We start from the raw sequence: 115,343 nt of genomic DNA, 5'->3' as shown, positions 1-115,343 counted from the left end.
TGAGCCCGGCGAGGAAGGCCGCCTGATCAGGCTTGAGGTTCCACACGTCCTGTTTGAAATACTCGCGGGAGGCGGCTTGGATGCCGTAGGTGTCACGGCCGAAGTAGATGGTGTTCAGATAGAGCTTGAGGATTTCGTCCTTGCCGTACCTATCCTCGAGCTTCATCGAGATGAAGAGCTCTTTGAACTTCCGGCTCATCGTCCGGTTGTTGATGTCGGAGTAGTAGTTCTTGGCCAACTGCTGGGTGATGGTCGAGCCGCCGCCCTGGCCACCGTTGAGGTTGACCCACACGGCTCGCCCGGTGCCCTTGATGGAGATGCCGCCCTTGTCGGTGCGGAAACTCCGGTTCTCAGCAGCGAGCACAGCATTCTGGACGAAGTCGGGCACCTTGCCCTTCGTGGGCTTCTCTCCGGGCGCGCCCAGCTGCTCAACGATCTGCCGCTTCTTGCCGATCCGGCCGATCTCCGTCTTACGGTCGCTGGCGTAGAAGATCGAAGCTTGGTCCCTGACCCCCGCGTTCGTCGGCTGGGAAGGGAGTGGAGTCTGGGAGTACGCCACGCCGACGAGGACGCAGACCGCCGCGAAGCCGAGGAGCATCACACCCATGACGGCTCGCCACGGAGGCAGGTAACGACGCCAGCCCTTTCGCTTGAGGCCAGGGCCGAGCAGGATGCGCTTCCATCCGGTGCGTCCGACGGGCTCGTTCGGGCCGCCAGGGCCACCGGGCCCGCCTGGACCTCCAGGGCCACGGCCGCCGGGGCCGCCTGGGCCTCGGCCGGGGCCACGGCCGTTGGACCCGCGCCCGTTGGGGCCGCTGTTGGGGCCGCCGCCCATCCGTCCTGGGCTACCGGGGCGTGGAGCGCCGGGGCGCGGTGGGGCCTCCGCACGTGATGCCGCACCCACGCCGCCGCCGGCCCCGCCCACGCGGGTAGGTGCGCCGGGCCGTCCCGGGGCCGGCGCGCCGGGACGGCCGGGCCCCGAGGGGCGGCCGTTGCCGTTGGCTCCAGGGCGCGCCGGGCCGCCGCCACGGCCGATGCCGTTCGGCTGGCCGGGCCCGTCGGGACCGCCTGGACGTCCGCCCGGGGCGCCGGGTCGGCCGGGCGCACCCGATCGACCGGGGGCACTTGGGCCTGACGCCGCGGCGGGGCCTGTGGGGCGTCCGGGCATGGCAGATGACTGGGGGGCTCCCGGCCGGCCGGGGACACCGCCTGGCTGGCCGGGGCGGGGATGTTGCTGCCCGCCCGGCCGCGGCGACCCGGGTTCTGGTCGGGGCTGGCTTGGATTACTCACGCGACCTCATCAACGGGGGTAACGGCTGGTGCGTCGTCCGAAGAGTACTGTGCAGGCTGGTGAGCGGGTTAACGCCGTGCACGGTTAGACGCCCTGTACATGGGCCGTCCTCGCTGGTTGCGAGGCCGCAGGGGGAGCTATCCCCGCTGGCTGCGAGGCTCGTGCCCATGGCCGAGGACATATGACACCGACAAGTGATTCCAGGCGCAACCTTGGCACACTTCGACCACATAGACCCTGAATTCTCCGTATTCACGATCCATATCGGCAAGATCAGCCGTCGCCTTGACCCGTCCTTCGTAACGGCCCAGTTCGTCTCCGTACACATAGGTGACGTGGGTGAGGTGCTCGCGGCGGCAGACCGGACAGACCTGGTTCGTGGGCTCGCCGTGGTACCTGGCCGCGCGGAGGAGATAGGGGTGGGCGTCGCAGGCCTCGTCCCTGGTCACCGCGCCGGCGCGTAGCTCGGCCAGGGCTGCCCGCTTCGCGAGGCCGTAGTCGACGACCAGCCTCGGTCTCATGGGAGGTTGCTCCGACCCCACATGTCAGCAGGGTACGGCCCGCGTCCCCCCTTTGGAAGATCACGTACGCGGACGCGGCGTGAGCACCGGATGGCCGCCGCGTGCACGCCGGCTTGCCCGAGGGCGAGCGACGACTTGCCAGGATCGGCGTCGGTACGTATCTTTCAGATGTATCGAGTCGATACATTCACTCGATACATCAAGTTGAGACATCGGCTCTGCGGGAGTGGACATGAGCAGTAGGAAGGGACAAGGCGTGCTCGAGCTCGCCGTGCTCGGCCTGCTGCACGAGTCCCCGATGCACGGGTACGAGCTGCGCAAGCGGCTCAACACCCTGCTGGGCATGTTCCGCGCCTTCTCGTACGGCTCGCTCTATCCGTGCCTCAAGCAGCTCCTCGCCAGTGGGCTGATCATGGAGGACCGGCCGGAGCAGAACGTGCCGCTGGCGCTCCAGAGTCGCCGCTCGAAGATCGTCTACAAGCTCACCGCCGAGGGCAAGGAGCGGCTGCAGCAGCTCCTCACCGAGGCGGGCCCGGCGTCGTGGGAGGACGAGGGGTTCGGCGTGCACTTCGCCTTCTTCTCGCACACCCGCGCCGACGTCCGGCTGCGGATCCTGGAAGGCCGGCGGAGCCGGCTGGAGGAGCGCCTGGAGGGCGTGCGCGCCGCGCTGGCGCGGACCCGTGAGCGAGTCGACAGCTACACCCTCGAGCTCCAGAACCACGGGCTCGAATCCGTCGAACGCGAGGTCAGGTGGCTCAACGAGCTCATCGGGCGGGAGCGGGCGGAGCAGGAACAGCAAGCACAGCAAGAGCAAGCACGGACTTCGAAAACGACTCAGGACATGCCTCGGGAGACGGGCCGCTGATCGCGGTTCCCCACTCCACTCGGGGTCGGGTGAAGAAACACCACATGTTCCGCAACAAGAATGGAGCAACCGGATGGGTTCGGTGCGCGTAGCCATCGTGGGTGTGGGCAACTGCGCCTCTTCGCTCGTCCAGGGTGTCGAGTTCTACAAGGACGCGAGCCCCGAGACGCGAGTCCCCGGCCTGATGCATGTTCAGTTCGGCGAGTACCACGTCGGTGACGTGGAGTTCGTCGCGGCCTTCGACGTGGACGCCAAGAAGGTCGGCATGGACCTCTCCGAGGCCATCCACGCGAGCGAGAACAACACCATCAAGTTCGCCGACGTCCCGCCGACCGGCGTGATGGTCCAGCGCGGCCACACCTTCGACGGCCTCGGCGAGTACTACCTCGACATGGTCGAGGAGTCCGACGCCCAGCCGGTCGACGTCGTGCAGGCCCTCAAGGACGCCGAGGTCGACGTGCTGGTGTCCTACCTGCCGGTGGGCTCCGAAGAGGCCGACCGCTTCTACGCCCAGTGCGCCATCGACGCCAAGGTCGCGTTCGTCAACGCACTGCCGGTGTTCATCGCCAGCGACCCCGAGTGGGCCCAGAAGTTCACCGACGCCGGTGTCCCGATCGTCGGCGACGACATCAAGTCCCAGGTCGGCGCGACCATCACGCACCGCGTGATGGCCAAGCTGTTCGAAGACCGCGGCGTCGAGCTGCTGCGCACGTACCAGCTCAACTTCGGCGGCAACATGGACTTCATGAACATGCTGGAGCGCAAGCGCCTCCAGTCCAAGAAGATCTCCAAGACCCAGTCGGTCACGTCGCAGATCCCGCACGAGATGGCCAAGGCCGACGTGCACATCGGCCCGTCCGACCACGTGCCGTGGCTGGACGACCGCAAGTGGGCCTACGTCCGCCTGGAGGGCAAGTCCTTCGGCGACACCCCGCTCAACCTGGAGTACAAGCTCGAGGTCTGGGACTCCCCCAACTCGGCCGGCGTCATCATCGACGCGGTGCGCGCCGCCAAGATCGCCAAGGACCGCGGCATCGGCGGCCCGATCCTGTCGGCCAGCTCCTACTTCATGAAGTCGCCGCCGGAGCAGTACAACGACGACCAGGCCCGCGACGCCGTCGAGGCGTTCATCCGCGGCGACATCGAGCGCTGAACGACCGCGCGCCGAACGACCGCGCGCCGAACGGCCGTCCGGTCCTGATGGACTGAGAGGCTGGTCACAAAGCACGCCCAGGGACGCCCTGACAGTGGACATCACTGTCAGGGCGTCCTTACTTCTATAGGGAAATGGTGATGTAGCGGCCGTTGTCACGCTCTGGCCCTACTCTGGCACCGCCAGTGATGGTCATGACGTCCACAGGCCGCCCGCCCGAGGGGCCACCCGTGGACCGGTCGGTCGGCAGGAGGACGGGGATGGCGCGCGAGGCACTGAGGACGGCCGCGGGGCTGGTGGGGCTCGCGATGGGGCTTGCCGCGTGCGGCGGGGGCGGCGATTCCGGCTCTGGCTCCGAGCCGGCCGGCCCGCCCAGGAACGGCGGGACGCTGCGGATCATCGGCTCGTCCGACGTCGAACACCTCGACACCTCCAGCGCCAACAGCACCGGCTCGACCGGCCTCAACCGCACGTACGCGCGGACCCTCTTCGGGACCCGGGCCGGCAACGACTTCAAAGAGACCGTGCCGGTGCAGGCCGACGTCGCCGCCAATGTGCCCACCAAAGAGAACGGTGGCATCGGCAAGGACGGCCGCACGTACACGATGAAGCTGCGCAAGGGTGTCCGTTGGAACACCCGCCCGGCGCGCCCGGTCGTCGCCGCCGACTTCGTCCGGGGCCTCAAGCGGCTGTGCAACCCCGCCTCTCCGGCGGGCGGCCTCACCTACTACGTGTCCACGATCCGCGGGATGGACGACTACTGCCGCGGCTTCGCCAAGGTGAACGCCAAGGACGCCACCGCGCTCGCCGCCTACCAGAACAAGCACACCATCCCAGGCGTGCAGGCGAAGGGCGACGACACCCTCGTTTTCAAGCTGCGGCAACCGGCGAGCGACTTCCTCAATCTGCTGACGCTGCAATTCACCGCCGCGGCCCCCAAGGAATACGACGAGTACGTCCCGGACAGCCCCGAGTTCCGGCAGCACACCATCTCCAATGGCCCGTACCAGATCACGTCCTACAAGCCCGGCCTCTCCTACGTGCTGAGCCACAACCCGGCCTGGCGGCAGGAGACCGACCCGCTGCGCGAACGCCATGTCGAGAAGATCCGGCTCACCCTCGGGCAGGAGTCGCCCGACGCCGTCCAGCAGCAACTCGAACAGGGCACCGCCGACCTTTCGTGGGACCAGCCGGTGCCGGTCACCGCGATCGCCCGGTTGCGCCGGACCCAGGACGAACGATTCGCCATCCGCGACACTCCCAGCAGCAGCCCGTACCTGGTCTTCAACACACGCGGCCGGACGGGCGGCGGCGCGCTGGCCAAGCGCGAGGTACGGCAGGCCCTCCAGTACGCGGTCGACCGGACGGCGCTCATCAAGATCGTCGGCGGCCCGGAGGTGGCGGAGCCACTGCACACCATCATCCCGCCAGGGAACGCCGGCTACTTCGCCTCCAATCGCTACGCCACGGCAAGCGAAGGTGGTGACCCTGTCAGGTGCCGACTGCTGCTCGCCAAGGCGGGTGCGCCCAAAGACCTGACGTTGAAGTTCCCCTACCGCGTCCAGGGCTCTCATAAGCGGATCGCCGAATCCATCAAGGAGAACCTCGGCGCCTGTGGAGTGAAGGCCAAGCTCATCCCCGACACGGGCGGCAACTACTACGGCACGACGCTCGCCGACCCGGCCAAGGCCCGTGAAGGTGTCTGGGACATCGCGGCCCCTGGCTGGACACCCGACTGGTACGGCAACAACGGTCGTTCGCTCATCCAGCCGCTGTTCGACGGCCGCACGTACGGCCCGAATTCCACCAACTTCGGCGGCTACGACAACCCGCAGGTCAACGCCCTCATCGACAGCGCCCTCACGGCCCCGGACCAGAGCCGCGCCGCCGGCTACTGGCAGCTCGCCGACCAGAAGATCATGGAGGACGCCGCCGTCATCCCGCTCCTCAACCGGGCCCTCCCGATCTTCCACTCCGCCCGCGTGCGAGGCGCCCGCTACCTCCCGACCTCGACCACCTACGACTACACCCGCCTCTGGCTCTCCCCCTGACCCCCCACGCGCTCCCAGATCACCACCACCCAAACCGCAACTCACGCAGCCACGACGGCCTCACGCCAGCACGGCAGCCGTGGCCCACGCCAATACGAGGCCCTGGTTCGCGCCAGCACGAGACCGTGGCTCACGTCGGAGTGGCGGACGCGACTCACTACGGCGTGGCGGACGTGGTCCTTCGGCGGGTGATCGTCGGGTACGGCGGCGGGTCCTGGGGCCGGGATCGCCGGTGGGCCGGGAGCATGGGGCGACTGCGCGTAGGGTGATCTGGTGAGGGCTAGTGAGCTCCGGGCGATCCTGGGCGGCCGGGATTTCCGGCGGCTCTATGCGACGCGCCTGATCTCGCAGCTCACCGACGGCGTGTTCCAGGTGGCCCTGGCCGGATGGGTCTTCTTCTCACCCGAACGGCAGACCTCGGCGGGCAAGGCGGCCGCCGCGTTCGCCGTGACGTTGCTGCCCTACTCGGCGCTCGGCCCGTTCGCCGGGGTCTTCATCGACCGGTGGCAGCGGCGCCAGATCCTGGTGTGGACTCCGATCCTGCGGGCGCTGATGGTGATCGGCGTCGCCGCGCTGGTGGCGTCCGGCGACGACGGCATTCCCTTCTTCCTGGGCGTCCTGCTCGTGCTGGGGGTCAACCGGTTCTTCCTCGCGGCGCTGTCCGCGGCCCTTCCGCATGTGGTGCGCCGCGAGCACCTGGTGACCGCCAACGCGTTCGCGGTCACCTCGGGGACGATCGTGGCGTTCATCGGCGCGGGCGGCGGCTACCTGCTGCGGCAGGTGTTCGGCGCGGGTCACAACGGCACCGCGCTGATCCTGCTCTGCGCGTCCGGGCTCTTCCTGCTCGCGGGGGTCGTCGCGACGAGCCTGCCGCGCCGCGTGCTGGGTCCGCACCTGGAAGAGGCGGCGGCGCAGACGCGCGACGCGCTGGGGAACGTGCTGCACGGCCTCGCGGACGGCGCGAGGCACATCCGGGAACGGCCGTCGGCGGCCCTGGCCCTCGGAGCGATCTCGTTCCACCGGTTCACCTACGGCGTCATCCTGATCATGACTCTGCTGCTGTGCCGCAACCACTTCACCACCGACGCCGACACCGGGCTCAGCAAGTTCGCGATGATGCTCGGGGTCTCCGGCGGCGGCTACTTCCTGGCCGCGGTGATCACCCCGCTGGTCGTGCGGCGGATCAGCAAGCAGGCCTGGATCGCCTCGCTGCTGGCCGCGGGATCGGGCGGCCTGCTGGTGCTCGGCATGCCGTTCACCGAGCCCGCCTGGGCGGCCGGGGCCTTCGCGCTGGGCGTGGTGTCGCAGGGCGTCAAGCTCTGCGTCGACACGATCCTCCAGGAGACGATCGACGACGCCTATCGCGGCCGGGTCTTCGCCGTGTACGACATGCTCTTCAACGCGGCGTTCGCGGCGGCTGCCGCGGCGGCGGCCACCTGGCTCCCGGCCGACGGCGTCTCGCACGCGACCCTGGCCCTGGTCATCGCCGCGTACGCCCTCGGCGCCACCGTTTACTGGGCCGCGACGACCCGTCTCACCCGCCCGCACCCAGCCGCCATGCGCTGACGGGCCTCAGTTCGGGGCGCCGCCATGCGTTGCCAACGCTTCACGCCAGAGTGCCGCCATGCGGTGACAATCCCTCAGTCTGGAGTGCCGCTACGCGTTGGCAACGCCTCGGGCCAAAGTGCCGGTACGCGTTAACAACGCGTCAGTTCGGGGTGAGGTGCGGCCGCAGGTACTTCGCGGTCAGGCTCTCCGGGGTGGCCGCCACGTCCGCCGGAGTGCCGTGGGCCACGACCCGGCCGCCCTCGTCGCCGCCACCCGGACCAAGGTCGATCACATGGTCGGCCGCCGCCACCACGTCCAGATCGTGCTCCACGACGACCACTGTGCTGCCGCCGTCGACCAGGGCGTGGAGCTGGTGCATCAGCACCTCTGTGTCCGCCGGGTGCAGGCCTGTCGTGGGCTCGTCCAGCAGGTAGAGGACGCCGGAACGCCTCGTGCGCTGCAATTCGGTGGCCAGCTTGATCCGTTGTGCCTCGCCTCCGGAGAGCTCGGTGGCAGGCTGCCCCAGGCGGAGATAGCCGAGGCCGACCTCGCGCAGCGTTCGGAGTGAACGGGCAGCGGGCGGGACGTCGGCGAGGAATCCGACCGCCTCGTCCACGGTCATGTCGAGCACGCCCGCGATGTTCACGTCCCGATTGGTGATTTCCAGGGTGGACGGGTTGTAGCGGGCGCCATGACAGTCCGGGCAGGGTGCGTACGTCGTCGGCAGGAAGAGCAGCTCCACCGACACGTAGCCTTCGCCCTGGCAGGTCTCGCAACGCCCGCCGACCACGTTGAACGAGAAACGTCCGGCGTCATAGCCGCGCTCTCTGGCCTCGTCCGTGGCGGCGAACAGCTTGCGCACCGAGTCGAAGAGCCCGGTGTAGGTGGCCAGGTTGGAACGCGGCGTACGGCCGATGGGCTTCTGGTCCACGCGCACGACGCGTTCGACCGCGTCCCCTTCGGCGGCGGCCTCGGCCAGGACGTCGAGCAGGGTCGACTTGCCGGAGCCCGAGACGCCGGTGATCGCGGTGAAGGCGCCCAGCGACACGGACGCGTCGAGGCCGCGGAGGTTGTGGCGGGTCACGCCGCGGAGCTTCAGCCATCCGGAGGGGGAACGGGGCGTTCGGGGCGAGCGGGTGGCTTCGCCAAAGAGATGGCGGCGCGTGGCAGAGGCTTCCACGTCGTGCAGGCCCTCGACGGGGCCGCTGTAGAGAATCTGGCCGCCGTGCACTCCCGCCTCTGGGCCGACGTCCACGATCCAGTCGGCCCTGCGGACCACGTCGAGATCGTGTTCGACCATGAAGACCGTGTTGCCCGTGGCCTTGAGACGCCGGAGGACCGACATCAGCGCTTCGGCGTCGGCCGGATGCAGGCCCGCGGACGGCTCGTCCAGCACGTACACCACCCCGAAGAGACCAGAGCGCAACTGCGTGGCCAAACGCAGCCGCTGGAGCTCACCGGCCGAGAGCGTGGGGCTGGACCGATCGGTGCTCAGATAGCCGAGGCCCAGTTCCACCAGCACCTGGATGCGGGCGATCAGGTCCTCGGACAGCAGAGCCGCCGGGCCGCCGCCGCCCTCGTCCGCGTACGGCCGGAGGAGGTCCGCGAGCGCCGTGAGGGGCAGGCCCGTGAGCTCGGAGATCGTACGACCGGCGAACGTGACCGCCAGCGCCTCGGGTCTGAGGCGGCGCCCTCCGCAGACCGGGCATACCGTGCTCACCAGGAATTCCGCCGCCTTCTTGCGCCGGCTCTCGCTCTTGGACTCGGCGTACGCGCGCAGGACGAGCCGCTTGGCGCTGGAGTAGGTGCCCTGGTACGGCCGGTGGATGCGGTGGGCCTCGCGTACGGGATGCACGGTGACGACGGGTTGTTCGTCGGTGAAGAGGATCCAGTCGCGCTGTTCCTGCGGGAGCTCACGCCAGGGTCGGTCGATGTCGTAGCCAAGCGTGGCCAGGATGTCGCGAAGGTTCTTGCCTTGCCACGCACCCGGCCAGGAGGCGACGGCGCCCTCGCGAATGCTCAACGAAGGGTCGGGGACAAGCGAGCCTTCGGTGACGTCGTGAACCACGCCGAGGCCATGGCAGTTCGGGCAGGCGCCTACAGGGGTGTTGGGAGAGAACGAGTCGGAGTCGAGACGTTCGGCGCCCGGCGGGTAGTCGCCCGCGCGGGAGAGCAACATTCGCAGTGAGTTGGACAGGGTGGTGACGGTCCCGACGGACGACCGCGAGGACGGCACCGAACGGCGCTGCTCCAGGGCCACGGCGGGCGGCAGGCCGGTGATCTCGTCCACGTCGGGCGCGCCGACCTGGTGGACGAGGCGGCGGGCGTACGGCGCGACGGACTCCAGGAACCGGCGCTGCGCCTCGGCGTACAGCGTGCCGAACGCCAGCGAGGACTTCCCCGACCCGGACACCCCGGTGAACGCCACGAGCGCGTCACGCGGGATGGCGACGTCCACGCCGCGCAGATTGTGCACCCGCGCCCCGCGCACCCGTACGAACGGATCGTCCGCCCCGGCGCCGTACTCGCCGTCCGCACCGGCGCGGTACCCGCCTTCCGCACCGGCGCCGTGCTCGGTGCCCTGCTCGGCGTCCGTTCCGCCCTCCATGATCCCAAGTTACAGGCCGGTCCTGGCATGACAGGTGGCGGTGTACGGTGACCGAAAATGCCACGGCGTTGGACGGAACGAGATGAGCGAGCAGGCGGTTTCCGGCGATGTGCGCGCCGATCTGGACGTCCAACTGGAGCAGTACCGGCGGGAACTGACCGGCTACTGCTACCGCATGCTGGGTTCGGCCTTCGAAGCCGAGGACGCCGTCCAGGAGACGATGGTGCGCGCGTGGCGATCCCTCGATCGGTTCGAGGGGCGGTCGTCGCTCCGCTCGTGGCTGTACCGCATCGCCACCAACGTGTGCATGGACCTGCTGGCGCACCGGCAGCGGCGGGCGCGCCCGATGGACCTCTCCCCGCCGCTCTCCGGCGCGACCGACCCGGGTGAGCCCCTGGAGGCGGGCCACTGGATCGAGCCGATGCCGGACGATCGGATCGCCTCCGCCGGCTCGCTGAACGGTGATCCCGCCGACACGGCCGTGAGCCGCGAGTCCGTCCGGCTGGCCTTCGTCGCCGCGCTGCAATATCTCGCGCCCAAGCAGCGGACCGTCCTGCTCCTGCGGGAACTGCTGGGACTGTCCGCGCGTGAGATCGCCGAACTGCTGGGCGGCAACAGCGTCGCGTCCATCAACAGCGCCCTGCAGCGCGCTCGCGCCACGATGGCGGCCCGCCAGCAGCCGGTCTCCCCCGGGCAGGCGCGGCCCGCCTCCGGACCGGTGCAGTCCGCCTCCAGGCAGGCGCGGTCCGCCCCGGGGCCGGCGCAATCCGAGGCGCTCGCCGATGATCTACAGAACGCGCTGGCCGAACGGTACGCTGACGCCTTCGAACGCTTCGACATGGAAGCGCTGACCCTGCTCCTGCACGTGGACGCGACGCTTTCCCTGCCCCCGCACCCGGTGTGGCTCAAGGGATCGGACGACATCCAGGCCTGGCTGCTGGGGCCCGGAGTGGGCTGCCGGGGGTCGCGGTTGATCCGGACCATGGCCAACGGCTCCCCGGCGTTCGGGCAGTACCGGCCGAGCGCCTCCGGCCACGGCTACGAGCCGTTCTCCCTCCAGGTCCTGGAGATCGCCTCCGACCGCGTCGTGGCCATCAACTCGTTCCGGGACACCGACCGGCTCTTCCCGCTGTTCGGGCTGCCGAGCCGGGTGGACGCCTGATCCGCCTGATCCGCTCTCTCAGCGGATCAGGCCCCCTGCGAGACGCGGTCCCTCAGAGGGATTCGGCGGCGGCGTACATGGCCTCGGTGATGTGGCCGATCTCGTCCTCGGAGCAGACGTACGGCGGCATGGTGTAGATCAGCTTGCCGAACGGCCGCAACCAGACGCCGTGCTCCATCACGAGCTTCTGGATCGCGGGAACGTCCACCGGCTCACGCGCCTCGATGACGCCGATCGCGCCCAGCACCCGGACGTCGGCGACCCCCGGAAGCTCCCGGGCGTCCTCCAGACCGGCCGTGAGCAGGGCCTCGATGGTGTCGACCTCCTCGCGCCAGTCGCGGGAGAGCAGGAGGTCGATGGAGGCGTTCGCGACCGCGGCGGCCAGCGGATTGGCCATGTACGTCGGGCCGTGCATGAGCACGCCCGTTCCCGCGTCCCGCGCCTCGCCCGCGGCGATCCCCGCGGCCACCCGATCGGTGCACAGTGTCGCGGCCATGGTCATGTATCCGCCGGTGAGGGCCTTGCCCACGCACATGATGTCCGGCGCGACCTCGGCGTGGTCGCAGCCCCAGAGCTCGCCCGTCCGGCCGAACCCGGTGGCGATCTCGTCGAGGATGAGCAGCAGGCCGTGCTCGTCGGCCAGCTCGCGCAGCGCCCGCAGGTACTCGGGCGCGTAGAAGCGCATGCCGCCCGCGCCCTGGGCGATGGGCTCGGCGATGATCGCGGCGAGCTCGCCCGCGTGGGCGGCCACCAGGTCGGCCAGGCCGCTCAGGTACGCCTCGTCCGGCTCGGCCTGGTAACCGATCGGCGGCTCCGGGGCGAACACGTGCTGCGGCAGGACGTCGGCGAAGAGATGATGCATGCCGTTCACCGGGTCGCAGACGGCCATGTCGCCGAACGTGTCGCCGTGGTAGCCGCCGCGCACCGTCAGCAGGCGATGCCGTTCGGGGCGGCCCTGCGACCGCCAGTACTGCAGCGCCATCTTGATCGCGACCTCGACGGCGACCGAGCCGGAGTCGGCGAAGAACACCTTGGTGAGCGGCTCCGGGCTGAGGTCGACGAGCCGCTGCGCCAGCCGGATCGCCGTCGGGTGCGTCAGCCCGCCGAACATCACGTGCGCCATCTTGCCCAGCTGGCGCGTGACGGCGGCGTTCAGCTCCGGGTGGTCGTACCCGTGGACGGCCGCCCACCACGACGACATGCCGTCGATCAGCTCGCTGCCGTCCGCCAAGGTCAGGTGGACGCCCGACGCCGAGACCACGAGCTCGGCGGGGTAGGCGGCGGGCATCGGCGCGTACGGATGCCACACGTGCTCACGGTCGTAGGCCAGCAGGCGCTCGGTCTCCTGCGGGCTCATCCGGCCGAGCCTGACCTGGATCATGATTCCTCGCCCCCGGCCGCGGAAGCCTCGTCCCCGGAGGCAGGAGCCCCGCCCCCGGACGCGGCGGCGCCGCCCCCGGACGCAGGAGCGCCGCTCTTGGACGCAGGGGCTCCGCTCTCGGCGTCGCCGGAGGTCGGGCCTGCGGTCGGAGCGCCCGTCGGTGCGCCGGGCGGTGCACCGGACGGATCGAGGATCCCTCGTTCGATGGCCCACCGGCGGAGCTCCGCCATGGCGGCCTCCTTGCCGATGGGGCCGCGGTCGAGGCGATATTCGAGCATGTAGCGGTAGGCCTTGCCGACGAGGGGGCTCGGCTTGATGCCAAGGATCTCCTGGATCTCGTTGCCGTCGACCTCCGGGCGGATCGAGGCGAGTTCCTCCTCCTCGGAGAGCCGCGCGATCCGGGCCTCGAGATCGTCGTAGGTGCGGCGCAACCGGTCGGCCTTGCGCTTGTTGCGGGTCGTGCAGTCGGCCCGGGTCAGTTTGTGCAGGCGCGACAGCAGCGGCCCGGCGTCGCGCACGTACCGGCGCACGGCCGAGTCGGTCCACTCGCCCGTGCCATAACCGTGGAAGCGGAGGTGAAGCTCGACCAGCCGCGACACGTCGGCGACGACGTCCTTGGGATAGCGGAGCTCGGTGAGCCGCTTGCGGGTCATCTTGGCGCCCACGACCTCGTGGTGGTGGAACGACACCCGCCCGCCGGCCTCGAACTTCCGGGTCCTGGGCTTGCCGATGTCGTGCAGCAACGCCGCCAGCCGCAGGACGAGGTCCGGCCCGTCCTCCTCCTGCGCGATCGCCTGTTCGAGAACGATCAGCGAGTGCTCGTAGACGTCCTTGTGCCGGTGGTGCTCGTCGATCTCCAGCCGCAGTTTGGGCAGCTCGGGCAGCACCTGCGCGGCCAGGCCGGTGTCGACCAGCAGGGCCAGGCCCTCGCGCGGGTACGCGCCGCAGATCAACTTCGACAGCTCGTCCCGGACGCGTTCGGCCGAGACGATCTCGATCCGGCCCGCCATGCCGGTCATCGCCTCGACGACGTCGGGCGCCACGGTGAAGCCGAGCTGGGAGGCGAACCGCGCCGCCCGCATCATCCGCAGCGGATCGTCGGTGAACGAGTCCTCGGCGCGGCCCGGCGTCCGCATCACCTTGCGCTGAAGGTCGGTCAGCCCGCCGAACGGGTCGACGAACTCGTGCCCCGGCAGCCGCGCCGCCATGGCGTTGACCGCGAAGTCGCGGCGGCGCAGGTCCTCGACGAGCGAGGTGCCGTACTCGACCTCCGGCTTGCGCGACTTGGGATCGTACGACTCGCTGCGGTAGGTCGTGATCTCCAGCTCGTAGCCGTTCTTGCGGAGGCCCACCGTCCCGAACTCGATGCCGATCGTCCAGATCGAGTCGGCCCAGCCGCCGCCGATGATCTCCAGGATCCGGTCCGGCGGCGCGTCGGTGGTCAGGTCGACGTCCTTGCCCGGACGGCGCAGCAACGCGTCCCGGACCGGCCCGCCGACCAGGGCCAGCTCGTGCCCGGCCGCCGCGAACCGCTCGCCGAGCTCGTCGGCGACGGGCGCGACGCGGCGCAGCAGCTCGGCGATCGCGACGCGCTGCGACTGCGGCTGCTGCGGAGCCCGCGGCTCGGCCGGCTCCTGCGGTTCAGGGTTGGGATTCTCTTCAGGCACGACCATCGAGCGTATTTCCTTGCTGGGCGGCTGACAAAGGACTTTGGACGGATCCCGGCCGCGAAGAAAGGGAAGAGGCCTCTTCACACGTCGAGATCCCCGAGTTACGTTCTGGACACCCCGAAGAGGACGCTCGCGCGACCGCCGGTCGGACCTTTCCGCACGACCAACGGTAGCGGGGAGCGGCGGGGCGATCGTCATCGCACGGGCCCACGGCGTAACTGGAGGGTGCGGCGGCCACAGCGGCCCCGGCAGTCACGCGGGACGCACGGCGAGGATAAAGACCGGCACCGTGGGTATGTGGGGAGATCCCACCGGCAGTGCGGGATACGGGGCGACAAGGGTCACATTCGGGGGTGTGCGGGGGCTTCCCCGCAGGACGGAGCTGAAGTGATGAAGGACGCTCTCACCATCCACCGCGCGCTCCTCGAACGGGAGACGCTGCATGAAATCGTGCGGCTCCCCCTCGCGATCGCCCACGCCGACGAGCTGCCCGAGGCACTCGGGCTGCCGGCGGGCCGGTGCCTGGTGACGCGCGTCTACGCCTGTAACAACGTCCACCGGGGCGAACGTTTCCTGGTGGGGGTGATCGTCCCGGCCGGGGTGCGGCCGCCGACCGAGCGGGTGCGCCTGGCCGTCGGCGCGCGGCTGATCCGGTCGGCCCGGCCCGACCTGGTCAACGCCGTCACCGAGTACGCGGCGGGCCTGGTGTGCCCGTTGCTCCTGCCGGAGTCGATGCCGGTGCTGATCGACGAGGAGACCATCGGCGGGCTGCCGGTCGACGACGTGGTCTACACGGCGACCGGCGAGGCCTCCACCGCCCTCGGGATCCGGGCCCTCGACCTGTTCGCGCTCAGCGGGGCCAAACCCGTCGACCTGAGAACCGGCAGGCCGGTCGACCTGAGCCTGAGCACCGGCCGGACGGCCGGGGGCCGGACCGCCGAGCCCGCGACGGGCGGGCGGGTCCCGCTGAGCTTCCTGGGCACCCGGCGAGGCCGTCGCTGATCTTGCGGATCGGACGGCCGCCCCAGCACCGGCCCCCTGTCCGATCCGCGGCCGTACCAGGACCGGATTCCTGTCCGACCTCATGGCCGCACCAGCGCCGGACCCCGTCCGATCCCGCGGCCGGATCAGGACCGGATCCCCGCCCGATCTCGCGGCCGCACCAGCATCGGATGCACTGTGAGATCCGTATCGGATGGCGTAATTGATCTACGGAGGGTGGCCGGGGAGGTCTGGCGGCACCTGTGTCACGGCTAACATCGAGGCCGTGATGCGGGAATACGACGCCCGCTGCCCTCAGGCAGAGCCGCGGCGGCCCCAGCCGGCGGCCGGCAGCCTTGGGGTGGACGGCCTGGAGGCTGGTGGCCCTTGGGTGGGCATGGCGTGAGCACGTCCAAACGCGTAGCCGCGCTTACCGCCGCCGTGTCCTGCATCATGGCGTCGGCGCCACCGGTCCTGGCCGACCCTCGCGATCGCAACGCGGCGCACACGTCCCGGCAGGCCCACGCCCAGAGCCACGCGCAGGCCCGCGACCAGGTCTCCCTCGTCTTGACGAACGTGTCGCCCAAGTCCGCCGGTCCGACGGGCATCAAGTCGAGTGTCCGGATCTCCGGGACCGTGCAGAACCGTTCCGGCGCGGCGATCAACGGATTGTCGGTGCGGTTCCGTTACGCGAGCAGCCACGTCACCAGCCGGGGGCAGCTGGCGCAGCTCGCCGCGAGCGCACCGGCCTCCGTCCTGCCAGGTGTCCCGACGGGAAGCACCAGCAACAAGGCACTCCCGCAAGCGGCGGTGGCCAACGGCAAGCAGGCTTTCTCGGTCGGCTTCACGACTCGCGGGATGCAGCTGAAGAACTTCGGCGTGTATCCGATCGGTGTCGAGGTGTACGACGCCACCGGCCGGGTCGTCGGCGGCCAGACGACCTTCATCACGTATGTTCCGGCCGGCCCGCCGCCCTTCAAGCCGGTGAAGGTCGCGTGGGTGTGGCCGATCGTCAGCGGGATCCACCGCGCCAACGACGACACCTTCATCGACGACCAGCTGGCGAAGGAGGTCGGCCCGGCCGGGCGGCTGACCGGGCTGGTCAAGGCGGCAGCCGACAGCGGTACACCGGTGACCTGGGCGATCGACCCGGCCGTGCTGGACGACGCGCAGGCCATGAACGTCAAGGGCGGCTACTCGCTGAAGCTGGGCAGCAAGCGGGCCTCCAAGAAGCCCCAGAACGCCGCCGGGGTCAACTGGGCGAGGGCGTTGAAGGACGCCTCGAGGTCCGAGCCGTTCTTCAACCTGCCGTACGCCGACCCCGACGCCGTGGCGCTCGTCCGGTACAAGCTGGGCGCCCACCTCAACACCGCGTACAAGAGCTCCGGCGACGTCACCAGTGCGGCCCTCCAGCGCCAGCCGGACCTTCAGATGGCCTGGCCTCCGTCCGGCGCCGCCGGGCGTGGCACGCTCAGCCAGCTCGCCAAGTCGGGAAAGCTGTCCCGCAAGGGCGGCTCGTTCCTGATGAGCAGCCGCGAGTTCGCCCCGCAGACCTCGACGCCGAGCGCCACGACGACCCTGCCGGCCGACCAGGGCGGCATGCGGGCCGTCGTCTACGACGAGACGCTCAGCGACATCATCAGCGCCGACAGCCGGTCCCCGGGGGCGGCCACGCTGGTCGAGCAGCGGTTTCTGGCCGAGACCGCGATGATCACCGCGGAGGCGCCGCTGACGCGGCGCACGCTGGTCGTCGCCCCCAACCGGCGCTGGGACCCGGGCCCCGGGCTGGCCGCCAAGCTGCTGGCGTACTCGGCCGGGTCCGCGTGGCTCGACGAGCGGACGAGCGTCGGCCAGATCGCCCGCGCGCAGCCCACCGACCGGTCCTACCAGGGCTATTCCGATGCGTACGAGCGGTACGAGCTCGGCAAGAACTACCTGGCCGCGGTGCAGGCCATCGCCAAGCGCGCCGGGACCTTCCGCGGCATCCTCGACCCGCCGGTCAACCTCTATGAACGCAGCATCCTGCGCATGGAGTCGTCGTACTGGCGCAGCCGCTACTCACGCTCGGTGCGGGCACGCGAAGAGCTGAAGGACGAGCTCAAGAACGACATGGACGGGCTCCACGTCGTCATACCGAAGAACAAGCGGATCCTGCTCGCCGGCAAGTCGGGGCGGACCGCCGTCACCATCGCCAACGACCTGAGCGGGCAGAAGGTCAAGTTCCGGATCGTCGTCACCTCGCAGAGCGCCGGTCTGAAGATCGGCAAGCTCGAACCCGAGGACCAGCGGGTGATCGAGTTGAATCCGGGCGAGAAGCGCCAGATCCGTATTCCCCTCCAGGCGTCGGGCAACGGCAACTTCGGGATGGTCGTGCAGTTGATGACGCCCCAGGGCGAGCTGGGCAAGGTGTACGGGGAGCCCGCGGGCATCACGGTCCGGAGCACGCAGTACGGCAGGGTGGCCTTGCTCATCACGGGCGGCTCACTTGCCGTACTCTTCGTGGGCGTCGGAGTGCGGGCCATGCGAGCAAGGCGCCGCCGGAAAGCGGAGGCAGCCGGTGACGGGTCGACCGGAGTGGGACCAGCAGGGACGGCCGGAGCGCAGGGGCCAGGGTTCCCCGGCAACGGGTCCGGGTACCCCGCCGAGTCCGCATTCCCCAGCGGGCCCGAGTTCCCCGGCGGGACAGGACTCCACGGCGGGCCCGGGGCAGGGTCCTGGTTCGAGACAGAGTCCGGGGCCGGCGGGGAGACCGTATCCAGGTTCGACGGCGGGGCCGGGTTCACCGGCGGGTCGTCCGCGTCCAGCGGGACATCCGGGCCAGGCGGGACATCCGGGCCAGGCGGGGCAACCGGGCCAGGCGGGGCAACCGGGTTCGGCGGGGCGGCCGATGCCTCCGAGGACCGGGCCGGGCTCACCGGGGGCGGTTCCTCCGGGGACGGGCCGTCCGCCCTCGGCCGGTGGGATGGAGACCCGAGTTGACCTGCCGGCGGCCGTCGCGGGTTCCGGAGCCCAGCAGACTCGGGTAGACCTCCCCGCAGGCGCCCCAGGCCCGGGCGTGCCGACCGTACCTGACGCACCCGGCGGGCCCGGCGGCGAGCCGCCGTCCGACAAGGGTTCCTCGGGGCTGCTGCGGTCCGGGGCGATCATGGCCGTCGGGACGCTGGCGTCCCGCGTCACCGGCTTCCTGCGCACCGCCATGCTGGTGGCCGCCCTCGGCACCGGCGCGGTCGCGGACGCCTACAACACCGCCAACACCGTCCCGTTCATCGTCTATGACCTGCTGCTCGGCGGGATCCTCACCGCCGTCGTCGTGCCGCTGATCGTCCGCGCGCGGGAACGCGACAGCGAGTACGGCGCGCAGTACGAGCAGCGGCTGTTCACGCTGGCGGTGCTCGGGCTGTCGGTGATCACGGCGATCGCGGTGCTGCTCGGGCCGGTCTTCATGAGCATCTACGGCGGCAGCATGAAGGGCGACCAGCGCGATCTGGCGGTGCTCTTCGCCCGGCTGTTCGCGGTGCAGATCTTCTTCCTCGGCGTGAGCGCGTTCTCCGGCGCGATCCTCAACACCCGCAAGCGCTTCGCCGCGCCGATGTGGGCGCCGGTGCTCAACAACATCGTCATCTGCTGCACGGCGGCCGCGTTCCTGCTGGTCAGCTCCGGCAAGGTGACGCCCGAGTCGATCTCGTCCGGGCAGATCACGCTGCTGGCGGCGGGCACGATCGGCGGCATGGCGCTGCAGACGCTGGCGCTGTGGCCGTCGCTGCGCGGCTCGGGGTTCCGCTGGCGGCCCCGGCTCGACTTCCGCAAGGGCGAGCTGGGGCAGATGGGCCGGATGGCCATCTGGACGCTCGCGTACGTGGTGATCACGCAGGTCGGCTTCGCGGTGACCACCCGGCTCGCGAACGCCGCGGGCGTGGCCGGCCGCCAGGAGGGCATCGGGGACGTCGGCTACACCCCGTACTTCAACGCCTACCAGCTCTTCCAGCTCCCGTACGCGATCATCGGCGTCTCGGTGATCACGGCGCTGCTGCCGCGGATGAGCGAGCACGCGGCGGCCGGACGGATGATCGAGCTCCGGGACGACTTCTCCAACGGGCTGCGCCTGTGCTCGGCGGTGATCCTTCCGGCGGCGGCGCTGATGGCCGTCCTGGCCCCCGAGATCACCACGGTGCTCTTCGCCCACGGCAACACCAGCGAGCGCGACGCCCTCGTGATCGCCAACGTCCTGCGCGCGTTCGCGATCGCGCTCGTCCCGTTCGCCGCGTACCAGCTCATGCTGCGGGTCTTCTACTCGATGCAGGACACCCGCACGCCCACGTTCATCAGCGTCGGCGTCGTCGCGACCAACATCGTGTCGTCGATCGCGATGTACAACCTGCTGCCCACCAACAAGATCATCGTAGGTATCGCCGGCGGTTTCGCGGTCGCGCAGACGGTCGGCGCGATCGTCGGCTGGGCGATCCTGCGCGGCCGCCTCGGCGGCATGGACGGCCGCCGCGTCTTCACGACCTACCTCAAGCTCGCGGTGGCGATCTGGCCGCTCATCGGCTTCGCGTACGCGACTCATGCGATCATCGACGCCACGCTGGGCCTCGGGTTGCTGCCCGGCCTGCTCGCCCTGGTTCTCGGCAGTGCCGGCGGCGGCCTGCTCTATCTGGTCTTCGCGAAGCTGCTGCGCGTCGGCGAGGTGCAGTCCATGATCTCCATGGTGGCCGGCCGCCTGCCCGGCCGCGGCTGACACCGGCGGGACGGCCGTGCCAGGAGTGCCGTGAGGGTAAATCGTGGCAAAGTGCACGGCACGCGCCGCGATAAGGCAACCACCGATCCGTGTAAGCACTACCATGTTGGGGACTACGGCTTGCGGGGCGACACCCTGGGGAACGCAAAGAGGAGGGTCGGAGGCGTAAGCTGCCACGCCACGAACATGGGACTTTTGCGCAGGACGTTGCCGTGAGCACGTCAGTCATCGAGCCCGGCACTCGTCTCGCCGGCCGCTACCGTCTTGAAGATCGCATCAGCGACTCGGGCGGATCCACGCTCTGGAAGGCCATCGACGAGATCCTGGCTCGCGCCGTGGCCGTCCGGACCTTCGAACCCGACTTCCCCCGCATCGCCGAGGTCGTCACCTCCGCCCGCGCCGCCAGCCGGCTCACCGACCCCCGCCTCACGCAGGTCTTCGACGCCGACGACAGCGGCGAGAACGCCTATGTCGTCAGCGAATGGGTCGTCGGCGAGACGCTCGAGCAGATGCTCACCAAAGCGCCACTGGAGCCTGGCCGCGCCGCCACGTTGCTGTACGAGGCGGCCGAGGCGATGTCCACCGCGCACGCCGCGGGCCTGGCGCACCTCTGCCTGACGCCCCGCGACCTGGTCTGGACGACCGGCGGCACCGTCAAGCTCCTCGGCATCGCCACCGACGCCGTCCTGGCCGACTGCTACGCCGAAGATCCGGCCGCCGAAGACGTCCGCGGGCTGGGCGGCATGCTCTACGCCGCCCTCACCGCCCACTGGCCCGGCGCCGCCGACCTTTCCGGCCTCCCCGCCGCACCCGAGACCGACGGCGTCCCCCATGCCCCGCGCCAGGTCCAGGCCGGCATCTCCCACCCGCTGAACGCGATCGCCTGCCGTGCCCTGGGCATCGAGGTCCCCGGCCAGAGCCCGATCGCGACCCCGGCCGAGCTGGCCCAGGCCCTTCGCGGCGTACCCCGTACGCCCCTCCCGCTCTTCGCCGGCCTGGCCGCCGCCCAGCCGCCGCCCGCCCCGGCGCGCCCGGCCCCCACTCCGGCCCCGGCGCCGCCGCCCCAACCTCCGCAGCCGCGCCGCCCCGCGTCTCATCGCGCCCAGCCGCAGCCGCAGCCGACGCAGCACCAGAGCATCCCCTCCGCGCCGACGGCCGCGCACACCGCCCGCAAGCCGATCAGCCGCGGCCTCATGGGCATCGGCGCCGCGGCCCTCACCGTCATCCTCGGGCTGGGCATCTGGGCGGTCTCCAACATGGGCGACGACAAGGGCGGCAACACCGACAACGCCGGCGTCACCAACGGCGGCAAGAAGTCCGAACGCGCCCGCCCCACCGCCACCAAGCTCGACGTCGTCAGCGCCAAGGGCGTCGAGGAACGCTGGCTGGGCGGGTCTGACTCCTCCATCGGCAAGAACGCCAGCACGGTCCATGACGGAGCCATGAAGCCCGTCTGGCAGTCGCAGACCTACAACGACGCCAAGTTCGGCAACCTTGAGAAAGGCCTCGGCGTTCTGCTCGACATGGGCGCACCGGTCAAGATCTCCAAGGTCGAGGTGAACACTCCCGAGGGCGGCGCCACGATCCAGCTTCGGGTCGGCGACTCCGAGTCGGTCACGTCGATGGAGCCCGCGGCCAAGAAGGTCAGTAGCGCCGACGGTTTCAGCTTCAACATCGCCTCCACAGGCGAAGTGCGCGGCCGCTATGTGGTCGTGTGGTTCACCGAGCTCCCGCCCTCGCGCAAGGCCAGGCTCGGCGAGATCACCGTCTACGGCTCCAAGGCTTAAGCACCACCGCACGGCGGTCCGACCGCACGTTGCCGGGTGTTCGGGGGCGGTGCCACGCCGCGTGCGGGGTGTCCCTCGCCACATGCGGACGGGCTTGTGGACGTCGTGATCGACGTAACATCTACGCCGCGAATGGGTGGGCGGCCAGATGAGCTGTGACGTGGGGTGGCGCCAGTCGGTATCGTGCCTGTGAGCAGAATGTCCCCTCCCCTCAGGAATCTGTGGTGTCGACCCGAGCAGGCCAGACCGCACCGACGAGCAGGCGTCCATGGCGTCGGTGAGCATGCGGCGCGTGGACGAGGTTCCCGACAAAGAGCTGCTCGCGAGGCATGCTCAGGGAGACCCGCATGCCTTCGCGGAGCTGGTCAACCGGCACCGGGACCGCATGTGGGCGGTCGCGATCCGCACCCTCGGGGATCCCGAGGAGGCGGCGGACGCGCTCCAGGACGCCTGTCTGTCGGCGTTCCGGGCCGCGGGGCGGTTCCGCGGCGACGCGGCGGTCACCACCTGGCTGCACCGGATCGTGGTCAACGCCTGCCTCGACCGGCTGCGGCGCAAGTCCGTGCGGCCGGCGACCCCGATGGGCGACGACGCCACGTTCGACGCGGTGGCGCCGAAGATGCCGGACCCCACGGACGCCCACGGGGTGTCGCTGGACGTGCACGCCGCCCTGACCCAGCTGCCGTTCGAGCAGCGTGCGGCGCTGATACTGGTCGACATGATGGGCTATTCCGTCGACGACGCGGCCAAGGTGCTCGAGGTGCCGCCCGGTACGATCAAGAGCCGCTGCGCCCGGGGACGCGCGCGACTCGCGCCACTTCTCGTCCAGCATCGGAACCGACGGGACCGTAAGAACGTCGGAGGTGTGGAAGGAGGTGGCATGCCCTGATGAACCCCGCTCACTATGACTACGACGCCCTCGCCGATCTCGCCGAGGGACTGCTCGAAGCCGATCAAGCCGCCTCCGTCAACGCGCACCTCGACACCTGCGCCGAATGCCGGGACCGATCCGCCGACCTTGCGGACGTCTCCCGGATCCTGGCGGAGGCACCCGTTCCGTCCATGCCCGCCGAACTGGCCGAGCGCATCGACACCGCCATCGCGGCGGAGTCGATGAGCAACGCCCCGGTGGTGAGCCTGGAGCAGCGGCGCGGAAGGCGGCATTGGCGGATCCTGTCCGCCGCTGCCGCGACGGTGGTAGTGCTCGGCGGCGGAGCTCTGGTCGGCAAGGCGGCCCTGAACGGGTCGGGCGATAATGATCACTCGGCGACGGCGCACTCTCCCGTCACTGACCGCAAGGATTCCAGTGGCGGCTCCGCGCAGGCGCCGTCGGAACGTACGCAGACGCTCGACCAGAACACCCGGTCCAAGGCCGCGAACGGCTCGTACACCGTCTCCCACAGCGGGACGGAGTACCGGCAGGGACAGCTGAACCGGCAGGTCGGGGAGCTGTTCGGCAAGGGTGCCGAGTTGAAGGTCGGCGGCGGCCGGGCACCGGACGCGCAGCTGGCCCAGTGCGTGACGACGATCACCGGGGGGAAGACGCCGGACCTCGTCGACGTGGCCAAGTACGAAGGCTCGGACGCCACAGTGATCGCGCTGCCCGGTGCCAAGCCCGGCACGTGGAGCGTCTGGGCCGTCGGCCCGAACTGCTCGATCCTGAAGCGCGAGCCCGCCTGACCGAAAGCCCTCCGACCGCCCGCTCCCGAACGGGAGACAGCGGCCCGGAGGGCTTTCGGCTACCTGACGTTCCTCGCCCGCAGGCCGCGCCACGGTGGGTCAGAGGTCGGCGAGGAAGGCCAGTGCCGTCGCCCAGGCCTGTTCGGCGGCCTCGGCGTCGTAGTCCGGGAGGTCGGGGTCGGTGAAGAGGTGCCCGGCGCCTCGGTAGCGGTAGACCTCGGCGTCGGCTCCCGCCTTGCGCATCCGGAGGTACCAGGCGTTCAGCCAGTCGACGGGCTCGTAGGTGTCGGGATCGGCGACGTGGAGCTGCACCGGGATGTCGGTGGACGCGTCATCGGCCAGATCCGACGTACCGTGGAAGAGGAGCAGTCCTCGGGCCTTGTCGTCGGCGAGGGCGAGGTTCTGGGCGAGGGCGCCGCCGAGCGAGAAGCCCGCGTACACCAGACCCCCGTCGGAGAGCGGCGCGGCGGCGGCCACGGCGCGCTTGAGGAGTTCGTCCCGGCCGATCTCCTCCCGGATCTCCGCCCCGGCTTCGGGATCGTCCACGACAAGCCCGTCGTAGAGGTCCGGAACGTGCACCTCGTGGCCGGCGGACGTGAGCCGTTCGGCCGCCGCGTGGACCGCGGGCCGCAGCCCGTACATCGAGTGCAGGAGAAGAATCCGTGCCATGTGGTCAAGCTTATGAGCAGGCAGGCGAGCGGATCGAACCGGACGGGAATCCCCGGGCCCTAGGATCGGTTGACGCCACTGGCAAGCCGGGCCAAGCCGGAGGCACCGGCAGCGACGACCCCCGTGGCGACCAGGGGCGGGTCCTCAGCAGGGGGCCGGAGAAGGAGAGAGGCGCAGAAAAGTGACCGACGTCCGCAACGTCATCATCATCGGCTCGGGCCCCGCGGGCTACACGGCCGCGATCTACGCGGCCCGCGGCGACCTCAAGCCGCTGGTCTTCGAGGGCTCCGTCACGGCCGGTGGTGCGCTGATGAACACCACCGACGTGGAGAACTTCCCCGGCTTCCCGGACGGGATCATGGGTCCCGACCTGATGGACAACCTGCGCAAGCAGGCCGAGCGCTTCGGGGCCGAGCTCATCACCGACGACGTCACCGAGGTCGACCTCAGCGCCGACCCGAAGGTCGTGAAGGTCGGCGAGGACGTCTACCACGCCAAGTCCGTGATCATCTCGACCGGCTCCGGCTACCGCGAGCTCGGTCTGGACGACGAGAAGCGGCTCTCCGGACGCGGCGTCTCCTGGTGTGCCACCTGCGACGGCTTCTTCTTCCGCGACCAGGACATCGCCGTGGTCGGCGGCGGCGACACCGCCATGGAAGAGGCGATCTTCCTCACCAAGTTCGCCCGTACGGTCACCGTGATCCACCGCCGCGACGAACTGCGCGCCAGCAAGATCATGCAGGATCGGGCGTTCGCCAACGAGAAGATCCGGTTCCTCTGGGACAGCGAGGTCGTGAAGATCCACGGCGGCGACAAGCTCACCGGTGTCGGCGTCCGCAACACCAAGACCGGCGCCGAGGCCGACCTCGCGCTCACCGGGCTGTTCATCGCCATCGGCCACGACCCGCGCAGCGAACTGTTCGCCGGGCAGCTCGACACCGACGCCGACGGGTACCTGCTCGTCGAGGCCCCCACCACCAAGACCAAGATCCCCGGCGTGTTCGCCTCGGGTGACGTGGTCGACCACATCTACCGCCAGGCCATCACCGCGGCGGCCAGTGGCTGCTCCGCGGCCATCGACGCCGAGCGCTGGTTGCAGGACCAGGGCACCGCGGAGCTGACCCCCCAGGTCTGACCCCCCTGGCAAGCGGCACCGGGCCGGGCGACCCGCGCCGATGCCGGCCTGGGCCCGTGTCCGTGGCGACCGGGTCCCGGCGGGATCGCCGGATCGCCCGACCAGGCGCGCGGCGGCGGGAGACCCTGCCGCCCGGAACGAAGGAGACACACCATGAAAGCCGTTACCGACGCCGACTTCGACACCGAGGTACTCAAGAGCGACAAGGCCGTCCTCGTCGACTTCTGGGCCGAGTGGTGCGGTCCGTGCCGGATGGTGGCCCCGATCCTCGAGGAGATCTCCGCCGAGCACGGCGACAAGCTCGAGATCGTCAAGATGAACATCGACGAGAACCCGCAGAAGCCCGGGCAGCTCGGCATCACCGGCATCCCGACCCTGCAGGTGTACAAGGACGGCGAGATCGTCAAGCAGATCGTCGGCGCCAAGCCGAAGGCCGCCCTGCTCCGCGAACTCGCCGAGTTCATCTGAGACCTCGCCCCTGATTTCGCTGAGACCTCGCCCCTCCCGCGGCGAGCGCGAAGCCACGGCCCGTCCCCCTGACCTGCAGGGGGACGGGCCGTGGTCGTTCTTCGTCTAGAGCTTGGTGACGCAGCCGGAGACGACCCAGCCCTTCGTGCTGCCGTAGGTGATGTAGTAGTAGGTCGTGCCCGTGACGCCGCAGGCGGTGTACGAGGGGCCGGACGAGCGGCTGTTCAAGCACCCGGTGCGGCCCTTCGGGAACAGCCCGAGCGAGGTCCCTCCGATCGAGGCGCGGATGTGCATGCTCTCCTTCGCCTTGATCGGGCTGTCGCAGGCGGCCGCCACGGCCGTCTGCGTGGTCTGCGCGGCCGCGATGCCGGCCATGCCCATGCCGGCGATCGTGAACGCGGCGGTGGCGGCCGGTGCGACGAGGAGCAGCTTCTTCATGGGGGTTCCCTTCGACGAGCCCGCATGCCACAGGCCGGCGCCCGCGGCGACGCACCAGATGATCATCAGTGCTTGATCGCCACCGTAGAAGAAAATGATCATCACCGGAAGATCATCTTTGGCCGACGGCTCAGCGGGAGCGTGCCCGGCCCGCCCCCCGCTCGGTCAGTAGCTCTTCAGTGAGATGGCGTTGGCGGCCTGGTGGATGGGCGCCACGACCTTGGCGAGCATCTTCTCCTTGCCCGGCATCCGGGAGATCAGCGACAGCATCGCCATCGAGAACCGGACCTGGCCCTTGCCGCGCATCACCATCCGCTTGATGTTGGACGGCCCGAGCTTCTGGTTGGCATCGACGAACGTCCGCAACTCCCGCTCGTATCCCTCGAACCCGGCCTCGTGATCGCCACCCGCCGCGGCCAGTTCACCGGCCAGGACGTACGCGCCGACCAGGGCAAGGCTGGTGCCCTGCCCCGAAGCGGGCGAGGCGCAGTAGGCGGCGTCACCGAGCAACACCACGCGTCCCTTCGACCAGCGTTCCATGTGGACCTGGCTGAGAGAGTCGAAGTAGAAGTCGGCGGCGTCCGCCACGCCGTCGAGCATGCGCGGCACCTCCCAGCCCTCTCCCGCGTACGCGTCGCGCAGGATCCGCTCCTGCTGGGCACGGTCACGGTGGTCGTACGAGACCGGGTCGGACGAGAACAGGAACATCGCCTTGGCGCCCGCGTCCTTGGCCGTGCTGTAGGCGAGGGCCGTCCTGCCTGGCCCGATGTAGGTGAGCTCCTCGCGATCGAGGTTCAGGTGGTTGGGAGTACTGAAGATCGATATGTAATAGCCGAGGTCGCGCAGGAACCGTTCCTCAGGGCCGAACGCCAGGGCGCGGGTGGCCGAATGGAGTCCGTCGGCGCCGACCACCAGGTCATAGACGTCGGCCTTGCCACTGGCGAACGTGACGTCAACGCCCTCCCGTCCTTCGTTCAGCGAGACGATGGAGTCGTCGAAGACGTACGTGACGTCGTCCTTCGTGTGCTCGAACAACATCCGGTGCAGGTCACCGCGGAGTATCTCGGCGTCGCCGTGCACGCGTCCGCCGAACGTGTCGCCGTCCATGCTCGCGACGCGCCTGCCCGCGGCGTTGACGACCGACCCGGCCCGTACGTCGGTGCGCATAGAGCGGATCTCGTCCAGCAGGCCCATCCGTTCGACGACCTCCAGCGCCGCGCCGCGGATATCGACCTTGTAACCGCCTTCGCGGATCGTCTCCGCCCGTTCGACGACCGTCACGCTGAATCCGTGGCGCCGCAGCCAGTAGGCCAGCGCGATGCCTGCGATGCCGGCGCCGGAGATGAGGACGTTGGTGTTCTGCATGGGGGCTCCTTGGTGGGTTATCCGGACGGTATCTCCAATTTAGACGTTTGTGCAAGACCTATGTTTTAGACATGCGTACCATATGCGTGTAAGCTCGTGGCCATGGGCAACCGTGAAGATCTGCTGGAAGGCGCGAAGCGCTGCCTGCTCGAGAAGGGCTACACACGCACCACCGCGCGCGACGTCGCGACGGCCGCGGGGGTCAGCCTGGCGGCCATCGGCTATCACTTCGGGTCGAAGGACGTGCTGCTGACCGAGGCGTTGCGTCAGGCCATCGAGGAGTGGGGCGACGACATGGCCCGCATCTCGGCCGCCGCCAAGGACGCCGACACCGATCCGGCCGAACGCTACCTCGCCACCTGGACGAAGGTGGCCGAGTCGTTCACCCACACCCGCGCCCTGTGGTCGATCCAGTTCGAGATGCTCGCCTACATAGAACACAACCCTGAGCTGCGCCAGACGTTCGCAGAGGCAGGCAAGCAGGCCCGCATGGCCCTGGTCGAGTTGTTCGGCGTCCCCGCGTCGGTGACCGACCCGAAGGAGATAGAGAAGGTCGGCGCGTACTACCAAACGTTGCTCAGCGGCCTGGCGGCCCAATGGCTACTGGACCCGGAAACCGCCCCCTCGGGCCGCGACCTGATAGAAGCGGCCCAGATCGTAGCCACAGGCCTCCCGACGCTCTCCTAACCAAGGCATCGGTCGGCGGTGACAAGGATGACAGCGACAACGCCGCAGCCCAGCCGCCAGTCGAAGCAGCTGGCGGCGGTGTGCCCGACTCCGAGAATGACAGCGACGTCCAAGGAAGCCGAGCGCTCTTACGACCTCCTACGATCCATCACCGAGAGACGCGTCCCGCACCACGACCCTGACGATTTATCGACAACGCGACATTGAAGATCGGCCCCGCACGAGAAGCCTGCCACACCCTGTCAGGTTTATCGGCCAAGGTCGTTCTCATGAACGAATCACTGAACGGGAAGATCGCGCTGGTGGCCGGGGCGACGCGGGGCGCGGGCCGAGGCATTGCCGTGGAACTGGGCGGGGCCGGTGCGACGGTCTACGTGACCGGCCGCAGCACCGCCGGACAGCGGTCGGAGATGGATCGGGACGAAACCATCGAGGAGACCGCCGAACTCGTCACCGCCGCGGGCGGCACCGGCATCCCGGTACAGGTGGACCATCTGGAGTCCGACCAGGTCAAGGCGCTGGTGGAACGCATCGAGGCAGACCAGGGCCGGCTGGACGTGCTGGTGAGCAACATCTGGGGCGGGGAGCTGCTGTTCAGCTGGGACGCCACCCTCTGGGAGCACGACCTGGACAAGGGGCTGCGCATCCTTCGGCTGGCCGTCGACACCCACATCATCACCAGTCACCACGCGCTCCCGCTGCTCCTGAAGAACCCCGGCGGCCTGGTGGTGGAGATGACCGACGGCACCGCCGACTACAACGCCGTCAACTACCGGGCCTCCTTCTTCTACGATCTGGCCAAGTCCTCGGTGACCCGGATGGCGTTCGCTCAATCCCAGGAACTGGGCCGGCGCGGCGCGACGGCGGTGCTCCTCACGCCCGGCTGGATGCGTTCAGAGATCATGTTGGAGGTATACGGCGTGACCGAGGAGACCTGGCGGGACGCGCTCGCCAAGGAGCCCCACTTCGCCATCTCCGAAACCCCGCGCTACGTAGGCCGAGCCGTAGCGGCACTGGCGTCCGACCCCGAGGTGGCCCGCTGGAACGGGCAGTCTCTCTCAAGCGGACAGCTTGCCCAGGTGTACGGATTCACCGACCTGGACGGGAGCCAGCCCGACGCCTGGTCCTACATCGTCGAAGTCCAAGACGCAGGCAAGCCCGCAGACACCACCGGCTACCGCTGAGATCCCGTCAACCCACGCCAGGCCCCACCGTCCCCACACAATCCTCCCGGCCGCAACAGCCAGGGCGGCCCCAGCCGCAGACCCAAGCCCGTCCAGCCTCCGCCGCGTAGTCCCACGAGAACGATGGAGCCAGTAGCGGACTATGACAACGGTCCTGGCAGATCTGCGCAATGAACGAGGTCCCCTGGCCGTCCACGCGGCTGGGCTGCCGGGGCGTCAAAGGAGCGGACGGTCTGCAGGGAGGTGAAGACGGCCTCGCTGATGGCAGTGCGCCTGGTGGCGCTCGGCGAGGCCATGTGACGTGGCGTCGGCCCCGCACAGTCGCGCAGGCTTGGCCGTTCAGGCTTTAGCCGTTCGGTCCTCGGCGGCGCGCAGCGCGGGTGCGGTGACTTTGTCCGGGGAGGGAGTTGGGGGCAGCAAGAGGCTCGGCGGACCGTGGAGGTGTGTGGGTCCGCCGAGCCAATGTGCTGGTTCGCTGAGCGAGCGTTCTGGCTATGCGGAGATCGGCACCTGAGGGGTCTCGTCTTCGTCGACCGCCACTTCTGGCGTGCTCGGACGGTTTCGCTTGCGCAGGTAGCGGACGACTTCGACCACGATGGTGACGCTGATGGCGCCTCCGAGGCCGAGCACGACGCCCTTGATGGGGTCGTTCTCGAAGGCCATTCCGCCCAGGTAGCCGAGCAGCGTCCCGTACAGCGCCCAGCTGACCGCGGCGAGCGTGGCGAAGAAGGTGAAGGACCGCAGGCGGTAGTGGACGCAGCCCATGGTCATGGTGACCGCCGTCCGTCCGCCGGGGACGTAGCGGGCCACCACGAGGATCAGCCCGCCGCGTTCGTGCATCGTCCGGCTCGCCCAGTCGAACGCCTTGTGCCGGCGGGTGCCGGGGCGAAGCCGGGAGGTCAGGCGGCTGCCCGAGCCGCGTCCGATGAAGTAGGAGATGTGGTCGCCGACAAAGGCTCCGAGGGCGGCGAGGACCACGACGACCACCACGTTCGGTTCGCCGGTGGCCGCGTACACGCCCGCGGTGATGACCATGCTCTCGCTGGGCACCACCGGAAAGAAGCCGTCGATCGCCGCGACCGCGAACAGCGCCACATAGAACCACGGCGAGGTGACCGCCGTATGCACAAGATCCAGAATTCCGTCCACCCGGGCAAACCTAGTGAACGATCACTAGTCCCCGGATCGGCCGAATGTCTAGGACCGCACCCTACTTTCGGCAGGGACCCAACAGACTTCGGCCTTTCAGGCGGCCTCAGACGGGACGGAGCGCGCCCTCTGGGGTCATGGAGCCGAGAAGGCGTTCCAGGGCCACCTCGACGTCCTCACGCCACGAGAGAGCCGACTTGAGTTCGAGCCGGAGGCGCGGATAACGGTGGTGCGGTCGTACGGTCTTGAACCCGACCGAAAGCAGGTAGTCGGCCGGCACCATGCAACCGCCCTCCTCACCCTTCAGATCGCCGAAGGCCTCGATGGCCTTCACCGCCCTGCGAGTGAGGTCCTTGGCCACGCCCTGCACGAGCATCCGGCCCAGCCCGCCGCCCGAGAATTCGGGCAGGATGTGCGCGGTCATCAGCAGCACGGCGTCGGCGCTGACGGGGCTGGTCGGGAACGCGACCGAGCGCGGCACGTAGAGCGGCGGCGCGTACAGCACGAACCCGGCCGGCGCGTTGTCCACGTACACGATCTTGCCGCAGCTGCCCCACTCGAGCAGCGTCGAGGAGATCCAGGCCTCCTTCTCGAGGTCCGGGTCACCGTCCTCCACGGCGCGGTCCCGGCTCACCGGGTCCAGCTCCCAGAAGACACAGCGACGACAGCGACGCGGGAGATCGTCGAGATTGTCCAACGTGATGTTGACGAGACGACGCGACACCGGATCGGCACCCCTTGGTGGACCCGCCCGGCGAACCTCGGGTGGCGCGCGGCCGAGGACCGGACATGGAGCGGCTGGGGAACGGGTTTACTCGCGCGGAGCGCCACTTCGCGGAAATTCCCGACAACTAGCCGGGTTCCTCAGGCATCGTATCGGACGGAAGGCTTCGTCCCGCAGTATGCACGACCCGGTGGGCGTGGACGATCCGATGGCTTGCCAGATCGTTAACAATGCTCGACGGAGAGTCACAGGAAAGGCCTCGCAGCCAGCGCGGCTCGAACGTGACGGCAATCAGCCGTGCCGGTCAGCATGGGGCCCGTCCACGGTCGTGTGACAGCGATGCCGTATTTTGCAGGGAAAATCCAGCGCCACGGAGGTGCCTCGTGGAACAGCACTCGCGTACAGATGCCTACTCCGATCGCTATGCCGCCCGTGCCGCCGGCATGGTCGCCTCTGAGATCCGGGCTCTGTTCGCAGTCGCTGCCCGTCCCGAGGTGGTCTCACTGGCGGGCGGCATGCCCTACGTGTCCGCGCTGCCACTCGACGCTGTGGGCGAGATGGTGGGCGACCTCGTCGCGCGCAACGGTGCCGAGGTGCTGCAGTACGCGTCGGCGCAGGGCGACCCGGGCTTGCGTGAGCAGATCTGCGAGGTCATGTCGCTGGAGGGCATCCAGGCCTCGGCGGACGATGTCGTGGTGACCGTCGGCGCCCAGCAGGCCCTCGATCTCATCACGCGGATCTTCGTCGACCCCGGCGATGTCATCCTGGCCGAAGCGCCCTCGTACGTCGGCGCTCTCGGCACGTTCGCCTCGTACCAAGCGGACGTCGTCCACGTGCCGATGGACGAGGGCGGGCTCATCCCGTCCGCGCTGCGCGAGGCCCTCGAACGGCTGCGGGTCGAGGGGCGCCGGGTCAAGTTCCTCTACACGGTGCCCACGTTCCAGAACCCCGCCGGAGTCACCCTCACCGCCGCTCGCCGCGCCCAGATCATGGAGATCTGCGCCGCGTTCGACGTGCTCGTCATCGAGGACAACCCCTATGGCCTCCTCGGCTTCGACAACGAGCCCATGCGGGCGCTTCGCGCGGACGACCCGGACCGGGTCATCTACCTCGGCTCGTTCTCCAAGACGATCGCCTCCGGCCTCCGCGTCGGCTGGGTCCTGGCGCCGCACGCGGTACGCGCCAAGCTCGTGCTGGCCGCCGAGTCCGCGGTGCTGTGCCACTCAAGCCTGACTCAGCTGGCGGTGCGGGAGTACCTGACGACCCAGCCGTGGCGAGAGCAGATCAAGGACTTCCGCGAGCTCTACCGCGAGCGCCGGGACGCGATGCTGGAGTCGCTGGAATCGCTGATGCCGGAAGGCTGCACGTGGACCCGCCCGGCCGGTGGCTTCTTCGTGTGGCTGAGTCTTCCCGAGGGGATGGACGCGAAGGCCATGGCCCCCCGCGCCATCGCCCAGCGCGTCGCGTACGTCCCGGGCACCGGCTTCTACGCTGATGGCACCGGCCACCGCCACATGAGGCTGTCGTACTGCTATCCCGAGCCCCACCGGATCCGCGAAGGGGTTCGGAGGCTGGCCGGAGTGATCGAGCAGGAGATTCAGCTCCGGGACACCTTCGGCGGGACGGGCAGCACCGGCGCTCACTCGGCCCTGGTAGACACACCCGGCCCCGAAACCCTCTAAGGCCAGGCTGCGCCCCCGAGACCCTCTAGGGCGCAGCCGCGTCAACCGCAGGCCCGCCGATCACCGATCGGCAGCTCGGCCACGTCCCCAGGCACCGCAAGACACGCCAGCCTGGCCTCATGTCACACACGCACGCCCGAGCCGTCCCCCCGCCGCCGTCATGCCCTGCACCGGGCCGTGTGCCCCAGCCCCACCGCGCTATGCCCCCACGCCGCCGCCGCTCCGGCCCCCGCCGCCATCAAACCTGCGCTGCCGCATTGCTCCAGCCCCCACCGCCGTCAAACTTGTACGGCCGCGTTGCTCCAGCCCTCGCCGTCGCCATCCCACGCCACCACCGCTCTTGCCTCCCGCCGTCGTCATACTTGCGCTGGCGCGTTGCTCCAGCCCCGCCGCCATCACGCTTACGCTGCCGCGTTACTCCAGCCCCGCAGCCATCACGCCTGCGCTCCCGCCGTGCCCCAGTCCCCGCTGCCGTTATGCCCGCCTGCCGCCCCCTCTGGCTCCCGCCGTCGTCCAACTGGCGCTGCCGCCGTACCCCAGGCCCCGCCGTCGCCATGCTCCACGCCGCCGCCACCGCTCTTGCCTCCCGCCGTCATCAAGCTTGCGCTGGCGCGTTACTCCAGCCCCCGCCGCCGTCATGCCCTGCACTTCCGCCCTGCCCCAGCCCCCACCCTCGCCATGCCCCACCGCTGCCCCCCGCTCCGGCTCCGGTCGCCGTCAAACTTGCACTGCCGCTGTGCTCCAGCCACCGACGTCGTCATGCTTCGCGCTGTCGCCCCTCCCCACCCGGCAACGTCATGAGGCCCTCCAGCCAAGCTCGTGCCATCCAACCCACCCGTATGACAGCCGTGATCCGGCACGTCCTTCCTCAACAACGCCGAACGAACCGCCGGGCCCGCCAGGATGCGGCAGGCGCCCAAAAGCGGGACCGCAGGGAGACGATCAGACAGGGGTGACCCACCAGCCAGGTAATCCGGTCAAGCGATCGGACGGTCCCGCGGCGGGCTGACCACCAGAGCCCACGTGATCGTGGAGGGCCGCGGTCTGCCAATGGCCGTCCCGGTCACTGCAGGCAACGCCTATGACTCGACCGTGTTTGAGGAGCTGATGCAGTTCGTTCGCGTCCCTCGATCAGGCGGTGGTCTGCACAAGCCCGGACGCGCTCCTAGCGGACAAGGCCTACGCATCCCGCCGGATCCGCGGCTACCTGCGCGCCCCGGTGGCATCAAGGCCGTCATCGCGCAACCAGCCGACCAGCAAGCCCACCGCCGCAACCTCATCGAACGTTACTTCAACCGCCTCAAGCAATTCCGCGCCATCGCCACCCGCTTTGACAAGCCGGCCAGCCGCTACCGCTCCGGCATCCTGCTGGCCAGCCTCATCCTCTGGCTCCGCGAATTATCAGACACGGCCTAGAACCGGCCGCTTTCGAACCACCAGCGGATGCACCCGCATGAGGTCACGGCCCGTGGAAACCTGGCCTCGCCTGCTGCGCCAGGGCGGCGTCCGCACGCCTCCTACGGCCGTCATCCGAGCCATCGCTTTTCAGGCACCCGCCCCGGTCGCGTCATCTGCCACTCTGGTTTCCTTGGAATGCCGTCAAGCTGCTTTCATCTCTACGCGGATGCCGTCTGAAGGGGCACTGGATTGGAACTCGGGCACGTGGTCGTCCTCGCCGGAGGCCTCTCGTATGAGCGGGAGGTCTCCCTGCGTTCAGGTCGCCGGGTCGCCGACGCGCTCCGCTCGGTCGACGTCCCCGTGGAACTTCGAGACGCGGACGCCACGCTGCTGGACTCACTCACGAACGACCCACCGGATGCTGTCTTCCCTGTCCTCCACGGCTCCGCCGGCGAGGACGGCTCGATCCGCGACGTGCTCGAACTACTCGACGTTCCATACGTGGGTGCCCGTCCGGACGCCTGCAGGGTCGCCTGGGACAAGCCGACCGCCAAGGCCGTCGTACGCCAGGCGGGCATTGCCACACCTGCCTCCGTGGCCCTCCCCAAAGAGGTCTTCCACGACCTCGGTGCGGCGTCCGTGCTCGACCGGATCGTCGACCGGTTGGGGCTCCCGCTCTTCGTCAAACCCACCCGTGGCGGCTCCGCCCTTGGCGCCTCCGTCGTACGTGAGGCAAGTGAACTTCCCGCCGCGATGGTGGGCTGCTTCGCCTACGGGGACGCGGCGCTCGTCGAGCAGTACGTGGAAGGCATCGAGATCGCGGTCAGTGTCATCGAACAGGCCGGAGAGCCTCTCGCGCTCCCGGCCGTAGAGATCGTCGCCCCCAACGGCCTCTACGACTACACCGCCCGCTATGACGCCGGCGACACCGAGTTCGTGACTCCCGCACGTCTCTCTCCCGAAGCCGCCCAACGAGCCACGGCCGCCGCCGTGACCGCCCATCGCGCCCTAGGCCTACGGGACCTCTCTCGCACGGACCTCATCGTCGACGCGTCCGGTGAGGTCTACTTCCTGGAGGTCAACGTCGCCCCTGGGATGACCGAGACAAGCCTTCTCCCCCGCGCTGTCAGCGTCGCAGGCCTAGAGCTCGGCACCATCTGCCGCGACCTGATCCTCCGCCGCTACGCCTGACCGCCACCAACGTTTCCCGTGAAACATCACCCGCGCCTCCCGACAGGTGCACCGAGGGCCGTGGCGCTAGGCGGTCATCATCCCGCTCTACCCCATCGCTGATCGAACTCCTTCACGTCCACACATCTGGCCCGCCAGACCGGATCTCCATCAGCGGCAAGCACCCGGCGGCGACAAAGAAGGCGCCGCTAGGCCCAACCTCACACAGTCGCCTCACGGCGGAGAACGCACGTACTCGCAACGCTCCCGGAACGAGTGACACCCCGATGGGTCCGTTTCCTCAACCGCAACCTGATGCCGCTGTTGGTCCCCCGCTATTGGGGCCGTGTCAGAGTCGTCGTCCGCCGGGGAACCCACGATGACGAGACTCAACAACCACCACGGCGCCCAGCATCTAGGACCGCAGGTGCCCGGGGCTTCGGCTAAGTGCCCTTGGTGTCCAACCCGTCGCCAACCGCGGAGCGCCAAGTGCGGGCGCTCTGGAGCCGCCGCTTCACGAGGAAACGCACGGAACCGCGGAGCATGACGACGGCTCAGCAACTTGGGCCAGCCCGGAGTCAGCGCGCGGCGTCCGCCGGGAGACATTCGACGCTATCTGCGCCCGTCGTGCCCAGGGTTCCTGCGTCGAGGACGCCCGCGTTGCCGAGCAGGCCCCGATGCTGCGATTCCGAGTGATACGCGGCTCTTGGCGTGACCGACATCGATGTCACGCCGATCGCCGCACGCGCCAAGCAGACCAACCCGATCCCCCCATTAACGACGCCTACACCAACCAGACCACGTCAGCGAAGCCCGTGCTGGCTCCCACACAACAATCCACCATCTCCGTGTTGCGAGCCCAACACGGCTACCGCCCAGCTGTGAGTCAGTGCGATCCCGTGGAATGCGTTCGGTGACCCAGACGCTTCACCTGGACCAGGACAGCAGCAACGAGGCCGTATTCGGACGTGGATGGCCCCGTGCGAGTCTCGTGCGGCTCGCAGCGCAGCGTGAGGGCGACGGTTTCATGTGAAACGGGGACCGGAGCTTGGTTGTCGCTCGGCGATGGAAGAGGACGCTTGCGCAGGCCGAAAGGTGCTACTACATTCGCTCGGCCACGAACGACCTTCATGCGCTGGTCCAGCCAGGGCTCGCTGCCGATGCGCTGGGGCCGTACGACGAGCCCTGCAGCGTCCTGACCCCGTCGGCAACTGCCACTTCTGCAGAATCCTGTGCGGGTGGGCCACACACGCGTACGTGATTCGGCGCCTTTCGCGGTGCGGTCCGCGAACGCTTGATGGGGACCCCTGCCGCTTGCATCCCGCGGAGAGCGTGCGAGACCAGCCCATGTGCTCTAGATCGCAACGAGCGCGTGTTTCATGTGAAACCAAGACGCCGACTTTGGCTAGGCAAGGGCGTCCTGCAGTCGCTCAAATCCCTGCAACGCCACTCTCCGGCGTGTCCACCACGTAGGGGATGCCTATCCGGCCGATCGACTGCTGCGACACATCTGACCGTCCCAGCATGCTCTCTGAGCCGATCTACCCCAGCGTGCGCCATGCGCCCGGCGATAGCCAGACGACATCCAGCTCCACAATCGCGTCAATTCAACTTCTGCAGCGGCCAGGCGACATGGTCAGCGTCCCCACGGCTGGGACGATGGCTGTGTGCAGGGAACGCCAGAGCGGCGTCGAGGCAGGAATGGCACCCGATCCCACAGGCATCCGGCTTGATTTCGCCAGGAGGCCGGCTGGCGCAGATCCTCGGAGCGTGAAGGCGGCTTGGATGGGCATGGGCATGAGAACGCCCCGAGGGCTGCGAGGCTCTCGGGGCGGTGTGGCGGGTGAGGCGATCAGATCTCCTGGTCTCCGACTCCCTTTTCGTCAGGGACCATCGTCTTGATGATGCGGTCGAGATCCTCCAGGGAGGCGAACTCGACCACGATCTTGCCCTTGTTGCGGCCGAGGTCTACGCGCACCTTGGTCTCGTAGCGGTCGGAGAGCCGGTCGGCCAGCTGCTTGAGAGCGGGTGCGACCGGCTTCTTGCGCTTCTGGCGAGGCGTCGTGGGGCCGTCCTCGACGTCGCGCATGGCGATGATCTCTTCGACCGCGCGGACGGAGAGGCCCTCGGCGACGATGCGGGCGGCCAGGTTCTCCTGCGCCTCGACGCTCTCCAGAGAGAGGAGAGCGCGAGCATGGCCGGCGGACAGCACGCCAGCGGCGACACGACGCTGAACTGCGGGAGGCAGGTTGAGCAGCCGCAGGGTGTTGGTGATGTGCGGCCGGGAGCGCCCGATGCGCGTTGCCAGTTGCTCGTGGGTGGCGCCGAAGTCCTCCAGGAGCTGCTGGTAGGCGGCGGCCTCCTCCAGCGGGTTGAGCTGCTGGCGGTGCAGGTTCTCCAGGAGAGCGTCCCGGAGCATGTCATTGTCGCCGGTGTCGCGAACGATCGCCGGGATGACGTCAAGGCCGGCGAGCCGGGAGGCACGCCAGCGGCGCTCACCCATGACGAGCTCGTAGTCGTGCTCGCGGGACTCGATCTTGCGTACGACGATCGGCTGCAGGAGACCGACGATGCCGATCGACTCGGACAGCTCTTCGAGAGCCTGCTCGTCGAAGTTGTCGCGGGGCTGCCGGGGGTTGGGGCGGATGGCGTCGAGTGCGAGCTCGGCGAAATGCGCTCCGGCGACCGGCTGGATGGCCGGAGCGGCTGCCCCGTCCGAGCCGTTCGGGCCACCGGGAAGGCCTGGCTCGCCCGCCGTTCCGGGGCTACCCGGAGGCGGAGCCGTGGGGATGAGGGCGCCCAGCCCCTTGCCCAGGCCTCGTCGCTGCTGGCTCACGCCGCCTCCCCGTTCGGCCGCCCGGCCACGTTCAGATGGTTGCTCACTGCGCCGCTCCGCGATGGGCGATCTCGGATGCGGCCTCGCTGTAGGCGAGCGCACCACTCGATCCCGGATCGTACGTCATGACGGACTGGCCGTAGCTCGGCGCCTCCGAGACGCGGACGCTACGCGGGATCACGGTGTTGAGCACGACATCCCCGAAGTGCTCGCGAACGTCATCGGCCACCTGAGCGGCCAGCCGCGTGCGCGCGTCGTACATCGTCAGCAGGATCGTGGAGACGTTGAGCCTCGGATTGAGGTGCGCCTTCACCAGGTCTACGGTACGGATCAGCTGCCCCAGACCTTCCAGCGCATAGTACTCGCACTGGATCGGGATGAGCAGCTCATCGCCGCCGACGAGGGCATTGACCGTCAGGAGCCCCAGTGACGGCGGGCAGTCGATGAGGACGTAGTCGAACTTGTCCGTGTCGTACGAGTCGAGAGCACGACGCAGCCGGGACTCCCGGGCGACCTTCGAGACCAGCTCGATCTCGGCACCGGCGAGGTTCAGCGTGGCCGGAGCGCAGAAGAGATTGGGGATGTCGGCGGCCGGCACGACGATGTCGGCCAGCGGCATGTCCTCGATGAGCACGTCGTATATCGAGGGGATCTCGGCGTGATGCTCCACTCCGAGCGCCGTGGACGCGTTCCCCTGCGGGTCCAGGTCGACGACCAGGACCTGGGCGCCGTGCATCGCCAGGGAGGCGGCCAGGTTGACCGAGCTCGTGGTCTTGCCCACGCCGCCCTTCTGGTTGGCGATGGTGACCACACGGCAGTCGGCGGGCCTGGGCCACTCCTTCTCCCGCCGGCCCGATCTGGCTTTGATCACGGGCACCGATGTTTCTTGTGAAACATTGGCGTCCTTGAGCGCCTCGCGCACGAGCTGTGATTCCCCCTGAGATGGTCCCTTGCGCGGGCCTGGCGGCTGCTGCGCGCCTCCGTTGGTCGGTACGTATCCGACGGTCTCCGCGGTCCCGGACGTTGTGTTGCCCCACATTGCGTGCCCTGACGGGGTGCCGGCCGGGGTCGTACCCGTGTCCGGCCCGGTGGCCGGCGTCTCCACGACGCCTTCAGCCGACGCTTCCCCGCCCTCCGGCGCCTCGCCCTCACCGGGCCAGCCCAGGCCGGACGTGTCGTCATCGGGGGATTCGTTGGCGCGGTCAGGCCAGCCCAGTCCTGGTCCCGTGCTCATGAAGACCTCTTCCTCGACCCTTTGGCGTCGCCCTTCCCAGCCAACCGACCCCGGCCGGACTGCCGGCGGGGTTCGTGCTCGGCGACCACACGGACAAGCGTTGTCGGCGGCTCGACCTTACCGCGCCCCACTTGGAGTAGTTCAGTCGTACGTACACCGAACCGCTTCAGAACGGGCTGAGCCTCGTCCAATTCGGCCGCCGCACGCTCACCTTTCATCGCCAGGAGCTCGCCTCCGGGACGCAGAAGTGGCAGCGCCCATTTGGCGAGCCGCTCCAGCGGGGCCACCGCCCTGGCGGTCGCGACGTCGACGGAAAGGTCCCGGACGACCTCTTCGGCGCGGCCACGACGTACTTCGACGTTGGCGAGCTCCAGCATCTCGACGGCCTCGTTCAAGAAGGTCGTCCGACGCAGCAACGGCTCCAGCAGGGTGATCGAGAGATCCGGCCGGACGATCGCCAGCACGATCCCGGGCAGGCCGGCACCCGAGCCGATGTCGACTACCTTGGCATTCTCCGGAATCGCCTCCGCCACCACGGCACAGTTGATCAGGTGCCGCTCCCAGAGCCGATCGACCTCGCGCGGACCGATCAGGCCGCGTTCGACTCCGGCATCGGCGAGAAACTCCGCATAACGCTCGGCCAGCGCCAGCGCGTCGCCGAAAACCTCACTCGCAATCCCCACCGTACGAATCGTTCCACAAAAAGACCCGAGGACGCACACACGAAACGACCAGGGCGAAGACTGTTCGGACGGACACAAGGGTCTTACTGCCCACAGACGCAGGCATATTCGCCCCTGGTCGGGTAGAGGCGAGACAGCAGCCCGTCCGAAACGGAAGGAGCCCCCGAGTCATGGGAGTGGGAGTCAGTCTCGCCTTCATCAGCTTCGGCGCGATTCTCGCGTTCGCCCTACGCGTCGAACTCTCCGGCATAGATATCCAACTCGTCGGCTGGATCCTCATCTTGGCGGGGGCCGTCAGCATGGCCTTCACCCTCCTCTACACCCGCCCCCGGCGCCAGGCCGGCCTCATGGTCGGGGCAGATCCCGGCTACACCGAACCCGTGGAGCCTGAAACGATCATCCACGAGGAACGCACCGTCGAGCAGACCCCCAACGGCCCGGTTGAGCACATCGAACGCGTCATCGAACGGCCTGGGCACGTGGATCCGCCCCAGGGTCACAGCACCCAGGACCCGGCGATCGCTCAGGATCCCGCGATCGCTCAGGACCCCGCGAAGCAGAATCGCCCCAGCGCCACCACCCCTCCCCTGCGTCGCGCCCCTCACGAACGTCCTTCCTAACCCCCGTTTCGCAGGACAGGGCTCAACTGAAGACGGAAGGCGCCCGGTCGACTGTCGGCGATCACCACCTCGCCGACCGCTCCCGCAAAGTCGGCCGGGCACCGACCACTGTGCCGGTACGCAAGCAATCACCTGTAGTAACCAGAGGGTCATCCCTGCACGATCTCCCCCAGATCCTCACAGCGCTCACGCATCCACAGCAGTCGGGGACCTGTGCACAACGAAGACCGTCGAGTTCCACAGCCGGGTCAGGCCTCCCCACCGAGAGGCGCAGCGCTGCGTGGTGCTGCTTATGAGAGCAACCAAGCCAGCGCATTCACACCGCCGAGCTGAACCGGGGGGCGCTGAGCTACCCAGTTGTTCGAGGACGGCGGAAACCGGTCGGCCCCACCCCCAACTTGGTGAGCTCTCGAAGGTGCGGCGCAAAGCGACCTCGGTCATCTCTACCGTTCGGCGGACTGTCTCGAAGCAGAGTGGAGTGGCGCCGCAGAGAAGAGCGCGGGGTGGAAGCGGCGCGGAGCGAGCGGAGACAGCGCGAACCCAGGAGGATGGCGAGTCAGGACAGCTTGTGCAGTGATGGGCGCGGCGTGGAAGCGCGCGACGCGGTGATATGGCGGGCACGGCGATACGGCGGGCGCGATGATTCGGCGGGCGCAGTCACGCGGCTCGCGCGGTCATGCGGCTCGCGCGGTCATGCGGCTCGCGCGGTCATGCGGCTGGCGCGGCGGTACAGCGTGGCGGGGATGAAAAACGGCGCCGCGCCCGGCTTTGCGGGGGCGGCGCCGTTCTCTCTTGTCAGGTCAGGCGGGGAGGACCACCACGTAGCGCTCCGGCTCTTCGCCTTCGGACTCGCTGCGGAGGCCGGCGGCGGCCACTGCGTCGTGAACGATCTTGCGTTCGAACGGGGTCATGGGAGCGAGGGGCTTGGGCTGGCCGCTCTGCTTGACCTCGTCCGAGATGTCCTGGCCCAGCTTGGTGAGCTCGGCGCGGCGGCGCTCGCGGTAGCCGCCGATGTCGAGCATCAGGCGGGTGCGGTTGCCGGTCTGGCGGTGCACCGCCAGGCGGGTCAGCTCCTGCAGAGCCTCCAGGACCTCGCCGCGCTTGCCGACCAGTTCGTCGAGAGAGGCGCCGACCACCGCGACCATGGCGCGCTCGCCCTCGACGTCCATGTCGATGTCGCCGTCATAGTCACCGATGTCCAGCAGACCCTCGATGTAGTCGGCGGCGATCTCGCCTTCCTGCTCGAGCGCCTGGACGTCGACCTCGGTGGTGTCGGTCTGGCTCAACGGGATCTCCTTCTTCGACAAGGACCGGGGTTCAAACTAGCGCTTCTGGCTGCCGCTGCGCTTGCTGCGCGGCTTGCGGGTCGGCTGGTTGCGCACGACCTTCGGCTTCTCCTCGGGCTCGGGGGCCGGCTCCGGCTCCTTCTTGAGCTTCTTGAGCCCCACGGCAGGCTTGTCGCCCTTGCCGTTGCCATTGCCGTTGCCGTTGCCGTTGTCGTCGTGCGGGTAGTACTTCTTGTAGATGTAGTGCTGCTGTGCGAGCGTCCAGCTGTTGGACGTCACCCAGTACATGAGCACGCCCAGCGGGAATCCCAGGCCGAAGAGACCGAACAGCGGCGCGAGGAAGACCATCATCTTCTGCGCCTGCATCATCGGGTTGTTGTCGTCCATCGTGCCCTGCAGCTTCTGCCGCTGCATGCTCGCCCGCACCGTGAAGAACGTGGTGCACGAGCTGATGATCACCGCGATGCCGGTGACGACGATGGCGCTCCAGCTCTTGGGGTCGGCGCCCCACGCGTTCAGGAACGTGTCGGGGATGTGCGCACCGAAGATGTTGGCCTTCTGCGCGCTCTGCACCAGGTCTGGTGTGACCGCGAAGACACCCTGGCCCTCCTTGGCGTCCGAGACGCGCTTGAGGACCTGGAAGAGGCCGATGAAGACCGGCATCTGCACCAGGATCGGCAGGCAGCCCGACAGCGGGTTGGCGCCGTTCTCCTGGTAGACCTTCATGACCTCCTGATTGAGGCGCTGCTTGTCGTTCTTGTACTTCTTGCGCAGCGCCTGAATCTTGGGGTTCAGCTCCTGCATCTTCTTCGACGCGTGGATCTGCTTCACGAACAGCGGGAAGAGCACCAGCCGCAGCATCACCGTCAGCAGGATGATGGAGCCGCCCCAGGCCCATCCGCTGTCCTTGTCAATGCCAATGGAGCTCAGGCCCGTGTGAATCCACACGATGAGCTGAGCGACGACCTTGTATAGCGGATCAAGCACCGGGCAGCTCCTTGGGCTCTGCTAGGGCGGGGCCGCTCTCGTCGCGGCCGGAGGTCTTCGAGGGTGCGTCCCCTCGGCGGGGCGGTACGGGGTCGTAGCCGCCTCGGTGGAAGGGCTGGCACCGGCCGATCCGGCGGACCGTGAGCCAGGTGCCCCGCAGTGCGCCGTGCACCTGGAGGGCCTCCAGGCCGTACGCGCTGCAGCTGGGCTGGAAGCGGCACTGCTGTCCGAGCAGAGGGCTCAAGAAGCGTCGGTAGGCGCGGACGAGGAGCATCAGCGCACGTGCCGCGAGGCTCGGCCTCGCGACCTCGTGCGGCGAGGGGACGTACCCCTCTGGCTGGCTCGTCATTTCCGTCCCTTGGACGCGGGCCGCAGCAGCCGGTCGAGCGCCGACTCGAGATCCGCGGCCAGTTCGTCGTGGCGTGCCGTACCCGCGGCGGGGTTGGCGCGCACTACGAGCAGGCTACCCCGCGGAACTCGATCGAGGTGCGCGCGAACGAGGTGGCGGAGCCTGCGTCGTACGGAATTCCGCACGACCGCGTTCCCCACGTTGCGGGCCACGATGAAACCGACCAACGGGTCCTCTTCGGTGGCGTCATCTCTGCGAAGCAGGTGAACGACGACAGTTGGCCGTCCGGCGCGGCGACCGCGCCGGACGGCCAACGTGAACTCGTCCCGCCGCCGCATCCGGTGTCCGGACGGCAGCATGCGAAGGGAGGATCAGACCGCGATGCGGGCGCGGCCCTTGCCGCGCCGCGCGGAAAGGACGGCGCGCCCGGCGCGCGTGCGCATGCGCAGCCGGAAGCCGTGCTTCTTGTGGCGACGACGGTTGTTCGGCTGGAAAGTACGCTTGCTCACTCGAGGCTCCAGTGCTGCGGTCGGTTGGTTCTTCAGGCGCGAAAATTCGCATCGAGGGCCGCGTCTGGTCCCTCGCAGCGGGGGCCCATCCGGCTTTCCCTACGGGCAAGACAGCGGGCACGCGTCATCTCCGTCGATGCGACTCGACCTCAAGACGTTACGGGCTGGCTGCCCACTAGGTCAAACGGAGAGCACCGACTCGGAGTGCCCCCAGGATACCCGTCCGAACTCCTCTTCCGAGCCACACCGGGACCGACGAGGCGGTCGAGCCGGCGGGGCGGACGAGGCGGACGGGGTTGGTGGACTCTGTTGCGAGCGGGCCGCGCTCAGCGCTAAGGTCTCCCGGCAAGCCGATGGACTATCTACGTCTTTTCAGCCGGCTTTCCTCCCCTCCTGAGACTCGCGGCGAGCTGCCTTGAGGCCTCTTCGGAACACCTACCTGGCCATCCGCCGTGGGCTTTTGCACAGGCATCCGATGCTCATGCACAGCGTGTGGACAACTCTGTGGACAACTCGTGAGAGAGTAAGGCTTCCGCGGCGGGGCTGAGCTCTTTGGGACTGGCCGGGCCCGTGGTGAAGCAAGGCAACCGGGGTGCCTCGGTTGACGGGGAGTTTTGGGAGGGACCTTGCGCATGGACGGTCAGGATCTCGCGTCGGTCTGGGCCCGCACCCTCACTGCACTCACCGAAGGCGAACTTCCGCCGAGCTACCGCGCTTGGCTGCCGATGGTCCGGCCCCTGGCCCTTGTCGAGGGCACCGCGCTCCTCGCCGCTCCGAACGAGTTCGCCAAGGACGCCCTGGAGACCCGGCTGCGCAACCTGATCACGCAGGCCCTGTCGCATGAGCTGGGCCGCGAGATCCGCGTCGCCGTCACCGTCCACCCCGAGGCCAACGAGGGCGACCCGCGCGGGCCCGAGTCCGCTTCTTATGGCGAACGCCCGTACACGGAGCAGCCCTACGAGGATCGGCCCTACGGCGGCCAGTCTTATGGAGAGCAATCTTCGTACGGAGATCAGTCTTCATATGGGGACCAGTCCTCATACGGAGACCAGCAGCAGCCGCCCTACGGTGACCAGGGTTACACCGAGCAGTTCGGTGAACGGTCCTACGGAGATCAGGGTTACGGCTCGTCCCAGCCGGGAGTTGTCCACAACCCATCCCCTGGAGGCGGTGGATATCCACCGCAGGATGAGGATCGTGGATGGCCGCAGCGTGACAGCGAACACTCGGGCGGCTATCCGACCACCGCGCCGCGTCCGCCCGCGTACGGCGCGGGGCCCGGCAACCGCGGTCCGTACGACGGACGCGGCCCGCAGCAGGGCGGTGGTTTCCCAGGGCGCGGCAGGGCGAGCGGACCCGGAGGTCCTGGCGGGCCTGGCGGCGGGCCTGGCGGGCCTGGCGGCTCGGAGGGACGAGGTTCCGGCGGGAACGGGTCCGATTCCTATGGCCATGGTGGCGAGTTGCCCGGACGTCAGCCGGGTTCGCACGCCAAGATGCCGGGCGGCAGGCACGCCCCGTCCCATCTGAACGACCGCACCCTCGGCGCGCCCCGGCAAGGCCGGCCGGCCGAGCCCCCGAACCGCGGCGGCGAGCCACAGCATGGTGGCGAATCTCACCTCGGCCCCCGAGGTCGCGGTCGCGAGACCGAAGACGTCTTCGGCAGCGGCGACCCTTACACGAACGACTCGTATCAGGCCGACCCTTTCCAACAGGACACGTTCCAACAAGACGCCTTCCAGCAGGACACCTTCCAGGCGGACGACTCCTACCGCAACGAAGATGCCCTGCGAGACGAGGAATCCTCTGGCCCCGGCCAGGGAGAACCTCGGATCGGAGGGCCAAGCGGCATGCCGGGCTCAGGCGGCGGCGGTATGTCGAGCGGTGGCGGTCAAGGGGCACCCGCGGGCGGCTCAGGCTCCGGCTCGGGTACGAGCGGCGGCGGCGCCGAGCACGCGCGGCTGAATCCGAAGTACACGTTCGAGACGTTCGTCATCGGCTCGTCCAACCGGTTCGCGCACGCGGCCGCCGTCGCCGTCGCCGAACAGCCGGCCAAGGCGTACAACCCGCTGTTCATCTATGGAGACTCTGGCCTCGGCAAGACGCACCTGCTGCACGCCATCGGCCACTACGCGCAGAGTCTCTTCAACGGAGCTCGCGTGCGATACGTGAGCTCCGAGGAGTTCACCAACGACTTCATCAACTCGATCCGCGACGGCAAGGCCGACGGTTTCCGCCGGCGCTACCGGGATGTGGACATCCTCCTCGTCGACGACATCCAGTTCCTCGAAGGCAAGGAACAGACGCAGGAGGAGTTCTTCCACACGTTCAACACGCTCCACAACGCGAGCAAGCAGATCGTGATCTCCAGTGATCGGCCGCCTAAAGAACTGGTGACGCTGGAGGATCGGCTGCGCAACCGGTTCGAGTGGGGGCTCACCACCGACGTCCAGCCGCCCGAGCTCGAGACCCGCATCGCGATCCTGCAGAAGAAGGCGCGGCAGGAGGGGCTGGCCGCGCCGCCGGACGTGCTGGAGTTCATCGCCTCGCAGATCGCGACCAACATCCGCGAGCTCGAGGGCGCGCTGATCCGGGTGACCGCGTTCGCCAGCCTCAACCGCCAGTCGGTGGACATGAAGCTGGCCGAGATCGTCCTGAAGGATCTCATCCCCAACGACTCCGGCCCGGAGATCACCGCGGCGATGATCATGGCGCAGACTGTGGAGTACTTCGGGACGACGATCGAAGACCTCTGTGGACCGTCGCGGTCGCGCATGCTGGTGACCGCCCGGCAGATCGCGATGTACCTGTGCCGCGAGCTCACCGAGCTGTCGCTCCCCAAGATCGGGCAGCAGTTCGGCGGCCGCGACCACACCACGGTCATGCACGCCGAACGCAAGATCCGTTCATTGATGGCCGAGCGCCGCGCCATCTACAACCAGGTCACGGAGCTGACCGGACGGATCAAGCATCAGGCGCGCAAACGCTGACCCGCCGCGCGGCCGCCGCCGCGCCGCCTCGTCCGCCGCCTCCGGCAAGGTCCGCGGCAGGCTCCCCGAGGGGCGTGCGGCACACTTCGCGCGGCACTCCGGCAGACTTCGTACAGCACAACGACTCCCACAGGTTGGGGAAAACTCTGGGGATCCCGGTGGAAAAGCCGGGGGACAACCTGCGGAGAACCTGAGGACAATTCGTGGATGGACTGGGGACGGGTTGGGGACGGCCGGCGCGCGTCATGGGGACGAGTTCGTGGACATCTTGGGGAAGCCCTGGGGACGTCCTGGGGACGAGTCCGATGCCCGTCGCGCCCGGCCCGGACGGATCTCGAAAGGCCGCTCAGACCTGCGGAGAACTCGTGGAAAACCGGGGGATGACATGAGGACGGCGTGTGGGGACGATCCGGCTGTCCTCAGGCGGCGCTCGGCGGTCCACCTCGAGTGCACAGCTCCGGTGGACAGAAATACGGGGTCTCACCTGGGAAAACTCGTGATGTCCACACTATCCACGGCCCCTAATACGAGTACTACCCCTTCTCTCTATTCAAGAAAAAGCTCAACTCAAACTAGGGCCTGGGGATCAAGCGCCCCGGGTGCGTCACCTGAGCTCTTCCACCTCACCCTTGGTCCGAAACCTGCAGGAGGCGGGTCCCCTTGAAGTTCCGCATCGACAGAGACGCCCTGGCCGAAGCCGTGGCCTGGACGGCACGAACGCTTCCGGTCCGGCCGCCCGTGCCCGTGCTGGCCGGCATGCACCTCGTCGCCGAGGGCGACCGGCTCAAGCTGTCCGCGTTCGACTACGAGGTCTCGGCGCAGGTGTCCACCGACATCGACGTGGAGGACGCGGGGACGGCACTGGTCTCCGGCCGCCTCCTCGCTGAGATCTCGCGCAGCCTGCCTCCCCACCCTGTGGAGGTGACCACGGACGGGGCGAAGGTGATGCTTCGCTGTGGCAGCGCGAAGTTCACACTCCTCACCATGCCTGTGGAGGACTACCCGACGCTGCCGGAGATGCCGCCGGCAGCCGGATCCGTGGGCAGCGACGAGTTCGCTGCCGCCGTCAACCAGGTGGCCGTCGCCGCAGGCCGTGACGACACCATCCCCATGCTCACCGGTGTGCGTGTGGAGATCGAGGGCGAGACCGTCACCCTCGCCGCCACCGACCGCTACCGGCTGGCCGTACGCGAGCTGCACTGGAAGCCCGAACGCCCGGACTTCTCCGCGGTCGCCCTGGTGCCCGCCAAGACGCTCGCCGACACCGCCAAGTCGCTGACCGCCGGGGCCGAGGTCTCGATCGCCCTCGGCGGCGCGGGCGGCACCGGCGAAGGCATGATCGGCTTTGAGGGCGGCGGCCGCCGCACCACCTCGCGCCTGCTGGACGGTGACTTCGTCAAGTACCGGTCGCTGCTGCCCAGCGAGTACGCGGGTCTCGCCGAGATCCAGACCGGCCCGTTCATCGAGGCCGTCAAGCGCGTCTCCCTGGTCGCCGAGCGCAACACCCCTGTACGGCTCTCGTTCAGCCAGGGAGAGGTCGTCCTGGAGGCCGGGACCGGCGATGAGGCTCAGGCCGTCGAGGCGCTGGAGGCGACGCTGGAGGGCGAGGACATCGACATCGCCTTCAACCCCGGCTTCCTGCTGGACGGGTTGTCGAACATCGGCTCCGACATCGCGCGGCTCTCATTCACCACGCCGACCAAGCCCGCCGTGCTCACCGGCAAGCCGCCGGAAGAGGGCGTGAACCCCAACTACCGCTACCTGATCATGCCGGTGCGCCTGTCCGGGTAAAGGATCTGTTCCGGGCATACCCGGGGCCGGCCGGGAGGCACGACCGGGGATCATGGACTGCGGATCACGGCAAGGGCCGTGGATTCGGACCGTGGATTCGGGCCGTGCACGGATCAACAGCCTGTGGGTAATCCACAGGCCGCCGATCCGTGCACGGCCGGCTCGGTGGCCCGAGGTCGTAGCGCCGGCGGTCGAGGGCCGGCGGGACGCCTCGTACATCCACAGGTCCGCGGAACCCGGGGACGGCCGGCTGGAGGGGCTCGTCCTTGGGGAGTGCGAGATCCGCAGGCTGTGGACAGGAAACGGGCCGATAGGTCTGGGGACTGTCTCTGCGGGTACGCGGTCCTACGGCAGGCATGTGGCATGCGTGCGTAACGGGACGCATGCACGTGGCGAGTGCGTACGGACGCGTGCACGCGGCAGCGGGCACTGAGTGCAGGCAACGGCAGGCGCTCGGGCACTCGGCACGACTAGGCAGAGCTACGCACAGGGGAGTGGAGTGAGCATGGAGCTGGGGATGATCGGCCTTGGCAAGATGGGCGGCAACATGGCCGAACGTCTACGCCGCGGTGGCCACACGGTCGTGGGGTACGACCGCAACCCCGACGTCAGCGACGTGAGTTCGCTGGAAGAGCTGGTCGAACGGCTGTCGCCGCCGAGGGCGGTATGGGTGATGGTGCCCGCGGGCAAGCCGACCCAGGACACCGTCGACCAGTTGGGGGAGTTGCTCCAGCCTGGGGACTTCGTCATCGACGGCGGTAATTCACACTATGTGGACGACCAGAAGCACGGCGAGGAGCTCGCGGCCAAGGACATCAACTTCGTCGACTGCGGGGTCAGCGGCGGGGTCTGGGGCCTGCAGAACGGCTACGCCCTCATGGTCGGCGGCGACGAGGCCAACGTGAAGCGCCTCATGCCGATCTTCGAGACGCTGAAGCCCGAGGGCGAGTTCGGCTTCGTCCACGCGGGGACGATCGGCGCCGGGCACTTCGTCAAGATGGTCCACAACGGCATCGAGTACGCGATGATGCAGGCCTTCGGCGAGGGCTACGAGCTCATCGAGGCCAGCGATATCGTGACCAACGTGCCGGAGACGTTCCGCAGCTGGCAGGAGGGCACGGTCATCCGCTCCTGGCTGCTGGACCTCATGAACCGCTCCCTGGCCGACGATCCACAGCTTGAGGGCCTCCGTGGATACGCCAACGACTCCGGCGAGGGACGCTGGACCGTCCAGGCCGCTGTGGACCACGCGGTCCCGCTGCCCGCGATCACGGCCTCGCTCTTCGCGCGGTTCGCTTCCCGCCAGCAGGACTCGCCCGCAATGAAGGTCGTCGCGGCGCTCCGCAACCAGTTCGGCGGACACGCCGTGGAATCTGCCAAGGGCGCCGACTCCCCTGGCGCCGACGTAGACCCGCCCAAGGTTTGACCAGACGCACCCAGCTCCGCTCAGGCGCACCCCAGATCAGGCCACACGCGCCCAACCACACGCGCCCAGGGCCAGGTGCGTCTGGGGCTTAACCTGGCTCGTCCCGGGCCTGGCTCGTCCCGGGCCTGACGAGGCACCTAGGCCCTGACCTGACCTGACCTGGGCTAAGGCCTGGCCATGCCAGGCGCATCTAGGCTCGGCATGCCCAGGCCAGACACGCCCAGGGTTCGGCCGGGTGCGTACAGGCCTAATCAAGCGCACCCGCCTGTAGCTGGGCGTCCCAAGGGCTTGACCTTGCGCAGCTGAGGTCCGGTCTGGCGCGTCCAGCTGTGACCAGGTGTGTCATAGGTCTGGCTAGGGGTGTCCCGGCTTTCTGCCGAGGCGAGGGGTCCGGATGACCATCGGGAGGCTCTACGCTCGTGTCCCGTGCACGTCGCCCACCTCTCGCTGCAGGACTTCCGTTCGTACGCCACCGCCGAGGTCGCGCTCGAACCGGGAGTCACCGCGTTCGTGGGTCCGAACGGGCAGGGCAAGACCAACCTCGTCGAGGCCATCGGCTACGTCGCCTCGCATAGCAGCCACCGCTCGGCCACCGACGCGCCGCTGGTCAGGCAGGGGGCACCGCGTGCGATCGTGCGCGCCGGGGTCGTCAAGGACGACCGCAAGGCGCTGATCGAGCTGGAGATCAATCCGGGCAAGGCCAACCGGGCGCGGCTCAACCGCTCCCCCATCCCCAGGCCGCGCGAGATCCTGGGGATGTTGCGGACGGTGCTCTTCGCCCCTGAGGATCTCTCGCTCGTGAAGGGCGACCCGGGCGAGCGCCGCCGCTTCATGGACGAGTTGCTCACCACGCGTGCCCCGCGCTTCGCCGCCGTCCGTTCGGACTATGACCGCGTCCTCAAGCAGCGCAACGCCCTGTTGAAATCGGCGGCCGCCCACCGCCGCTCCCCCGGCGCCGAGGTCATCGCGACCCTGGACGTCTGGGACTCGCATCTCGCCCGAACCGGCTCAGAGCTCCTCGCCGCGCGCCTGGACCTGGTCGCCGCCCTCCGGCCCCTGGTGATCAAGGCGTACGCGGCGCTCGCGCCCAGCAGCGGCGCGGTCGAGCTGACCTACAAGAGCTCGCTGGGCGACGCGGAGTTGTCCACAGACCGTGCACAACTGGCCGACGCCCTCCTGGCGGGTGTCGCGGACGCACGCAAACAAGAGCTTGAACGTGGCGTAAGTCTCGTCGGCCCCCACCGCGACGAACTCGTCCTGCGTCTAGGCGACCTGCCTGCCCGCGGCTACGCGAGCCATGGGGAGTCGTGGTCGTTCGCCCTCGGGCTCCGCCTGGCCGCGTTCGACCTGCTCCGGGACGATGGCGACGATCCCGTGCTCATCCTCGACGACGTCTTCGCGGAGCTGGATTCCGGACGCCGCAGCCGGCTCGCCGAGATGGTCTCCCCCGCCGAACAGGTCCTCATCACCGCGGCCGTCCCGGCCGACGTCCCCGCCGAACTGACCGGCGCCTCATATTCCGTCTCCGACGGCCAGGTGACCCGTGACTGATCCACAGGATGTGCACAACTCCTCCACACCGGCGAATTCCGGCGACAACGAAGTGCCGGCCAAGTCGGGGATCGAGCTGGCCCGCGAAGCCCTCGCCCAGGCGCGCGCCGATGCCGCCAAGCGAGGCTCGGTGCCGGGCCAGGGCAAGCGCAAAGGCCCGCGCGGCCCGCGCATGCCGCAACCCGGGCGCGGCGGCGATCCCAAGCTCTTCGGATCGGCCATCCGCGAGCTGATGGCCTCCCGAGGCTGGGAACAGCGCGCCGCCGTCGGCGGCATCTTCGGCAACTGGCCCGGAATCGTCGGTCCCGAACTCGCCGAGCACACCCGCCCCGAGAAGTTCGAGGACGGCGAACTCACCGTCGCCGCCGACTCCACCACCTGGGCCACCCAGCTCCGCCTGCTCTCGTCCACCCTCGTCAAGCGCCTGAACGAGGAACTCGGCCACAACACCGTCCGCCGAGTCAAAGTCGTGGGCCCCGCCTCCGCCCCCCGCCGCCCCGGCGCCTGGCGCGTCCGCTAACCCCACCCGCCCCCCGCCGCCTAGCGCGCCCGCAATCCCACCCGACTGCCTCACCCGACCGCCTTACTGGCTGCTTCACCTGGCCGCGTCGCCCGGCCGCCTGACCTGGCCTTCCTACCTGGCTGCCTCGCCCGGCTGCCTCGACCCACCGCCTTACCTGGCCGCCTTACCCGGCCGTCTCGCCCGGCTACTTCACCTGGCCGTCCTACCTGGCCGTCTCGCCTGGCGGCCTCCGGCCCGCCGCTGCGGCCGCGTAATGAACGCGGACACCGAGCGGCGGTCTTTCTCGGAGGTGGCCCGCCTGGATTGTCACTGTCCGCGCGTAGGTTGGGCAGTGCCGGGCAGCCGGCTCGGCGGTCTTGCCGGAGCGGTGCGGGGGGACGAACATCCGTTCGGGGCGATCAAGGGGCGGTTTCGCTGCGAGCGGCTCGTAGGCCCGTAGAGCCCCCCGGGGCAATGGGGGGATGTATCTCCAGGGCCGCTCGGCCGCCACACGCGCAATCAGCGCCCGTGAGTGCCACTTTTCCGCCGATGACCCGGTAGAATGAAATCGGGTTCAGGATGCTGCGCCGCCATGGGTCGCCCCGAAGTCTCTGATCGCCAGAGCAGAGCAGAGGGCGCCCTTACGTGTGTTACGGGGCACACCGTGTTTCCCCTGATGGGACGCATGAGACGCGGGTGTGGTGGCGCGCTTCCCCGGCAGGAGGATCTCCTTTGGCGTACGACGCTAGTTCGATCACTGTCCTTGAAGGTCTCGAGGCTGTCCGGAAGCGCCCGGGCATGTACATCGGATCGACCGGGGAGCGAGGCCTGCACCACCTCGTTTACGAGATCGTCGACAACTCCGTCGACGAGGCTCTCGCCGGCTACGCCGATGACATCCAGGTGACGCTGATGCCGGACGGCGGCGTGCGCGTGATCGACAACGGCCGCGGCATCCCGGTGGGCCTTCATCCCGTGGAGAAGAAACCGGCGGTCGAGCTGGTGCTGACCACGCTGCACGCGGGCGGCAAGTTCGACGGCAAGTCGTACGCGGTCTCCGGCGGTCTGCACGGTGTCGGCTCGGCGGTGGTGAACGCGCTGTCCACCCGTCTCGAGGCCGAGATCAGGACCGACGGCCACTACTGGCGGCAGGCCTACAACTGGACGGGCCCCGTGGCCCCGCTGGAGAAGGGCGAGCCGACCACCGAGACCGGCACCACGATCACCTTCTGGCCGGACGGTGACATCTTCGAGACGCTCGAGTTCAGTTTCGAGACGCTCTCGCGCCGCATGCAGGAGATGGCGTTCCTCAACCGCGGCCTGGCCATCACGCTGCGGGACGAGCGGCCCGACCACGTCAACGGCGAGCCGCGCGAGGTCCGCTACCACTACGAGGGCGGCGTCGAGGACTTCGTCCGCTACATCAACGCCAAGAAGGACGCCGCGCACCAGTCGGTCATCTACTTCGGTGACGACACCGAGGGCATGTCGGTCGAGATCGCCATGCAGTGGAACTCCTCGTACGCCGAGTCCGTCCACACGTTCGCCAACACGATCAACACGGCGGAGGGCGGCACCCACGAGGAGGGCTTCCGCGCGGCGCTGACCACGATCGTCAACCGGTACGCGCGCGAGAAGAGCCTGCTGCGCGACAAGGACGACAACCTCACCGGCGAGGACGTCCGCGAGGGCCTGACCGCGATCATCTCGATCAAGCTGGCCGACCCGCAGTTCGAGGGCCAGACCAAGACCAAGCTCGGCAACACCGAGGCCAAGTCGTTCGTGCAGAAGGCGGTCAACGAGCACCTGCGCGACTGGTTCGAGGAGAACCCGGGCGAGGCCAAGGAGGTCATCAACAAGGCCTCCCAGGCCGCGCGGGCCCGCATCGCGGCGCGTGCGGCGCGTGACCTCACGCGGCGCAAGAGCCTGCTGGAGTCGACGTCGCTGCCCGGCAAGCTGTCGGACTGCCAGTCGACCGACCCGTCCAAGTCCGAGCTCTACATCGTCGAGGGCGACTCGGCGGGCGGCTCGGCCAAGGGCGGCCGCGACCCGCACTACCAGGCGATCCTGCCGATCCGAGGCAAGATCCTGAACGTCGAGAAGGCGCGGATCGACAAGATCCTCAAGAACAACGAGGTCCAGGCGATCATCACCGCGCTGGGCACCGGCGTGCACGACGACTTCGACATCGAGAAGCTGCGCTATCACAAGATCATCCTGATGTCGGACGCCGACATCGACGGCCACCACATCAACACGCTGCTGCTGACGCTGCTGTTCCGGTTCATGAAGCCGCTGATCGAGGCCGGCCACGTCTACCTGTCCCAGCCGCCGCTCTACAAGATCAAGTGGGACGCGCGCGGGCAGGACGCCGACTACGCCTACTCCGACCGCGAACGGGACGCGCTGATCGAGGCCGGCATCGCCGCCGGCCGGCGCGACCCCCGGCCCCGCGACCAGGTCCAGCGCTTCAAGGGCCTCGGTGAGATGAACGCCCAGGAGCTGTGGGACACCACGATGGACCCCGACAACCGGGTCCTGCTCCAGGTCCAGCTCGACGACGCCGCGCAGGCCGACGAGCTGTTCAGCGTCCTCATGGGCGAGGAGGTCGAGCCGCGCCGCGAGTTCATCCAGCGCAACGCCAAGGACGTCCGCTTCCTGGACATCTGATGAGCCGGGGCCTCCTCGTCCACGGACGATCCCGCGGCTCCCACGCCGCCGCGCCCGGCGCACCCGGAGCGGGTGATGCACCCCGTACGGGACGCCGGGCACCGTTGCAGACAAAGTCGAAGGCAACGTTCACGGCGGCGTCGCAGGTAAGGGATATGAGGCCCCCGGCAGGCAGCAGTCGTAGTTCCACTACTCAGAAGAGGTCTTTCAGGTGACGGAAGTGACCACCGAAGGCGGGGGCCAGGGCGGCGGGCGGATCGAGCCGGTCGACATCCAGAGCTCGATGCAGGCGAGTTATCTCGACTACGCGATGTCGGTCATCGTGTCGCGCGCCCTGCCCGAGGTACGGGACGGTCTCAAGCCGGTGCACCGCCGCGTTCTGTACGCGATGTACGACGGCGGCTACCGCCCCGACCGCGGCTACTTCAAGTGCGCCCGCGTCGTCGGTGACGTCATGGGCAACTACCACCCGCACGGCGACTCGGCCATTTACGACGCGCTGGTGCGGCTGGCCCAGCCCTGGTCGATGCGCTACCCGCTGGTCGACGGCAACGGCAACTTCGGCTCGCGCGGCAACGACCCTGCCGCGGCCATGCGTTACACCGAATGCCGTATGGCCCCCCTGGCGATGGAGCTGCTGCGCGACATCGACAAGGAGACCGTCGACTTCTCGCCCAACTACGACGGCCGCTCGCAAGAGCCCGACGTCATGCCGTCGCGCTACCCCAACCTGCTGGTGAACGGCTCGGCCGGCATCGCGGTCGGCATGGCCACCAACATCCCGCCGCACAACCTGCGCGAGGTGGCCGAGGGCGTCAACTGGTTCCTCGACAACTACGGCGCCACCGACGAGGAGCTCCTTGAGGCGCTGCTCGAACGCGTCAAGGGCCCGGACTTCCCGACCGCCGGCCTGATCGTCGGCCGGAAGGGCATCGAGGAGGCCTACCGCACCGGCCGCGGCTCGATCACGATGCGCGCGGTGGTCGAGGTCGAGGAGATCCAGAACCGCACCTGCCTGGTCGTCACCGAGCTGCCCTACCAGGTCAACCCGGACAACCTCGCGCTCAAGATCGCCGACCTGGTCAAGGACGGCAAGATCGACGGGATCGCCGACGTCCGCGACGAGACGTCCGGCCGCACCGGCCAGCGCCTGGTCATCGTCCTCAAGCGGGACGCGGTCGCCAAGGTCGTCCTCAACAACCTCTACAAGCACACCCAGCTCCAGGAGACCTTCGGCGCGAACATGCTCGCGCTGGTCGACGGCGTGCCGCGCACGCTGCGCATCGACCAGTTCGTCCGGCACTGGGTCGCGCACCAGGTCGACGTCGTCGTCCGCCGTACGCGGTTCCTGCTGCGCAAGGCCGAAGAGCGCGCCCACATCCTGCGCGCGCTGCTCAAGGCCCTCGACCGCATCGACGAGGTCATCGCCCTCATCCGGCGCTCGCCGTCCGCCTCCGAGGCGCAGCGCGGCCTGATGCAGCTCCTGGAGATCGACGAGATCCAGGCGCAGGCCATCCTCGACATGCAGCTGCGCAAGCTCGCCGCCCTGGAGCGCCAGGCGATCATCGACGAGTACGACAAGCTGATGGCGGAGATCGCCGACTACAACGACATCCTCGCCTCGCCGGAGCGGCAGCGGCAGATCATCGCCGACGAGCTCGCCCCGATCGTCGAGAAGTTCGGCGACGAGCGGCGCACCGAGATCATCCCGTTCGACGGGGACGTCTCGTACGAGGACCTCATCGCCGAAGAGGACGTCGTCGTCACGATCACCCGCGGCGGCTACGCCAAGCGCACCAAGACCGACCTCTACCGGGCGCAGCGGCGCGGCGGCAAGGGCGTCCGCGGCGCGCAGCTCAAGCAGGACGACATCGTCGACCAGTTCTTCGTCACCACGACGCACCACTGGATCCTGTTCTTCACCAACAAGGGCCGCGTCTACCGCGCCAAGGCGTACGAGCTGCCCGAGGCCAACCGCGACTCGCGCGGCCAGCACGTCGCCAACCTGCTGGCGTTCCAGCCGGACGAGCACATCGCCCAGGTCATGGACCTGCGCGACTACGGCGTCGCGCCGTACCTCGTGCTGGCCACCAAGCAGGGCAAGGTCAAGAAGACGTCCCTGACCGACTTCGACTCGCCCCGCAGCGGCGGCATCATCGCCATCAACCTGGCCGAGGACGACGAGGTCATCGCCGCCCGGCTGGTCTGCCCGGAGGACGACCTGCTGATGGTCTCCACCGGCGCCCAGGCGATCCGCTTCCGCGCCGACGACGAGTCGCTGCGGCCCATGGGCCGGGCCACCAGCGGCGTGATCGGCATGCGGTTCGAGGAGGACCAGGAGGTCCTCAACATGCTCGTCATCCAGGACGATTCGCAGGATGTTCTGGTGGCCACCCAGGGCGGATACGCCAAGCGGACCCCGGTGGACCAATATCCGTTGCAAGGTCGTGGGGGTAAGGGAGTCCTCACCGCTAAGATCGTGCAAACTCGCGGAAGGTTGGTAGGGGCGCTGATGGTCGGCCTCGACGACGAGGTCTTCGCGATGACGTCCAACGGGGGCGTGATCCGGACGAGCGCGGCCGAGATCAAGCAGTCCAGCCGGCAGACCATGGGGGTGCGGCTTATGAACCTCGCGGAGGGCGACAGTGTGGTCGCGATCGCGAGGAACGTAGAGTCCATGGACGACGCGAACGCGGAGGCGCAGGACGACTCCGAGGGGAACGTAGAGTCCATGGATGACGCAAACGCTGAGGCGGGCGGGGGGAACGAAGGTGAGTGACCCTGAGACCGCCATCGAACCGGTAGGCCAGGAGGACACGTGAGCACCCAGCCCGGCAAAGGCAAGGGCCGCTCCGGCGGCACCGGCAAGAGTTCCGGTTCGAGCTCGGGCTCGTCCGGCTCCTCTGCGGGCGCCAAGAAGACCGTCCCGGCCGCGAAGCCCGGCCGGGACGAGGCGACCGTGGAGATCACGCCGGTGCAGCCCGCCGCGGAGGAGACCAAGGTCGACCAGGCCAAGCCCGTGGACGGCAAGCCCGCCGCCGCCAAGGCCGCGGACTCCAAGCCCAAGGATCCGGAGCAGACGCGCGTCGACCTCAAGGTCGACAGCGATGGGCCCAAGGCGTCCGGCACCGGCAAGCCCGGCAGCGGTGCGGGCAAGCCCAGCAGCGGCACCTCGAAGCCCGGTGAGTCCAGTGAGCTCGGCTCCCCGGGCAAGCCCGCCGCGTCCCCGGTGATCCCGCCGGTCAAGGACACCCCGGCCGACTCCTCGTGGGGCCGTACGCCCGAGCCGGCCGGCGGCCGCGACAAGCCGTTCGGCCGCCGCGAGGTCGCCGGGTCCGGCCCCGCTCCCAGCAGCCCGGTTCCGGGCGGACCGGCCCCCGCCGGCTCCGGTTTCGCGGGCACGGCCCTCAAGGACCGTCCCGCCCAGACCTCGGCCACCCCGTCCGGGGGCACCAAGGTCGCCAACGCCAAGGCCGCGCGGAAGGCCCAGCTGCAGCTGGCACGCCTCGAGCCGTGGTCGGTGATGAAGTTCAGCTTCGTGATGTCGCTGGTCTGCTTCGTCGTCCTGCTGGTCGCGGTGGTCGTCCTCTACATGATCCTGTCCGGCCTCGGCGTCTTCGACTCGATCAGCGGCACCATCGACGAGCTCACCCGTGACCCGAGCAAGAACGGCGGCCTGGACGCGGGCGACTGGTTCTCGTTCTCGCGCATCTTCGGCTACACCGTCCTGGTCGGCGCCCTGAACGTGCTGCTCATCACGGCTCTGTCCACGGTCGGCTCGGTCATCTACAACCTCGCCGCGGACCTCGTCGGCGGCGTCGAAGTCACCCTGAAGGAAGCCGAATAGCCACAGCCCGCCGTCCTGCGAAACCGATTACCGGTTGCTCCACGAGATGCGGTAATCTCACGTTGCGCCGCAAGGACGGCGGCAAGTGCGGGCCTATAGCTCAGCTCGGTTAGAGCGCTTCCCTGATAAGGAAGAGGTCCCTGGTTCAAGTCCAGGTAGGCCCACTTCGTCAGTGCATGTGAGAGAGGGTTTCGGATCTTTCCGGAACCCTCTTTTTGATCTTTGAGGTCTATGGGAGCCCAGCGGGGAGCCATCGTCACGCGACTTACGCGGACTTCTTGCGGCTTGTCTTCATCTTCGTTGGGGTGGTCTCGGAAGCGAAGACGTTGTTGATGGTCTCGGCGCCCTTGGTGATGACCGGCTTGAGCTGGTGCCGGTAGACCACCTCGGTGACGGCCGTCGAGGCGTGCCCGCAGAGGTCGGCGATGTTCTCTAGCGGGACGCCGTTGTCACTCATGATCGAGACAAACGAGTGCCGGAGCTCGCGCGGAGTCCAGTCCGTTCCGATCTCGGCTTTCTTGGTGATGAGCCGGAACGCACGCCGCACGTTCGCAGCGTCGAGCGGCGTGCCGATTGGGGAGCAGAAGACGAGGCCCTCGTTCTTCCACGTGTCGCCCGCTTTGAGCTTCTGGGCGGCTTGGCGCTTGTGATGCTGCTTGAGAGCGATTGCGGCTTGCTCGGGTAGTTCTAGCGTTCGGCGTGATTGGCGTGTCTTGGTGTCGCCAGTCGCGCGGACCGAGCGCCAGACGTGGATGGCGAACCGCTTGTGGTCGAAGCCGGCCTCGGGGACCGGTCGCCAATCGGCGTCGTCGTCCACCCACGCCACGACGTGCTCCCACTTGAGCGCGCGTGCTTCCTCCGTCCGGATGCCCGTCAGGAGGCTGATCACGACGTACGCGTGCAGCCGTGATGATTTGGCCTGGTCGAGTACGGCCGTGGCTTGCTCGAACGTCAGTGCCTTGCTTGGACGTCCGGTCTTGCCTCTCGGGGTTGTGGTCAGCTCCGCCACGTTCCGGAGGACCATGTCGCGCGCCTGTGCATGCCGGATGGCTCGCTTGAGGATGGCGTGTACCCGTTGGAGGGTCTGCGTGGCGAGCTGGTCTTTCAGACCGTCGAGCCAATCGTCTACGTGATCGGCACGCAGGTCTTGGAGCTTGGTCTTGCCGATCAGCGGGATCACGTGCTTCTCGGCGAGGATGCGGATGGTGGTGACGGTCTTGGCGTCGCGGTTCTTCAGGCCCTTGGAGAGCCAGTCTTCGACTGCTTGGCCGACCGTGTAGTTCTCCGGGCTTCTGATGCCCGATTCCAATGCCTCGATCGCTTTGTTGAGCTTGTTCTGTACGGCCGTCTTGGTGCGGCCCTTGCGCTTGAGCCGCTTGCGCTTGCCGTCCGGCCCGTATCCGAGGTCGATGGCGCCGGTGTAGCCGTTGCCTTCGGGGTAGATGCTTCCTTCGTACTTACCGATCAGGATCTTGGCCAAGGGAGGATCCCTCCTCGTGTCGGTCGAGGTACTCCTTGATCGCCTTCCTGATGACCCATGACACGTCACGTTCCTGCGTGTCGGCGTAGGCGGCGAGGCGCTCCTTGAACGCCTTGTCCACCCGTACCGGGGGCAGGGTCGTCTTCTCTTCGGTCATGTGAGCGGTCTCCTCTCGTGCGGTGATGCTGAGTCTGCCGAGTTGAGAGCGTGCTCGCGTCGATGGAGTTATCAAGAGGCGGGAACCTCGGGGCCTTCCCCCTGGGGCGAGCCCCGAGGTTCTACGTAGAACAACGTAGCACGCTGTTCTACAGGGCGGCAGTACTCTCTTCGAGAGTGGCGATGAACTCGGCGAGCTGCTTGTCCGTGATGCGGCGAAGCTTTCCGATCTTGATGCTGCGGAGTTGGCCGGTACGGAGCAGGAAGTAGACCTTGTCGCGTCCGATCTGAAGGATCTCGGCGACCTGTTCGACGGTGTATGCCTGCACGCTCACCTCCTCGTCTTCCCAAGCCTTGCTCGGGCATGGGTCGGGCGTGATGATCGCCTCCGGTTCTGTGACGGTGTGTGATTGTCTTCGTCTTTGTCTATGCCTTGTCTATGGCCCATACGTGCAGGCGCGCGCGTGGACGTAGACGTAGACAAGTCACTGAGAGTGGTGAGCGGTCGCTCGCCAACGGCCTCGGGTGACCTGGGTGACGCGACCGTCGTCGGAGAGTTCGCGGAGTCGTTGGTAGAGCCATGGGCGGCTCATGTCGGTTGCCTTGATGAGGTGGGAGACGGGTATCCCCTCCTCGGGCGCGCCGTTAAGCAACGTCCAGAGCACCGCCTCGGGACGGTCGTCTCGGTGTCGCGTGTCGGGCGATTGCTCTTGCTCCTCTGCACTGTGGGGCGGGGTGCCTGCTTGCGCTTCCTCGATCGCGGTTCGGGATATCCCGTCCAGGGCCGGACGGAGGCTCGCGTGCTTGTGGACGGCCGCGGCTACGGCCTCGTCGGTGAGCAGGTACGCGCGAGCGCGCCGAGGCGTGTCGTGCTCGGGCGCGGACAGGAAGAACTTGCCGGGTGCGTTAAGTCGGTGAGCGTGCCATCCGGCGTCGAGCATCCCTTGCCCGAGGATGAGGTCCACGTCCCTACGTTCGCGGACACGGAAGCTGACTCGTACGTCCATCTGTGAGCGGACGGCGCCCTTGCCCATGGCTTTCTGCGTTGGGCGCTGTGTGGCGGCCAGGAGGGTGACGGCGACGGCGCGTCCTCGGCGTGCGATGGAGTCGGTATCGCGTGCCGACTCAGGAGCGTCGTCCGCGAGTTCGGCGTACTCGTCGATGACGAGGACCAGAGCCGGTAGCGCTGGTGTGGGCTCCCAGACCCGGAGCCCTCGGCTGGCGAGCCAGCCCGCGCGGGCTTCCAGGACGGCTACAGCGTCGCGGAGGAGGACGCGGGCTTGTTCGGGAGCGGTGGCGAGCCGGTCAATGCAGGAGGCCCAGGGTTGGAGCTCCATGCCTCGCTTGAGGTCGATCGCCCAGATCACCACGTCCGGGCACGCGGTGAGGTTGCCCATCAGGACGTTGATCCCGCCGCTCTTGCCCGAGCCGGCGACGCCACCGAACAGACCATGTCGACGCAGGAGGAGAACACGGGCGCTGGTGGCGTCCTCGAACGGTCCGAGGTCGATGGGTTCGGTGATCGAGGAGACGGACGGTCCCGGCCAGGGGATTGCGTCGGCGTGAGGGTCGGTGTCCAGCACGCGTAGCTCGAACCGGTTGGCTCTGTCGTCCCTGGTGGGCTGTACGCGCACCGCACCGCGAAAGGTGCCGAGTGCTGACTCGATGGCGGGGACTTTGCCGATCACGTCCTGGATCGTCTGACCGCGCGCCAGGGCGAAGCGGGCACGCCATCCCCAGACATCCACAACCGCGGACTGGACGTGTGAGCCCGCAAGCCCGACCGACTGGGCGATCTCCGGCCATGCGGCAAGCTGACGATCCACGCGTACCTTCGCGCGCCGACGCCGATGCACCCACCAAGGCAGCGCCAGGACGAGCCCGCCGCCGAGGAGCAGCGACACGAGCGGCCGGAAGGTGATGCCTAGCGCTGTCACCGTGGCGAGCCATGCTCCAGCGCTCATGGCCACGGTTGCGGCGTAGAAGCGTTCGGTGCGCAAGGTGAGGCCGGCGCGTTCGCCGAACAGCGCCAGAAGCCAGGCGGTGATCGTGGTGGCGACGAGAAGGTACAGCCACCAGTGCGGATTGGTGAGGTGGAGGACGGTACCTGCGCACGCGAGCGTTGCGGCGAGGTACATGGGGGCGAGTTCGGAGCGGTACCGCCACAGTGCTCGGCCGATCAGTGTGACGGCGACGTCCGGTAGCTGGTCACCGTTGTTCATGACGATCATCGGCTGGAAGCCGTAGCGACGCATCTTGCGGGCGTGCCGCCGCATCTGGCGCGCTCTCGTCACGTGTCCCCCCGGATATCGGGAGGGAGATGCCCTTGCGCGCGTAGCTCGTCGCGCAGGTAGTAGAGCGGGTCTGGCTCGGCGTCGCGTTCGGCGGTGAGTGTGGCGCGAGCTGCGGCTATGAGGTCTGCGCTGCGGCGGCGAACCTGCGCCAGCTCGGCGGAGAGATGACGTACCGCGGAGGCGAGAAGCGGGTTGTCGTCGAGTGAAGCGTTGATGTCGAGAAGACCAGGGATGGTGTGCGGCAACCTTGCCATGGCTTCTCGTGCGGTGCGGTTGCGGTGACGGACCTCCCGGAGATCGATCCTGGTCGGGGGTGTGGTCGGCATATAGGCATCACTCCCTTCAAGCGGCGCGCGACGCTGCCACTACTTGGAACCGCTGAGGATATTCAGGAGTCCGGTCACGATCCGGTTGATCTCCGGTGCGGCGCTGGTCGCTGCCAGGCAGAAGCCGAACAGCAGGCATACGGCCACATGCCAAGCGCGCAGTCCCATGTAGCGCCAGGCCACCCAGACCAGCGCGCCGAGGATCGCAACCAGCGGAACCGAGACGGTCATTGCGTGTCTCACCTCCTCTCACCGGAGCGGGTCGTTCAGAGCCAGAGGTCGGGGTAGCGGGATCCCTGCTTGCGGCGGTGCCACCGAGCACGGGACCGGCACTTGTGACAGCGGCGCTTGCCGGGATCGAGGCGGCCTCCGCAGGGGCATCGGTGGCCGGTGATGATGGTCGGCATCCTCACGTGGTTCACCGTCCCGCCTTGACGCGGGCGGGGAGGTCGTCCCCGGTCTGTGTGGACAGGAAGCGTCGCGAGCTGGCGCCGGCGCGAGTCGGGCCGGTGCCGGCGCGGGTGATGCGGCGCTCTTCGGCGTGGATGCCGACGACCAGCATGGCGAAGATTCCGCAGACGGCTCCGGCGAGAAAGACGGCGATGATGGCGGCCAGGACGAGAATCATGGAGATCACCTCTTCTCGTAAGCCCGGTCCGTGGGGGGCTCGGGCTGGTGTGGTGCCTTACGAGATCGAGAGTGCTCCTGAGGCTCGGGACGAGATCACTACATGACTGGACGTGTTCATGACGTCCTCATAGGCTTGCCGCGTCCTAGGACGTCCCGGGGATCTGGACGGGTGCATGCCGAACGAACGCCTCCGCGCGGTGCTGCTAGAGCAGGGCCTCACGGTCGCCACGCTCGCCGAGGACATCGGCGTGGACCAAAAGACGGTCGAACGGTGGATCACCAAGGACCGCACCCCGTACCGAAAGCACCGCTACGCAGTAGCTTCGCGCCTCAGCGTCGACGAGTCGTACCTGTGGCCCGACGCCCTGACGAACGAACAAGTCACCGCGGCCTCGGGCAGCGAACTAGTCACGCTCTACCCGCACCGCTCCTCCGTCCCCAGGGACGCATGGGGACGTCTGTTCGCCAGTGCACAGGAGGAGATCGGAGTCCTCGTCTACGCGGGCCTCTTCCTCTCCGAAGATCCCGATGTGCAGCGCATCTTTGCGGAGCGAGCACGGGCCGGCGTGAAGGTCCGGATCCTCCTCGGCGACCCGGAGAGCCCACAAGTCGCCGAACGTGGCACCGATGAAGGTGTGGACGGCGCCATGGCTGCCAAGATCCGCAACGCCCTCGTCATGTACAAGCCCCTGCGCAAGGTCGAGGGGATCGAGTTCCGGTTCCACCGAACCGTCCTGTACAACTCGATCTACCGCGCTGACGACCAGCTCCTCGTCAACACCCACGTCTACGGCGTGACAGCGCCCCTCGCACCCGTCTGGCACCTCCGCCGCGTAGCCGGCGGCGACCTTGTCAACACCTACGTGGAGAGCTTCGAACGAGTGTGGGAAGGCGCCACACCACTACCGGGGGACTGAGCATGGGCCGCAGGATCGACTACTACGACGACCCGGACGCTCCCCCCGCCAACAGCCTCGTCCCCTCCGTCAACGTTGCCGTCACCAACAACAACGGTGAGATCCTCATGATCCACCGCACCGACAACGACAACTGGGCACTCCCCGGAGGCGCCATCGACCTAGGCGAGTCTGTCGCCGAGGCTGCCATCCGGGAGACGAAGGAAGAGACGGGCGTCGACTGCGAGATCACAGGCCTCGTCGGGATCTACAGCGACCCGAAGCACCTCATCCACTACACGAGCAACGATGAGGTCCGACAGGAGTTCTCGATAGTTCTGAAGGCTCGTCCGGTCGGTGGGGAGCCGCAGACAAGCGATGAGTCCCGCGCGGTCCTCTGGATCCCGGCAGAACAAGCCATGGACCGCCAGATGGACCGGTCAATGCGCCGCCGCATCCAGGACTACCTGCAAGAACAGAAACAGCCGATCATCAGTTGACGGCCTCACAAGCCGCCAACCCTCGACGCACCTTGTACACAGCCTCGACCAGACGCGGCGACGCTGCGGTGATCGCGTTGCTGACGGGGTGACCGTCTCCGTACCGGGAAAGGATCTCTGCGAGGCGACGCTCTACGGTCAGCGCCTCGCCTCCCGGACCAGTCGTCATGTCGCAGTAGATCAGTGCGTCGTCCAACTCGGGAGGCTCCGGCCCGAACTCGGTTGTCAGCTCCTCAGCGAGCCCGCGTTCCCGCGCCTCGATCCGCGCGCAGGAGTGATGAGCGACGAGCCGGCAGAGGTGGTCGTCCACCTGGAGCCCACGGAGGAAGCGGGCACCGTCGAGCGGATGGAAGCCCGTAGCGGCAAGGTCGGGCGCGTATCCGATGTCATGCAGCCATGCGGCCGCTTCGAGGAGATCGGCACGGTCGCCGAGGATGGGTGCGAGCGTCCGGGCCTGGCCGGCGACGCCTTGCGTGTGCGCCCATCGGCGCGGTAGCGGCGCTTCGAGATGCTTGCGAGCGGTCTCTTGTGCCCACACGGCTGTGTTGTTCATGTTCTCGAAGCTACGGGCACGCCTACCGACGTTCACGGACGTCAACCAGTCTTCTACGGACGTCCTGGCCTTACGAAACGTCCCTTCCCGTGGACCGCTTCCAGGAGACCAGCCCTCTCCAGCTCACGGAACGCCAGGCGAGCCGTGTAGCGCGCCACCTCGTAACGCTCGCAGATGCGTGACTCGCTCGGAAGCGCGCTCCCCACCTCGAACTCCCCGCTTTGAATCCGACTCCGGAGATCCCCAGCAATGCGCATGTAGACGGGCTGAGGGTCCGTCTGCTCCAAGTCCTCGCCCGGGGCACAGACGAACCGCCCGACACCAGCCACGACCTTGACCAAGCCCTCGTCCTGAAGCTTCACCAACGAACGCCGCAGCGTGTTTCGCGCAACCCCGAACTCCCTCCGGAGTGCAGCCTCTGACGGCAGCCGCGAGCCGTGCGCGTAGCCACCTTCGATGATGCGCTGACGCAGGACTTCCGTGATGCCGACGTAAGCCCCCCACTTCGTTCGGCGATCGGTCATGCTGCCTTGCCTCGGCCGACATGACGGTGGGACTCGGCCTCAGAGCCCGAGTCCCACCCGTCGATCTGCCTGTGCATCATTCGAGGACGATCAGCGCATTGATGATGCGTCTCGCGATGCTGCGGCGCCGTTTGCATCGCCGTCCACCAACTGTGGACGGATCGCCAGAAGACACGGCGGGGTAGGACCATCCAGGGGTCTGGGGAACGGAGGTCCACCACCCCGCCGCGCCGGTCTGTGGGTAACTCGAAGTCGGAGCTGATGAAGCGTCTCGACGGTGCCGACCTCTGACGCGGGACATCAACGGCCCGCCTTCTGAGACGTACTGCCGCACTCAGCTCCGGGACTCAGAGCACCCTTTATCCACACGACCGCATCCGCGATGCGCTCAACCTCGGCGATGGGTTGCCCCGCTGAACTGAAGAACCACAGACGACCCGCATCCTCGGAACGGCGCCGACATGTGATGGTGTCGCTGAGCCTGGGGTTGTCGTCACAGCAACCGCGCGCTTCGAGGTTGCGCACGGTCAAGCCCTTCGAGGTCAGCGCCACTCCGAAACCATGAGCGCGGAGGGGCGCAGCGAGAGCCGCCAATCTGGCGTCGGAGGTGCTGAGCGCTTTCGGCGTGTCCGGCGAGCTGTCGGACACTCGGGGCCGGTCGATGGACATGGGTTGCCTCCTGGAGTCACAGCGGGGGACCTGTGAGCGCCGTGACGAGCGCAAGGCTCGTCACTGCTCCGAGCCTCGCGTCCAGCCGGAGGACCTCTCGACGGGCAACTAGGGACGTCTAGGGACGTCTTCTGTTAGCGTCATTCTCACTTGCATCTCCGGGAGGTTCGGTGAACGACTTGTTGCGGCGTGCCCTAGCCGACGCACACCTCACCGAATCCGAGGTCGCCGTACATGCGGACGTGGACCCCAAGACGGTCCGCAGGTGGCTAGACGGACGCACGCCCTACCCGCGCCACCGTAAGAGAGTCGCTGGCCTACTCGGATGCGACGAGGTCGACCTATGGCCTGACCTAACTCCGCCCATGCCGGCACCCGACGCGCCAAGCACACAGATCATCGCCACCTACCCCCACAGGTGGTCCGTCCCCCGCGCCGTCTGGCATCGCCTCTTCGAGGAAGCCCAGTACGAGATCGGCATCCTCGCCTACGCCGGCCTCTTTCTCGCCGAGGACAGTGGCATCATCCGGTGTCTCACCGACAAGGCCCGTAGTGGCGTCCCCATCCGCATCCTGCTCGGCGACCCGGAAAGCACAAGCGTCTCCGAACGCGGTGCCGACGAGGGCGTAGGCGAATCCATGGCCGCCAAGATCCGCAACGCGCTGGTCCTCTATCAGCCGCTCCACGCCACCGAGGGCGTCGAGATCCGCCTACACGACACCGTGCTCTACAACTCCATCTACCGCGCCGACGAGGATCTACTAATCAACCCACACGCCTATGGCATCGCCGCATCACACGCCCCCGTCCTCCACCTCCGCCGAGCCGGAGACGGTGATATGGCCAGCCTCTACCTAGAAAGCTTCGAACGCGTCTGGTCGAACGCCACCCCATTGTCGTGACCCGGCCCGTCCCTACAGCGTCCGCTTCGTGCGTACCCAGCAAACCCCGCTGCCGTCATCCACGCTGATAGGTCCTCGTAATCGCAGCTTTCGGGCGGCAAACAGGAGCCACGCTCACTAGATGTGAACAGCGTCATCAACTTCTATGGTGGCAGCCGCTCGTCCGAGAACCGGAGACACGACGTCGGGTGCTCTGCGAGAGGTGGCCTACAGTCATGATCCGTCTGCTTGACCTTGCGATCGTGGTCAAGGTGCATCGCTGGGTGGACGACACGAACCTGGATGAACCGCCCCCGCAGTGCTGACACATCCATAGCATTGAAGGGTGACTCAAACCGAGGGGGCGTCGGAAGAGCGTTCGGTCAAGCAGGCGCATCTGGCGCTAGGGTTGTGGTCGATACGCCGGGCGCTCACGTTCGCGGTCGGCACGGCCGTGTTGCTGCTCGTGAGCGCCTGGTTCTTCATTTCCTGGTTGCTGGGCTCACCTCCTCACGCCGAACCCAAGCCGCTGGATACCACCGCGCAGCTAGAACTACTCAAGCTCGTCTTCGCTTTGGTGGCGGGGGTCGGAGCACTAGTGGCTTTGGTCACCGCCTATCGGCGTCAACGCGTCGACGAAGCTGCAGGCGAACGCGCTGAACGGATGCAGGCCCACTCCGAGCGAGTTCATGCCCACACAGAATACGACGCTGTCGAGCGGCGAGTGACTGAGCTGTACGGACAAGCTATTGAACATCTCGGTCACGACAAGGCGGCCGTGCGTCTCGGTGGCCTTTACTCTTTGGAACGCCTTGGTCGAGATCACCCTAAGCACCGCCAGACCGTTACTGACGTCATCTGCGCCTACCTGCGGATGCCATACCAAGTCCACGCGCAGGCCTCCCATAGTGCACCGCCCGACTCCACCAGCGAGGCTCCTCAACAGGAACTTCAAGTTCGCTTGGCCGCGCAGCAGATTCTCAAGAGGCATCTCACTATAGGACAACCTGACCAGGAGAGGCCTTCTGCATATTGGGATGGCATGCTCATCGACCTCACTGGTGCACAGTTGATCGACTTCGACTTCGGTAGTTGCAGCCCCAGCCAAGCCAGCTTCACGAACGCCGAATTTTTGGGTAATGCTGCCTTTCACGGTGCACAGTTCAGCGAAGACGCCACCTTCCAAGGGGCTCAGTTCAAAGCGAGAGCTACTTTCGGCGTGGCCTTCTTTGGGGGCAACACCAGATTTGACGGCGCTCAGTTCGCCGATGTCGCCGACTTTGGAGGCGTCCGATGGGACGGCATTGCCCTGTTTGAGAGGGTACAGTTTCCTCACATCGCGGAGTTCGGCGACGCCAAGTTCGGTGGAGTGACTTCATTCAGCGAAGCTCAGTTCGGTGAATCAGTGCAGTTCGACGGTGCCCGTTTCAAGGGAATCGCAGAGTTTACGCATGCCAAGTTCGGTGATGTCGCTAACTTCAGCGGTGTTCGCTTCGGAGGGATCACCGCATTCGACGGGGCCCAGTTCGGGCAGACCGCCAAGTTCGGCCCAAATTCCGAGGGTGCGAGAACTCAATTCTGTGCAGGTGCCGTGTTCGATGGTGCTAGATTCGCCGGAACGGTCGATTTCGAGAGTGTCCAGTTTTCTGGGATAACACGTTTCCAAGAAGTCCACTTCGATGGGGCTATCAGTTTCCACGGAACCTGTTTTGATGGGATCACGGCGTTTGGCGGGGCGCAGTTCAGCGAAGCTGCAGATTTCAAGCGGACCCAGTTTGCGGCGAGCACCGAGTTTGACAGGTCTCGGTTCGTTACCGAACCAGACTTTGAAGGTGCCACCACCAGTTGCCTGTCCAATATGGCGAACGCCTGGCCGGCCCCTTGGGAGGTTTACGCAAACCTTCCCGGTGATACTGAAGGCAGACTTGTCAGGCGCCGATGACGGTCTAAGCCAGGACCATATGATTCCCTGGTCTAGCGTCCGGTTTCTAAACCGTCTTCGCGGTCGCCATGGCGAGAGCGTAACGAGGAGGCAAGTATGGTTGAAGTGCACCTTCTACCTTGTGTCCGAGTTCCCGTAGTGATTCGTGGTCATCGCGGAGGGAGTTGCAGACGAGCTTTTGATATGTAGGAACACTGACGCCCGTCATGCGGGCGGCTATAGGTAGAAGTTGCTTTCCGGGCACCATCTTCAAAAATTCCTCAATTGTCCCTTCTGGAACTGCTCTTTCAACCCTCTCTTTCTCTTCGAGAAGGATTGTTTCGGGTGAGAAGGTCCACTTGGTGTGGTCGAATATGTTCGTGAGGTCCGATGCGAGTTTATCGACAGGGATTTGTCTCTTGCTTACTCCGGAAACGAGGCCTTCTAGAAGTGGTTCCATACGTCGTTTCCATCGAGCAATGATAATCTGATGCCTCTGGTCTTCGGTTACTTGTTTTGCCAGCATCTCCCGGTATTTGGCGACATCGAAGGCCTGTGTCAGATGACTACAAACCGCAGACACGACCTCTGGAAGGCAGAGCAGACTCTCTGCCTCGTGAACATCGAGAATCGTCACGTTATCACCAAGGGAGCCTCCGAAAGCGGCCGGGTGGTAATCACCATCTATTATCCCCACCGCAGTCAGGCCCATGGTGATCCCTGCACTATTCGAAGCATCTACACACCGGATAACGCGGTGACAGCTTTCCACTGGACGGACTACTGTGTCCGGCCCGCGGAACCATGCCTCGTAAAGCCGACTGTCGATGCTCGAAGAATCTCCCTCGCAGAAGACTACTCGCGATGCATAGAAGGAAAGGGACGCTGACCCAAGTAGTGCCTCCGCAACGTCGCTTGGCAGAGCTTCGTCAACACCTACAACACGGAGGCCATCGGTTGGGCTGGCGACTACGAAGTGGGCATCCTTCCTTGATAGCGCGAACGTCAGGTCATGAGTGACGTATACAAAGCGTAGATCCGGCCGTGTTTCTTCAAGCTGATTCCAGAGACGGACGGCGAGTAGAGAGTGGAGGTGTGTTTCAGGTTCATCCACGATGAGGATTCCGGGGTCGGCCGTTAGAACTCTACCTGCCAGATAGAGGGCGGCTTTCTCGCCATCACTCATGTGGTTTCCGCTGTATTCCACGATCGTCCCGGAAGCCTCATTCTTAACGAGAGGTTTCCAGCCTCGCCAGATGAGTTCTCTACCAGGGAAAACTTGACGCCATAGCGCCTCAATTTGGGAGAGTGTAGTCTCCTCCGGCATCCCAGCCGTAGATGGATCAGCGCGAACCCTCGTCATAAATTCGATAGCGGCCATAGAGTGTTGAGCCAGCAACTGGGACAACATGGAGTCAAAATCACCCGATTGTTCCCAGTGATTGGCGCGCGCCTGGTTGCGCTGGCTGAAATAGTTGTTTCGGGCCGTGTCCATTCCCATTGCGGGCAACTCTGGGGCAACGCGGGTGTTGCGAAGAGCATTGATGAACTCTATGGTTACCGGTGCGGTTATTTGTCGGGTTTGCCGGGTTTTCCCGCTTCCGTTCGGGCCGAGTACCACGACGGGTTGCTGGCCGTTCAGGACGCCACCGCCTGGCAGTGTCAGGTCATAACTCATATAGCGCAGGTTATCGCGGGTTGACTCGAAAATGTGAGCTGAGTGTTTAGCTCCGCAGAGCACCTCGCCGATGTGGGCACGCCCCCTCAATACCGCCCACGGTCTACAACGATCGCTGAGGGTTCGGAAGGCGGCGCGTTCCCGTGAGCGACAGGCCTCCTGGACGCGCGAATCCCCTGCCGTTCGTTCGCCGAGCGGCAGAGGACTTCGACCAATCAGGTTGTCTCGGGGCCGCGCCATCGTAAAGATGATCTCTTTCGCCTTAGAAGAGGAGGCGAGGCCAGGTGGTGACATGCCAGGTTCCATCGACGCGAACGCCTCGGTGGTCACGGTGCCGTTGATCGTGAGGGTCATGCGGTCTTGGTTGATCTTGATTGCCATGAGGGCTCCTCTCCCTCTGAAAGGGAGCCATGGGAGCCAATCGGGGAGCCGATGCCGCCGAGCGGCATGGGATCCCTTCCGACTCACCGCGACTCCATCAGGGCTTTGGGCTGGTGAGGGGCGCCCCGCTGGGCTCCCGTGTGACCTCGATGGGGATCTACTCACGGGGTTGCCCTGATAAGGAAGAGGTCCCTGGTTCAAGTCCAGGTAGGCCCACTTCGCACGAGCATATGAGAGGGTCTCGGATCTTTCCGAGACCCTCTCTTCGTTCTTCTGACAGGCTTTGAGGTCGGCGAGAGCGTGGCCCCGGGTGTCAGTGCTTGGTTGCCAGTGCTCGGCCTGCGGTGATGGCGATCGCTCCGACCAGGGATACCGTCACCAGCTTGCGTACGGCGGTGTGGCGCTTGCCCTGCCATCCGCCTGTCACCGAGCCCGTGTCGGCGGGCGCGACGTGGAGATTGCCGGACATCGCCGGGGCCGGCTCTTCGCGGGACAGGTGCGTACGGTCGACCTGACGGGCGGCGACCCGTTCCAGCACGTGCGGACGTTTGCGTGCCTGGCGCCGCATGACGTGTCCGGCGCGTCCGACGATCACCTCGCGCTGGGGGTGGTTCGCCAGCCGCACGATCGCCTTGGCCACCTGTTCGGCCGGGTAGACCGGCGGCATGGCCACCACCCGGCGCCCCGTGTAGTTGGCGGCGTGCTGGAACAGCGGGGTGTCGATCGTGGCCGGCAGGACCGTGCACACCTTGATCTTCCGATCGCCGGTCACCTGGAGTTCCTGGCGGAGGCTGGCACTCAGCGCCGAGACGGCGGCCTTCGACATCACATAGGCGGTCGCGTACGGCTGCGGCATCAGCGAGGTGACCGACGACACGTTCACCAGGACGCCGCTCCCCTGGTCCCGCATGTGCCGGAGCGCCACCCGCGCACCATGGACGTAGCCCATGACGTTGACGTCGAGGGTGCGCCGGAAGTCGTCCAGCGGCACGTCCTGGATGGGGCCGAAGAGGCTCACCGCGGCGGCGTTCACCCAGACGTCGATCCGGCCGAACTGGTCGACCGCCTGGCGGCCGAGTTCCTCGACCGCGCCGGCCTCGGCCACGTCCGTCGGAACGGCCAGCGCCTGCGCCCCGGCCGACTCGCACTCGCGGGCGACCTTCTCCAGTGCCTCCTCGCGCCGGGCCGCCAGCACCACGGCAACCCCCTTTCCGGCGAACTCGAGAGCTGTGGCGCGCCCGATTCCACTTGAGGCACCGGTGATGACGACGACCTTCTTGATGCGCATGATCTTTTCCTCATGGTTCGCTGGGTGCCCGGTTCCTACCCAGGCCGGCGGAGCCAAACAGCCCCGGGCGGACGGCGTCCGAATGCTCCCTGGGCGCGTGGGATGGTCATGGAAAACCCGGGTACGGGCGGCTCACTCGAAGGCATCCTCTGGGTGGTGTGAGCCATGAACCGAACGAAACGCACCAGGTCAGACAGGCCATTGGTCTGCCTGGCCGCCCTCGCCGTGGGAGCGGTGTTCCTCCTCGTCGGCGTCCTCGGCTTCATTCCGGGAATCACCACGAACTACGACACCATGGAGTTCGCGGGGCACGAATCGGGCGCCAAGCTCCTGGCGTCTTCAACGTCTCGATCCTGCACAACATCGTGCACCTGTTGTTCGGGGTCGCCGGCATAGCGCTGGCCCGCCAGGCCCGCACCGCCCAGTGGTATCTGATCGGCGGCGGCGCGATCTATCTGGTCCTGTGGCTGTACGGCCTCCTGATCGACAAGGGCGAGTCGGCGAACTTCGTCCCCGTCAACACGGCCGACGACTGGCTGCACTTCGTCCTTGGCGCGGGGATGATCGGCCTTGGACTGGTGCTGGGCCGGCGCGCACCCAAGCGGGAACGAGTCGTCTGACCGGCCGGCCGCGTGAGGCGTGGGCTTCAGCGAGCGTTGAGGCTGAGGCCCAGCGGTGAGGGACGGTGGGGCCGGCAGAGTCGGCCCCACCGTTCGCTCTGGTGTCCTTGGATTGTTGGTCTCGCTCGTGGCGTGTGCAGAGGGGCTTACCTCGCACCAGCGGATATCGCTTGGCGCTAGCGGATATCGCCTGGCACCAGCGGGCATCATCTGGCTCCGCCTACTGCGCCGTCTGCGGCGGGACGTTCGGCAGGCTTGAGGCCGCGGTGATGCCGTAGCCGGTCCAGCCATGACAGGGCCGGGGTGGACGTCAGGCCGTGCAGGCAAACCGAGGCGAGAACGGTGAACGCCACCACCGCCCAGAGCGATTGGGGGGCTATCCCGAAGTCCGCCTGGCCGAGGGCGTAGGCGAGGTAGAACAGCGACCCGATGCCGCGGACGCCGAAGAAAGCGATCATATGGCGTTCCCTTCGCCCGGCCCGTCCCCGATACAGCGAGAACCATCCGACGAGTGGCCGGATCACCAGGAGGAGGAGCACACCGACCGCGGCGCCGCCCCAGGTGAGGTCGCTCAGCCCGCCCGTGGCGACGTAGCCGCCGAGAAGCAGCAGCAGCCACGCGGTGATCAGGCGTTCTATCTGCTCGATGAAACCGTGCAGGACCCCGTGGTAGCCGTGCGAACGTTCGGCGGCCCGGATCGCGCAGGCGGCGGTGAACACGGCGATGAATCCGTAGCCTCCCACCACCTCGGCGACGCCGTAGGTCAGCAGGGTGGCGGCGAGCGCCACGAAACCCTCGTTCCGTTCGGCCAGCCGTAGGGAGGACCGGTCCGCGCGGAAGAACAGCCGGCCAAGCAGCCATCCGACTCCGAGCCCCACGGCGAGACCGGTGGCGCAGGCGTAGATGAGCTCGACCGCGAACCAGTGGCCGAACCATCCGCCCGTCCCGTCCGCGTCGGCGAGGGCGATGGCAATCGCCGCGTAGACCAGGGGAAAGGCCAGGCCGTCGTTGAGGCCGGCCTCGGACGTGAGGCTGAACCGCACCTCGTCGTCATCATGCTCGGCGTCGGTGGGTTCGCCGACCTGGACATCGGACGCCAGGACGGGGTCGGTGGGCGCCAGGGCCGCGCCCAGCAGCAACGCCGCGGCCACGGGCCACCCCAACAGCGCGTACGCGGCGACCGCGACGAGCAGCGTCGTCACCGGCAAGACGATCACCAGCAGCCGCCCGGTGGTGGACCAGCGGCGGCCGAACGGGCGGTTCAGGGCCAGCCCGGCACCCATCAACGAGACGATCAAACAGAGCTCGGTGAGGTGCTCGACCGTTCCGCGATGCGCCACCGGATCGGGCTCGGGCAGGTTCAGCGGCAGCAGGTAGATCAGTACGCCACCGGCCAGGAACAGCACCGGCAGCGAGACGGGGAGGCGGTGGATCAGCCCCGGCAGGGCCGCGGCGAGCAGGGCTCCGGCGCCCGCGATGACGAAGACGAGATCGATGTGCCCCACCTCCTCCCGCTGCCCCGGACATGATCGGTCAATCCCCGATCTTCGAATCGCCTCTGGTCACGGCCCAGGACAAGGCGGCGCAAGAAGCAGACGTCGGCCTGCGGTGGCCGCCGGTGCGCATGACCGCGATGACCGGCCCCCGCCCCTCTGGGCTTCTGGCGTCGGCAACCCGGCGACCGAAGCCTGGCGGCGGCTTGGTAGTGGCGGTGGCTTGGTGGCGGCGGCTTGCATCGGCAGCGACTTGCAGGGGCCGACGGCTTGCAGGGGCGGCGGTTCGGCGGCGGCGGCTTGGTGGCGGCGGTGGCTTGGTGGCGGCGGCGGCCTGGTGGGATGGGCGTCATGAGGGCTGAAGACGGCACGTACGCAGCCGTCCTTCTTGTGTTTGAAGGGGTCGTAGCCTTCCGGCGCGTCGTTCAGGGACATCGAGTGGGTGGCCAGATGGCGGGTGCTCAGCTCTCCGGACGCGACCCGGTCGAGGAGCATGGGGATGTAGCGCTGGCCGTGCATCTGGGCGGCGCGAAGCGTCAGCCCCTTGTTCATGAGGGCGCCCAGCGGGAATTTGTCGACGACCCCGCCGAAAACCCCCAGAACGAAGACCGATCCGCCCTTGCGGCAGGCATAGATCGCCTCTCTGACGGCCGAGGGCCGGTCGGTCTGCAGGCGCAGCTGGTGCTTGGCCTGGTCGTACCACTGCTGAGGGCCGGTCGTGTGCGCCTCCATGCCGACCGCTTCGATGCACACGTCCGGGCCTCGCCCGCCGGTGCGCTCGCGCAGTTCGGCGCCGACCGCGGTTCCGGCGATGGCTCCCCCGACGGCACTACGTTTCATGACGTCCTCCTGGCGATCACCGAGTGCCCGGATCCGGGCCGACCATCGCCCTACCCGTCGCCAAAGGGGATATCCAGCCGCGGTACGGGATGAACGGCGCCCTGCGGGTAATGCAGGACGATGCGGCTCGACTCGATCGTGGGGAGCCGGACCGGAGAGAACGCGGGGGTGAACGGGAGGAACACCGATGCTCACCGCCATCGCCGAGCAGGTGGCGCGACTGCGTGGAGACAAGGGCCGCTCATATGAGGCGACATTGCGCGTCACCCAGACGGTAGAGGGATCCAGCCCCCTGAGCGAGCCGGGCACCAGCGATGTCGTCGCCCGGATCTCCAAGAGCGCGGGCTTGCCGGTGGGTGTGCCCGACGGGCTCGATATCGCGATCCGAACGAATTCCGTAGATTTGCTGTTCGCCACGACGGGTGCGTTTTCGGGGATCCGGCACATTCTCAGACCCCGCCGCTCGTTCATGTCCGGCGCTTACACCACGCTTCTTCCCCATGCCTTTGATGGGGAGCAGGCACAGCTGCTGGGGCTCATCCCGACGCAGCGACGAAGGCTTCCCGCGCGGCTCGACTCGCTGGACGACGCGGTCACCGGGCAGCCCTTGAGGTTCACGGTCGCGACGGCGACGCTCACAGGTCCATGGCGGCCGTGCGGAACGCTTGAAATTCACACACCGCTCCCTGAGGACGAGTCGCCGAGCGATGCGTTCGACCTCGTCCCGGACGATCTGCCGAGCACGCGTGTGACCGGCCCGCTGCTGACCTTGCGGTGTCGCGCGTACGAGGCGTCCCGACGTGTGTCCGCGTTCGAGGCGTCGTCCCGGCGCGTGCCCGCGGTGCCCCGGCCCCGAGCGGTCTGAGGACGAGGCGTCGGCCATCCAGCCGGCGACCACGCCCGATCGCGGCGACATGCGGACTTCAGTTTCACGCATGGAGGTATGTGAACCTCTATAGTTCGCTTCATGATCGAGGGTGGCGGTGCCGAAGTCCGGGAAACGTGGTCGGAGCTTCTGCCCACGGGGTTCCTGCACGGCTTGCGAGAGGCCCACACGGAGGCGACGCTCGTCGTCACGGGGGCGCTGGACCGGGCGTCCGGCTTCAAGGAACGCTCGTTCGGGTTCACCGCCTTCGACGTGCTGGAGTCCCAGCTGGATCGGGTCTTCGGCGTGGGCGCCGCCGAGGAGCCGCCCGAACTCAGTGGCCCGTTCGCCGGCAACGTCGTTCGTGACGACCTCAATGGTTCGCCTGGCTGGCGGCTCGGCCGCCATCGGGTGCTGCTCAAGCGTCACGAGTTCGGGGCGGTGCGGGCCATCCGCTGGGACCGGGAGAGCCCGACCAAGCAGGCGGTCGCCCGGCAGGAGTTCAGTGGCGATCCTCAACTGGCGCTGGATCTCGGCTTGACGGACACCGATGACACGCCCGGGGTGGTGACGCTCGTTCTCGCGCACAGCGCCACTGATGAGCCGCTGGAGATGGAGCTGTTCTTGGGTCTGCCCAGGCTGAACGCCGATGGTGGGGAGGCCTGGCACTGGTTGCAGCCCCTGAACGACGACACCCTCGGACCCGATCCGCGCCGTAGGCTCGTCGAGCCCACCCTCCCGTTGTGGAACGACACGGACGCCGATGTGCCCGTCACGCTCCACCGGAGGTCGGCCAACACAGCGAACACGTCGAAAACGGCGAACGCCGCGAACACCTCGAAAACCGCGAACACCATCGTCGAAACGGCCCAGTGAACAGCATCGATGACCGTGCGGCACAGACAGCGAGGCGACTCACCGAGGCCCGGCTGCTGTTCGACTGCGAACGGCTGACCCTCGCTCGGCGGCTGCGCGGGCTGCGCAAGAACCAGCTGGCCCAGGCGATCGACACGACCCCGACCGCGGTCGGCCAGTATGAGGCCGGGGTGCACCGCCCCTCGGAACGGACCTTGTCCAAGCTGGCGATCGCGCTCGGCGTCCCGGTGGAGTTCTTCCACGCCGGCCGCAGTCCCGTCCAGTTGGACACCGCGCACTTCAGGTCGCTGCGCTCGACCACGCAGATCGAGCGCGACCAGGCCCTCGCCTATGGACGGATCGCCGCCGACATCGTGACCGCGGTGGAGGACCTGGTCGAGCTTCCGGTCGCGAACCTCCCGGAATACCCCGTATCGCCGGACGAGGTCGCGGGCCTTGGACCTGTGGAGGCCGCCAGGCGGGCACGCGAGGAGATGCTCGGCGAGTCCGGCCCCATCCCTCACATGGTGCGCCTGCTGGAGAAGCACGGAATCATCGTGCTGATCCTGCCTTCGCATACCGAACGTGTCGACGCGTTCAGCATCGGCGCGCACCCTCGCCCAATGGTGTTGTTCAACCCCGCCAAGGGCGACTACTGGCGCAACCGTTTCGACGCCGCCCACGAGCTCGGGCATCTGGTCATGCACTCGGACGCCGAGCCCGGCAGCAAGATCGTCGAGGATCAGGCCCACCGCTTCGCCGCCGAGTTCCTCATGCCGGAAGCCGCCGTCGCCGATCACCTTCCCCGGACGGCGGACTGGACCCGGCTCGCGGAACTGAGGGCCGCGTGGGGGGTCAGCATGGCCGCGCTGCTGTACCGCACCCGGACGCTGGGGATCATGCCCGAGAGCACCTACCGCAACGCGATGAGCAGCATGAGCGCCCGCGGCTGGCGGCGCCGCGAGCCCGGTCCCGGCAGGCCCCTCGAACGCCCGACCATGCTCACCCGGGCCGTGGAGCTCGTCGCCGAGTCGGGCACCGACCGTGATCAACTTGCCGGCCGCGCGGGCGTCACCCGTGCCGATCTCGATTTCCTGGCCCCCGAGCGGAGCCAGCCCGCACTGGGCGTGCTGTGAGATCGTGAACGAGCGGTTATCGAACCTTTGTTCGGCTTTTGGTGGGCTTTCCGGTAGACCTTGCGTATGGCACGAGTTCCACCCATCGTTCACGCCCAGCTCATCCAGGGCGTCGCTTACCTGCTGGAATGGCAGCGGCTCCCCGTGACGGAGGGGCGAGGCTGGGGTGCCAGGATCGCGTGGCTGGAGCAGACGGACGACGGCGCGTGGTTCGTGAAGGGCGGCATCGTCCCGGACAAGACCGTGCGGCCGATCGAGGGCCAGGACTACAGCCGGGTACCGCGGGATCCTCGGCCCAGTGACCCGTCGGATCCGCGTGATCCGAAGAGCAGGAAGCGCGGGCGCGACCGGACGTACATGACCGAGCTTGCCCAGGCCCAAGATCCCGACGGCAACTGGGACGAATGGATGCGCCGAGCGGAGGGTCCCTTCTGAGGATTCCGAGTGGTCGCTCGACGTTATATGCCTATCCAGCTATATTGCTGTTATGGCATCAACGTTCGAGGTGCTGGCCGAGCCGCGCCGCCGGGAGATCCTTGATCTGCTGCGCGACGGCGAGAGGCTGGTCGGTGATCTGGTGGAACGGCTCGCGCTCGCGCAGCCGACCGTCTCCAAACATCTGAAGGTGCTGCGCGGCGCCGGCCTCGTGGAGGTCCGGCAGGACGCGCAGCGGCGCTGGTACCGGCTCCGCCCGGAGCCGCTGGCCGAGATCGACGAATGGCTCGCACCGTACCGGCGCATGTGGACGCACAGTCTCGACGCCCTCGAACGCCACCTGGACGCCATGCCGGACGACATCGAGGACACGACATGACCAAGGAAGCGACCCTCCAGACGATCAACGGCGAACCCACGCTGCGCTTCGAGCGGCGGCTCAAGCATCCGCCCGAGAAGGTGTGGCGGGCGGTGAGCGATCCGGCGGAGATGGCCGCCTGGTTCCCCGCCAAGGTCGAGGCCGAGCTGCGCCCCGGCGCGCCGATGCGGTTCACGTTCCCGGAGGAGGCGGTCGTGGACGGGACGTGGGACGGCGAGGTGCTCGAGGTCGATCCGCCGAGGGTGTTCATGTTCCGATGGAACGCGGACGTCCTGCGGTTCGAGCTCCTCCCGGACGGCGACGGGTGCCTGCTGGTGTTCACGCAGACCATCGGGGGCGGCATCGTCGGGAAGCTCGGGGCCGGTCGTACCGCCGCCGGCTGGGACACCTGCCTGGACGAGCTGGCGGGACGGCTCGACGGCCGGACCGTGACGCCTCGTTCCGACTTGGTCACCCCGATGGCGCACTACATCGAGGCGTTCGGCCTCGGCGACGGCACCGTCCGGCACCTGGACGCGGGCTACGAGCTTCACTTCGCCCGTGACCTCGTCTGGAAGCCGGTCGACGACGTCTGGCGGCTGCTCGTGGAGGACGCGACGCCGAACGTGGGGGACGAACCGCCCAGGCGCGCGGCCAACGGGCACGTACCGGCCGGCCGGATCACCCGGGTCGAGGCGCCGCACGTCCTGGAGTACGAGGCGACGCCGGAGGGCTCCGTGCGATGGGAGATCATCTCCGATCCGAACCTCGGAGTGCGGGTGGAGCTGACCCACGTCACGGCTGAGCTGCGGCCCGATGCGCTCGCCACATGGCACCTGCACCTGGAGCTGTTCTTCGCCGCCACCCAGGGCGAGACGGATCTCTGCTGGTCAGAGGAGCGATTCGGACAACTGACCGAGCGCTATGCGGCGCGCCTCGCCTAGAGAACACCGCCCTGACGCGGCCCGCATGGCCTAGAGCCACGGCTCTTGCGCGGCGCGCCTGGCCTGGGGCGACCGCTCTCGCATGGTGAGGTCGTCCATGCGAACATATGTTCGTGTCTGATGAGGCGGCGGCGATCCTGCACGCTGACCTGGACGCGTTCTATGCGTCGGTCGAGCAACGTGACGACCCTCGGCTGCGGGCCAGGCCCGTGATCGTGGGCGGCGGCGTGGTGCTCGCGGCCAGCTACGAAGCCAAGGCGTACGGCGTCCGCACGGCGATGAGCGGCGGGCAGGCGCGGCGCCTGTGCCCCCAGGCGGCCGTCGTTCCGCCGCGGATGTCGGTGTACGCGGACGCCAGCAAGGCCGTCTTCGCGGTCTTCAGGCACACGACCCCGATGGTCGAAGGCCTCTCGATCGACGAGGCGTTCCTCGACGTGAGCGGCCTGCGGAAGATCTCCGGCAGGCCTGTGGACATCGCCGTGCGCCTGCGCCGGGAGATCCTCGAAGAGGTCGGGCTGCCGATCACGGTCGGGGTCGCACGGACCAAGTTCCTCGCCAAGGTGGCCAGCGGCGTCGCCAAGCCGGACGGGCTCCTGCTGGTACCGCCGGACGGCGAGCTGGACTTCCTGCATCCGCTGCCGGTCGGGAGGCTGTGGGGCGTCGGCCCGGTCACCGCCGAAAAGCTCAAGGAACGCGGCATCACGACCGTCGGCGAGGTGGCCCGGCTGCCCGAGAACGTGCTCGTCTCGATGCTCGGCGGGGCGTCCGGCCGGCATCTGCACGCCCTCGCGCACAACCGCGACCCGCGTCCGGTGCGAACGGGCGTCCGGCGGCGCTCGATGGGCGCGCAGCGGGCGCTCGGACGGCGTCGGCGGTCGCCGGAGGAGTTGGACGCCTTCATGGTCGGACTGATCGACCGTCTCGGCCGGAGACTGCGCGCCGCCGACCGGGTCTGCCGCACCGTCACGCTGCGGCTGCGGTTCGACGACTTCACGCGGGTGACCCGTTCTCACACGTTGCCCCAGGCGACCGCCGAGACCGAGGCCATCCTCGGTGCCGCCCGCGACCTGCTGTCCGCTGCCTTGCCGATGATCGAGGCGCAGGGGATCACGCTGATCGGCTTCACCCTCGGCAACCTGCACGACGACAGCGCCGTTCAGCTCGCCCTCCCCTTCGATCGCGCCACCGGCCCCGCCCTCGACACCGCGGTGGACGACGTCCGCGACCGCTTCGGCTCCTCCGCGATCACCCGAGGCGTCCTCCTGGGCCGCGACCCGGGCATCTCCGTCCCCCTACTCCCCGACTAACCACCCTCATTTTCAACACGCGCTAGAGCTCCACGCCTGCGCCGGATTTCGCGCCCCGGCCACACGCCGTCTTTGATCTGTGGAAGATGGGCCTTGGGGAAGACGCTGGGGATCGGCCGTGCGCGTCGCGCCATTGTCGCCGGTAAGGGCCTGTGGGGTTGGTTGTCCACAGGCTGTGGATGGCACGGGCGCTTGGGGGTTGGTGCCCAGGGATGACCTAGGGACAGCCCCACCTGAAGATGGGGGTCCTCCCGGATGTGTGAGGAGCCCGTTCACGATGAAGTTTCAGGTATGCAGCTCATCACGCCTTCCGCCCGCATCGCACGGATTTCCGTCGGCGCTCTCGCCGGTGCGGCACTGATCGTCGGCATTGTCCACAACTCCCCCGCGTTCTCAGCGGGGGCCGCGGTGCTCAGTTCCGGGAGGGCGGTTCCGCCTCCGCCTGGAACGCCTTGGGTGGGTGCTTGGGGGACGTCCGTTCAACGTCCTGTCGCCGGAAACGAGGACAGTGGCGCCAACTGGTCCCAGCAGGGTTTCGCCGACCAGTCCGTACGTCAGGTCGTACGGGTCACCACTGGCGGCACTTCCGTTCGTATTCGCCTGTCCAACGTGTACGGGAGCAAGCCGCTGCGTGTCACTGGCGCGACCATTGGACGTTCTGCGGGAGGTGCGTTGGTGTGGCCGGAGACGTCGAAGAAGCTCACATTCGGACGTTCGGCGTCTGCGGTCGTGCCGACAGGGCAGGAGTCCGTCAGTGACGCCGTGCCGCTGACCACCTCGCCTCTCGAACGGCTGACGGTGACGTTGCGGTTCGCGGAGTCGACCGGCCCTGCGACGTTCCACCGGTTCGCGTTGGACAAGACCTACCGGGCCAAGGGGGACCGGCTCTCGGACGTCGGCGCCGACGCGTTCACCGAGTCGACCAACGCCTGGTACTTCCTAAGCGGTGTCGAGGTGGCGGGAGGTGGACGGCCCGGCCGGAACACCGTGGTGACGCTCGGGGATTCGCTCGTCGACGGCGTCGGCGCCACTCCGGGTGCGGACTCGCGATTCCCCGACCACCTCGCCGAACGCCTCGCCGCCGCGCGCCGTCCGTTCGGTGTGGTCAACGCGGGCATCGGCTCCAACAAGCTGCTGAACGACTCGGCGTGCGGCGGAGACAAGGCGCTGTCGAGATTCCAGCGCGACGTGCTCAGCAGGCCCGGTGTGCGGTCGGTGATCGTCCACCTCGGCGCGAACGACCTCGGCGCGCCCCAGGTCGACGATCCCTGCGTCCACCCGAACCCGAAGGTGACGGCGAAGCAGCTCATCGACGGGCATCGGGCACTGATCAGGGCCGCGCACGCGCAGGGTGTGAAGGCCATCGGCGCGACCATCCTGCCGATGAAGGGCGCGCTCTTCCCGATCTGGAACGAAGAGGCCGAGGGCATTCGGCAGGCGGTCAACACCTGGATCCGGAACAGCGGCGAGTACGACGGCGTCGTGGACGTCGCCAAGGTGATGAGCGACCCGTCCGACCCGCTCAAGCCGCGGCCGGGGTACGTCTTCATGGACGGCCTGCACTCGAATGACGCGGGCAACCACGCCATCGCCGCGGCCATCGATCTCGAGGACCTGTAGCCCGCCGGTCCGCGGAAGCACGGACACTGCTAACAAAGCCGTTGCCGCACCGTTGTGCGCCGATCACTTGCCGGATGAGATGGGCATGTCAGGATCAACCGGTCGTCGCCGGTGAGGAGAAGCGCATGAAGCCCGTCCGTGCTCGTACCACCTCGGCCGCTGCCGGCCTCGCCCTCGCGGCGACCGTCGCGGGACTGAGCGCCGTCACGGCGCCTGGCGCGGCTGCCTCAGCGGCAGGAGCGGCATCCTCCGCGTCGGCGCCTGGCAGGCACGCTTCGGCGGTGGCCGCGAACGCGGCCTGGGTCAGCGTGGCCGGCGTGGGCGCGGCGAAGAACGTGCGGTTCGCCACGTTCAACGCCTCGCTCAACCGCAACGCCGAGGGCGCGCTGGTCGCAGACCTGTCGACGCCGGCGAACGCGCAGGCACGGACGATCGCCGAGATCATCCAGCGGACGCGGCCGGACGTCATCCTCATCAACGAGTTCGACTTCGATGCGCGCGGCCAGGCCGCGCGGCTGTTCCAGGACAACTACCTGTCCGTCGGCCAGAACGGCGCCGCGCCGATCAGCTACCGGCACCGTTTCGTGGCGCCGAGCAACACCGGCATCCCGTCGGGATTCGATCTCAACAACGACGGCAAGGTGGTGACCGAGCCCGGCGCGGCCGGCTACGGAGACGACTCGTACGGCTTCGGTGTCTTCCCGGGCCAGTACGGGCTGGCGGTGTACTCGCGCTACCCGATCGACGAGCGGCGGATCCGCACGTTCCAGAAGTTCAAGTGGAAGGACATGCCGGGCGCCCTGCTGCCGGACGACCCGAGCACGCCCGCGCCCGCCGACTGGTACTCGCCCGCCGAGCAGAAAGTCGTCCGGCTCTCGTCCAAGAGCCACTGGGACCTTCCGATCCGCGTCGGCCGCCGCACCGTGCACTTCCTCGTCTCCCACCCGACGCCGCCCACCTTCGACGGGCCCGAGGACCGCAACGGCCGCCGCAACCACGACGAGATCCGGCTCTGGGCGGACTACGTGCGCGGGGGCTCCACCGCTCGCTACATCTACGACGACAGGGGCCGGCGCGGCGGGCTGAGCCGGGGCGCCTCGTTCGTGATCGCCGGAGACCAGAACGCCGACCCGCTGGACGGTGACAGCGTCAACGGCGCCATCAACCAGCTCCTCCGCAATCCCCGGGTGAACGCGTCGGTCGTGCCGACCAGCGCCGGCGCGCCCGAAGCCGCCGCGTTGCAGGGCGGTGCCAACACCACGCACCGAGGTAATCCCGCGTACGACACGGCCGACTTCGCCGACAACGCGCCAGGCAACCTGCGTGTGGACTACGTCCTGCCCTCGCGCAGACTGCACCCTGTGCGCGGCGGTGTCTTCTGGCCTGTCGCAGCCGATCCGCTGTCCAGGCTCACGGGCACTTTCCCGTTCCCGAGTTCCGACCACCGCCTGGTGTGGCTGGACCTGCGCCGCTGAGGTCATACGTGGGGACGAGCCGCAGCGCAGTGCGCGCCAGCGGCGAATGTGAGGCTCAGCCCTCCGCGTGACCCTCACGCTCGTCCGCTAGTCAAGTTTGACTAGCGGAAGATCCGCGCGTACGGTCGCGGCATGGGCGAAAAGACCACTCCGATCTTTCCCTGCCGTTCCATCGACGACTGCTGGGCCTTCTACGAGGCGCTCGGCTTCGAGCTGGCGTTCCGGCAGACCCGACCCAATCCGTTCATCGCCGTTCAACGTGGCGGCATTGAGCTGCAGTTCTTCGGGCTGAAGGGGCACGACCCCACTACGGGTCTCTTCATGTGCTACGTCACGACGACCGGCGTCGACGCGCTGTACGAGGCGTTCCGGAGCGGGCTCAAGGCCTCGCTCGGCCGCATCCCCACGCGAGGGCTGCCCAGGATCGGCAGGCTGGGTGAAATGTCGTACGGCGTCCGGCAGTTCCTGGTGACCGATCCGGACGGCAACCAACTGCGCATCGGCCAGCCCACCTCCGAGGACTTCTCGCACCGGCCGGCGCCGAAGGACAAGGTCGGCAAGGCTCTGCATACGGCGCGGCTCTTCGTGAACTCCAAAGAGGACTTCGGCGGCGCGGCGAAGGTTCTCGATCACCTCTTGGCGGCTGACGGTGCGGATCTCACGCTGACGCAGCGGCTTGAGGTCCTGGTGCTTCGGGCCGATGTCGCCCTTCAGCTGGAAGACGAACCACGTGCTCAGGAGCTGGTGGCCGAGGCGGTACGAATCGAGCTCTCCGACGAGGAGCGGGCGGCGGTGTCCGACGAGTTGCACCGGTTGAACGATCTCCAAGGGCTCACCGGATCCGCCTGAGTCGAAGACTAGACAGACAGGTCTGTCTCGTCTTCGGATGTCACTAGACAGATCTGTCTGTCTCCCAAGCTCCGAGGAAACTCCCAAATGAAGATCATCGTCATCGGTGCGACCGGCACGATCGGCTCGGCGGTCGCCGGACTGCTGGAGAAGGAACACGAGGTCGTGCGGGCGTCACGGCGCGGCCCGGTCACCGTGGACCTGGACGACACGGCGTAGACCGGATCATCGCCGAGTCGGGCGTGGCCAAGGCGACCCTGTACGCACACTTCAAGTCCAAGGACGAGCTGGTGCTCGCCTACCTGCGGCAGGCCGACGAGAAGTGGCGCCGCATGCTCCGCGACGCGGCGGCCGCCGCCGGCGACGACCCGCGCGAGCAGCTGATCGCGATGTTCGACGCGATCGCGCCGTCAGGGGACAGCGAGCAGTTCCGCGGCTGCGCGTTCATCAACAGCGCCAGCGAGTCGCTCCCGGGCACCCCGGTGCACCTGGCGACCGTCGCGCACAAGAAGTCCGTGCGGGAATGGGCCACCCAGTTGGCCACCGCCGCCGGAGCCCCGGCCCCGGCACTGCTCGCCCGCCAGCTGACCGTCCTCCTGGACGGCGCCATGTCCGCCGCCTCCCTTGAGCCCGCCCCCGAGGTAGTCTCCGCCGCCAGGCAAGCCGCCCGCACCCTGGTCAAAGCCGCCTGCCCCTAACCCGCCCCGCCCTACACCCCCGCGCCACCTACGCCTCCGCGCCACCTCAGCCCCGTGGCCCCCGCGCGACGACCGAGGTCCCCGCCGCCGACGTGGCCGCGCTCGTCCTCGGTCCCGGCCTGCGCCCCGATCCCGCCACCGGCGACCCGCGGCCCTCGACCCTCACCGTCCTGGCGTTCGACCACCGGCTCCGCCTGATCGCCCGCCTGCCCGCGCGCGGCCTCGCATCGGCCCGGCTGCGGGGTGGCCTTTGCGTCAGCTCTGCTCTGTTTCCGGGATGGGCGGGTGGTCGGAGTGTCGGCTGGTGGCTTGCTGGACGGTATGGGGATGGTGGCGTGCACAGGGGGCGTCCAACCTGGGGACTGGCTGGGGACGGGCGGTGGGTGACGTGACTCATCGTTGTCCCGATGGTGTGGAGGCCGCCCGCCCACAGGTTGTGCATGGGGATGTCGACAGCACGTAAGAAGTGCCTGTTCTTGCTGGTCATCGGCTTATCCCCGGTGGTGGACAACCGTGGGCAACCTGGGGAAGGCCGGGGGACGGGCCGTGGGTAGTCGTCTGGGCCGTCATCCGCAGGCTGTGCAGCTAGGTTTTCCACAGATTGTGGATTGCTGTGGTCGGGGCGTTCGGCCGGGGACGGCACACCCGCGACTTGTGCGCAAAGCCCTGGAGAACCTGGTCTTTTGGGGATTCCCCTGTGGAGGCGGCGCCTTTGGCTCGGCATTCACAGAGGTTCCGGCGTGTGTATTTCCTTACCCTCAGTCTGTGGATAACTTGGCCCCCCGAGACTGCGTGAGGAGAACGGCGGATGATGCGAACGGATTCGGTACGCGTGCCAGACGGAACCTTCGATCTCTCGGTGTGGTTGCCGGAGGCCGGTCACGGGCCCGGCGTGCTGCTGATCCAGGAGATCTACGGGGTCGGCGAGTACATCCGGGACGTGGCCCAGGAGCTCACGCGTCTGGGGTACGTCGTCGCTGCGCCGGACCTCTTCTGGCGATTGCAGCCCAACTGGGAGGCCGCCCACACCGAAGAGGGCACCCAGCAGTCGCTGGAGATGGTCTCCCGCTTCGACTTCGCCCAGGGGATGGACGATCTCTGCGCGGCGTTCGATCACGTCAAGGCGATGCCCGGGATCGAGGGGGCGCCGGGGGTGCTCGGGTTCTGCTTCGGCGGGACGATGGCGTACCTCTTGGCGGGACAGCGTGAGCCTGCCGCCGTGCTCTCCTTCTACGGATCGGGCGTCGCCGACCAACTCGCGGTGCTGGACAGGATCGAGTGCCCGATCCAGTTCCACTTCGGCGGCTCGGACCCGTACATCCCGCGAGAGACGGTCGCGGCTGTGGAGAAGGCAGTGGAAGGCAGGCCGAACGTCGAATTCCACGTCCAGGAAGACGCCGGACACGCGTTCCTCAACCATCGGGCGCCCATGTTCCATGTGCCTGAGCCGGCGCGGCGTGCTTGGGGGCTCGCCGAAGACTTCCTGGCGCGTCACCTGCCGGTCGGGGGCGGTCGCCAGAACTCCTGAGCACTCGCCAGGGAGGCGGAGGCCTTAGCCAGAGGCCGCAGGCGTCCGGCACGGCCTGCGGGTCGTCGCCGGCGGTGAGCGGGATCAGGCTCGCCGACAAGGCCCGCGCGTCCCCGGCGTCGCGCGCGATCAGCGCGACCGCGTGCTTGCGGACGTGCCGGCCGCGATGCCGCAACAGCGGATGGACGCGCCCTGATCCGGCGGTAGGGGGTGCAAGACAGAAGGCCGAGTTGTTGCCGCGCGCTTGCAAGCGGGCGGGCAGCGGCGGTCGTTAGAGATCCTGGGCGTTGGCCCAGGGGGCGCAGGCGTTTGTTCGGGTCGCCTGGGGGTTGAGTCAGAGGTTGTAGGCGATCGGGTGGTGCGGTTCGTACAGGGAGAGTTCGGCGCCGCTGGGTAGCTTGATCGCCGCGATCGTGCCCCAGCCTTGGTCGCTCGGCGGCTTCGTGATCTCGACGCCCTTCGAACGCAGGTCGGCGAGGGTTCCCTCAAGACCGTCGCACATGAGGTAGAGCTCGTGCTGCGGCTCGCCGTCGGTGGGATGCGCGGCGATCTCGGCGGGCGGCAACTTGAAGATCAGCCAGCCGCCGCCCGCGTCCACGCCCGGGAAGCCGAGGACGTCGCGGATGAACGCCCGGTCCGCATCGGCGTCACGGCTGTGGATGATGACGTGCACCCCGTTGATCATGCTGGTGGTTCTACCCCGGCCCTCCGTCCCCGACCCAGACCGATTGTGGCCTGAGGCGGGTCCCGGTCAGCGGGTGGCGGAGGCGACGAAGAGCGGGACGGCCAGGAAGGCACGGTCCGTCGCAGCGCGCTCGCGTTGTTCGGCGAGCCAGGCGTCGGCTTGCGCACGGGTGATGGCGCCCGCTGAGAAGGAGGCTTCGGCGATACCGGTGAGCATGGCCACGGCCGTCGCCCCGTCCGGCATGCCCGTCAGCACCTCGACCTCGACGTTCTCGAAGCCCGCGTCCAGGAGGAGATTCCGGTGACCGCGAGCCGCGCGGGGGTTGCTGACGAGGTCCGCGCGGGCGTGAACGATCGTTCGGGTGAGGTGCGGGTCGTCGGACTCGATGACGAACGTGTCCCAGTCCTGGCCTATCAGGACGATGCGGCCGCCGGGTGCGAGCACTCGCCGTGCCTCGGAGATCGCGCGCGCCTGGTCGTCGAGGTCATGGAAGACCTTCTCGGCTCGATAGCCGTTCGCCTCTCCGTCCCGGAAGGGCAGCTCGTAGGCGGAACCGACGCGGAAGTCGCCGTCCGGGCGGCGATGCCGCGCCACGGCGATCATCTGGTCGCTGAGATCGATGCCGACGGCTCGTGCGCCGCGGTCGGTCAGTTCCGTCACGGCCCGTCCGGCGCCGCAGCCCACGTCCACCACCAGCGCACCGGGTGCCGAGGCGAGGAGGTCGTACGAGCGGGCGCGCAGTTCGGCCGCGCCCGGAATGGCGTCGACGGCGTCGAGCAAGGGGATCAGGGCGTCAATTTCGTCTGTTCTGGACACGCGCGTCATCGTCCGACTTAATGTCGACATGAAGTCAAGCGGTGTCTCGATGAGCATCGGCGAGGTCGCGGCCCATTTCGGGTTGGCGACCCACGTGCTGCGGCACTGGGAGTCGATGGGACTGCTCGCCCCGGCCCGTGTCACGGGGGACCGGCGGCGCTACGGCACCGGCGACCTCTACCGGATCGCGATCATCCTCCGGGCCAAGGACGGGGGTTTCGGGCTGGCGGAGATCCGCGCGATGCTGTCCGCGCCGGGCCGGGCCGAACGCCGCGCCGTCCTGCTCAGCCGGCGCGCCGAACTCGCCCGGCGGATCGCCGAGGCGCAGGCGTCCCTCGAGCTGATCGACTGCGCGCTCGACTGCGAGCAGGAGGACCTCGCGGCGTGTCCCGACTTCCGGGCCGAAATCGCCGCCCGGGCCCGTCTCGCCCTCCCCGTGGACCTCGTCGGCGCCGGCATGCCGCCACGCCCGACCGTCAACGATTCCCAAAATGTGCGCGGCGGGCCCGCCGCGTGAACGAGCGAATATGCGCAGGTGAGAGGGTCGGTAGAGGCGCCTCGGGCGACGAACATCAGTTCGATGTGGTGCTACGCTGGCGGACTCATGGGGCACCTTCTGAACGAGCCTGTACGGGCCGAGCACGACACGGCCGGACGGCTCACCGCGTACGAATGGCGGGGTTCGCGCTACGCGGTGGACGAGGTTCTGAAGACCTACGGATCGTCCCCGGACGGCCGTCTCTACCGCGTCCGGATCACCGGGGCCGAAGGCGTGGCGATCGCGGAGCTCAGCCGTGACGCGGATCGCTGGCGGCTCAGGCACCTCTTCTCCGCCTGACCGGCCTTCCGCTCCGGCCGCTCCGCCAGCTCCGGGCGGCGGCGTCGACGATCGCCGACCGGATCGGGCGGTCTGGACGCGCATCGGCGGGATCCAGGGTGGCGTCCCCCTCGACCTGCTGACCGCGCGCATCGGCAGCCGGCACTACGCGCCGCATGCTCACGAGGAGTATGCGATCGGCGTGACCACGGACGGGCTCGAGGTCATGAGCTACCGAGGTGAACGTCATTACACCGGGCCCGGCATGCTGGTGATGCTGGAACCAGGAGAGGCGCACACGGGCGGTCCGGCGGATGCGTGCGGCTTCTCGTACAGGGTCTTCTATCCGAGTGCGGACCTTCTCTCGGAAAGCGCGCTTCGTGCTCCGCATTTCCCTGAGGCTTTCGTACGGGACGAGAAGCTCGCGCAGGAGCTCTGGCTCACACATCGCATGCTTGCCCGGGGCGACGATTCGCTGGAAGGCGAGACCCGGCTGCTCGAACTGATGCGTGAGCTCGTCCGCAGGCATGGTTCGTCACCTGGGCCAGGACGACTGGCCGCTGAACGAGGCGACACCGCAGCGACCCGGATCGCTTGCACGGTCACGGGGCGTCTCGCAGACGAACTGACGGATCCTCCAACGCTCGCCGACCTCGCCGCCGACCTCGGGCTGTCGCGCTACCAACTGCTGCGTGCGTTCCGTGACGTCCAGGGAATGCCGCCGTACGCCTGGCTCGCGCAGCATCGGGTGGCCAGAGCCCGCGCGCTGCTCGACGCCGGACACCGGCCGGCCGAGGCGGCGACGCTGGTCGGGTTCGCGGACCAGGCTCATTTGACCAGGTGGTTCCGGCGTGTGCTCGGCGTGACGCCCGGCGCGTACCGCAACAGCGTTCAAGACAGCGGGTTCCGGACGCGGCGAAGCTGACCCCGTCGGCGGCTGGGTGCCGTGCGACGCGCAGGTGCGTGTGGAACGAATGGAGGACGTGGTGAGTCGCCGCGGGTGGGTGTTGTTCGCGCTGATGAGCGTGCTGTGGGGGATTCCCTACCTGATGATCAAGGTGGCGGTCGAGGGGGTCTCGGTGCCCGTGCTGGTGTTCGCGCGGACCGGGCTGGGCGCCGTCCTGCTGCTGCCCTTCGCGCTGCGTGCCGGGGGATTCGGCATGCTCCGCCGCCACTGGAGATGGCTCGCCGTGTTCTCCCTGCTGGAGATCCTCGGGCCGTGGGCGTTGCTGTCCGACGCCGAACGCGAGCTGTCCAGCTCCATGACGGGTCTGCTCATCGCCGCCGTGCCGATCGTCGGGGTGCTGGTGGCGCGCCTGACCGGTGACGCCGAACGACTCGGACCGGCGCGGTGGGCCGGGCTGTTGCTCGGTCTGGCGGGCGTCGCCGTCCTGGCGGCACCGCACCTGGACGGCGGCAGCGCCTGGTCGATCGGCGAAGTGATGCTCGTCGTGCTCGGCTACTCGACCGCCCCGCTGATCGCCGCCCGCAAGCTGGCCGACCTGCCGAACCTGCCGCTGACCACGGTGTGCCTCACGTTCGCCGCGCTCGTCTACCTGCCTCCGGCCGTCGTGACGTGGCCGGACACGATGCCCAGCGGACGCGTGCTCGCCGCCCTCGCCGGGCTCGGAGCCATCTGCACGGCGCTGGCGTTCATGCTCTTCCTGGAGCTCATCCGCGAGGTCGGCACCTCCAGGGCGATGGTCTTCACCTACGTGAACCCGGCCGTCGCCGTCGTCGCCGGCGTGATCCTCCTAAGCGAGCCCCTCACGTCCACCATCGTCGTCTCGTTTGCCCTGATCCTCTGCGGCTCCGTCCTGGCCACCGCCCGCCAACCCGCCACCAAGGCGAACCTCACCGACGCCCCGCCTGTAGGCGCACTACCAGCCGACGCACCACCCGCCGATGCCCAACACGCCGACGCCCTACCCCGCTAACAAACCACCCCAACGCACCGATCACCGCCGCCCCGACCGCCGCCGCACCGACCACCGCCACCTGCCAGCCGCCGCACCACCGGGCGCCGCACCACCAGGCGCCGCACCACCTGCGATTGGTGGGCGCCGGTTCGGTGGTTTCGGGGCGTGGCTGGGGGAGTCAGCCCAGGGCGGTTAGTTGGTCGATCTCCTCGGATGTGAGGGTGATGGTTGCGGCGGCGAGGTTGTCTTCCAGGTGCGCGACCTTGGAGGTGCCCGGGATGGGGAGCATCACGGGCGAGCGGTGCAGGAGCCACGCCAGCGCGAGTTGGGCCGGGGTCGCGTTGTGGCGCGTGGCGGCTTCGGCGAGGATTCCGCCGGACTCGGCCAGTTTGCCCGTCGCCAGCGGGAACCACGGGATGAAGCCGATGCCCTCGCGTTCGCAGTAGTCGAGGAGCGGCTGCGACTTGCGGAACGTCAGGTTGTAGAGGTTCTGCACGGACGCGATGTCGACGACCTTGCGGGACGCCTCGAGTTCGTCCACCGAGACCTCGGAGAGGCCGATGCGGCGGATCTTGCCTTCCTGCTGCATGTCGCGCAGGACGCCGAGCTGCTCCTCCAGCGGCACCTTCGGGTCGATGCGGTGGAGCTGGTAGAGGTCGACGCGCTCCAGCTTGAGGCGCCGGAGGCTCATCTCCAAACACTGCCGGAGGTATTCGGGACGGCCGAGCGGCAGCCACTCGCCCGGTCCCGGACGCGTCAGGCCCGCCTTGGTCGCGATCACCAGGTCGTGGGGGTACGGGTGGAGGGCCTCGGCGATGAGGTCTTCGCTGACGTACGGCCCGTACGAGTCGGCGGTGTCGATGAACGTCACGCCCAGTTCGACGGCGCGGCGCAGCACGCGCACGGCCTCGTCGCGGTCGGCGGGCTCGCCCCAGACGCCGGAGCCGGTGAGCTGCATGGCACCGTACCCGAGCCGGTGCACGGGCAGGTCGCCGCCCAGGGCGAACGTGCCGCCGGCAGCCGCCGGGCGGGTGGAGAGGTCACTCATGGGTCCCCCAGAACGTCGTCGTTGTCGAGTTCTATTGGATCACCGTGCCGCGATGCGGCGACCACCCGGTCAGCGTTTGCCGCGCTGCCCCTGGGCGAGGCCTTGGGTGATCTTGTCGCTGCCGGCGCGGCGCTGGACCGCGGCCGCGAGGCTGGGCGCCGCGCCGCCGATCAGCGCGCCGAGCCGCAGGCTCAGCGGGGCGACGTCGACCTCGGCGATGTTCTTGTCGATGGCCCGCACGGTCGCCCGCGCCACGTCCTGCGGCGAGCGCGTGCCGACGCCGCGCGGCAACGTCACGTTCGCGTCGGCGAACATGCCCGCGTCCCGGATGAAGCCGGGGAAGACCGTCGACACCCCGACGCCGTGCGGACGCAGGTCCTCCCGCAGCGCGAGCGCGAAGCCGCGCATGCCGAACTTGGTGGCGTTGTAGATCGAGGCCTGCCCGGACGCGGTCTTGCCGGACAGCGAGGAGATGAAGACCAGATGCCCGCGGCCACGAGCGGACATCTGCTCCCCCGCCAGCTTCGCCATGACGATCGGCGCGCGGAGGTTGACGTCGAGGGCCCGGTCGATCTCGTCCACCGAGTATTCGGAGAGCAGCCCGGATCCCGGCAGCGCCGCGTTCGCCACGAGCACGTCGATCTCGCCCGCTTCGGCCAGTAGCTGCTCGGGTGCGGCGGGGTCCGCGAGGTCGGCGGCGATCGCGCGGCCGCCCAGCCGTTCGGCCAGGGGTTCGAGCACGTCCGTGCGGCGGCCGGTCAGGATCACCTCGCCGCCACGCGCGGCGAACGCCTCGGCCAGCGCCTGTCCGATGCCGCCGGTGGCTCCCGTCAGCAGAACTCTCGCGCCTTGAAGTTTCATGGCGGGATGATCCCACCGGCCATCCCCTGGCGCTAGCGATGGCACGCACGGGAATGGCCTCATCCCGACCTGGATCGTGACGGCCTCAGCGGCGATGGCCTCACCGCGACTGGGATGGGCTTACGCGACCGGGACGGCTTCACCGCGCCCTGGGGTGGCCTTACGCGATTGCGATGGCTTCACCGCGATCGGGATGGGTTTGCCGCGACGCCCCTGAGGGCGGGTGGTTGGTCACCCGTCCTCAGGGGCCTTGCGCGACGTCAGCCGTTGAGGGTCACGACGAACTTGCCGGCGCGGCCGATGTTGCCCGCCGGGTCGATGGCGCGGTACTCGATCGTGTGCCGTCCCGTGCCGAGCTTGCCGTACGTCAGGCTGTCGATGACCGTGCCGTTCGCGGTGAACAGGAACGGGGCCTTGGAGTCGGTCGGCCAGCCGAAGTAGTTGAACCAGCCGTCCCCGTCCACCCGGAACTCGGTGACGACGGCGCCGGGGCGGTCGTCCGCGCCGGTCAGCCGCATGGTGAACGGACCGTCGAAGACGTACTCGGCGGGCTTGCCCGGCCTCGGCTTGACGGTCTTGGCGGCCTTCGACAGTTCGTACGTGACGGTCGGGCGGCCCGCGTCGATCGTCCAGGCGCGGGTACGCGAGCCCAGCTTCGCCGCCAGCCGGTGCGTGCCGGGGGAGAGCCGCAGCCGTTCCAGGTCGATCGAACGGTCGCCGCCCCGGACGCGCCGTCCGTCCACGAACCACGAGATCTTCGGCGTGCGCCGCGCCGGATGCGTCGTCTCCGCGTACACGACGTCCTTCGCGCCCACGGGGTCGCCGGTCGGGGTAGCGGACGTGAAGTCCGCCGCCTCGTTCGACGGCGGCGTCTTGACCCGCGTGTCGACCGTCCAGGTGCGGCTCTGGGTGAGGGCGGCGGACGCGCGGACGTCCGGGTCGCGGACGAACTCGGTGGGGTCGGTGACCGTCGCCTTCAGCGTGTGCACGCCCGGCCTGAGCGGCAGCCTGCGGAGGTCGAGATTGCGGAGGTCGCGTGCCCCGCGGACGACCTTGCCGTCGATCGTCCACTGGACGGACAGCTCGTGGCCGGTCGGATGCATCGTCTCCAGCCACACCACGCGGTCAGCGCCGATGGGAGCGTCGGCGGGGGTGTGCGCCTGGACGAGGTTGACCTTGGCGGAGATCCGCTGGGTCATGCGTTCGCGGGCGACCTGGTCGAAGTAATAGCCGAGCGTCTTCATCATCGAGTGCCGGCTCGGCCGCCAGACGCCCTTGGTGTTGTAGAGCCCGCCCTCGTACCGGCCGATCGTCCCGCCGGACTCGCTCGGCTCGCCGAGCCAGCGCCACCACTTCTTCTTCTGGTCGCGCATCTGCTGCTCGGTGAGCAGGGTGTGGTGGATGGACGCCGGTTCGGGGCCCTCGTACGTGCCGCCGGGGACGCCGCGCTGGTAGTAGTCGTACTCGTCGTCCAGGCCGCCCAGCGAGTGGCCGAGCTCGTGCGGCGTGATCAGCGCCGACAGCGCGTTGCCGCCGGACGCGGTGGCGTACGTGCCGCCCGCGCCGCCGTAGGTGTCGCTGTTGGCAAGCGCGAGGATCTGCCGGTTGGCGGACGAGGTGCCGCTGACCATGTCGGCGTACTTCTTGGCGGCCGACGAGCTCATCGTCAGGAGGCGCTGGGGGCCTTGCGTGGTGCAGCCGCCCCAGAACGCCATGCCCAACGGGGTCGTACGGCGCGGCGATTCCAGGGCCGGGTCGCAGCTGACGCCCGACTCCCCCGACTCGATCTCGACGGCGTAGACGTTGACGTAGCTGCGGTACGACTTGAACGGCTCGATCGTCCACAGGTCGCTCAGATGCTTGTCGACGTGGGTCCGGAACTTCGGCAGATCGGCCGTCGTGTAGCCGTCCCCCATGATGACCAGATTGAACCGTTTGGCCGGATCGCCGGTGACCTGGAGAGGCACCACCTTCGCGTCCCCCGCCGCAGTGGCACCCGCACCAGCCGTGCTGGCAGCGCCCGGATCCGCGGCGGCCGCGGCCGCGGCCGGACCGTCAACCCCAGCGGTGGCAGCACCTGCCGCTCCGACCGGGAGCGCGGCGGTGGCGGTGCCCGTCACCACGGCGATCGCGAGCGTCCTTGCTCTCCTCATGCGCGTACCTCCTCGAGAGGCGCGCACGGGGGACGAGGTCGGTCCGGAGGACCGGGCGCGCCGGCTCGACCCGTTGATCAAACGGGCAGAGCCGGATTATCGCGAGAAGATCGGCTTAAGCACCACAAATCGGGCTGGCCGCTTCCAGTCGGCTCAGAGCCCGAGCCGCCAGAGCAGCAGGATGACCGAGCACAGGATCAGGCCGGCGGCACCCAGCGGCGCCTGGCCGGACATGATCAGTGCCGTGCATCCGGCGGCGACGAGGGCGCCCACCGCGACCATGCCGCGGCCTCCCGTGCCGGCCTTGGCGGCCCGGAGTTCGCGTTCCCAGAGACCGAAGTCGTCCTCTGTGCTCATGGGGCTCCCAGCAGCTCGCCGTGCCCGGATTATGCGGCCGATCCGCCCGTTCGGCGAGATGGCGCGAACGACACAGCCTCCGCACCACGGCGGCCGGGGCCCGATAACAGTGATCGGGTGCGGAGCGCCCGGGATCGGTTGCTAGGCTGCGGAGAGCCTGGGGAAGAGTTACATGATCGGAACGGCCCCCAGGTTTGGCTTCATAGTCGAGGTGAAGGGGTCCCCACCGTGAAGAAGCTGCTTGTTCTCGCTGTTGTTGCTCTCGGCGGCTTCGCTGTCTGGCGTCGGCTCCAGCAGGACCGCGCCGAGCTGGACCTGTGGACCGAGGCCACGTCCTCCGACAGCTGAGACGCCGGAGATAGTCCCGCGGAGAACGGGAGACTGACTTCGAGGGAGGCCCCGGCGTGAGCGGAGCAGAGCGGATCACCATCGCCTGCCTCGATCTCGCCGGGACCACTGTGGCCGACGGCGACGCCGTGGCCACGGCCTTCGCCGAGGCGATCGCCACCATGGGGATCGTCGCCGGCACGACGGCGCACGAACGCGCCATGGCCCGTGTCCACGACGCCCGCGGCCGCCCCAGGATCGAAGTCTTCCGCACGCTCTTCGCCGGCGACGAGGCCCGCGCGCAAGCCGCGAACCTCTCGTTCGAACGCTCGTACGACCTGGTCGTCGACCGTCGGGGACTCATGCCCGTACCCGGTACCGAGGCCGCCCTCGAGCGCCTCACCAGTGCCGGGATTCGCGTGTGCCTGCTGACCGGTTTCAGCCGCCGCACCCTCGGCCGGATCCTCGACACGCTCGACTGGTGGAAACGGGTCGACATGGCCCTGTCCCCCGAGGACGGCGGCCGCGGCCGTCCGTGGCCGGACCTCATCCTGTCCGCCGCGCTCCGCCTCGGCATCGACGACGTACGGCACATCGCCGTGTGCGGCGACACCGAGAACGACATGCTCTCGGGCCGCCGCGCGGGCGCCTCCATCGTCGCCGGGGTGCTCACGGGCGCCCACGACACCGACCGCCTCAACCGCGCCGGCGCCACCCACGTCCTCGCCAGCGTGGCCGACCTCCCCGACCTCGTCCTCCCGTCGCCACGCCTCCACCACGATGGCGCGGTGACCGCCGAGCACAGGTAAGCTTGTCGCGCCTCCCAGGGCGCATCCAGGGGCCTTAGCTCAGTTGGTAGAGCACCGGCTTTGCAAGCCGGGTGTCAGGGGTTCGAATCCCCTAGGCTCCACACACCAGAAAGCCCAGGTCAGAGCCTAAGTTCTGCCCTGGGCTTTCGGCTTTCACGATCTCTTCCTTCGCTTCGGTGCGCGCCCGATCGCTGCATCTCCGTGAGCTCGACGTTGGCTGCCATCTGCGACAGCCCCGAGCGGGTCGTGGTCGACGAGTAGTGATCATTTGGGTCGGAGCGCACGGCCATGCCGCCGAGGACGGTCTGCCGGTGGAGGCGAGCTGTCGCACTGGGCCGGAGAGGTACGTGGCCCCCGACCCGAGCTGGTGAGAACAGTATGCAGACTGCATCTGGGGCTTGCTGCATGAGCTCACCGCCCTGAATGATCGACATGAGATGGAGGTCGACATGTCGACCTTCGCGGCTATCACTGAAGCAACCCAGACCCGTCCGACCGCAGGGGGTTGGACAACGCTGCTGTTCGGCATCGTGTTCTTGGTGATCGGCCTGCCCTTCGCGACAAACTTTCGGGGATGCTTGGACCGCTGGGCGAAAGACCAGCCCGAAACTCCGGCCGCCTTGAAGAAGCTACCTCCGTGGAAGTGGAGTGATCCCGACCCTCGCACTACCGCGCGGATCGTCACCACTGTGTTCGCCGTCGTCGGGCCGTTCGTGGTCGTCCTGGTGCGTATCGCCACCGGAAACTCCTGAGCGCGAGCGCCGGACGTCCAGACGGGGCATGGTCTGCCGCCGTGCCCTGGCTAGACGTCATTGGAGGCTCATGGTCGTGGGGAGGCCGGCGCTGTGCGCAAGGTGGCGAATTGGTATGTCAGCGATCATTTTCGTGATCGGCTTGGTGTGCTGGCTTGGACGTTTTTATTGCGGAGCGGATGGGCTCCTGCGGGGAAATTCTGTTCTTTGTCTCATTGAACTCAGGTGTCGCTGCTACTGTCTCGTACCTCAGGGGGTGGCTCAATGAGGCGATCAAGGAACGGATGACTCGTTCTTCTGATTGTCAGTGCTTGTGTGCAGGTCAGGGTGTGTAAATTGTTCGTCCTGGCATGTGGGTGAGGTGGGGGTCTTGGGTTGTGGATCAATGGGCCCCTAGCCTTCGGTTAGTGTCGGAGGTCGATCTCTTCGTAGGTGCAGATTTTCTGATTCTTTTGTGCTGGTGAGGAAAAATTCGTCCGCCCGGGTATAGAGCTTGAGTGGTCGGAAGACCGGCGTAGCGTAGGTAGTTACGGTCCGGGAGTCACCCTGAGAGGGATGATCGGCGATGTGTGCGGACAGTCAGGGGCGCCGACCGGCCGATGTTCCCGGGCCCCAAGGGGCCGATGTCGTTCCGGAGGCGGTCTGGGAGGCGGTGGAGGCCGTCCGATCGGAACTCTGGCGCGACCACGTGGTGCGGTCCGCTGAGCGTGAGGTCGCCGAGCAATGGCTGAGGCATCTGCGCAGCCGGTTGCGGTTCGCCTTTGCGGAGTGGCAGTCACTTCGCAGCGAGCGGGAGGTCTTCCAGCACGAGATGGACCAGGCTCGGGAGACGGGGGATCTGCGGCGCGTGGCGATGCTCAAGCCGCTGGCCGAGAAGGCCCGGGTGGCGGACTACGACGCACGGCGGCGCTACCGGCTGGTCGCGGACTCGGTGATCACTGAGATGTGCCGGGTTCGGGAGGTCATCATCTCCATGAATCTGAACTACCTGGCGCAGATCAGGGATTTGCGGATGGCCATCGATACCGTCGATGCCGCCCTGAGGCTGCCTCTGCCACCGGTGACGCGACCCTCCTCGGGTCCGTTGTCCGCAGAGGAGTAGCCCGACGGACGAACGCCCCGACCCAACGTGGATCGGGGCGTTCTAGAGGCGCTGCTGATCAGGAGGCGTCCCAGGCGACGGCCACCGCGCCGTCGTCCTCGCGCCGGATGCTGACGCCGTCGGTCGTCTTGGGCTCACGGAAGCGGATCCACGGCTTGGGCTTGGCCGAGTCGACGACCAGGATCTCGGAGTACCAGCCCTTGGCGTCGTGGATCGCGACCCGGATGCTGGCCGGGGGGAGCTGCTGAATCCCGTTGTCGGCCCAGAAGCCGATCGAGGACGCGTCGCCCGGGTGGATCGAGATGGGGGTGATGGCGGAAGGGCCGTTGTTGAGCTGTCCGTAATACCGCACTTCGTCGTCTTCCTCGGGGGGACGGGGGGACAGAGCCTGCTGGAGGGCGGCCGCGGTGCGGGTGCCGTAGACCCCGGCCGTCTCCGTGATGTCGTTCTTGCGCTGGAACGAGGTGACCGCGTCCACGGTCTCGGTGCCGTAGTCGCCATCGGTGCCGAACTTGGGCAGCCGCTCGCCGGCCTTCAGCAGCGCGTTCTGCAGGTCGCGCACGCGGTCGCCGATGTCTCCGCGACGCAGCGTCGCCGCTGGGGCCTTGCCGTTCCATTTGTACGGGTTGTAGGTCGGGCGGCCGTATCCGGCGATGGATGAGGCGGAGCGGACGCGGCGCCGGCACGAGTCGCTGGTGTTGCCTTCGATGGTCTGGACGCGTCCGTCGCCGAGGACCTTTTCGACGATGCCGACGTGGTCGATGGCGCCGACGCTGTTGGTGGAGCCCCAGTCGAAGAAGACGATGTCGCCGGGTCTGGCCTTGTTGATGTTGGCGGTGGTGCCGGTGTACCAGCGTTTGACCTTCTGGAAGTCCTCGGCGTGCCAGACGGTGTAGGCGCGGTCGCCGGCGGGGAGCACGGCGCTGGCGTTGCCGGAGCGGCGGGCCCATTCGGTGACCGCGATGTCGCACCAGGCGGCGCGGAGGAACGCGTCACCGTGCCGCGACGCGTACGCGCGGGTGAGGGCGTTGGGCCGGCCGGAGGTGCCCAGCCACTTGCGGGCCTCGGCGATCATCGCCGCAGCGCTGCCCATCAGCCGCCCCCGCGATAGAAGCCGTCGGGATCGGGTTCGCCGTAGATATCGGCGAGGACCCGAGCCTCGTCGGGCTCGGTGGCCTGGTGCGCGCTGGGCACTGCCTCGGGAGGAAGAGGAGGCGGATCAGTCATAGTCGGATCTCCTGCGATGTGACGATGGCGTCGAGTATTGCGGGGAATATCGACATAGCGACCGAAATTCGCGCAATGTCCACCCTGATTGCGGGGGATTTGGTGTGAATTGGCATGATCCGCGTACTTCCCTCAAACGCGCGGATGATCCATGCCGGGGTGCGGGGAGCGCGCTGCCGCCATGGCGGTGACCTGTGCCGAACGCGCCAGCGCTCATGTCACATCGGCTTGACCAGGGTCCGTCTAGCGCTGGCGCGGCTCAGCGGAGGTCGTCTGGCCAGGCGAGATGTGGGCCTAGCGAGACCCGGATCCGTGGCTGACGTTCACGAGAGGAGCCTGCCGTCGCGCCAGTGCCGGTCCCTATGCCAGCGTCCACGTCCACCTGAGCCTGTCTCGCGCCCGCGCGAGCTTCCGTGCCTACCCTGCGCGTGCGTCCAGCTTCCGTGCCCCGCGAGCTTCCGCGCCTACCCTGCGCGTGCGTCCGCGTGCGCGCGTGTGTCCAGCCTCCGCGTCTGCACCTGCTGCCGGGTCTGCGCCTGCTGCCGGGTCTGCGCCTGCGCGTGCTTCCGCGTCCGCGCCGCGCCTGTGCCTGTCTCCGTCTCCGCGCGAGCTTCCGTACCTACCCTTGCGCGTGGTTCTGCGTCCGCTCCGCGTCTGTGTCCAGCTTCCGCGCCTGCGTCAGCTTCCGAGTCTGCGCCTGCTTTCGCGTCCGCACGACGGTCCGCTGCTTCTGGCCGCGCGTGCTTTCGCGTCTGCGCCGACCGTGGCGCCAGTGCCGGTTTCTACGCTGGCTCCGGCTTGAGTGCCTGGGCCTGCTCGCAAGTCTGCTTCTGCGCCTGTCATCGCCCCGATGACGTGCCCATGTCTACGTCCTATGCGTGCGCGAGGAACGGTTCCTGCCTCTGCGCCTGCACCTGCCGCTGCATCGGCGTCTGGACGCGGGTCCGCTCAGCGGAGGCCTTCTTTGGCGGGGTATGGGCGGGCAGGCCTTGTTGGACGGGGGTTGGGTGAGTGTGGCAGGGCACAGCCGGTGGGGGCTTGGGTCCGGCTGTGCCCTGGGCTCTCAGGAGGTCGGCGGGGGCGCGGAGAAGAGACGCGCTGCGGAGGTGCCCAGGCCCGTCGGGCCGAGGCTTGGCTTCCGCGGAGCGGGAGGTGCCACGGAACTCGGCGAAGATCCGTGGTGGCGGAACAGGTCGGACTCCTTGTAGCGGTGGCACTCGCGGTGCCAGTTCAGGATTCCGGAGAGCCAGTGCTGGAGCTCCACTACGTACTCGTCGAGAATCCTGCGGGCTTCCAGACCCAGGTCGGCGTCCTCGTACAGGAGGGGCAACTCGTGCTCGGTCACGTACTGGAACTGGCGCATCCGAGAAGCCATCAGGTCGGCGACGATGGACAGCGCGGTGGGGTAGTCGCACTGGAAGAAGTTCTGGACGACGAGGACGCCGTTGTGGATCTCGCCCTCGAACTCGATTTCCTTTTGGTACGAGAACACGTCGTTGAGCAGGGTGGCGTAGTCCATCGCCGCGTTCTCCAGTGACCGCATCGGCCCGCTGCCGTAGATCTCAGGCGGTGCCTCGCGGCCGTGGGCGAGCCGGCACAGGCTCATGGTGAGTTCGGAGCCGAAGGTCTTCCGGCGCATCTCGATGTAGTCGACCGGGTCGGGGATACGGTTCTCGGTCTGGTTGGCGAGTTCCCAGAGCCAGCTGTCGAGCATGGCTTCGATGGTGGCGCGGAACCTCTCGCGCGCGCTCACCGTCAACGGTCCTGCCGTACGGGCCCACAGATCGGCAAGCCCGCGTTCCAGCGGGGTCACCGGCACGGCCGCGGCCGCCTCCGGCGCCAGGCTGTCGTTGAGGGGAGGGGCGTCGTCGACTTTCGCGCCGTCCCCGGCCGCGCCGGCCACCATTGCGTCGGCCGTTGTGCTGTTCAGTGCGGCGTCGTTGGCTTTCGCGCCGTCCACCGTTGTGTCGTCGGCCTCTGCGTTGTCGGCTGCCGCGCCGTTGGGGGCGGACGTGGCGTCGTGCGGTATTGCGTCTGTGGCGAGTCCGTCGACCGTTGGGCTCTGGGTCGGCATGAACAGGCGGAGGCGTTCGTTGCAGAGCTTCGCGCCGGCCAGATCTCGCGTACGTCCGAACGCCGCGGGATAGAGGTCGTCGGCGTACGTACCCCAGGTCAGCCAACCTGACGTGAGGCCGAGTTCTTCGGGCGAGGCGTCAGGGTGGAGGCCGGCGGCGCACAGCGGCAGGTCATAGTCCACGAGCTTGGCCTCGTCCCACACCTCCGAGCCCGGCACGCCCGGTTGCGGGTGGAGGAGTCCCATCTTGTGCGCCCACTCGACCACGTTGCGGCGCGCAGCGTTCAGGTGCGGGCTGAGTGTGGTGGTGAACGGCATGTAGAGCTCGGGGATGCGCGACGGCCCGACTCTCTCGTACGGCGTGTGCGTGAAGTTGCGAAGTCCGCTTAGCAGCGCCTTGATGTTCGCCGCCGACATGCCCAGGCCGTTGAGCTCGCCGATGCCGGTGCCGTTCGGCTCGAATGGCGAGGTGCCGATGGCGGCCTTCTTGTTCATGTACCTGCTGGAACGCAGATGCCACTCGTGGCCGCCCGACTGCCAGTCCTGGAGACCTTTGACGTACGCGAGGACGTTGGCGCACGACGCCGGGTCGAGTCCTTTTTCGGCGAAGAGTGGCGCCAGTTCGGTGAGCGCCGTGTGCTCGAACTGCTGGAGGCGTGAGGTGAGCAGATTGTTGACCGCGTCCGCGGCCTCCTGCGTCGTGCAGTTGAGAAACGTCTCCAGAACGAGGACGCCGTTGGCCAGCTCGCCTTCGTCCTCCATCTCCCGCTGGTAAGAGAAGAGATCGTTGCGGAGGTGCACGCTGTCCGAGAACGAGTCGCGCAGGACCTGCAGGGGCCGGGAGCCGGCGACCTCGGCGGGTACCTCGGCCCGCGCCGCGTGCTCCACGAGCCCGGCGGACCATGGCGCCCCGCCTACCTTTCGGCGCATCTCGATGTACTCGACGGGGTTAGGTATGCGGCGGGCGTTGATGTTGGAGAGTTCCCAGAGTGACTCGTTCAGAAGGTTGGCGGTGCTCTCGGCGAAGCGCTTGCGCCATCCCATGGACATGGTGGGCACGCTTCGCGCCCACAAATCCGCCAGGCCCGCCTCTACGGGATTGGTGGGCTCGGGCGTTCCGGCAGTGAGGTCCATCGGCATGAAGGCGGGAAGCCTGTCGAGATGTTCCTTGCCGCCCTGGCGGTCGTGGGTGCGCTTGTAGAGCTCCAGGAAGTGGTCGTCGAAGAAGAACACCCAGATGTACCACTCGGTGATAAGGGTCAGCTCCGCGCCGTCGCAGTCCGGGTGGGTGTACGAGCACAGCAGCGGATAGTCATGCGCGTCGAGGTCCGCCTCGTCCCAGATGCCCGAGCCTTCCAGCATCCCGAGTTCACGGGCCCATTCCTTGGACTTCTCACGAGCCATTTCGAGATGCGGATTTATACGTGCGGGGTACGGCATGTAGAAGTCGGGCAACTCAAAAGGCTGTGGCATGACGCGCCTCTCAGGTGTGGGGGACGTCCGATGGCGGAGGGTGATGTTTCATAACCGATAGTGGATGATGCCCTGGTTGCGCCGGGTCACAAACCGCACTCTCGGCGACGGTCGGTGTTCGCAGGGGCCACCCAGAGCGAGCCGCTGAGGACCTTCCAACCCCACCCCCGAACCCGCTATCCGTCCCTGCGACCTGCCAGTCGTCCGCCCACGGCCTGCTCGCCCTGCCTTGGGCTTGCGCTCCCCAATTGCCCGCGGTCTGCGCGTCCCGCCCGCGCCTGCTCCCCTATGCCCGCGCGTGCTCGCCTCTGCCTGGGACTGCGATCCCTTTGTCCACGGTCTGCTCACGTTAAGCCAGGAGCTGTGATTCCTCTGGCCACGCCTGCTTGTCGTCCGCCTATGGTGTCCGCTGCCTGCGTCAGCCAGTCGCCAAGCTCGCCCTTGGCTGTTGCGCTGGGCTATAAGCATCTGCTCTGGGTAAGGGAGCCGTCATGAAGGACCACAGCGAGAAGGCGCGCGCGGGTCGTTCGGCGGGGGTGGCCTCGGACGCCGAACGGAACGCCGTCATCACGCGGTTGAATCAGGCGTGCGGCGCGGGGCTGTTGAGCCTGCAGGAGTTCAGTGAACGAGTCGAGGACGCGCAGCTGGTGCGTACCCGGGCCGAACTCGACGGGCTCGTCGACGACCTCCCGGCACAGAACGACGACGCTCCAGAGGTCCGTACCCAATGGCATGTGGCGGCCATGGGTGGGCTTCGCCGCCATGGCCGCTGGCACATGGACCGTCACCTGGTGTCGCTCGGCGTCATCGGCGGTACCAACCTCGACCTCCGTGAAGCGGACATCGCGGCCCCGGAGGTGACGCTGACCAAGGTCTCTTTGCTCGGTGGTGTATCGGTGTGCGTGCCCAGGGGCGTCCGGGTGGTCCTGGAACGTCGCGGGCTGCTCGGCGCGCTCGCGTTCGGCATGGTCGGCCGCCGCCTCGCCGGTCGTGGCACAGACGCCCCCGCCAGCGCTGACGGCGATGTCGACGGGTGTGGTCCGGTAGATCCCGAGACCCCCACCGTGCGCGTGCGCGCGTTCTCTTTGCTCGGCGGCGTCACGGTGCAGGAACCTCCGCTCACCCGCCACTGACCAGCCAGCCCGCCGCCCGCCACCCGTCGCCCGCCACCTGTCGCCCGCCGCTCTCCGCCCGCCGCTCTCCACACTGCCGCCCGCCGCCGCTGGCCTGTCTCAAGCCCGCCGGTCCTTGACGTCCCCACGCGCGTGACTAGGCACGGGCTCGGAATCCCTCGCGCGAGCGAGGCATGACCAGGGGCTCTACCTCGATACTGGGCAGATGCCCGATCGGTTCCGCCTGCTCGCCGCCCGCCTGCGCAAAGGCGATGGTTATCTCCTCGACGTGATGGTGGCGGCCGCGGTCGCTGTTCCGGTGACCGTCCCGTTCGCGACCTCGCCCGTGGTGACGCCGCTGGGTGTGGTGTTCAACCTCGGCACGATCGTGCCGCTCGTCTGGCGGCGTCGAGCCCCGTTCGCGGTCGCGTTGATCGTCGCGGCCTTCGCCATGCTGGTCTCGCTCTACCACCGGCCCGGGCAGATGCTGCAGTACGGCGGGCTGGTGGCGATCTACACGCTCGCCGACCTTGGACGCAGGCGCTGGCAGCGCTGGGGGTTCATCAGTGTGCTCGTCATCACGACCCCGCCCGGCTCGCTCCTCGTCAAGGACAACGACGCGGGGGAGTTCATGTTCACGCTGCTCCTGCCGGTCTCGGCCTTCCTGCTGGGCACGCTCGCACGCACCGCGCGCGAACGTTCGGACGCTTTGATGGAACGCTCCGTACGCCTGGAACGAGAACGGGAGTCCGACGCGGCCCGGGCGGCGGCAGAGGAACGGGCACGGATCGCCCGCGACATGCATGACGTCCTCGCCCACGCGGTCAGCATCATGGTCGTTCAGGCGGAGGCCGGTCCCGTGGTCGTGCGCACCGATCCCGATCAGGCCGAACGGGCCTTCGACGCGATCGCCGACGCGGGCCGGGACGCGATGACGCAGTTGCGGCGCATGCTCGGCGTCCTCAAGGAGGAGCAAGACTTCGGGATACGCGCGCCGCAGCCGACCGTCCACGCCCTCCCCGGCCTCCTGGAACAGGTGAGGAGACGCACGCACCTCCACGTGGACCTGCTGGTCGACGGCAGTCCTCACGTCCTCCCCGCCGACGCCGACGTGGCGGCCTACCGGATCGTGCAGGAGGCGCTCACGAACACGGTCAAGCACGCCGGAGCATCTACCGCCACGGTACGGCTCCGCTGGAAGGACGATGAGTTGGAGATCACGGTGACCGACGACGGCCGAGGCCAGGACGCCACTGCGGAGCGACGACAGGAGGCAGCCCGATGGCGGCGCGGCGGCGACGGCCTGATCGGCATCCGCGAACGCGCCGTCGCCTGCGGCGGGCAGGCCGCGGCGGGCCCGGCGCCGGACGGCGGCTTCCAGGTCACGGCGCGACTCCCCTACGCCAGCGAGCCGTCGGCGGTGGCCTCATGATCCGCGTCGTGCTGGCCGACGACCAGGAGCTCGTCCGCAGCGGCTTCACGATGATCCTCGACGCGCAGCCCGACATCGAGGTGGTCGCCGAGGCGGGCGACGGTGCCGCCGCGATCGCCGCCGTCCGGGAGAACGCTCCGGACGTCGTCCTGCTCGACATCCGGATGCCCGGCATGGACGGCATCGAGGCGGCGAAGGTCGTCTGCGCCGAGACCCGTGCCCGCGCCATCATGCTGACGACGTTCGACCAGGACGACTACGTCTACGACGCGCTTTACGCAGGCGCCAGCGGGTTCCTGCTGAAGGACGTCCGCCGTGACGACCTCGTGCACGCGGTACGCGTCGTGGCGGCGGGGGAGTCGCTGCTCGCCCCGGCCGTCACGCGCCGGCTGATCTCGGACATCACCCGCAACCGCCCGCGCTCCGGGAACACGCCCTCCGACCGGCTGGCCGTCCTGACCGAGCGAGAGCGCGAGACCCTCCGCATGCTGGGCCGTGGCCTGTCGAACGCCGAGATCGCGGCCGCGATGGTCGTCAGCGAACACACCGTGAAGACCCACGTCAGCAACGTGCTGTCCAAACTGGGGCTGCGCGACCGGGTCCAGGCCGTCATCGCCGCCTACGAGACCCGCCTCATCGAACCCGCCTGACTCCATGTCGCTCGCGCGGGGGAGCCGAGGCGGCCGGCTCCCCCGCGTCACCGATGGCCGAAGACCGCCCGCGACGGTGATCACATCGGGCGGCGGTTCTCAGAGGATCGAGGACGTAAGCACGCAGGTCTCGAACCCTCTGGAGCGACTCACATGACGACGTCAAGCCATGACTCCCCCTCGGGGACATTCACCCGGATCGCCTTCCACCTCGCACCCGCGCTCATGTTCGCGTACGGGTTGGTCCGCCTGATCGACGGCCGCGATGGCCACCACGGACCGGGCACGGCCTGGACGGTGGGGCACCTGCTGTTCCTGGGCGCGCTAGTCCTCTACGGCCCGGTGGTCCTGGGGCTCCGGCGGCGGGTGCCCGCCGGTGGCACCGCCCGCAGGCTGACCGCCAACATCGTCACCGGGGTCGCGCTCATTGGGCTGGCGGCGTTCATCCGAGTCGCGATCATCGACATCGTCGTGGGTCTCCAAGCAGCGGATCCAGCCGAGAAGAGCAGGCTCGGGGGCCAGTACGCCGACGTCCCCGCCGTGCTCCCGCAGGTGTTCTACGAGATCGGCCCGATGTTCTTCATGCTCGGCCTGATCGCGTTGCTCGTTCAGCTCGCCGTAGTCGGCCCGCGTAGCCTCGCCGGATCCCTCAGCCCCGTGCTGGTCGTGCTCGGCTTCGTCACCATCTTCGTCAACCTGGACCTGCTCTCGGCCGGCGCCACGCTGATCTGGCTGGCACTCGCCCACCTCGCCCGCACACCCGCATCGGTGGCAGCCCCACGCCCCACCCCGGCCCAGCCGACCACGGCCTGAGAATCTCCAACCCACCACACATCACTCAGCCGACGCCAAGCCCGCGCTGCTGCGCAAGCTGCCGAGGGAGGCAGAGGCTTGGCTTAGGAGGTGGTGGCGCGGAAGGTGCGGCGGAGGCTTGGGGTCAGGAGGCCGTGGCGCGGAAGGTGCGGCGGTAGGCGGAGGGGGAGGTTTTCATGGCGCGGGTGAAGTGGTGGCGGAAGGTGACAGGGCTCTCGAAGCCGACCGCCATGCCGATCTCCTCGATGGGCATCGCGCCGCCTTCGAGGAGGGGCAGGCTGGCCATGACGCGCTGCGTGATGACCCAGCGCAGCGGGCTGGTACCGGTCTGGCGGTTGAAGTGGCGGATGAACGTGCGGGGCGCGAGGTGCGCTTGGCGGGCCAGGTCGGCGACCGTGATGGCCTCGGTGAGGTGGCCGAGGGCCCATGCCATGGCGCGCGCCACCGCGTCGTCCGCCGCGGGTTCGGTCACGGCGGCCTCCACGAACTGCGCCTGGCCGCCGTCCCGGTGCGGCGGGGTGACCAGGCGGCGGGCGACCGCGTTGGCCACCCGCGCGCCGTGGTCCTTGCGGACGAGATGAAGGCACAGGTCAAGGCCCGCCGCACTTCCGGCGCTGGTGAGGAGATCGTCGCCGTCCACGTACAGGACGTCTGGATTCACGTGAATCATTGGGTACCGCTGTTGGAGGAGCGCCGCGTACTGCCAATGGGTGGTCGCCTCGCGCCCGTCCAGCAGCCCTGCCGCCGCCAGGGCGAAGGCACCTGAACAGATTGAGACGACGCGGGCACCTCGTTCGTGCGCGGCGCGCAGAGCGGCCACGATCTCTGGGTGCACGTCGCCGCGGACATCCGGGACGGCAACGACCATGACGGTGTCCGCGGCGGCGAAGACGTCGAGGTCGTTCTCGGTGGTCATGGTGAAGCCGCCAACCGCGCGCATGGGCCCGCGTTCGAGCGAGCAGACCCGCAGGTCGTACCAGGGGGTTTTAAGCTCGGGCCGGGGTAGGCCGAACACCTCGACCACGGAGCCGAGTTCGAACGGCGCCATGCCGTCGAAGGCCAGCACGGAGACCGTGTGCCGCTTGGCGGGGGAAGCGAGCCGCATGGCGAAATCTTATCGGTAAGAGGCATTTGTGCCACTATCCGGAGCACCGGCCAGAACGCCACCATTGAGGTGTTCGCAGGGAGAAACACCAGGTCAAGGAGTCACATCAATGTCCGCAGTCGCTGCCGCGTCCGCCGTCACGAAGGTCCCCGCCGCCGCCAACGTCGAGGCGCTGGCCCACTTCGCGGCCCGCCTGGCCTTCGAGACCGACGTGTCCGATGTCGCCGCCGACCTGGCGGCCGGTGCGTCCGGCGTCGTGGTGGTCGACTCGCGCAGCGTCGAGAGCTGGAACCAGGGTCATGTGGACGGTGCGATCCACCTGCCCACGGCGGAGATCGCCGAGCGTGCGGCCGACCTGATCGACCGGAACGTGACGGTGGTCGTCTACTGCTGGGGTCCCGGCTGCAACGGAGCGCAGAAGGCCGCCCTGGAGTTCGCCAAGCTCGGTTACGCCGTCAAGGAGATGATCGGCGGTTTCGAGTACTGGGCGCGCGAGGGCTTCCCCGTCAAGACCGGTGCCGGCCTGGTGACGCGCCGCGCCGCCGATCCCCTGACCGCCCCGATCTCCGGCATTTCCTGCGCCTGCTGAGGGCTTCCCCCATGCCTCGTCGAGATGCGAGGCCGTCGGGTACGTGGATCCCCGGATTGTTCGCGGGTGCTTCAGGCCGCATCGTCAAGGGATCGGCTCCCAACGGGGCGAGCTGAAACCGCGGCGAGTCGCCGACCGAAGGGCCTCCACCCGGCGACTCGCCGCGGACCAGGAACAGCGCTCGGCTGGACGTGTCACGGCTGGGCCGGAAGCGTGATCCAGGACGGGTTCCTCGGGTCGTGTCACAGCTTGATATCGCCGCCGAGGCTGTCCTTCAGCTGCGGGAACGGCGGGAACAGGCGCGGGAAGTCGCCGGTCTGGACGGCGAGCCTCAGCTTGTGGCCGGGCTGGATCGACCACGACGCGGGAAAGATCTCGACATCGACGGAGACGGGTTCGTCACAGGGCATCCTTCTCAGCGAACCGGCAGGTCGAGGTTCGACGCGCCGGAGAAGGTGAGAGCGCTGCCGGGCTTGCCCGTACGACATGTGGCACCCGAAGATCGGCCCGTACTCCGCCACATGCGGTGGCGGCGGGTAACCGAACTCCAACCGGACGAGGAGCACCCGCTGGTCGATCGCCCAGCCGACCACGCGATGCCAGATCATCACCAGGCACTCCGTGACGAAATGATCAGGATCGGCCAGCGAGCCAAGATCGATCGTCAGCCGAAAGGTCTCCGCCACTCCCGGGCTCGACCCGGCCGTCTCGGCTGCCTTCCGGCTGCTGGTCTCGACCTCGGCCGCGACCCGACCCGGTGCGGTTGTGCTGCGGCCTGCTCCTGGTGTCTCGGGCGTGTGGTGGCCTGCCTTTCTCGGCTGCGCGGCGTCCGGACTCGTCCCCACCGGCCCGGCGTGGCCCGGCCCCGCAGTCTCCACGGGGCTCACCTCAGGCGCCTCGGCCACCCTCCGGCTCAGCCCAACTGCCTCCGCTGTGGCGAGGCTCACCTCAGCTGTCTCGTCCGGGTTGCGGCTGATTTCAGTCGTTTTCTGGCTCGTCTCAACTGCCTCCGCCGCGTTGTGAGTCAGCTCAGCCATCTCATCGGCGTCGCGGCCGGCCTCAGCTGTCTTGGCCGGGTTGTGGCTCAGTCCGGCTGGCTTGGCTGCGGGGTGGCTGGATCCCAGGGTGGCGCCGCCGGAGCTCACTTCTCGACGTCCGGCGCAGGCCTTCGGCGTCTCTAGGCGGAACCGCAAAGTGCTGGGGAACAGCCCGTAGAAGTCGGCGGCGCGCCGGAGGGCCGTCGCCAGGTCCGGACTGCTGATGACCAGCAGGAACATCATCGCGAACGTCCCCCGCCTGCAGGGGAAATCGCCCAGTCCGAGGAACTCGTCGTCCAGCACGTCCCAGAGCCCGCGGATCAGCTCCGCGTACTGCTCGCGGGTCACTCTGGCCCGCGAATCGTCCAGCAGCGCGGGCGGGATTCCCGCGCGGACGAGCACCGGCCACACGTCCACGCCGCGGCCTCGCGCACCCCGCAGAGCGCTGTGCACGAAGTGGATCCCGATGGTGCGGGATGGCGCCATGGGCATAAAAGTAGCTCTTGGGACGCTAGAGAAGGAGGTCCCGAACGGGACCAGGGCATAAAGAGGTCGCCCCGGAACGTTAGACTGAACAAATCACTCTTACGACGCCCAAGCGTCTGGCTCGTCCTTGCAGGCCACAGATCCGACTGTGGTGCCTCCCGAGACGTGCCCCCCTCTCGGAAGGTAATGCGTGACAACCCTGCCTGTTGGTAATGCCCTGCCCGAGTCCGGCCGCACGGCTGACGACTCTCCCGCGGTCCCCACGTTCGCCGAGCTCGGTCTGCCCGAGGCTCTGGTGAGCGGGCTGGCCCGCCAGGGCATCGAGGCACCGTTCCCCATCCAGGCCGCCGCCATCCCCGACGTGATGGCCGGCCGTGACGTACTCGGTCGTGGCAAGACCGGCTCCGGTAAGACCCTGGCCTTCGGGCTCCCGATGCTGGCCCGGCTGGCCGGCCAGAAGGCCGCGCCCAAGCGCCCGCTCGGCCTGATCCTCGTCCCCACCCGCGAGCTCGCTCAGCAGGTGCAGACCAACCTCGAGCCGCTGGGCCGCACGCTCGGCCTCCGGTTCAAGACGGTCATCGGCCAGACCTCGATGTTCAAGCAGATCGACGCGCTGCGGCGCGGCGTCGAGGTGCTCGTCGCGACCCCCGGCCGCCTCAAGGACCTCATGCGCCAGGGCGCGTGCGACCTCGGCGACGTCCAGATCGTCGTGCTGGACGAGGCCGACCACATGGCCGACATGGGCTTCCTGCCCGACGTCACCGACATCCTCGACCAGGCCAAGCGCGGTGGGCAGCGCATGCTGTTCTCGGCCACCCTCGACAAGGACGTCGACGTCCTGGTCAAGCGTTACCTGAACGACCCGGTGACGCACGCCATCGGCCAGGTCGACGAGTCGGTCGACACCATGGACCACCACCTCCTGCTGGTGGCGCCCAAGGAGAAGGCCGCGATCACCGCCGAGATCGCCAACCGCGAGGGCAAGACCATCATGTTCGCCCGTACCAAGCACGGCGTGGACCGGCTGGCCAAGCAGCTCGCCCAGGCGGGCGTGCGGGCCGCGGGCCTGCACGGCGGCAAGAGCCAGGGGCTGCGCACGCGGACGCTGGCCGAGTTCATGGAGGGCTCGTTCGACGTGCTCGTCGCCACCGACGTCGCCGCGCGCGGCATCCATGTCGACGACATCAGCCTGGTCCTGCACGTCGACCCGCCGGCCGACCACAAGGACTACATGCACCGCGCCGGCCGTACGGCCCGCGCCGGCGAGCGCGGCACCGTCGTGACGCTCGTGCTGCCCCACCAGGTCCGTTCCACCCAGGCCATGACCAAGCGGGCGGGCATCCACGCCCCCCGTACGCGCGTGGTCTCCGGTGGCGACGACCTGGTCAAGGTGACGGGCGCGCGGATCCCGTCCGGCATCCCGATCGAGGGCCCGATCATTCCCGAGCGTCCCAAGCGTGAGGGTGGCCGCGGCCGTCAGGGCGGCGGGCGTCGCGGTGGCCGTGGCTTCAACGGCCGTGGCGGATCTCGTCCGTATGACCGCGAGGGCGGCGGCGGCCAGCGCCGTGAGGGCTCCGGCTCCTACGGCGGCGACCGCCGCGGCTCGTACGGCGGCGACCGCCCCGCACGGGGCGAGCGCGGCTCGTACGGCGGTGGTGAGCGCGGCTCCTACGGCGGCGACCGCGGCTCGTACGGCGGCGACCGCGGCTCGTACGGCGGTGAGCGCGGTTCGTACGGCGGTGGCGAGCGTCGCGGAAGCGGCGCCACATCGCACGGCGGACGCCGCGGCGGCCCGCGCCGCGAGGGCGGCGACCGCCGCCCGGCGCGCACCAACTGACGAACGGCTCTGAGGCCCCGTCCAGATCACCTGGACGGGGCCTCACCCGTATCCCCTCGGGCGGAGTCTTTGCCGGAGCTATCAGGCCTCTTCGCGGGCGGAGCTATCCGGCCTCTTCGCGGGTGAAGCCATCCGGCTTCTTCGCAGGCGGGAGCTATCCGGCTTCTTCGCGAAGCTTGTCTTGGAGGATCTGGAGCCCCTCCAGGCCATCGACCGACAGGGCGGCCAGCTCGTCCAGGGAGATCAAGGGGCTCTTGCGCAGCGGTGGCTGCCAGCCCTGCTCCGGATCATGGCTTCGCAGGACCTTGGCGGGCACGCCGCCGATGACCGAGTGGTCAGGGAATTCGCCGCGCACCACCGCGCCGCCCGCGACGGCCACGTTCCTGCCCAGGCGCGTCCCCGGCAGGATGATCGCTCCGGTGCCGATCCAGCATCCGTCGCCGATCTCCACCGGATTGTTCTCGGGCCACTGCCGCCCGATCGGGGTGTCCAGATCGCCGTAGCTGTGGTTCTGGTCGGTGATGTAGACGTTCGGCCCGGTGAACACATCGTCGCCGATCGAGATCGACTGGTGCCCGACGATGTGGGTGCCGCGTCCGAGCGAGCAGCTCGCCCCGATCTTGACGATCACGTCGGGGCCGAGGTCCAGTCCCGGCACGAAGCCCGCGGAGATCGTCACATGCGTGCCGACCAGCGTGTGGTCGCCGATCGAGATCCAGGGCTCACCGTAGATCGCTCCCACCGGAAAGCCGATGCACGCGCCCTCGCCCAGATAGGCGAACTTCCGCCGGCCCGGAGTGTGCGGGGTGATCTCCCCTTGCCGCTGCACCCACGACCAGCCGCGATGCACGGCCGTGTGCACGCCCTGGCGGGCCTTGGCCGCCAGTAGCTGCCGGATCGAGCTGGCTCTCGGAGGCATGCGGAGTACCTTTGCTTTCTCTGCCGTGGGCCGTCAGCAACGGCGCGGATGTCAAGGTACCGGTTGGTAGCCGCGTCCTGGCAAAGCCCCCTCCGCTTTGCCTCCTTCTCCAGGACGCTGGCCGCCCACCACAGCGCCAGGTGTGGTTCGCGGGGGACGGGCAGCGACGGAGCGGGGAGTTCGTGCAGGCATAGGTGAACCTGCGGCCCACACAGAGCCGGATGTACCGCCGGGGAGTTGGACGTGCGGAAGGCCCGGCCTGTCAGGGCCGGGCCTTCCTTCGTCGTTGGAATTACGACGTGTGCGCGTGGCTGTTGGACTCGGCCTTCGCCGGCGTGTCGTGCTCCGGCCCGGTCTCGTCCTCCATCAGCGCCTGCATGGAGTTCCGCCTGGTCATGACGGCTCCGGCCACCCCCACCGCGGCCACGGCGGTCACCATCACCAAGGTGATGTTGCGTCCGCGATGGCTGGGCTTGGGCGGTTCGACCCTGTCGGCCACGCCGGACAGGAAGGAGCCCACCCGCGGGGCGAGCCCGCCTTCCACATACCGGGCGGCGGTCTCGATCCGGGGAGCACTCCAACCGCGAGCATCCATGATGCGGTCAGCGGCGACATCACGGGTGCGATGCGCCGCCGGGGCGATACGATCCGCCGCGTCGGTCGCGTTCTGCCGCCACGACTCGGCGCCGTGCCGACATGCTTCCCGAACACGCTCGAACCGCGAGAGCATTTCGTCCTGCGGCTTCCGGCGGATACTCATCATTAGGGACACGCTAACCTCCCTGTTTGCGAGGTCCTGTCATGCAGCCTTCCCCAAGCACGGAAGGTAAACCATGCGCGCGGGATCATTAGGTCGCGCATAGTAGTCACAAGTGCGTGTCCGAAACGGGATATGCCCATCTCACGAGGAGGCGGCCATCCGTGGCTGAAGAAATCTTTGCGACGCTCAACACCACCCTT

General features: G+C 68.3%; 103 protein-coding genes, 2 tRNA genes and 1 pseudogene (2 of these 106 only partly in view). 62 read left to right on the top strand and 44 right to left on the bottom strand.

Annotated features, from left to right (window positions below; translation table 11 throughout):
• Nucleotides 1–607, bottom strand: the beginning of a protein-coding gene (locus ACGFNU_RS03730) for a transglycosylase domain-containing protein (RefSeq protein ID WP_392589863.1). 1,709 nt of this gene lie to the left of the window's left edge; the window shows 607 of its 2,316 coding nt (coding positions 1–607); the start codon lies at nt 605–607; its stop codon lies off the left edge, out of view.
• A gap of 821 nt (nt 608–1,428) precedes the next feature.
• Nucleotides 1,429–1,812: a DUF5318 family protein gene (locus ACGFNU_RS03725; protein ID WP_392589861.1), complete on the bottom strand. Its 384-nt coding sequence runs from the start codon at nt 1,810–1,812 to the stop codon at nt 1,429–1,431.
• Between the two features lie 232 nt (nt 1,813–2,044).
• On the opposite strand from ACGFNU_RS03725, the gene ACGFNU_RS03720 reads away from it, so the two are divergent.
• The 4 genes from ACGFNU_RS03720 (at nt 2,045) to ACGFNU_RS03705 (ending at nt 7,447) form a co-directional block, all read left to right on the top strand.
• A complete protein-coding gene (locus ACGFNU_RS03720) occupies nt 2,045–2,677 on the top strand; it encodes a helix-turn-helix transcriptional regulator (protein WP_392589860.1) in 633 nt (210 codons plus the stop codon).
• A 73-nt stretch (nt 2,678–2,750) separates the two neighbouring features.
• Nucleotides 2,751–3,830, top strand: coding sequence for an inositol-3-phosphate synthase (locus ACGFNU_RS03715; protein WP_392589859.1), 1,080 nt, complete (start codon nt 2,751–2,753; stop codon nt 3,828–3,830).
• 260 nt (nt 3,831–4,090) lie between these two features.
• Complete coding sequence (locus tag ACGFNU_RS03710; protein WP_392589857.1) at nt 4,091–5,881, top strand: ABC transporter substrate-binding protein; 1,791 nt, start codon at nt 4,091–4,093, stop codon at nt 5,879–5,881.
• A gap of 273 nt (nt 5,882–6,154) precedes the next feature.
• Nucleotides 6,155–7,447 (top strand): MFS transporter, encoded by a 1,293-nt coding sequence (locus ACGFNU_RS03705; RefSeq protein ID WP_392589856.1) that lies wholly within the window; start codon nt 6,155–6,157, stop codon nt 7,445–7,447.
• A 142-nt stretch (nt 7,448–7,589) separates the two neighbouring features.
• Here ACGFNU_RS03705 and ACGFNU_RS03700 read toward each other — a convergent pair whose 3' ends face one another.
• Nucleotides 7,590–9,905, bottom strand: coding sequence for an ATP-binding cassette domain-containing protein (locus ACGFNU_RS03700; RefSeq protein ID WP_392590993.1), 2,316 nt, complete (start codon nt 9,903–9,905; stop codon nt 7,590–7,592).
• Nucleotides 9,906–10,119: 214 nt separating this feature from the next.
• On the opposite strand from ACGFNU_RS03700, the gene ACGFNU_RS03695 reads away from it, so the two are divergent.
• Nucleotides 10,120–11,199, top strand: a complete 1,080-nt coding sequence (locus ACGFNU_RS03695; protein WP_392589854.1) for a sigma-70 family RNA polymerase sigma factor — start codon at nt 10,120–10,122, stop codon at nt 11,197–11,199.
• A 52-nt stretch (nt 11,200–11,251) separates the two neighbouring features.
• Here the strand turns inward: ACGFNU_RS03695 and ACGFNU_RS03690 are convergent, their stop codons facing one another.
• Both ACGFNU_RS03690 and ACGFNU_RS03685 read right to left on the bottom strand, forming a co-directional pair.
• Complete coding sequence (locus ACGFNU_RS03690) at nt 11,252–12,580, bottom strand: adenosylmethionine--8-amino-7-oxononanoate transaminase (RefSeq protein ID WP_392589852.1); 1,329 nt, start codon at nt 12,578–12,580, stop codon at nt 11,252–11,254.
• Nucleotides 12,577–14,247 (bottom strand): CCA tRNA nucleotidyltransferase, encoded by a 1,671-nt coding sequence (locus ACGFNU_RS03685; protein WP_392589850.1) that lies wholly within the window; start codon nt 14,245–14,247, stop codon nt 12,577–12,579. Before ACGFNU_RS03685 ends, ACGFNU_RS03690 begins: the two co-directional genes overlap by 4 nt.
• 393 nt (nt 14,248–14,640) lie before the next feature.
• Here ACGFNU_RS03685 and ACGFNU_RS03680 point away from each other — a divergent pair, with 393 nt between their 5' ends.
• The 6 genes from ACGFNU_RS03680 (at nt 14,641) to ACGFNU_RS03655 (ending at nt 23,436) form a co-directional block, all read left to right on the top strand.
• Nucleotides 14,641–15,252: an aminoacyl-tRNA deacylase gene (locus ACGFNU_RS03680; protein WP_392589848.1), complete on the top strand. Its 612-nt coding sequence runs from the start codon at nt 14,641–14,643 to the stop codon at nt 15,250–15,252.
• Between the two features lie 381 nt (nt 15,253–15,633).
• Entirely contained in the window at nt 15,634–18,210 is a 2,577-nt protein-coding gene (locus ACGFNU_RS03675; RefSeq protein ID WP_392589846.1) for a DUF6049 family protein, read from the top strand.
• A 76-nt stretch (nt 18,211–18,286) separates the two neighbouring features.
• Nucleotides 18,287–19,969, top strand: a complete 1,683-nt coding sequence (gene murJ, locus ACGFNU_RS03670; protein ID WP_392589844.1) for a murein biosynthesis integral membrane protein MurJ — start codon at nt 18,287–18,289, stop codon at nt 19,967–19,969.
• A gap of 212 nt (nt 19,970–20,181) precedes the next feature.
• Complete coding sequence (locus tag ACGFNU_RS03665; RefSeq protein ID WP_392589842.1) at nt 20,182–21,756, top strand: protein kinase family protein; 1,575 nt, start codon at nt 20,182–20,184, stop codon at nt 21,754–21,756.
• Nucleotides 21,757–22,024: 268 nt separating this feature from the next.
• On the top strand, nt 22,025–22,645 hold the full coding sequence (gene sigM / locus ACGFNU_RS03660) for an RNA polymerase sigma factor SigM (RefSeq protein ID WP_392589840.1): 621 nt from the start codon (nt 22,025–22,027) through the stop codon (nt 22,643–22,645).
• Complete coding sequence (locus ACGFNU_RS03655; RefSeq protein WP_392589838.1) at nt 22,645–23,436, top strand: anti-sigma factor family protein; 792 nt, start codon at nt 22,645–22,647, stop codon at nt 23,434–23,436. The genes sigM and ACGFNU_RS03655 overlap by 1 nt, the downstream gene beginning before the upstream one ends.
• A gap of 99 nt (nt 23,437–23,535) precedes the next feature.
• On the opposite strand, the gene ACGFNU_RS03650 is transcribed toward ACGFNU_RS03655, so the two are convergent.
• The gene (locus ACGFNU_RS03650) at nt 23,536–24,105 is read right to left on the bottom strand and encodes a dienelactone hydrolase family protein (RefSeq protein ID WP_392589837.1); all 570 of its coding nucleotides are present in this window, start codon (nt 24,103–24,105) and stop codon (nt 23,536–23,538) included.
• A 181-nt stretch (nt 24,106–24,286) separates the two neighbouring features.
• Here ACGFNU_RS03650 and trxB point away from each other — a divergent pair, with 181 nt between their 5' ends.
• Nucleotides 24,287–25,240: a thioredoxin-disulfide reductase gene (gene trxB / locus ACGFNU_RS03645; protein ID WP_392589835.1), complete on the top strand. Its 954-nt coding sequence runs from the start codon at nt 24,287–24,289 to the stop codon at nt 25,238–25,240.
• A 153-nt stretch (nt 25,241–25,393) separates the two neighbouring features.
• The gene (gene trxA, locus ACGFNU_RS03640) at nt 25,394–25,708 is read left to right on the top strand and encodes a thioredoxin (protein WP_392589834.1); all 315 of its coding nucleotides are present in this window, start codon (nt 25,394–25,396) and stop codon (nt 25,706–25,708) included.
• Between the two features lie 105 nt (nt 25,709–25,813).
• On the opposite strand, the gene ACGFNU_RS03635 is transcribed toward trxA, so the two are convergent.
• Both ACGFNU_RS03635 and ACGFNU_RS03630 read right to left on the bottom strand, forming a co-directional pair.
• Nucleotides 25,814–26,248 carry a hypothetical protein gene (locus ACGFNU_RS03635; protein WP_392589832.1) on the bottom strand — a complete coding sequence of 145 codons (435 nt, stop codon included), beginning with the start codon at nt 26,246–26,248 and terminating at the stop codon, nt 25,814–25,816.
• Nucleotides 26,249–26,311: 63 nt separating this feature from the next.
• The gene (locus tag ACGFNU_RS03630) at nt 26,312–27,511 is read right to left on the bottom strand and encodes an FAD-dependent monooxygenase (protein WP_392589831.1); all 1,200 of its coding nucleotides are present in this window, start codon (nt 27,509–27,511) and stop codon (nt 26,312–26,314) included.
• 102 nt (nt 27,512–27,613) lie between these two features.
• Between ACGFNU_RS03630 and ACGFNU_RS03625 the strand changes: the two genes are divergently transcribed.
• Together ACGFNU_RS03625 and ACGFNU_RS03620 are read left to right on the top strand one after the other, a co-directional pair.
• Nucleotides 27,614–28,198, top strand: coding sequence for a TetR/AcrR family transcriptional regulator (locus ACGFNU_RS03625; RefSeq protein WP_392589829.1), 585 nt, complete (start codon nt 27,614–27,616; stop codon nt 28,196–28,198).
• 269 nt (nt 28,199–28,467) lie between these two features.
• Nucleotides 28,468–29,382, top strand: a complete 915-nt coding sequence (locus tag ACGFNU_RS03620; protein WP_392589827.1) for an SDR family oxidoreductase — start codon at nt 28,468–28,470, stop codon at nt 29,380–29,382.
• A 492-nt stretch (nt 29,383–29,874) separates the two neighbouring features.
• On the opposite strand, the gene ACGFNU_RS03615 is transcribed toward ACGFNU_RS03620, so the two are convergent.
• Nucleotides 29,875–30,531 (bottom strand): DedA family protein, encoded by a 657-nt coding sequence (locus tag ACGFNU_RS03615; protein ID WP_392589825.1) that lies wholly within the window; start codon nt 30,529–30,531, stop codon nt 29,875–29,877.
• Nucleotides 30,532–30,637: 106 nt separating this feature from the next.
• Nucleotides 30,638–31,255, bottom strand: coding sequence for a GNAT family N-acetyltransferase (locus ACGFNU_RS03610; protein WP_392589823.1), 618 nt, complete (start codon nt 31,253–31,255; stop codon nt 30,638–30,640).
• Nucleotides 31,256–31,698: 443 nt separating this feature from the next.
• Between ACGFNU_RS03610 and ACGFNU_RS03605 the strand changes: the two genes are divergently transcribed.
• From ACGFNU_RS03605 to ACGFNU_RS03595, 3 genes are all read left to right on the top strand, one after another.
• Nucleotides 31,699–32,937 carry a PLP-dependent aminotransferase family protein gene (locus ACGFNU_RS03605; RefSeq protein WP_392590991.1) on the top strand — a complete coding sequence of 413 codons (1,239 nt, stop codon included), beginning with the start codon at nt 31,699–31,701 and terminating at the stop codon, nt 32,935–32,937.
• 1,023 nt (nt 32,938–33,960) lie between these two features.
• Nucleotides 33,961–34,353: a hypothetical protein gene (locus ACGFNU_RS03600; RefSeq protein ID WP_392589821.1), complete on the top strand. Its 393-nt coding sequence runs from the start codon at nt 33,961–33,963 to the stop codon at nt 34,351–34,353.
• Between the two features lie 231 nt (nt 34,354–34,584).
• Nucleotides 34,585–35,526 (top strand): D-alanine--D-alanine ligase, encoded by a 942-nt coding sequence (locus ACGFNU_RS03595; RefSeq protein WP_392589820.1) that lies wholly within the window; start codon nt 34,585–34,587, stop codon nt 35,524–35,526.
• Nucleotides 35,527–37,357: 1,831 nt separating this feature from the next.
• Here ACGFNU_RS03595 and ACGFNU_RS03590 read toward each other — a convergent pair.
• The 3 genes from ACGFNU_RS03590 to rsmG form a co-directional block, all read right to left on the bottom strand.
• A complete protein-coding gene (locus tag ACGFNU_RS03590) occupies nt 37,358–38,341 on the bottom strand; it encodes a ParB/RepB/Spo0J family partition protein (protein WP_392589818.1) in 984 nt (327 codons plus the stop codon).
• Between the two features lie 43 nt (nt 38,342–38,384).
• A complete protein-coding gene (locus tag ACGFNU_RS03585) occupies nt 38,385–39,263 on the bottom strand; it encodes a ParA family protein (protein ID WP_392590990.1) in 879 nt (292 codons plus the stop codon).
• A gap of 308 nt (nt 39,264–39,571) precedes the next feature.
• Nucleotides 39,572–40,258 (bottom strand): 16S rRNA (guanine(527)-N(7))-methyltransferase RsmG, encoded by a 687-nt coding sequence (gene rsmG / locus ACGFNU_RS03580; RefSeq protein ID WP_392589817.1) that lies wholly within the window; start codon nt 40,256–40,258, stop codon nt 39,572–39,574.
• A 170-nt stretch (nt 40,259–40,428) separates the two neighbouring features.
• Between rsmG and ACGFNU_RS03575 the strand changes: the two genes are divergently transcribed.
• A complete protein-coding gene (locus tag ACGFNU_RS03575; protein WP_392589815.1) occupies nt 40,429–40,878 on the top strand; it encodes a DUF6458 family protein in 450 nt (149 codons plus the stop codon).
• An 800-nt stretch (nt 40,879–41,678) separates the two neighbouring features.
• Here ACGFNU_RS03575 and ACGFNU_RS03570 read toward each other — a convergent pair.
• The 5 genes from ACGFNU_RS03570 to rpmH are packed head-to-tail and all read right to left on the bottom strand — an operon-like array spanning nt 41,679 to nt 44,009.
• Complete coding sequence (locus tag ACGFNU_RS03570; RefSeq protein WP_392589814.1) at nt 41,679–42,164, bottom strand: protein jag; 486 nt, start codon at nt 42,162–42,164, stop codon at nt 41,679–41,681.
• A gap of 36 nt (nt 42,165–42,200) precedes the next feature.
• A complete protein-coding gene (yidC, locus tag ACGFNU_RS03565) occupies nt 42,201–43,151 on the bottom strand; it encodes a membrane protein insertase YidC (protein WP_392589812.1) in 951 nt (316 codons plus the stop codon).
• Nucleotides 43,144–43,500: a membrane protein insertion efficiency factor YidD gene (yidD, locus tag ACGFNU_RS03560; RefSeq protein WP_392589810.1), complete on the bottom strand. Its 357-nt coding sequence runs from the start codon at nt 43,498–43,500 to the stop codon at nt 43,144–43,146. Before yidD ends, yidC begins: the two co-directional genes overlap by 8 nt.
• On the bottom strand, nt 43,497–43,838 hold the full coding sequence (gene rnpA / locus ACGFNU_RS03555) for a ribonuclease P protein component (protein ID WP_392590988.1): 342 nt from the start codon (nt 43,836–43,838) through the stop codon (nt 43,497–43,499). Before rnpA ends, yidD begins: the two co-directional genes overlap by 4 nt.
• Before the next feature lie 33 nt (nt 43,839–43,871).
• Nucleotides 43,872–44,009: a 50S ribosomal protein L34 gene (rpmH, locus tag ACGFNU_RS03550; RefSeq protein ID WP_019633682.1), complete on the bottom strand. Its 138-nt coding sequence runs from the start codon at nt 44,007–44,009 to the stop codon at nt 43,872–43,874.
• 632 nt (nt 44,010–44,641) lie between these two features.
• Between rpmH and dnaA the strand changes: the two genes are divergently transcribed.
• From dnaA to ACGFNU_RS03505, 9 genes are all read left to right on the top strand, one after another.
• Entirely contained in the window at nt 44,642–46,996 is a 2,355-nt protein-coding gene (gene dnaA / locus ACGFNU_RS03545) for a chromosomal replication initiator protein DnaA (RefSeq protein ID WP_392589809.1), read from the top strand.
• Nucleotides 46,997–47,656: 660 nt separating this feature from the next.
• Complete coding sequence (gene dnaN / locus ACGFNU_RS03540; RefSeq protein ID WP_392589807.1) at nt 47,657–48,787, top strand: DNA polymerase III subunit beta; 1,131 nt, start codon at nt 47,657–47,659, stop codon at nt 48,785–48,787.
• A gap of 505 nt (nt 48,788–49,292) precedes the next feature.
• Nucleotides 49,293–50,213 (top strand): phosphogluconate dehydrogenase (NAD(+)-dependent, decarboxylating), encoded by a 921-nt coding sequence (gene gnd / locus ACGFNU_RS03535; protein ID WP_392589805.1) that lies wholly within the window; start codon nt 49,293–49,295, stop codon nt 50,211–50,213.
• 426 nt (nt 50,214–50,639) lie between these two features.
• Nucleotides 50,640–51,764 (top strand): DNA replication/repair protein RecF, encoded by a 1,125-nt coding sequence (gene recF, locus ACGFNU_RS03530; RefSeq protein WP_392589803.1) that lies wholly within the window; start codon nt 50,640–50,642, stop codon nt 51,762–51,764.
• Nucleotides 51,757–52,284, top strand: coding sequence for a DUF721 domain-containing protein (locus ACGFNU_RS03525; protein WP_392589801.1), 528 nt, complete (start codon nt 51,757–51,759; stop codon nt 52,282–52,284). The genes recF and ACGFNU_RS03525 overlap by 8 nt, the downstream gene beginning before the upstream one ends.
• A 714-nt stretch (nt 52,285–52,998) precedes the next feature.
• Nucleotides 52,999–54,936 carry a DNA topoisomerase (ATP-hydrolyzing) subunit B gene (gene gyrB / locus ACGFNU_RS03520; RefSeq protein ID WP_392589800.1) on the top strand — a complete coding sequence of 646 codons (1,938 nt, stop codon included), beginning with the start codon at nt 52,999–53,001 and terminating at the stop codon, nt 54,934–54,936.
• A gap of 211 nt (nt 54,937–55,147) precedes the next feature.
• Complete coding sequence (gyrA, locus tag ACGFNU_RS03515) at nt 55,148–57,715, top strand: DNA gyrase subunit A (RefSeq protein WP_392589798.1); 2,568 nt, start codon at nt 55,148–55,150, stop codon at nt 57,713–57,715.
• A gap of 39 nt (nt 57,716–57,754) precedes the next feature.
• Nucleotides 57,755–58,783, top strand: a complete 1,029-nt coding sequence (locus ACGFNU_RS03510) for a DUF3566 domain-containing protein (RefSeq protein ID WP_392589796.1) — start codon at nt 57,755–57,757, stop codon at nt 58,781–58,783.
• Nucleotides 58,784–58,872: 89 nt separating this feature from the next.
• Nucleotides 58,873–58,947: transfer RNA gene (locus ACGFNU_RS03505), tRNA-Ile, on the top strand.
• Nucleotides 58,948–59,048: 101 nt separating this feature from the next.
• Here the strand turns inward: ACGFNU_RS03505 and xerC are convergent.
• The 7 genes from xerC to ACGFNU_RS03470 all read right to left on the bottom strand — a co-directional run bounded on the left by xerC (nt 59,049) and on the right by ACGFNU_RS03470 (nt 63,667).
• Nucleotides 59,049–60,263: a tyrosine recombinase XerC gene (xerC, locus tag ACGFNU_RS03500; protein WP_392589795.1), complete on the bottom strand. Its 1,215-nt coding sequence runs from the start codon at nt 60,261–60,263 to the stop codon at nt 59,049–59,051.
• Entirely contained in the window at nt 60,241–60,420 is a 180-nt protein-coding gene (locus ACGFNU_RS03495; protein ID WP_392589793.1) for a CopG family ribbon-helix-helix protein, read from the bottom strand. The genes xerC and ACGFNU_RS03495 overlap by 23 nt, the downstream gene beginning before the upstream one ends.
• 148 nt (nt 60,421–60,568) lie before the next feature.
• Complete coding sequence (locus ACGFNU_RS03490; protein ID WP_392589791.1) at nt 60,569–60,748, bottom strand: helix-turn-helix domain-containing protein; 180 nt, start codon at nt 60,746–60,748, stop codon at nt 60,569–60,571.
• Between the two features lie 156 nt (nt 60,749–60,904).
• Nucleotides 60,905–62,713: a cell division protein FtsK gene (locus ACGFNU_RS03485; RefSeq protein WP_392589789.1), complete on the bottom strand. Its 1,809-nt coding sequence runs from the start codon at nt 62,711–62,713 to the stop codon at nt 60,905–60,907.
• On the bottom strand, nt 62,710–63,039 hold the full coding sequence (locus ACGFNU_RS03480; RefSeq protein ID WP_392589787.1) for a hypothetical protein: 330 nt from the start codon (nt 63,037–63,039) through the stop codon (nt 62,710–62,712). Before ACGFNU_RS03480 ends, ACGFNU_RS03485 begins: the two co-directional genes overlap by 4 nt.
• A 39-nt stretch (nt 63,040–63,078) precedes the next feature.
• The gene (locus ACGFNU_RS03475; protein WP_392589786.1) at nt 63,079–63,270 is read right to left on the bottom strand and encodes a hypothetical protein; all 192 of its coding nucleotides are present in this window, start codon (nt 63,268–63,270) and stop codon (nt 63,079–63,081) included.
• 187 nt (nt 63,271–63,457) lie between these two features.
• Nucleotides 63,458–63,667 (bottom strand): hypothetical protein, encoded by a 210-nt coding sequence (locus ACGFNU_RS03470; protein WP_392589784.1) that lies wholly within the window; start codon nt 63,665–63,667, stop codon nt 63,458–63,460.
• Nucleotides 63,668–63,842: 175 nt separating this feature from the next.
• Between ACGFNU_RS03470 and ACGFNU_RS03465 the strand changes: the two genes are divergently transcribed.
• Nucleotides 63,843–64,586, top strand: a complete 744-nt coding sequence (locus ACGFNU_RS03465; RefSeq protein ID WP_392589783.1) for a helix-turn-helix domain-containing protein — start codon at nt 63,843–63,845, stop codon at nt 64,584–64,586.
• Between the two features lie 2 nt (nt 64,587–64,588).
• On the top strand, nt 64,589–65,065 hold the full coding sequence (locus tag ACGFNU_RS03460) for an NUDIX hydrolase (RefSeq protein WP_392589781.1): 477 nt from the start codon (nt 64,589–64,591) through the stop codon (nt 65,063–65,065).
• Here ACGFNU_RS03460 and ACGFNU_RS03455 read toward each other — a convergent pair.
• On the bottom strand, nt 65,058–65,654 hold the full coding sequence (locus ACGFNU_RS03455) for an HD domain-containing protein (protein ID WP_392590986.1): 597 nt from the start codon (nt 65,652–65,654) through the stop codon (nt 65,058–65,060). The two genes, ACGFNU_RS03460 and ACGFNU_RS03455, sit on opposite strands and share 8 nt — an antisense overlap.
• Nucleotides 65,655–65,671: 17 nt before the next feature.
• Complete coding sequence (locus ACGFNU_RS03450) at nt 65,672–66,142, bottom strand: GntR family transcriptional regulator (protein WP_392589779.1); 471 nt, start codon at nt 66,140–66,142, stop codon at nt 65,672–65,674.
• Nucleotides 66,143–66,981: 839 nt separating this feature from the next.
• Between ACGFNU_RS03450 and ACGFNU_RS03445 the strand changes: the two genes are divergently transcribed.
• Nucleotides 66,982–67,713: an XRE family transcriptional regulator gene (locus ACGFNU_RS03445; RefSeq protein WP_392589777.1), complete on the top strand. Its 732-nt coding sequence runs from the start codon at nt 66,982–66,984 to the stop codon at nt 67,711–67,713.
• A gap of 325 nt (nt 67,714–68,038) precedes the next feature.
• Nucleotides 68,039–69,634: a pentapeptide repeat-containing protein gene (locus ACGFNU_RS03440; RefSeq protein ID WP_392589776.1), complete on the top strand. Its 1,596-nt coding sequence runs from the start codon at nt 68,039–68,041 to the stop codon at nt 69,632–69,634.
• A gap of 46 nt (nt 69,635–69,680) precedes the next feature.
• Here ACGFNU_RS03440 and ACGFNU_RS03435 read toward each other — a convergent pair whose 3' ends face one another.
• Both ACGFNU_RS03435 and ACGFNU_RS03430 read right to left on the bottom strand, forming a co-directional pair.
• A complete protein-coding gene (locus ACGFNU_RS03435) occupies nt 69,681–71,291 on the bottom strand; it encodes an AAA family ATPase (RefSeq protein WP_392589774.1) in 1,611 nt (536 codons plus the stop codon).
• A 694-nt stretch (nt 71,292–71,985) separates the two neighbouring features.
• The gene (locus ACGFNU_RS03430; RefSeq protein ID WP_392589772.1) at nt 71,986–72,960 is read right to left on the bottom strand and encodes an SDR family oxidoreductase; all 975 of its coding nucleotides are present in this window, start codon (nt 72,958–72,960) and stop codon (nt 71,986–71,988) included.
• 165 nt (nt 72,961–73,125) lie between these two features.
• Between ACGFNU_RS03430 and ACGFNU_RS03425 the strand changes: the two are divergent.
• A pseudogene (locus tag ACGFNU_RS03425) lies at nt 73,126–73,580 on the top strand (DUF4383 domain-containing protein).
• A gap of 206 nt (nt 73,581–73,786) precedes the next feature.
• Here ACGFNU_RS03425 and ACGFNU_RS03420 read toward each other — a convergent pair.
• Together ACGFNU_RS03420 and ACGFNU_RS03415 are read right to left on the bottom strand one after the other, a co-directional pair.
• Nucleotides 73,787–75,085 carry a cation:proton antiporter gene (locus ACGFNU_RS03420; protein ID WP_392589770.1) on the bottom strand — a complete coding sequence of 433 codons (1,299 nt, stop codon included), beginning with the start codon at nt 75,083–75,085 and terminating at the stop codon, nt 73,787–73,789.
• Between the two features lie 57 nt (nt 75,086–75,142).
• The gene (locus ACGFNU_RS03415; RefSeq protein ID WP_392589768.1) at nt 75,143–75,913 is read right to left on the bottom strand and encodes a hypothetical protein; all 771 of its coding nucleotides are present in this window, start codon (nt 75,911–75,913) and stop codon (nt 75,143–75,145) included.
• A 187-nt stretch (nt 75,914–76,100) separates the two neighbouring features.
• On the opposite strand from ACGFNU_RS03415, the gene ACGFNU_RS03410 reads away from it, so the two are divergent.
• The 13 genes from ACGFNU_RS03410 (at nt 76,101) to ACGFNU_RS03350 (ending at nt 87,983) form a co-directional block, all read left to right on the top strand.
• On the top strand, nt 76,101–76,778 hold the full coding sequence (locus tag ACGFNU_RS03410) for a hypothetical protein (RefSeq protein WP_392589767.1): 678 nt from the start codon (nt 76,101–76,103) through the stop codon (nt 76,776–76,778).
• A 102-nt stretch (nt 76,779–76,880) separates the two neighbouring features.
• Nucleotides 76,881–77,654 (top strand): hypothetical protein, encoded by a 774-nt coding sequence (locus ACGFNU_RS03405; protein ID WP_392589765.1) that lies wholly within the window; start codon nt 76,881–76,883, stop codon nt 77,652–77,654.
• On the top strand, nt 77,651–78,769 hold the full coding sequence (locus ACGFNU_RS03400) for an XRE family transcriptional regulator (protein WP_392589763.1): 1,119 nt from the start codon (nt 77,651–77,653) through the stop codon (nt 78,767–78,769). The genes ACGFNU_RS03405 and ACGFNU_RS03400 overlap by 4 nt, the downstream gene beginning before the upstream one ends.
• 66 nt (nt 78,770–78,835) lie before the next feature.
• The gene (locus ACGFNU_RS03395; RefSeq protein WP_392589762.1) at nt 78,836–79,204 is read left to right on the top strand and encodes a hypothetical protein; all 369 of its coding nucleotides are present in this window, start codon (nt 78,836–78,838) and stop codon (nt 79,202–79,204) included.
• A gap of 52 nt (nt 79,205–79,256) precedes the next feature.
• Nucleotides 79,257–79,583: an ArsR/SmtB family transcription factor gene (locus tag ACGFNU_RS03390; RefSeq protein ID WP_392589760.1), complete on the top strand. Its 327-nt coding sequence runs from the start codon at nt 79,257–79,259 to the stop codon at nt 79,581–79,583.
• Nucleotides 79,580–80,506 (top strand): SRPBCC family protein, encoded by a 927-nt coding sequence (locus ACGFNU_RS03385; RefSeq protein ID WP_392589758.1) that lies wholly within the window; start codon nt 79,580–79,582, stop codon nt 80,504–80,506. The genes ACGFNU_RS03390 and ACGFNU_RS03385 overlap by 4 nt, the downstream gene beginning before the upstream one ends.
• 113 nt (nt 80,507–80,619) lie before the next feature.
• Nucleotides 80,620–81,813, top strand: coding sequence for a DNA polymerase IV (dinB, locus tag ACGFNU_RS03380; RefSeq protein WP_392589757.1), 1,194 nt, complete (start codon nt 80,620–80,622; stop codon nt 81,811–81,813).
• A gap of 762 nt (nt 81,814–82,575) precedes the next feature.
• The gene (locus tag ACGFNU_RS03375; protein ID WP_392589755.1) at nt 82,576–83,433 is read left to right on the top strand and encodes an SGNH/GDSL hydrolase family protein; all 858 of its coding nucleotides are present in this window, start codon (nt 82,576–82,578) and stop codon (nt 83,431–83,433) included.
• Between the two features lie 281 nt (nt 83,434–83,714).
• Nucleotides 83,715–84,908 (top strand): endonuclease/exonuclease/phosphatase family protein, encoded by a 1,194-nt coding sequence (locus ACGFNU_RS03370; protein WP_392589753.1) that lies wholly within the window; start codon nt 83,715–83,717, stop codon nt 84,906–84,908.
• Nucleotides 84,909–85,040: 132 nt separating this feature from the next.
• Nucleotides 85,041–85,757, top strand: a complete 717-nt coding sequence (locus tag ACGFNU_RS03365; RefSeq protein WP_392589751.1) for a bleomycin resistance protein — start codon at nt 85,041–85,043, stop codon at nt 85,755–85,757.
• 87 nt (nt 85,758–85,844) lie between these two features.
• Nucleotides 85,845–85,976, top strand: a complete 132-nt coding sequence (locus ACGFNU_RS03360) for a hypothetical protein (protein WP_392589749.1) — start codon at nt 85,845–85,847, stop codon at nt 85,974–85,976.
• A gap of 23 nt (nt 85,977–85,999) precedes the next feature.
• Complete coding sequence (locus ACGFNU_RS03355) at nt 86,000–86,455, top strand: TetR/AcrR family transcriptional regulator (RefSeq protein WP_392589747.1); 456 nt, start codon at nt 86,000–86,002, stop codon at nt 86,453–86,455.
• Between the two features lie 832 nt (nt 86,456–87,287).
• Nucleotides 87,288–87,983 carry a dienelactone hydrolase family protein gene (locus ACGFNU_RS03350; RefSeq protein WP_392589745.1) on the top strand — a complete coding sequence of 232 codons (696 nt, stop codon included), beginning with the start codon at nt 87,288–87,290 and terminating at the stop codon, nt 87,981–87,983.
• A 334-nt stretch (nt 87,984–88,317) separates the two neighbouring features.
• On the opposite strand, the gene ACGFNU_RS03345 is transcribed toward ACGFNU_RS03350, so the two are convergent.
• Complete coding sequence (locus tag ACGFNU_RS03345) at nt 88,318–88,668, bottom strand: VOC family protein (RefSeq protein ID WP_392589743.1); 351 nt, start codon at nt 88,666–88,668, stop codon at nt 88,318–88,320.
• A gap of 66 nt (nt 88,669–88,734) precedes the next feature.
• Nucleotides 88,735–89,484, bottom strand: coding sequence for a methyltransferase domain-containing protein (locus ACGFNU_RS03340; RefSeq protein WP_392589742.1), 750 nt, complete (start codon nt 89,482–89,484; stop codon nt 88,735–88,737).
• A 28-nt stretch (nt 89,485–89,512) separates the two neighbouring features.
• Between ACGFNU_RS03340 and ACGFNU_RS03335 the strand changes: the two genes are divergently transcribed.
• The 4 genes from ACGFNU_RS03335 to ACGFNU_RS03320 all read left to right on the top strand — a co-directional run bounded on the left by ACGFNU_RS03335 (nt 89,513) and on the right by ACGFNU_RS03320 (nt 92,238).
• The gene (locus ACGFNU_RS03335) at nt 89,513–90,001 is read left to right on the top strand and encodes a MerR family transcriptional regulator (RefSeq protein WP_392589740.1); all 489 of its coding nucleotides are present in this window, start codon (nt 89,513–89,515) and stop codon (nt 89,999–90,001) included.
• Between the two features lie 87 nt (nt 90,002–90,088).
• Nucleotides 90,089–90,322, top strand: coding sequence for a hypothetical protein (locus ACGFNU_RS03330; RefSeq protein ID WP_392589739.1), 234 nt, complete (start codon nt 90,089–90,091; stop codon nt 90,320–90,322).
• A complete protein-coding gene (locus tag ACGFNU_RS03325; protein WP_392590985.1) occupies nt 90,288–91,226 on the top strand; it encodes an AraC family transcriptional regulator in 939 nt (312 codons plus the stop codon). The genes ACGFNU_RS03330 and ACGFNU_RS03325 overlap by 35 nt, the downstream gene beginning before the upstream one ends.
• Before the next feature lie 61 nt (nt 91,227–91,287).
• Nucleotides 91,288–92,238, top strand: coding sequence for a DMT family transporter (locus tag ACGFNU_RS03320; RefSeq protein ID WP_392589737.1), 951 nt, complete (start codon nt 91,288–91,290; stop codon nt 92,236–92,238).
• A gap of 160 nt (nt 92,239–92,398) precedes the next feature.
• On the opposite strand, the gene ACGFNU_RS03315 is transcribed toward ACGFNU_RS03320, so the two are convergent.
• From ACGFNU_RS03315 to ACGFNU_RS03300, 4 genes are all read right to left on the bottom strand, one after another.
• Nucleotides 92,399–93,268 carry an aldo/keto reductase gene (locus tag ACGFNU_RS03315; RefSeq protein ID WP_392589735.1) on the bottom strand — a complete coding sequence of 290 codons (870 nt, stop codon included), beginning with the start codon at nt 93,266–93,268 and terminating at the stop codon, nt 92,399–92,401.
• Nucleotides 93,269–93,337: 69 nt separating this feature from the next.
• Nucleotides 93,338–94,129, bottom strand: coding sequence for an SDR family NAD(P)-dependent oxidoreductase (locus ACGFNU_RS03310; protein ID WP_392589733.1), 792 nt, complete (start codon nt 94,127–94,129; stop codon nt 93,338–93,340).
• Nucleotides 94,130–94,389: 260 nt separating this feature from the next.
• A complete protein-coding gene (locus ACGFNU_RS03305) occupies nt 94,390–96,282 on the bottom strand; it encodes a M64 family metallopeptidase (protein WP_392589731.1) in 1,893 nt (630 codons plus the stop codon).
• A 153-nt stretch (nt 96,283–96,435) separates the two neighbouring features.
• Nucleotides 96,436–96,639: a hypothetical protein gene (locus tag ACGFNU_RS03300; protein WP_392589729.1), complete on the bottom strand. Its 204-nt coding sequence runs from the start codon at nt 96,637–96,639 to the stop codon at nt 96,436–96,438.
• Nucleotides 96,640–96,867: 228 nt separating this feature from the next.
• Between ACGFNU_RS03300 and ACGFNU_RS03295 the strand changes: the two genes are divergently transcribed.
• From ACGFNU_RS03295 to ACGFNU_RS03275, 5 genes are all read left to right on the top strand, one after another.
• Nucleotides 96,868–96,987, top strand: coding sequence for a DLW-39 family protein (locus ACGFNU_RS03295; protein WP_220163873.1), 120 nt, complete (start codon nt 96,868–96,870; stop codon nt 96,985–96,987).
• A 56-nt stretch (nt 96,988–97,043) separates the two neighbouring features.
• A complete protein-coding gene (locus tag ACGFNU_RS03290) occupies nt 97,044–97,775 on the top strand; it encodes an HAD-IA family hydrolase (RefSeq protein ID WP_392589726.1) in 732 nt (243 codons plus the stop codon).
• A gap of 28 nt (nt 97,776–97,803) precedes the next feature.
• Nucleotides 97,804–97,876 (top strand) — tRNA-Ala (locus tag ACGFNU_RS03285).
• A 297-nt stretch (nt 97,877–98,173) separates the two neighbouring features.
• On the top strand, nt 98,174–98,527 hold the full coding sequence (locus tag ACGFNU_RS03280; RefSeq protein ID WP_392589724.1) for a hypothetical protein: 354 nt from the start codon (nt 98,174–98,176) through the stop codon (nt 98,525–98,527).
• A gap of 652 nt (nt 98,528–99,179) precedes the next feature.
• Entirely contained in the window at nt 99,180–99,629 is a 450-nt protein-coding gene (locus ACGFNU_RS03275; protein ID WP_392589722.1) for a hypothetical protein, read from the top strand.
• A gap of 58 nt (nt 99,630–99,687) precedes the next feature.
• Here the strand turns inward: ACGFNU_RS03275 and ACGFNU_RS03270 are convergent, their stop codons facing one another.
• From ACGFNU_RS03270 to ACGFNU_RS03260, 3 genes are all read right to left on the bottom strand, one after another.
• On the bottom strand, nt 99,688–100,722 hold the full coding sequence (locus tag ACGFNU_RS03270; protein WP_392589720.1) for a CHAP domain-containing protein: 1,035 nt from the start codon (nt 100,720–100,722) through the stop codon (nt 99,688–99,690).
• Nucleotides 100,722–100,856 carry a hypothetical protein gene (locus tag ACGFNU_RS03265; RefSeq protein ID WP_392589718.1) on the bottom strand — a complete coding sequence of 45 codons (135 nt, stop codon included), beginning with the start codon at nt 100,854–100,856 and terminating at the stop codon, nt 100,722–100,724. The genes ACGFNU_RS03270 and ACGFNU_RS03265 overlap by 1 nt, the downstream gene beginning before the upstream one ends.
• A 1,063-nt stretch (nt 100,857–101,919) precedes the next feature.
• Nucleotides 101,920–104,403, bottom strand: coding sequence for a germacradienol/geosmin synthase (locus ACGFNU_RS03260; protein ID WP_392589716.1), 2,484 nt, complete (start codon nt 104,401–104,403; stop codon nt 101,920–101,922).
• A 491-nt stretch (nt 104,404–104,894) separates the two neighbouring features.
• Between ACGFNU_RS03260 and ACGFNU_RS03255 the strand changes: the two genes are divergently transcribed.
• The 4 genes from ACGFNU_RS03255 to ACGFNU_RS03240 all read left to right on the top strand — a co-directional run bounded on the left by ACGFNU_RS03255 (nt 104,895) and on the right by ACGFNU_RS03240 (nt 108,410).
• On the top strand, nt 104,895–105,536 hold the full coding sequence (locus tag ACGFNU_RS03255; RefSeq protein WP_392589714.1) for a DUF1707 domain-containing protein: 642 nt from the start codon (nt 104,895–104,897) through the stop codon (nt 105,534–105,536).
• Nucleotides 105,537–105,741: 205 nt separating this feature from the next.
• Nucleotides 105,742–106,947: a sensor histidine kinase gene (locus tag ACGFNU_RS03250; protein ID WP_392589712.1), complete on the top strand. Its 1,206-nt coding sequence runs from the start codon at nt 105,742–105,744 to the stop codon at nt 106,945–106,947.
• Complete coding sequence (locus tag ACGFNU_RS03245; RefSeq protein ID WP_392589710.1) at nt 106,944–107,597, top strand: response regulator; 654 nt, start codon at nt 106,944–106,946, stop codon at nt 107,595–107,597. Before ACGFNU_RS03250 ends, ACGFNU_RS03245 begins: the two co-directional genes overlap by 4 nt.
• Nucleotides 107,598–107,750: 153 nt before the next feature.
• Nucleotides 107,751–108,410 (top strand): hypothetical protein, encoded by a 660-nt coding sequence (locus ACGFNU_RS03240; RefSeq protein ID WP_392589708.1) that lies wholly within the window; start codon nt 107,751–107,753, stop codon nt 108,408–108,410.
• Between the two features lie 124 nt (nt 108,411–108,534).
• Here the strand turns inward: ACGFNU_RS03240 and ACGFNU_RS03235 are convergent, their stop codons facing one another.
• Nucleotides 108,535–109,515 (bottom strand): helix-turn-helix domain-containing protein, encoded by a 981-nt coding sequence (locus tag ACGFNU_RS03235; protein WP_392589706.1) that lies wholly within the window; start codon nt 109,513–109,515, stop codon nt 108,535–108,537.
• 109 nt (nt 109,516–109,624) lie between these two features.
• On the opposite strand from ACGFNU_RS03235, the gene ACGFNU_RS03230 reads away from it, so the two are divergent.
• Nucleotides 109,625–110,104 (top strand): rhodanese-like domain-containing protein, encoded by a 480-nt coding sequence (locus ACGFNU_RS03230; protein WP_392589704.1) that lies wholly within the window; start codon nt 109,625–109,627, stop codon nt 110,102–110,104.
• A gap of 242 nt (nt 110,105–110,346) precedes the next feature.
• Here ACGFNU_RS03230 and ACGFNU_RS03225 read toward each other — a convergent pair whose 3' ends face one another.
• Nucleotides 110,347–111,627 (bottom strand): AraC family transcriptional regulator ligand-binding domain-containing protein, encoded by a 1,281-nt coding sequence (locus ACGFNU_RS03225; RefSeq protein ID WP_392589702.1) that lies wholly within the window; start codon nt 111,625–111,627, stop codon nt 110,347–110,349.
• A gap of 190 nt (nt 111,628–111,817) precedes the next feature.
• Between ACGFNU_RS03225 and ACGFNU_RS03220 the strand changes: the two genes are divergently transcribed.
• Entirely contained in the window at nt 111,818–113,464 is a 1,647-nt protein-coding gene (locus ACGFNU_RS03220; protein WP_392589700.1) for a DEAD/DEAH box helicase, read from the top strand.
• Nucleotides 113,465–113,618: 154 nt separating this feature from the next.
• Here ACGFNU_RS03220 and ACGFNU_RS03215 read toward each other — a convergent pair whose 3' ends face one another.
• A complete protein-coding gene (locus ACGFNU_RS03215) occupies nt 113,619–114,383 on the bottom strand; it encodes an acyltransferase (RefSeq protein WP_392589698.1) in 765 nt (254 codons plus the stop codon).
• Between the two features lie 292 nt (nt 114,384–114,675).
• Nucleotides 114,676–115,146, bottom strand: a complete 471-nt coding sequence (locus ACGFNU_RS03210; RefSeq protein ID WP_392589696.1) for a hypothetical protein — start codon at nt 115,144–115,146, stop codon at nt 114,676–114,678.
• A gap of 158 nt (nt 115,147–115,304) precedes the next feature.
• On the opposite strand from ACGFNU_RS03210, the gene ACGFNU_RS03205 reads away from it, so the two are divergent.
• Nucleotides 115,305–115,343, top strand: partial view of a peptidylprolyl isomerase gene (locus tag ACGFNU_RS03205; protein WP_392589695.1) — the beginning only. It continues 498 nt past the right edge of the window; only the first 39 of its 537 coding nucleotides appear in the window; its start codon is at nt 115,305–115,307; its stop codon lies beyond the right edge, outside the window.

The sequence above is a fragment of the Spirillospora sp. NPDC048911 genome, assembly GCF_043198015.1.
Lineage (GTDB): Bacteria > Actinomycetota > Actinomycetes > Streptosporangiales > Streptosporangiaceae > Spirillospora.
Note: the sequence above shows the minus strand (reverse complement) of the source record. Positions and strands in the feature narration are given on the sequence as shown.

Coding starts and splice junctions, on each gene's coding strand:
- ACGFNU_RS03215 (WP_392589698.1), bottom strand. CDS start 114,383: ATGCCTCCGAGAGCCAGCTCGATCCGGCAGCTACTGGCGGCCAAGGCC.
- ACGFNU_RS03260 (WP_392589716.1), bottom strand. CDS start 104,403: ATGCCACAGCCTTTTGAGTTGCCCGACTTCTACATGCCGTACCCCGCA.
- ACGFNU_RS03435 (WP_392589774.1), bottom strand. CDS start 71,291: ATGAGTTATGACCTGACACTGCCAGGCGGTGGCGTCCTGAACGGCCAG.
- ACGFNU_RS03630 (WP_392589831.1), bottom strand. CDS start 27,511: ATGCAGAACACCAACGTCCTCATCTCCGGCGCCGGCATCGCAGGCATC.
- rnpA (WP_392590988.1), bottom strand. CDS start 43,838: ATGCGGCGGCGGGACGAGTTCACGTTGGCCGTCCGGCGCGGTCGCCGC.
- ACGFNU_RS03415 (WP_392589768.1), bottom strand. CDS start 75,913: ATGAAACGTAGTGCCGTCGGGGGAGCCATCGCCGGAACCGCGGTCGGC.
- ACGFNU_RS03635 (WP_392589832.1), bottom strand. CDS start 26,248: ATGATCATTTTCTTCTACGGTGGCGATCAAGCACTGATGATCATCTGG.
- ACGFNU_RS03470 (WP_392589784.1), bottom strand. CDS start 63,667: ATGATTCTCGTCCTGGCCGCCATCATCGCCGTCTTTCTCGCCGGAGCC.
- ACGFNU_RS03315 (WP_392589735.1), bottom strand. CDS start 93,268: ATGAGTGACCTCTCCACCCGCCCGGCGGCTGCCGGCGGCACGTTCGCC.
- ACGFNU_RS03300 (WP_392589729.1), bottom strand. CDS start 96,639: ATGAGCACAGAGGACGACTTCGGTCTCTGGGAACGCGAACTCCGGGCC.
- ACGFNU_RS03345 (WP_392589743.1), bottom strand. CDS start 88,668: ATGATCAACGGGGTGCACGTCATCATCCACAGCCGTGACGCCGATGCG.
- ACGFNU_RS03230 (WP_392589704.1), top strand. CDS start 109,625: ATGTCCGCAGTCGCTGCCGCGTCCGCCGTCACGAAGGTCCCCGCCGCC.
- trxA (WP_392589834.1), top strand. CDS start 25,394: ATGAAAGCCGTTACCGACGCCGACTTCGACACCGAGGTACTCAAGAGC.
- ACGFNU_RS03620 (WP_392589827.1), top strand. CDS start 28,468: ATGAACGAATCACTGAACGGGAAGATCGCGCTGGTGGCCGGGGCGACG.
- ACGFNU_RS03245 (WP_392589710.1), top strand. CDS start 106,944: ATGATCCGCGTCGTGCTGGCCGACGACCAGGAGCTCGTCCGCAGCGGC.
- ACGFNU_RS03650 (WP_392589837.1), bottom strand. CDS start 24,105: ATGGCACGGATTCTTCTCCTGCACTCGATGTACGGGCTGCGGCCCGCG.
- ACGFNU_RS03465 (WP_392589783.1), top strand. CDS start 63,843: ATGCCGAACGAACGCCTCCGCGCGGTGCTGCTAGAGCAGGGCCTCACG.
- ACGFNU_RS03405 (WP_392589765.1), top strand. CDS start 76,881: ATGATCGAGGGTGGCGGTGCCGAAGTCCGGGAAACGTGGTCGGAGCTT.
- ACGFNU_RS03695 (WP_392589854.1), top strand. CDS start 10,120: ATGAGCGAGCAGGCGGTTTCCGGCGATGTGCGCGCCGATCTGGACGTC.
- ACGFNU_RS03605 (WP_392590991.1), top strand. CDS start 31,699: ATGGTCGCCTCTGAGATCCGGGCTCTGTTCGCAGTCGCTGCCCGTCCC.
- sigM (WP_392589840.1), top strand. CDS start 22,025: ATGGCGTCGGTGAGCATGCGGCGCGTGGACGAGGTTCCCGACAAAGAG.
- ACGFNU_RS03710 (WP_392589857.1), top strand. CDS start 4,091: ATGGCGCGCGAGGCACTGAGGACGGCCGCGGGGCTGGTGGGGCTCGCG.
- ACGFNU_RS03410 (WP_392589767.1), top strand. CDS start 76,101: ATGCTCACCGCCATCGCCGAGCAGGTGGCGCGACTGCGTGGAGACAAG.
- ACGFNU_RS03360 (WP_392589749.1), top strand. CDS start 85,845: ATGAAGATCATCGTCATCGGTGCGACCGGCACGATCGGCTCGGCGGTC.
- ACGFNU_RS03390 (WP_392589760.1), top strand. CDS start 79,257: ATGGCATCAACGTTCGAGGTGCTGGCCGAGCCGCGCCGCCGGGAGATC.
- ACGFNU_RS03475 (WP_392589786.1), bottom strand. CDS start 63,270: ATGACCGTCTCGGTTCCGCTGGTTGCGATCCTCGGCGCGCTGGTCTGG.
- yidD (WP_392589810.1), bottom strand. CDS start 43,500: ATGACGAGCCAGCCAGAGGGGTACGTCCCCTCGCCGCACGAGGTCGCG.
- ACGFNU_RS03235 (WP_392589706.1), bottom strand. CDS start 109,515: ATGCGGCTCGCTTCCCCCGCCAAGCGGCACACGGTCTCCGTGCTGGCC.
- ACGFNU_RS03495 (WP_392589793.1), bottom strand. CDS start 60,420: ATGACCGAAGAGAAGACGACCCTGCCCCCGGTACGGGTGGACAAGGCG.
- dnaA (WP_392589809.1), top strand. CDS start 44,642: ATGGACGGTCAGGATCTCGCGTCGGTCTGGGCCCGCACCCTCACTGCA.
- ACGFNU_RS03385 (WP_392589758.1), top strand. CDS start 79,580: ATGACCAAGGAAGCGACCCTCCAGACGATCAACGGCGAACCCACGCTG.
- ACGFNU_RS03240 (WP_392589708.1), top strand. CDS start 107,751: ATGACGACGTCAAGCCATGACTCCCCCTCGGGGACATTCACCCGGATC.
- ACGFNU_RS03460 (WP_392589781.1), top strand. CDS start 64,589: ATGGGCCGCAGGATCGACTACTACGACGACCCGGACGCTCCCCCCGCC.
- ACGFNU_RS03725 (WP_392589861.1), bottom strand. CDS start 1,812: ATGAGACCGAGGCTGGTCGTCGACTACGGCCTCGCGAAGCGGGCAGCC.
- ACGFNU_RS03450 (WP_392589779.1), bottom strand. CDS start 66,142: ATGACCGATCGCCGAACGAAGTGGGGGGCTTACGTCGGCATCACGGAA.
- ACGFNU_RS03625 (WP_392589829.1), top strand. CDS start 27,614: ATGGGCAACCGTGAAGATCTGCTGGAAGGCGCGAAGCGCTGCCTGCTC.
- ACGFNU_RS03225 (WP_392589702.1), bottom strand. CDS start 111,627: ATGGCGCCATCCCGCACCATCGGGATCCACTTCGTGCACAGCGCTCTG.
- ACGFNU_RS03270 (WP_392589720.1), bottom strand. CDS start 100,722: ATGGGCAGCGCTGCGGCGATGATCGCCGAGGCCCGCAAGTGGCTGGGC.
- ACGFNU_RS03265 (WP_392589718.1), bottom strand. CDS start 100,856: ATGACTGATCCGCCTCCTCTTCCTCCCGAGGCAGTGCCCAGCGCGCAC.
- ACGFNU_RS03480 (WP_392589787.1), bottom strand. CDS start 63,039: ATGCCGACCACACCCCCGACCAGGATCGATCTCCGGGAGGTCCGTCAC.
- ACGFNU_RS03395 (WP_392589762.1), top strand. CDS start 78,836: ATGGCACGAGTTCCACCCATCGTTCACGCCCAGCTCATCCAGGGCGTC.
- ACGFNU_RS03330 (WP_392589739.1), top strand. CDS start 90,089: ATGGGGCACCTTCTGAACGAGCCTGTACGGGCCGAGCACGACACGGCC.
- ACGFNU_RS03305 (WP_392589731.1), bottom strand. CDS start 96,282: ATGAGGAGAGCAAGGACGCTCGCGATCGCCGTGGTGACGGGCACCGCC.
- ACGFNU_RS03575 (WP_392589815.1), top strand. CDS start 40,429: ATGGGAGTGGGAGTCAGTCTCGCCTTCATCAGCTTCGGCGCGATTCTC.
- ACGFNU_RS03690 (WP_392589852.1), bottom strand. CDS start 12,580: ATGATCCAGGTCAGGCTCGGCCGGATGAGCCCGCAGGAGACCGAGCGC.
- ACGFNU_RS03715 (WP_392589859.1), top strand. CDS start 2,751: ATGGGTTCGGTGCGCGTAGCCATCGTGGGTGTGGGCAACTGCGCCTCT.
- ACGFNU_RS03250 (WP_392589712.1), top strand. CDS start 105,742: ATGCCCGATCGGTTCCGCCTGCTCGCCGCCCGCCTGCGCAAAGGCGAT.
- ACGFNU_RS03255 (WP_392589714.1), top strand. CDS start 104,895: ATGAAGGACCACAGCGAGAAGGCGCGCGCGGGTCGTTCGGCGGGGGTG.
- ACGFNU_RS03310 (WP_392589733.1), bottom strand. CDS start 94,129: ATGAAACTTCAAGGCGCGAGAGTTCTGCTGACGGGAGCCACCGGCGGC.
- ACGFNU_RS03430 (WP_392589772.1), bottom strand. CDS start 72,960: ATGCGCATCAAGAAGGTCGTCGTCATCACCGGTGCCTCAAGTGGAATC.
- ACGFNU_RS03210 (WP_392589696.1), bottom strand. CDS start 115,146: ATGATGAGTATCCGCCGGAAGCCGCAGGACGAAATGCTCTCGCGGTTC.
- ACGFNU_RS03335 (WP_392589740.1), top strand. CDS start 89,513: ATGAAGTCAAGCGGTGTCTCGATGAGCATCGGCGAGGTCGCGGCCCAT.
- gnd (WP_392589805.1), top strand. CDS start 49,293: ATGGAGCTGGGGATGATCGGCCTTGGCAAGATGGGCGGCAACATGGCC.
- ACGFNU_RS03720 (WP_392589860.1), top strand. CDS start 2,045: ATGAGCAGTAGGAAGGGACAAGGCGTGCTCGAGCTCGCCGTGCTCGGC.
- ACGFNU_RS03365 (WP_392589751.1), top strand. CDS start 85,041: ATGGGCGAAAAGACCACTCCGATCTTTCCCTGCCGTTCCATCGACGAC.
- ACGFNU_RS03655 (WP_392589838.1), top strand. CDS start 22,645: ATGAACCCCGCTCACTATGACTACGACGCCCTCGCCGATCTCGCCGAG.
- ACGFNU_RS03680 (WP_392589848.1), top strand. CDS start 14,641: ATGAAGGACGCTCTCACCATCCACCGCGCGCTCCTCGAACGGGAGACG.